Origin of the sequence: Egbenema bharatensis FJBBOT/2019, from assembly GCF_048077055.1 — a bacterium.
In the GTDB taxonomy this organism is placed as follows: domain Bacteria; phylum Cyanobacteriota; class Cyanobacteriia; order Elainellales; family Elainellaceae; genus Egbenema; species Egbenema bharatensis.
On the sequence record NZ_CP182236.1, the window covers coordinates 1,468,978 to 1,584,320 of the forward strand.

Below are 115,343 nucleotides of genomic sequence, written 5' to 3' on the forward strand. Positions count from 1 at the left end.
GCTTCAGCCAGCGAGCGATCGGTTAATTGCGGCGGAAACTGAGTCAAATTATTCAGCTCAACAGGACTATAGCCAGGATTACGGCCAGCGGTTAATGCACTCGCACCAGGGCGATCGACCCATTGCGACCCCCATAGTGGCTCAGGCTCCTGCAATTCCTGTCGTTTCGGAACGAGTCACCTATGGTTCCCTGGAGGGGACTCCCGTTCAGGGTTATCTGGCTCGTCCAGCCGATGCCACAGAACCCCTACCCGGACTGATTGTGATTCACGAATGGTGGGGGGTAAATGACAATATCGAAATGATGACCGATCGCCTGGCAGGGGAAGGATACACAGCCCTGGCCGTTGATTTATTTGAGGGACAGGTCGCTGATACGCCCGAACAAGCCCGCGAGCAAGTGCAAGCGGCTCTCCAAACGCCAGAGCGGTTAGAGGAAAATCTACGACAGGCTTTCCAATACCTGCAAACGGAGCAGGAATCCCCCAGCATTGCTAGCATCGGCTGGTGCTTTGGAGGAACCTGGTCGCTGAACACTGCCTTGCTCTTTCCCGAAGATCTGGATGCCGTGGTGATCTACTACGGTGGGCAAATCACCACCGATGCCGAAACGCTCAGCCCCTTACAGATGCCTATTCTGGGAATTTTTGGTGAGTTAGATGACAATCCATCCCCAGAAACCGTCCGGGAATTTGAAGCAACCCTCAATGAACTGGGCAAATCTGCGGAAATCTTGATCTACGAAGATGCCGACCACGCCTTTGCCAATCCCTCAGGAACTCGCTACAACGCTGTAGCGGCTGAAGATGCCTGGAACCGGACGATCGCGTTTCTGAACCAGCATTTACAGGAGTAAACGCTGAGGGTCACTGCATATCGGTGCAACCCGCAGAATGGTGCAACCCGCAGAATGGTGCAACCCGCAGAATAAAGGGTTTGGAAGCACAACCAGGGTTGGCAAGCGATACCAAGGACTGTGAATTAACAAACTGAAAGTCTTGTGGGGTGGGCATCTTGCCCGCCCAGTCAGCAAAGTAAAACGCTGCACAAATTACTAATTGAAAACCCTGAGTTTGTTGGCAGGCAAGGCTGGATTTATTGGCAAGCGGGCTGGATTTATTGGCAAGCAAGATGCCTGCACTACGGCTGATCGGGAATGAAATTCAGAGGATAACCCTATCTTCCCCACTCCCTACTCCCTACTCCTACTTCTCCAACCGAATCACATACCACTGCAAGAACCCCTCTGGCCCCACATCTAGCTCACAGGCAGTTTCCATCAAATGTTTTGCCTGTTCCTCCAGGCTGTCAAACTTCTGTAGCTCCTGGGGCAGTTCCTGTTCCTGAAGGGTAGCCTTTAGTTTTTCTAATAATTCATTTGCCATGAGAATTTGCTCTGGCTGGTTAGGTTCCAGCAGAACGTAGGCATCCTCCTGGTACATGATGGAGTCGGGCATAGGAGTGGGGAGTGGGGAATGGGGAGTAGGGAGTCGGGGCGATCGGTCAATCGCCCGCACAGACAGGACTAATCTTCGGCGAAACTAATCTTCGGCGAAGACATAGCGATAGAGTTCGCTGGGATCGGGTTCGGGGCTTTCCTGGGCAAACTTGACTGAATCTTCAACGACTTCCTGAATCCGCCGATCGATCGCTTTAAGCTCGTCAGCGGTGGCTAACTCTTTTTCAGTCAGATGATTCGCTAACCGCTTGATGGGATCGCGGGCTAACCAGGCTTCTTTCTCAGACTTCGATCGCAGCTCATCTGGATCCGCCAGGGAATGACCCCGGAAGCGGTAGGTGAGACACTCAATTAAGGTGGGGCCTTCGCCAGCACGGGCACGAGCCACGGCTTCCTGAGCTACGGTACGAACGGCCAGGACATCCATCCCGTCTACTTCTACGCCGTGGATGCCAAATACGCTGGCTTTTTTGAAAATTTCTGGCTGGGAGGTCGCTCGTTCGTGGGCCATGCCGATCGCCCACTTATTATTCTCCACCACAAAGATAATGGGCAAATCCCACAGGGCTGCCATATTCAAGCATTCAAAAAACTGCCCGTTGTTCGTCGTCCCATCGCCAAAAAAGGCGGCTGTCACCTGATCGGCTGCCTCATCGCCCATGGTTTCCCGCCGGTATTTGCTCTGGAAGGCAGCCCCCAACGCCACTGGAATTCCCTCACCGATGAAGGCATAACCGCCCAATAGCCGATGTTCTGCTGAGAACAGGTGCATGGAACCACCGCGGCCTTTACTGCATCCCGTAGCCTTGCCAAACAGTTCTGCCATGACTTCTCGCGCAGGCACCCCCACACTCAAGGCATGGACGTGATCCCGGTAGGTGCTGCACACAAAATCCTCACCCGGACGCATGGCGCGGATCACCCCGGTTGAAACGGCTTCCTGACCGTTGTAGAGGTGAACAAACCCAAACATTTTGCCCCGATAATACATCTCGGCGCACTTGTCTTCAAACGTCCGACCGAGCACCATATCTTCATACAGCATCAATCCCTCATCACGGGCGATCGGGTTAATGGAGGGCAACGTTGGGATTGTCCGTTCCTGGCTCATGTATTTGTACTATCCTTAACTGCAAGAGTTCACTAAACGTCAATCAACAAATAATCGCTAGATCGCTAAAGGAAGTGTGTCAAGGGATTCTCAGGCAAATTCCTTGCTGGTCGGAGGAGTGCCCGACGAGGATTACACGGTAAGCGTTACATTTAAAGTGCCAGTAAAGTGCTAGCACCGCAGCCCCAGATATTAGCAGAGTCCTGGATAGAGATTCTACTGTATGGGGGGATCTATGGCGACCAGGCAAACGTGTAAGGTAAAATCCGCCTCAACTCAGCATATCCATTAGACCTCTCTAGCTTCAAGTACTGCGGTATTGCTTTTACACAACGGTGCGACTGTTACATAATTTCTTTAAAGAAGCTGAATTTTGCAGTTTACAATTCAGGTTCAGAATCAGGTCTCAGACGGACATCCAAAACCACCCAGAGCGCAGAGGCAGAAGCGGCAGATTCCGCAAAAAGTGTAAAGGTTGCTCTTATTTATTGCACACCTTTCGAGTCCAAAGTATAAACATAGGGGTAAATTGAATTGAATGCCCACGCTGCAAAAGTGAGTCCATGTGTTGCAAAACCTTATGTAGAAGTAAGATTTGTTTGCGCCCGTCGAGGATTCACCTATAGCAGATTCCTCAGGGGTGATCCTCTGTTAGGATGGGAGACTCAAATGCAGGGCAGTTTACCTCACCTGCATCTATCATTAGACCCAAAGAGCCAAATAGATTGTCGCGGGGGAAGGGAATTGTGCGAATTCCGCTTGATTACTATCGAATTCTAGGTTTACCGATTCAAGCAACGGTTGAGCAGTTGCAGCAAGCCCACGCTGATCGCACTCTGCAACTTCCCCGACGCGAATTTTCGGAGGCGGCGATCGAGACTCGTCGTCAGTTAATTGATGAAGCCTATGCCGTTCTCTCGGATCCAGGTCGCCGTCAGGATTACGATGCCAGTTTTTTGGCCAAGTCCTATGAACTCCTGGAAGTCGGCAAATCATCTGAGTTTTTCGATGAGCAGGGGTATGCAGATGAACCCGCTGGCTATGCTGGATCGGATCCCAGCAGTCCGGATTCCTATTCTCCCAACATCGATATTCAGGATGAGCAGTTCATTGGTGCCCTGATCATTCTCCAGGAGCTGGGGGAATACGAGCTAGTGTTGAAGCTGAGTCGTCCCTATCTGGATGGGAGTAATCTTGCCCTGAAGCAGGGACGGCTGGGCGATCCGGATCTGGTATTGGCGGATGTGGTGATGACAGCGGCTTTGTCCTGCTTGGAACTGGGCCGGGAACAATGGCAGCAGGGCCAGTACGAAAATGCGGCTGACTCGCTCAAGATGGGGCAGGATTTGCTGTTGCAAGAGGGTTTATTCCCCAGTCTGCGAGGAGAAATGCAGTCCGATCTCTACAAACTTCGTCCCTATCGCATTCTCGAATTGGTCGCCTTGCCAGAGTCGCAGGACAATGCCCGTTATCAAGGACTCGATCTCCTGGGAGAGATGCTGCAAGATCGGGGCGGGATTGATGGCAATGGAGATGATCAGTCGGGCTTGTCGGTGGATGATTTTCTGCGGTTTATTCAGCAGTTGCGCTCCTACCTGACTGCGGCGGAACAACAAACATTGTTTGAAGCAGAATCCCGTCGGCCATCAGCCGTGGCAATCTATCTCGCAGTTTATTCGCTCCTGGCCAGGGGGTTTGCAGAACGGCAACCTGCCCTGATTCGACGGGCGAAGGGCATGCTGTTACGGTTGGGAACGCGGCAGGATGTGCATTTAGAGCAGGCGGTTTGTTCCCTCTTGCTGGGGCAAACGGAGGAAGCGAGCCGGGCACTGGAACTGAGCCAGGAGTTTGAATCTCTGGCGTTTATTCGAGAGCATTCGCAGGGATCGCCGGATCTGTTGCCAGGATTGTGTCTCTACAGCGAACGCTGGCTCCAGGATGAGGTGTTCCCCCACTTCCGGGATTTGGCGTACAGGCAAGCTTCCCTGAAGGAATATTTTGCGGATGAGGATGTCCAGTCCTACCTGGAAGAGTTGCCTAATGAGCCAGAACCTGCACCCAGTTGGGCAGCTCATCGATCGGGGTTTGGAGATACCTACCGTCAACCGGTAGAGCGTTCAACTCGATCGCATTCCCGATTGCAGACGCTCAACCCCAGAACCACGGAACCCAGAATAGCTGGAATGGCTGGAATGGCAGCGACCACAGCGGCCACTATTCATGCTCTGGATGCTCCACCGACGATGAATGGGGCTGGCTACGGGGATAACCGGGGAGAAGATCATGCCGTAGCCCCGACTCATATCCCTCCTGGCTCCCGTGGCGATCGCCCGCGCTCCACCAATGGTCGAACCGGGGGAACGCCAACTCGACGAGGGGGTGGACGCTCCCTGCGGATCGATCGGGTGTTGATCCTGGCCGCATTGGGGGCAGGGGTCATTCTGCTGCTATATTTCATCAGTCGATTGTTCGCCCGACCTCAACCTGCACCCGTGGCGGGAAATGGTACACCTCAGGTTGAGCAGCTAGAACCCGTTCTATCGGAAGTGATCCCTTCCCAAACCCAGGCGATCGGGGCAAATGAGCCATTGGATGAAACCAATGCCGCAGCGGTAATCGACAACTGGCTAGCAGCGAAGTCCGCCGCAATGGGGCAGGGCCGTCAAACCAATCGGCTGTCGGAGATTCTGACGGATCCTGCCCTATCCCGCTGGCAGGAGCAAGCCCAGCAAGTCGAGGCGGCAAATTCCTACTGGGAGTATCAACACTCGGATGTCGAAATAGTCGAAGTTGAGGTGTTGTCAGATGAGTCGGCGACCGAGGGGACGGATCTGGATGGTGCATCCCCCGGACAGAATACTGCCAGTGAAGCTGTACCGCAGGAAGCCTTTGTTGAAGCGATCGTGTCTGAGCGAGGACATTTCTACAGCGACGGCCAATTTGATCAAACGTCTTCCTATGACTCCACTCTGCGCGTCCGATACAATCTGGTTCGGGTTGACGATGAGTGGCGGATTCAGGGTTGGCAAGTTTTGGAGTAAGGGGGATGGATTATTTCCCCGCATTCGGTCGGGGCGCACAGCAGTGCGCTGGTTATTTCTTCGCATTCGGTCGGGGCGCACAGCAGTGCGCTGGTTATTTTTTCGCATCCGGTCGGGGCGCACAGCAGTGCGCCCTTACTAAAGGGTCAAGCCGTGAACCCTGGCTGCTGTAGTCAAGTGACTCAACTGAACGATGACAGATATTTTGCTGCATGCCTATCTGCCTTTGTTTGCCTGGACAGGGCTGGGAATTGTCTTAATTCGGTTTCTGCCTGATGCCTTACCTCGATTCTTAGGTCGTAGCCTGTACTGGGTGGGGGTTCCCCTGGAAATTTTAGCCCTGACCCGTCGATCGCAGTTTTCACTTCAGGCTGGGGTGGTGCCGATGGTTGCAGTTGGGGTGCTGCTGGTTGGATTGCTCCTGTCCTGGCTGACCCTACAGTTGCTAGAAGTATTTCATGCGCGCCAGCCAGATGCCTGCGCTCCGGAAACCCAACTTGCCCTTTCCCACTCCCGATTCCCGACTCCCCCTGCTTCCCGCCCCACTCAGGGCAGCTTTATCCTCTCCTCCATCCTCGCCAATACGGGGTTTGTGGGACTGGCAGTGGTTCCTGCCTTCGTCAGTGCTCCCTATTTGAGTTGGGTGGTGCTCTACAGCGTGACGCACAACATCCTGGGTTCCTACGGCATTGGGGTGGTGATTGCCAGCTACTTTGGGCGGGCTGAATCCCCCGATCGCGGCTGGCGACAGCTTCGGGATGTGGTGACGGTTCCCTCCCTGTGGGCGTTTTGTCTGGGTTCTACGACTCAATCGATCGCGCTCCCAACTGTTTTAGAGCAGGGGCTCCAGGCTTCGATCTGGGTGGTGATCCCGGCGGCACTGCTGCTGATGGGAATGCGAATTAGCCAACTACAAGGCTGGAAGAGTCTGCAAATGGCGGTGATCCCCGCTGGATTCAAGGCAATTTTGCTGCCGGGTTTGGTTGGGATCGTCACAACGCTCGCCGGGATTACGGGAGATGCCCGATTAGCACTGGTGTTGATGGCAGGTATGCCGACCGCTTTTGCGGGGCTGATTCTGGCGGAGGAGTATGAACTCGATCGAGAATTAATTGCCAGTAGTATTGTCCTGACCAGTGGGTTACTGGTGCTGACGATTCCCCTGGGGCTGTTTTTACTGAGTTGAGATCAGATCGCTTGGGATCATGGCTCAAATGATCTGTAAAGCGTTTTACTTTGCTGACTGGGCGGGCAAGATGCTCACCTCACAAGAGTTTCAGGTGATTAAATTTTGATTCCCTATTTGTTCATTTGCTCCACGAAGTTGGTATAAACTTCCCCCTCGATAAACTCCTGGGTTTCCAAGATGCGCTGATGAAAGCCGATCGTGGTGGGCAGTCCAGTGATGGCGCATTCCCGCAGGGCTCGCCGCATGCGTTTAATGGCTGTAGGGCGATCCTGCCCCCAAACGATCAGTTTGCCAATCAAAGAATCATAGTAGGGCGGAATTTCGTAGTCGGTATAGACATGAGAGTCCATCCGTACGCCAGGCCCACCAGGGGGAAGATAACCGCTGATCCGTCCCGGTTGGGGACGGAAGTTGTGATCCGGGTCTTCAGCATTAATTCGGCATTCGATCGCATGGCCCCGTAGCTCTACCTGCTCCTGGGTGATAGAAAGCCGATCGCCCTGGGCAATCCGAATCTGTTCGGCAATCAAATCCAGTCCTGTAATCATTTCAGTCACCGGATGTTCCACCTGAATCCGGGTATTCATTTCCATAAAGTAAAAATGCCCGGAATGATCCAGCAGAAATTCAACCGTTCCCGCTCCCACATAGCCGATCGACTTGGCCACCCGCACGGCCGCTTCCCCCATTTTTTCCCGCAGTTCTGGGCTGAGGGCTGGGCTGGGAGCCTCTTCCAGCAGCTTTTGATGTCGTCGCTGGATGGAACAATCCCGCTCACCCAGGTGAATCACATTGCCGTAGCTATCCGCCAAAATTTGAAACTCAATGTGGCGGGGCCGTTCAATAAATTTCTCCAGGTAAACCCCCGCATTGCCAAAGGCCGCCTCCGCCTCTCCCTGAGCTGCCAAAAAGGATTTCACCAGATCTTCTTCCGTCCGCACCAATCGCATTCCCCGACCGCCTCCCCCTGCGGTTGCCTTGATGATCACGGGATAGCCAATGTCCTGCGCGGTCACCAATGCTTCCTGCTCATCAGTCAGCAGTCCCTCACTCCCAGGCACAGTGGGCACCCCAATCCGCTGCATCGTTTCCCTGGCGGTAGACTTATCCCCCATCGATCGCATGGCATCGGGGGTGGGGCCAATAAAGGCAATCTGGTGGTCGGCGCAAATCTCCGCAAACCGAGCATTCTCCGCTAGAAACCCATATCCTGGATGGATGGCCGTGGCATTTCGGGTCAGGGCTGCCGCAATGATATTGGGAATGTTCAAGTAGCTCTTACTACTGGGCGGTTCACCAATACACACCGCCTCATCGGCCAACTGCACATGCAAGGCGTGGCGATCGATGGTGGAATGCACCGCAACGGTGGTAATTCCCAGTTCTTCACAGGACCAGAGAATCCGAAGGGCTATTTCTCCTCTGTTGGCAATCAGGATTTTATCGAAACGCATTGTTTAGGGAGTAGGGAGTAGGGGGTAGGCTTCCGCCGTGAGCGTCAGCCGAACGGGAGTAGGGGAACCGCAAAATTGGGGTCTGGTGTCCTTGCCCTGTGTCCTGCATTTTACGTTGAATTGGGTAATGTCAGGCGTGATTCGTCACAGAATCCAGCATCACAGAGCCAGCATTTTCGCAGCAGGAGACGATCGCTTAATTTAACACAGTCCTCAAACAGGGCAGCAGTAAAGTCCGAAAATTTAGCTGATCAAAATGCCCGATGGCAGGGGTGCGGCTCCCTGCTTTGTTCCGAAGAGATGCTTCACCCGCAGGCAAGATGCCTGCGCTACGGAAACCCCATTCCCCACTCCCCACTCCCCACTCCCTCATCTCGAATGCCACCATTCCTTCACTGCTGGAGACAGCTTCACCGGATATAGGGTGACGACAAAGGTACGACCAGACTGCTCTTGCCCCAACACTTCGACACAGTAGGAGGGACTGTTCTTCGTAGCCATGTCTGGGACAAACCGTCTGCCGATGCGCCGCCAACTGGGTTCTTTGCCCCGCCACTCCAGCCGACAGCAGGGCCAGGGCAGTTCCTCTCGATCGAACAGGCGACAGCAGGGCCCGACCACTCGATAGGTAAAGTGTCCACCAGGACTGTAAAACGTGTGCCCGGGGGGAAAAGGATGGGAGGTTTGATCCGGGGGAGTTTTGGCTCTGAAAGTTTTGTCCAAGGAATGGGAAGGGGATAGCTTCAGGCGGTGGAGTTCTAACTGTTCCAATGGGGTTTGATTAACATCCATAAACACGCAAATTAGAGGGAGTCTGAGAACTTGTAGCGACTCTCTACTCCCTCCAATAATGATCGAATTTAACGAGTTTCAGACAGTGGATTTGAAAATTTAGCATGGGGATTGCAAATTTCCCCAAACCATTGGCAACTCGACTACCAACTGGACTTGACCACACCTGGAAGCAATCCCTGGTGAGCCATTTCCCGCAAAACGTGGCGAGAAACTCCAAAGTCACGATAGTACCCTCTCGGACGACCCGTCAGCCAGCAGCGATTGCGGAGACGAGTGGGCGCACTATTGCGAGGCAGTTGCTGAATTTTGCGATGAATTTCAACTTTTTCTTGTTGGGTTTCGGCTGCTGCGAACTGCTCTTGGAGTTCTTGCCGTTTTTGAGCGTACTTTTCCACCAGTTTTTGGCGTTTCTTTTCCCGCTCAATCATGCTTTTCTTTGCCATGTAGGAACTTTAGACCCTCGTTTAAACAGCGTTTCCTATTGTATCGGAACTGGGAGGAGTTGTGCCAGGTTAAGCCAGTGCCGATGAGCCAAAATCTGGTGGAATATCCTGCCAGCGTCCCTGCCCGACGGCTCGAACCGCTTCCTTCAGGGAAATATCGCCGGTGTACAAAGCCCGACCGACGATCGCCCCATGTACGCCTGTTGCTTCCAGGGCTAATAAGCTCAATAGATCGCTAATGGAACTGATGCCCCCGGAGGCGATGACAGGAATCGAAATGGCAGACGCTAACTCCCGCAGGGCTGCCTTATTGGGCCCTTGCAGCGTACCATCCCGGTGAATGTCAGTGTAGATGATGGCGGCTGCACCAAAATCGGCCATTTGCTGGGCCAGGGGAATCGCATCCACTTCAGAGGTTTCCAGCCAGCCCCGCGTAGCGACCTTACCATTGCGAGCATCGATCCCAACGACGATGTGCCCCGGAAATTCCTGACAGAGTTGGTCAACCAGTTCCGGCTGCTCCACGGCGACGGTTCCCAGGATGACACGCTGTACGCCCAGAGAGAGCAAGTCCATCACCGACGATCGATCGCGCAGGCCGCCCCCCACTTGCACCGGGATATCCACCGATCGCACAATCGCTTCGATCGCCGCCTGATTGACCGGACGACCAGCCTTTGCCCCATCCAGATCGACTAGATGAAGGCGAGTCGCTCCCTGTTCTGCCCACTGCCGCGCGACGGCCACCGGACTCTCATCAAACACCTGGGATTGGGCATAATCACCCTGATACAGCCGCACGCAGCGACCTTCCAATATGTCTATCGCTGGAATTACATCCATATCACTTGCTCTTTTGTCTGCTTAACTTTGCTCGCTTTATCATGCCGCATCATGCTGTGCCAAGACACTGACTTTTCCCTCTCAATGGCTGCATTCCAGCGGCAGGGGTGCTAAACCAGATGATGTTCCAGGGCAAAGCGCACCAGTTCCGCCCGGTTGTTCGTCTCGGTTTTTCGTAACAAACTGCTGACGTGTTTCTCGATCGTCCGGGGACTGAGATGGAGCCGATCGCCAATTTGCCCATTGGATAAGCCTTCCACGACCACTACCAGAACTTCTTGCTCTCTGGGAGTCAGTTCAATATCCAGCGTCAGGGTGCTAACGGGCTTCGATTCTGGCTGAGTCGTTCGCTCCTCTTCGGGGTCATTGGAACGGACTCGCTGCCGCCATTCTGATTCGATCATCTGCGATCGTTCCAGCAGATTACGTACCACAGCCCCCAGCTCTTCTAATTCAAAGGGTTTAGGCAAGTAGACATCACATCCCAAACGATAGCCCCGAATCCGCTCTTCCACATTGGTGCGGGCTGTCAGGAAAATGACAGGCAGTAACCGGAACGCAGGCTGGCGACGCACCTGGCGCACGAGTTCATACCCATCCATCAGAGGCATCGTAATGTCAGTCACGATCAAATGGGGTTGATAATCATCCACCATTTCAAGTGCTTTTTGGCCATTCTCAGCCGAAACGACTGAATACCCGCATAGCTCAAGGTAATCGCCGATCGAAAGTCGTGTGCCCAGATCATCGTCAGCAACAAGAATCGTCAGAGGCATGGAACAAAGGGTGAGGAACGAGAGGTGACGATTACATACATTTCTATTAAAACAAAATGCTTGCAGGCATTCTTCGCCGCCCCCACTACCAGGGTATACGACAGCTCTGCAAGTCTTCATATTTCTAGACTTTCTAGACTAAGACAAGCTTTGGGTTTACAGATATCTTCAAGGATAGAGCTTTTATCTTCAAGGATAGAGCTTTACGAACCAAAACCACCGTTAAGTTCAGTTCTGATGGGCCATTGCTATCAAAGTACCAATGGACGGGCGAGAAACTGACACATTTAGCCATTGATGCGGCGGAATCACCCCAGAGAATGTGGTCGGATCACTGTTAAGTTCTGCCCAGCGGAGGGTTACGATTCTTTATATTAAGAATCACTATGCTACTATCTGGGTGTTTGGCGGTTGAACCATTCGTCCGCGTCCTGATTTTTGTGGTGTAGGAGTGAGCAGGCGTGCAGGAAAAAGTTGTAATAGAACAAGTGGGCACTCACGGACATCGTCATCACCCAGATCCGATTCGGGTGGGTGTAATTGGCGTGGGGAATATGGGTCAACATCACACGCGCGTCCTCAGTTTGCTAAAAGATGTTGAGCTGGTCGGTGTGGCAGATATTAACGTGGAACGGGGGCTGGACACGGCCAGTAAGTATCGCGTCCGGTTCTTTGAGGACTACCACGATCTGCTGCCCCATGTGGATGCTGTATGTATTGCTGTTCCCACTCGTCTGCATCATTCGGTGGGGATGACCTGCTTGCAGTCTGGGGTTCATGTCCTGATTGAAAAGCCGATCGCCGCTAGCATTTCAGAAGCAGAATCCCTGGTGAATGCAGCCGCTGAATTCCATTGCATTCTACAAGTTGGCCACATTGAGCGGTTTAATCCCGCCTTTCAAGAATTGAGCAAAGTCCTCAAGACTGAAGAGATCCTGGCTCTGGAAGCCCAGCGCATGAGTCCCTATTCCGATCGCGCCAATGATGTGTCGGTTGTGTTGGACTTGATGATCCACGATATCGACTTGCTGCTGGAGTTGGCAGGTTCGCCGGTGATTCGCCTGACGGCCAGTGGTAGCCGCGCCGCTGATTCGGGTTATCTGGATTACGTGACGGCTATCTTAGGATTTGCCAATGGGATTGTGGCCACCCTCACTGCCAGCAAAGTCACCCACCGCAAGATTCGCCGGATTGCTGCCCACTGCCGTAAATCCCTGACGGAAGCCGATTTCCTCAACAACGAGATCCTGATTCACCGGCAGACGACAGCCAACTGTCTTACCGATCATGGTCAGGTTTTGTACCGCCAGGATGGTTTGATCGAGAAAGTCTATACCAGCAACATTGAACCGCTTCACGCTGAGTTAGAGCATTTCGTGAGCTGTGTCCGGGGGGGCAATCAGCCTTCCGTTGGTGGAGAACAGGCCCTCAAAGCCCTGCGACTGGCCAGCCTGATTGAGCAGATGGCCCTGGATGGTCAGGTCTGGAAAGAGTCGGAGTTGAATGAACTCTGTGTGGGCAGTTCGGCGGTGATGGTTTGAGCCTTGAGGAAGTCCACAAACTGGCGGGCGGTTCGTCCCGATCGCCCATTGTGGCGAGTGGCCCATTGCAGGGCGCGGGCTTCCAGGTCTTGAGGGGACAGATTCACCTGAGCCAATTCAGCCAGATGGCGCACGATTTCTAGATAGGTGGGCTGATCCGCAGGCTCAAAGGTAAGGGTGATGCCAAACCGATCGCTAAAAGAGAGTTTCTCCTGCACCGTATCCCAGGCGTGAATTTCATCGGCATCACTGGGCCGGGTCGATCACCAAAGAACTCGCGGATGAGATGGCGGCGGTTGGAAGTGGCATAGACCACAACATTTTGCGGACGAGCGGTAATATTGCCCTCCAGCACCACCTTCAAAGCTTTGTAGGCATCATCGTCTTCTTCAAAGGACAGATCGTCTACAAAAATAATAAATTTCTGGGGCACCGATCGCAGGGAATCGACGATCGCGGGTAAGTCCTGAAGGTGAGCCTTACTGACTTCGATCAGGCGCAATCCTTTTTGCCCATAGGTTTGCAGTAACGCTTTCACTAGCGACGATTTACCCGATCCCCGACTGCCATACAGCAAGATATGGAGGGCTGGATATCCTGCCAGTAATGCCTCGGTGTTTTGCACCAGTGTCGCCTTTTGCAGTTCATATCCCGCCAGTTCCGAAAGCTGTATCGGATCCGGATGGGCCACCCCTGCCAGTTGTCCTGTCTGCCACCGAAAGGCCCAGTACTCAGCAAACCTACCACTACCAAACTGACGATAGTGGGCTGCTAGATCAAAAACCAACTCGGCCCAATTCTCAGACCTGCGAAATACGTGCCAAATTGGAAAATCCTGGTTCCTCTCGTCTTCTACGAAACTTTCTTCCCAGACGATCGGCGCAACCTCCAGATTCGCCACTTCCTTGACTCGCTGACTCAGCCATTGACCTTCATGGCGATAGAGGCTTTGCAGAGCTTGGAGATCTTGCTGAACAGCCTGAATCAGGGGTAAGGGAATTGATTCAACCATCGATCTTTGGGCCACACGAGAAAAAGGATTATCAGCCCGAAGAATTTGGTGGATTAAGTAGTCTTGCCAGCCCCATCCCGCTGCCGCCATCGCCTGAAACCATCGTCCGTAGGCAGCCAGACTCTCGATCGCTTGCCGATTTACAGCCTGTTCCCCCAAATTGCTCTGAGCAAAATCATCAGCCTGCTCGATCGCCCCAACATACCCCTGCTGTAACGCTTGCAAAAGGTGCAGAAATGATTGTCCGATCGCTCCATCCAGCACAGACTGATACAGCAAGAGCGAGGCAGCTTGGCGTTGAAGGAATTGAACACGGGGGAGAGGAGAAGGCATAGGGAGGGGTGTGGGGTGTGGGGTGTGGGGTGTGGGGTGTGGGGAGTAGGGGCGAATTGAGTTCGCCCAAATGGGCAAAGAGTAGGGGCGAATTGAGTTCACCCAAACGAGAGGAGGAGCGACAGGAAATAGAACAACCAAAACCCAGGCAAACCAAGAATGGGATCAGGCAAAGAACATCGCAATCAGAGCCACGATTCCCGCTAAACACATGAAGCCCGCAGGCATGAACTTTCGGGTTTTCCAGAAGCGAACGGCAAACGTGATCACCAGAGCGATCGTCACCACAATGGCCAGAGTCAATCCCCAGGCTGCCCCTTGCTGATGGGCGATCGCGCCAATGATCAGTAAAACACCGCTAATGATGCCAGCCACCAGAGATGGGAGACTCCTGGCCTGAGCATAGCCAATGATTCCCCCTACTAAAGACAAAATGCCGTAGATGATTGCTGCCAGAGCGCGAATTCCCATCTGTGCTGACTCAACTCAACGGTAGAATTCTAAAGCGTTGAACCGCCATCAATCCTTAATTGCCACAAAGTAAATGGAAATGCAACAAACCGTAAGGATTGAACTGTAACAATTTTGACTTGATTTGCCCGATCGATTGATGGTACGCTCTTCAGCTATAGCTGTCTTTTGGGTTGTCCTGACCTGCGAGATAGCAACTCTACCTAGAGGCGAATTCTCTAGCGGAGGTCAAGCGTGCCTACCAAGCAAAACGCTCAACCTCCTGACCCAGACTACTCAAGCTAGTCCAGGCTAGGGTGTATGATACCACCCGATGCCTGTCGCTTGCCCTGTCTGACATTGAGGGCTAGTCTCTAGGGTTTCTTCAAACCCTGGAAAAGGAGATTCACAAACCATGTCCGACAAATTTTTCGGTCAGCCTCCCCTCGGCGATCGGCTGATTTCCCCTGCCCGTCGCTCCGTAAAAATCCTGATGATCGGTCAACCCCATGATGTGGAATTGACGATCGCCCGCCTGTACCAGTGCGACTTCTGCCGCGTTGAGGATTGGTCCCGTCCCCTCCCCTTCTCGCAAATCCAGCCAGCCACCACCAAAGAACCGGGGGAAATCATGCGGATCTATGTGCGATCGATGACCCTGTAGGAAGGCTCTCATACCAATTTGATTGGCAGAAATTGCACACCCTGGTAAGGGCGCGCAGCAGTGCGCCCCTACGGGCAATCTATCTGCCGTGCAAACGATTTGAATCGGTATCATTTTCGGTGAGATCGGGAAGACAGCCTTCCCCCTCCTACCGGTGCGGGCGAATCTCGATTCGCCCCTACTTCCCACTCCCTACTCCCCACTCCCTACTCCCTCCTTCTTCCCGCTGCGGCAATTCCACCACAAAACAAGTCTGCTGACTGGCACTTTCCACCCAAATCGAACCCCCCAAATACTCCACCAGCTTTTTTACCAGTGCCAACCCTAACCCTGTGCCACCATATTTCCAGGGATCATTACTGGGAATGCGATAAAACCGATCGAATACCCGATCGCGTTCAAGTTCAGGAATTTCTACGCCTGTGTTGAGGATGTGAATCTGTATGGCATCCGGTGCGGGCTGCGCTGTAATGACAATTTTCTGGTGGGGAGGAGTGTACTTACAGGCATTGTTTAGCAGCTCTGTGATCACCCGCTCAATTCCATCAAAACTGGTCATCAGGGGAGGTAAGTGGGGTGGGATGTGAATGTCTAGCTGTTGGTGCTGGTGGCGACTCCGTTCCAGGAAGGGTTCTGCAACGTGGGGAATGAAGGTTTGTAGTTCGACCTCCATCAGATTCAGCGGTTCCACTTCGGCATCTAATCGCGCCAGATCCAGCAGGTCATTGATCAGATTAATTTCCCGACGGCATTCATCTTGCAAAATTTGAAAATAGCGATCGGCAGATCCCGCTTCCGTTCCCAAAATTCCGGCTTGCTTCAGGACAATTTCCAGCATTTGCGTTGCCATTTTGATGTTGGCCATGGGTGTCCGTAGCTCGTGGGACACCGTGTTGAGGAAATCATCCTTGAGGCGGTTCAGTCGCTCCAGTTCTTCCACCTGCGTCTGAGCGGCTTCATAGAGGCGAGCCTGCCGGAGGGCGATCGCACACTGGTTGGCCACTTGCTGCACCAGACGAACTTCCACTTCGCTAAACCCATGCTGGGCGGGCTTAAACATCCAGAGATTGCCAAACACTCCCTGCTCATTAGACATGGGAGCTGCCAAAATGCTGAACCATTCGTTTTCGCCCCGTAGCGCGAGGTGCATTGCTGAAGCCAGACAAAACTGAACGGATTGCCCCTGGAGGGTGTGAGCGTGAATTTCTGGTAGTTGGGCGATCGGAGCAGTACACCCCAGAGCAGCCGGGACGTTAGTGCTCACCGATTCGTAGTTGATGGTGATGGTTTGTTGTTCAAAATCATACCAGCCAATATCACAGGCCTCGGCATCCAGGGCAGACACCAGTTCTTCCACTGCCGTTTGTAAAATTTGCCGTTCATCCAGGCTGTCTCGCACCTTATCGGTGATCCGTTTCAGGGTGGCTTCAAAGTCGGAGGCTTCCTGAAGTTGGGCCGTACGCTGGCGCACCTGCTGCTCCAGATTGGTATTGAGTTCCTGGATTTGCTGGTATAGCTCAGATTGCTGGATGGCGATCGCTAACTGACTGGCCACCTGATTCAATAGATCAATTTCTGACGGTTGCCACTTCCGGGGGGTTATACACTGATGGGCAATGAGTAAACCCCACAGGGTATTTCCTTGCAGTAGGGGGAAGACCAGATTGGACTGGACTTGCAAGCTGGTGAGCAGTTCCGCATGACAGGGTTGAATTGGACTGGTTGCAACGTTTTCGATCGCACTAATTCGTCCCTGGCGATAGGGTTCATGCCACTGGTTTTGGAAGCAGGAATCTTGAATGGTACGCCCCAAAATGGACAACTGCGGTGAACTAACTGACTCCACCACCACTTGTCCACTCTTATCGGGATTGAGGTGATACACCACCACGCGATCGACGGTTAAAAATTGCCGCACTTCGGCAACGGCTGCATTCAAAATGGCATCCAAATCCAGGGAACCACGGATATGTTGCGTAATTTCTCGAATCAGCCGCTCCCGCTCCGCCTGCTCCTGTAATGCATCTTCTGCCTGCTTTTGCCGCATTGCATAGCGCAGGGATCGTTCCAGGGTCGATACGGTAATTTCATCTTTGTACAAAAAGTCGATCGCCCCCAGCTCCATCGCCTCCAGATCAACGCTGCGATCGGCGACTCCACTCAGCAGGATAATGGCAACCCGATGCGGTAATTTTGCGACCTGACGCAAAAGCTGTAAGCCATCCTGCTCACCCAGGCGATAGTCCAACAGATAAATATCGTATTGTTGCTCGGCGATCGCCCTCCAGGCCGATTCATACGTCGATACCCAGGCTAGCTGATACTGAGGTGTATGCACATCGGCCAGGAGTTCGCGGGTAAAAACGTAGTCGTCCTCGTTATCCTCGATTAGGAGAACTTGAATCGGGTGATTGTCCAAACGGTGGATCATCCTCAGTGATTAAACATTAAGATTGGTCATTGGGTAAAAGAACTGTTTCAAACCAGTAATGATTCAATACTTTGACTAACTCGACCAGTTGTTCAAAGGAATTGGGTTTAGAGAGGTACGAACAAGCCCCCAGGTCATAGCTACGGTTCACATCGGATTCTGATGTTGATGTTGTCAGAACAACCACTGGAATAGTACGCAGATCTGGATGGGCCTTAATTTCTCGAATTGCTTCATAGCCGTTCTTTTTAGGCATCCTCAGATCTAACACAATTAGATCGGGTTTGGAAACCTGAGTGGAATCAGCGTAATTCCCACGATGGCAAAGGAAGTCCATTAATTCTTCGCCGTTGTTAACGAGATGAAGCTGGGCTAAACCGGCCTCAGACCAGGCTTCCTCGAACAAGAGTCGATCGTCAGGGTTATCCTCTGCAACTACAAGGCTGCCGTACCAGGAAACGGAATTCATACAAAGTAATCACAAGTCTGAAACAGGGTGGTTCATTGGCAATGACACTATAAAAGTAGCCCCGTGACCCAGCTTACTTTGAACGGTCACGCTGCCGTTATGCCGTTCCGCAATTTTACGACAAATTGCCAACCCCATCCCGGTTCCATCGTACTCGTTATGACTTTGCAATCGTTCAAAGGGCTTAAAAATTCGATCGAGGTACTGCTCATCCAGCCCGATCCCCTGGTCTTCTACCAGGATTTGACAGATTAATTCGGTCTGGGAGTCATCGGCTGGATCAGGGGGCAATTTCGGATCACGGGGGAAATCAGGCGGTGGAATCGGGTGGTTAGCGATGTAGCTATAAATTTTGATGCGAGGTGGGTGAGAACCGTGAAACTTCAGGGCATTGCTGATGAGATTTTGCAACAGTTGATAGATTTGCCCTGGATCGGCTGCGATCGTGGGGAGGGGTTCCACCGCAATTTCTGCCTGAGTTTCCTGGATCTTGGCTTCCAGGGCCAGGAGAACATTAGACACAATTTGATGCAAATCTACAGAAACAAAGGGTTGGGCCTGGGTCGTAATTTGTGACAACGCCAGCAAATCATCAATTTGAGTTTGCATTCGCCGACAGGCTCGCCGGATCCGTTGAATGTAATCTTGTCCAGCAGTATCCAGTTGGTGATGGTAACGACTCTCCAGCAGCCCACTAAAGTTGTGAATGGTGCGCAGGGGTTCTTTCAGATCGTGGGAGGCGATGAAGGCAAAGTTCTCCAGTTCCTCGTTGCTTTGCTTCAACCGATAGGTGAGCGATCGCAGTTCATCTTCCGCCTGTTTCCGTTCAGAGAGTTCATGCTGCAATTGCTGATTGACCTGAGAGAGTTCGATGGTTCTGTCCTGAACCCGCGTTTCCAGCGTTTCATTTAACCGCCTCAAATCCGCATCCGTCTGCTTCTGCTGCGTAATATCGCCTACCACCCCCAGCATCCGAAGAATTTGCCCGGTATGGTTCAAGATGTACTTGCCGCTGCCACTCATCCAGTGGATACTGCCATCGGGATGGACGATCCGATAGTCCATTTTCCAGGGCGTTTTCTGGCGTTTGGCATCCATCAGCGATTGTTCCACCAGACTGCGATCGTCTGGATGAACCATTTGCAAAAATGCATCGTAGGTTCCAGCAAATTCTCCATCTGCTAACCCAAACAATGCATCATACTGCGCTGATCTCTGGACGACTCCCGTTTCGGGTTCCCATTCCCAGATGCACAGTCCTGCTGCATCCATCGCAATTTTGAGCTTCTCCTGACTGTCTCGCAGGGCATAACCCGTTTGCTGATGATGATGTTCCAGGCGATCGAAAACGGCTTTGATGCGCCAGGATGCGGCTGAAAAAATGATGGCAACGATGACTAGTTCAAAAATATGGCTCAGTTGCTCTTCTCCATGCCCGCACAGCAAGATATGAGCCAATATTTGGGCAAAAAATGCAATTCCAGCAAACAGCCCGATCCGGGTAATAGCAGACAGATGATGCTGATTCATGGCTCTGCGAGTCCATAGGGGTGGCTCAACCTGCACCACGCAGATTTGGCCATTGAAGGTTCTATTCCCTGTGATAACTCACACAGCCCATTTTGCTCTACAAATCTTGTTTAACAGTAGGGTGAAATGTCTTCTCCACAGACATCTGCCAGATAGCACAACGCCCGAAACCGCAGGGCGACAACTTCTTCATAGACTGGATTCAACTTGCACATGGGTGGAATGTGGAACAGCGTCCGCCCAAACAGTTGAATATCTCGCTCAAAGGGGCACTGGGCTGGAATGAATTGACAAATCGATCGGGCAAATCGAGCGTTTTTCACTTCAATCTGATCCAGCCATTGGCGAATTGGTTTCAACCAGTCACGCTGAGACGGAGGGCGATGCACCGATGAAATGGATTCAGACTGCGCTTTGTCACTGGTTTGATCTATCCAGACCCATTGGGTTAGGGCCAGGTTCTCAGTCTGAATGACAGTTTCACCCTGGATGAAGTTTTCGGTTTGAATGTTGGAAGCATTCATCAGTCCATTCCTCAAATCTGCGGCGGGTTTGATGATAATCGATCAACCTCGTTATTGATCATCTACAGAGGTTGTACAGGCCATCTCGGAACGATTCTAGACTTAACCAAAAATTTATGTTTGGTTTTGTAGTCTGACATACACTTTCCCCTGCTCAGGGAGAAAAGTCCCTGGTTAGGTGGAGGATGAAGGACATCCTCTTGACCTAACACTCGCTATGTTGCCCCAGATCACAACTTGTTAAGCGCGTGAAACTACTGGATTTTTGACCATGAAAGTTGACCTGATCCAGCGAAGATACAGACAAAGAGCTGTGAGATGGGGCATCCAGTCTGAGGGTATCCAGTCCGGGTGCAGGGAGCGTTAGACCTTCAGCGTCAGATCAAGGGTTAGATCATGAGATGGGTTAATTGGCTCAATTCAGCAGTTCGAGCGCAACGAATCGGTTGGATCAGGTTTGGTTCTCCAGCTTTATCCATCGGGCGATCGCTCCTTTGCCAAGGGTATATCTTTTGCTGTGCTTTTGCTGTGCTTTTGCTGTGCTTTTGCTGTGCTTTCAAGGAGATCAGTGGATCCAAAAAATATGCCCGATGTAATTCCGCTGAATGAATTGTTCAATGGAGCATTTTAGTTCTTTCCTCCACTAAGTAGACAAAACTTTGTAGTATCCAGACCTCATTCATTCGATCGAGGTTTCAGTTCGTGATTGTAGTGGTTTTATTGGCTTGAAATTGTGACGTAGGTACCATTCTGCTTGTGATACAAAGTGGTTCATCAATCATTGTTTGACGATAATCCTGATTTGATGAAGAGTCCGTTTTTTAAAGGTGAATATTGTAAAGAACTAATGAAATAAAACGGGTGGAACAGCTCTCTCCTGGAATCTTGGGAATCAGGAGGGGATCAAGAAATGTCATATCCCGCCTGGTAAAAGGGCACAGACGCTACAAATAGCACAACTTTTGCAAATCTCAGGGGCTGACCTCCAAATTTAGCGGTTTTGCCTATTGTGCTTTTTAAAAGTCGTGGCATAATGATCGGGCTGTTTTGTGGCACGGCTCATGGTTCACGCGCTTCGCTCAACGGATATGGCTGATACGGCTCATAGTTCCCTACATCTGGTTCGATCGTCTGATTCACCGGACTGGAGCAATGGGATTGATCTGAGTGACCTCAATTTTCAAGTTCCGGATCCAGAGGATGAGCAAATTTCGGAGCAGGAGTTTCAACGGCAAATTGAGGTGGCCTGGCAGGTCTGCGATCGGTTCGATCTCCAAACTGATATTTGGCGGGGACGAATCCTGCGGGCGGTGCGCGATCGGGAAAAGCGGGGCGGTGATGGACGTGGCATTGGGTTTTTGAACTGGCTGAAGGAACAGGAAATTAGTAAAAGTCAGGCCTATTCGTTGATTGAGTTGGCGAATAGTGCGGATGACCTGCTGGAACAGGGGGTGTTGGAACCGGATGAGGTGAATCACTTCAGTAAGCGCGCTTTTGTGGAAACGGCTCAGGCGTCCCCAGAAGTTCAACAAATGATTAGCGATCGGGTCAAGGAATTGGAAACTGCTAATCATTCCGCTAGTAACCGGCCCCAGATCACCCGTCGGGATGTGCGGCAGCTTAACGATGAATGGACGACGATGTCTTCTGATCTATTGCCAGAATCTGTTAAGGAAAAAGCTGCTAACAGCACCATTCCCACGCGCTATCTGACCCCCCTGGTTAAAGAAATGGAAAAGCTGCCGGAATCCCATCAGGCTACCCTGAAGGCGGAGGTGGCAGAAAGCCCAGATGTGGATACGGTGAAGCAAGTGACTAATTCTGCCCGCTATCTGGCCAAGTATTTATCTGCGGCCCAACAGGTTCAGGTGCTTGATCAGGACTCTCTGGATTTAGAATCTGCCCTGGAAGAAGCTCTGCGGATTGGTTGCCTCAATAGCACTGCGGATCTGGTGAATCAGGCTTCTCAACTGGAACAAACGATCGTTAAACTCTATACCACCTGGAAACGCCTCAATAGTCTGGCGGAACGGGTCTATCTCGATAGTGGTTCCAGTACGCCCAATTTGCGATCGCTCCTGTCTCATCTGGCTCCCCTGTCTAATGAACTGCTGGAGGTGAGTTTGGGTGATCAGGATGGCAGTTTTTCGCGGCTGATTCGATTGCGGATCTTGCCGGAGGAAGGAGTCGGTGGGGAATAGGGAGTGGGGTGTGGGGTGTGGGGTGTGGGGTGTGGGGTGTGGGGGCGATCGAATGAATGGTTTGACGGTTTGCTAATTTGCTTGCAGAACATAAAACGTATAACCATAGAAGTCGCTGAATTTTTCAAACAGTCTCATTTCTTCCTCGGTTTCACGAATAACGGATTGGGTAATGGGAGTGATTTCGATCTGCTGCATTCGCTGACGGAGCGGTTCATAATAATTGTCCCACCAGGCCTGACTCGGTAGCCGATGGGTAGAAAGGACACTAAAGCCCGATCGATTCGCCCGATCGATATTCTCAGCCTCGGTTCCCATCGTCGGATAGGCGTTTTGCCAGTAGGCGATCGCAGGCTCTGGCGGATTATCAGTAAACCAATTCATCTCTGATATAACGGCAATGCCTCGGTTGGCCAGAAGCGGTTGCCAGATTTTCAGGGCTTGCTCAAACTCAAGATTATAGGCAGCCCCCTCAGACCAAAGCAGGTCAACCGAACCGACTGACCAATTGAGCTTCGCCATGTCACCATGAATTGGCATTACTAAATGCTCAAGTCCAAGCTGTTTGGCGCGGGCTTTGAGTTCATCGATAAAAACCAATGAGGAGTCTACTGCCATGACGGTGCTCTGGTAGTGTTGTGCAAGCAGCAATGCACCTGTGCCGCTGCCACATCCTAGATCGGCAATTCGCGGTTTGGGGGGCAAGGTAGAAAGGTTGCTCAAAATATTGCGCGAGAAGTTAGAGTCACCGGGACCTTTACGGTCAAGTCCACGGTGCAAATCAATTAAAGCGGCAATATATTCAGTTGGGGTATCTGTATCCATCGCACTATTATCAAGAGATTCTTGGCATCTACAATTCTATTGACCGCTTGCCTCTGAAGCCAGCCTAATGTTACTTGTAGAGCATTTCGCTCCTCATTTCTTTATCCCAAGGGTTTCCCACCCCGATCGCAATGGCTGATGGATTTGCCTTCGTAATGCACGGTGAATTGGGCGTTGGGACTCATTTTTCGCAGTTGCACAATAATCCGATCGGCTTCGGCGCGAGTGGTCGATCGGGCGCATTCTGTGCCGTTTTTGCGAATGCTCCAGGTGTACCGCTCCATATCGTAATTCATCACACATGACTCCTGGGTAGGGGAAGAAGGGGCGATCGGTTGTCGCCCCGGTTGGGTTTGAACGCTTGTGATCGGTTTGGAGAATTGCGGCTTTACACCGCTAGCTTCTGGTGGGTTGGCGCTGGCTGGTCTAATCAGGCATTCCCTCCGCGCATTCTCCGAGTCAGATCGATATGGCAAAACTTTCGTTGATTCAAATATTGCATACTTGTTGGGAAAGTTCAACAGATTAACAGCAAATATCCCAACAAGAGCTTAGAATTAATCTGTAAACTCTAACGCTTCAGCCAGCTTTTCAGCCGAAACCCGTTCTGTAAGTGTTGGGAATCTGCAACAATTGAGGAGGTTTACAGATGAATTCTCCAATGGATACCCGGATCGGCAGTTCCGAATTTGGCGACTTCCAATATGCTCAATTCATTGAGTGGTGTTTTTATGAGCGGCAGAGCAAGGGGGGGCTGCTCCGAAATCTTGCGGTGGCTCGGACTGAGGCGAATCAGGATATTATTGCGGCTCAACGGGATTATTACTGTAAGGTCTATGGGATTGAACCAGATGAGTTGTTGCGTCGGGTTCTAGAGGCGGATGCAAATGGGGTGTCGATCGTAGAACTACATCGCCAGTTGACGGAAGAGGCGATGAATAACCCAAATGCCGATCTGTCTCTCTTGCCGAAATTGCAGGAACCGAAGAAGCGCGGACGGAAGCCGAATCAATAAACCGTTTTGTGTGGCAGCACAAGGGACGATTTATACTGAGTCACTTACCGCAAAGCATTAATCTATACGAATAGCTTTCTATATATCTGAAGATTTACTGAGATTTTAGAATGGTTTTGGGGCGATCGGTTAGGATGTTGATGGTGATTCTGTATAATCCCCCTGTGAAGGTAAGCAGGCAGAAAAATTCTGTCTAATATCTTGGTACAGGATTTTATGCAGACAAAATTCTGTCTAACACTTATTCTGGGATGTTAGATAGAAAAATATCTGTCTAATATCCTTATGAGGGGAGATAGGCAGAATCTTTACTGCCTAACCAAGAGTTCGCATTCCATACGCTACGCGTCATCAGGGTGAAAGAAATCAGATTTGTTAGATGAGTATTTACACTTATTGAAAATCTGATTTCTTAGGAGACCGCTTCACGAAGTTGAAAATACTGAGCATACAGAGTATATACACTAGCACCCCCGATGAAAGAAAATTACAAGCAACTGATTCAGACTAAAGGGCATTTGCCTACCGGCATTTCTAGCCAGAGTTTTCCCATAGGTTTCATCGTCGGATTTTTGGAGGATAATTTAAAATCAAGCGAGTCTTTTCTTGATGTTACAGGAGTTAGATTTCAGGGAAAGAATTCATTTTTAGTCCTGACCTCTGAAAGGCTTATCTGCGTTTATTTCAAGTCTGATGTCATTATTGGGAAAAACTTTGAAGTCTCTCTAATTCTGGATTATATTCATATAAATAAATTTTCCATTGCGCCACAAAGCGGAATTATTATTAAAGGCGAAAATAGTGATTTTAATATGTATTTCGTCCAACCAGAAAAAGGAAAAGAATTTTCAGAGTCTCTTAAAAACTTGGGGATTAAGATTGAAAGCCTCACAATTATCTCTTCCGACAGATATAAGAAAACACTGATTTTTCAAGGAATTGCTGGGTTTATAGTCATAGCTGCTCTATTTGGTAGCTGCACTTACAATACAATCACTCGTCCTCAATCTACCAGTTCTGGTACAAGCGCAGAAGCGATTGAAGTATGTTTGAGGAAATACATTCGAGGTGATACTGTAGAAAAGCATGAAATTGAAGAAGCTTATAGAAAATGCGCTCCTTGAATCTGTTGGTGAAAACTAGGTAGTGCCCTTTTGTAAAGGATAGAGAAAAATAGCCTGACATCAAATAGAGAAAAATAGCCTGACATCAATTCGCTTTTAGCAGAAAGCTTTCAGAAATAGCTGTTCATTCTCCATCCTTTACAAAAGTAAGACTACCAAACTCCATCCGATCGCCCTCACTCCTCCCCCTCTTCCAAACCCCAAGCCACTGAATTCTTTGGATCAACCTTCGGCGTTGGACTTTCCTGTTCTCTATCCTTCTTTCTATATCGCCGAGAGCAACATTTAGAACGCACTGTTTGAGATGATTTGAGATGAACTGGGGAGGCATTCATGAGTTCAGAGCAAATAGCAAGCGCGATCGGAACCCCCACTTCTGAAATTGAAATCAATGCCGCCCTCGTTCATTCCCTTCTAGCCGCACAGCATCCTGACCTGGCGCATTTACCGCTCCATCCAGTAGACGCAGGTTGGGACAATGCCATCTTTCGACTGGGTGATCAGCTATCTGTCCGACTGCCTCGTCGCAAAGTTGCTGCCCCTCTCATCGAACATGAGCAAACCTGGCTCCCCCAATTGCCCAATCTTCCCATTCCGATTCCCATTCCTGATCGACAGGGAAATCCGGGACAAGACTATCCCTGGAAATGGAGCATTTTGCCCTGGTTGGCAGGGGTAACGGCTGACCAGCAAGAACCCCATCCAGATCAGGCACAGCAGTTTGCGGCATTTCTGCGATCGCTCCATGTTCCTGCACCAAGGAATGCACCCTCTAACCCCTTTAGAGGCGTACCGCTGCATCAGCGAGCCTCTGCTGTTGAGGAACGAATCCAGCGACTTGAGCAGAAAACGAATCTGATCACTCCAGCTATTAAACGCACCTGGAAACACGCATTAGATGCAGCAATGGATGTTAAAGCAACCTGGATACACGGTGATCTTCATCCCTGCAATGTGTTGGTTGATAATGGTGTGATCACAGGCGTTATTGATTGGGGAGACATTACAGCAGGCGACTGTGCAACGGATCTGGCGGCAATCTGGATGCTCTTTTCGGATTCCAAAGTGCGTCAACAGGTCACTGTAGAATACAACGCTTCCGAAGCAACCCTGCAACGGGCGAGAGGATGGGCGATACTCTTTGGCGTTGTCCTACTCGATACTGGATTAGTTGATAACCCTCGGTATGCAGCGATCGGAGAGCGAACATTGCAGCGTATTAGCGGACTTCCGATGAGCTTTGACCATATTCATCGTTACGGATGAACAAAATGATTGACGTTTTTTCGTTTGTGTCTCATTCAGGGTCTAGCAAGCAATGCAGTAATTGCAAAAGTTTTGAATCTGTTCGATCGACAATCCGATCGTTTTAAGTTGGATGCGCTACTTTCGATCGCAGTTTCTTCTTCAGATGAATCTATAAGTCTACAAACATCACATCAATACCATCTCTTCGTTAAAATTTTGAGGAAAAATGCAGCCTACTACAGAGCAACCTCAGGAAGCAGCATTATGGATCAAGAACTGGCTTTAGTGGCTAATGGTGCAGGCAGTGTGGGTAATGTAATTAGCCCATTGGGGATTCCCATCATCAATGCCTATGGTTGCGAAAGTGGTCATGTTCACGCTCCCAACGAGTGGCTCAACCTCAAGACCATTCAGCCAGTGTTTCAGACCTATTGGGCTAGTTTGATTCAGTTCTGCCTTACCCAATCAACCAACACGATTAATACCCACCGAACCGGAAACCAACATGCAAATTAGCGTCATCTCCGACACTCATGGACTACTACGCCCTGAAGCGGTAGATGCTTTGGCAGATGCTGACCTGATTCTGCACGCCGGAGATATCGGTAAACCAGAGGGCGTTGCTGAATCAAGAGATGAACCTCGGAGGAACTGGAACATCGTCAAACCTGAGGTAGTGAAGTAACAACCGAATAGAGTGAGCCAGCATTTCTACGGCTTTGGAGTAGCACAGCGTTTTGCGATGCAGTCGAGCCAGATAGTGCCGCAAGCGAGTGTTCTCACTTTCAACTCGAGTCATATACGTTTTGCTGACAATCTGATCGCCATCGGGAATGAAGCCGGGATACACCGACCACCCATCAGTGACGTAGAAATAGCAGTTCCAGTCCGCCACAGTCTGCCAGAGTGGGACAAAGGTTTCAGCACTATGGTCACCCAGAACCCAGCCTAAAATTCCCTTTTTGAAGTGGTCAACGGCTGTCCATAGCCAAATCTTGTTTTTTTTGAGCCGACAAAGGTTTCCAATTCGTCGAGTTCTCCAACTTCGGGGGGCGTTTCCGGTGCATAGGCGTCCGGCAGGCGCGTTGCGACCTGCTGCACCCAGGTAATGACCGTGGTATGGTGTACTCCTTTGACCCGTTCGATCGCTCGAAACCCAGAGCCGTTGAGATACATCTTGATGCATTCGCGTCTGAACTCGTCTGAGTACCCTCGATGCGGGTCGTAGGTATCAATGAACTGACGACCACAAGCGACACAAATGTGATTTTGCTTACCTTTCCTCTTACCGTTTTTACGGATATGAGTAGCCCCACACTCTGGACATTGCATTGCAGATTACCCTAAATCATCTTTCAATTATGCAACGCCTCGGTAAACCAGAGGTGCTAGATGGACTCAGAGCGATTGCTCCCGTCATTGCGGTGCGGGGCAATAATGACAAAGGCAAGTGGGCAGAGACAATTCCAGAGCGAGAAACAGTGGAAATCGCAGATGTTTCAATTCACCTGTTGCACATCATTAAGGATTTGGCGATCGATCCCAAACAGGCAGGAATCCGCGTGGTCATCAGCGGACATTCTCATAAACCGCTGCTAGAAGAACTCGACGAGGTGTTGTTTCTCAATCCTGGTAGTGCTGGGCCAAGACGATTTAAGCTTCCCATCACGCTAGCCCATTTGTATCTGGATGGTGCAGCCGTTCAGGCTGAGATTGTTGATCTGTCCGTTTGATTTGTAGACTCATCAGTTAGCCATCTCAGCTGTGACTGAGCACATTATATTGCGCAATTTTCAAATGACCTGCGCTTTCTCATGAAGCCTAGAACCGTTTCACAGCAAAAACTTCAGCCTTTTTAGAACTTTTGCATCCATATCAACCCTAAGAGCAAATGACCTGCGCAGAATTATTCTCTCCAAGCCAAGATAATCCTTCAGGCGAAAATTACCCTTTTTGGACGCTTGCAAATGAGTTGCGCAGAATTTTAGCCGCTGAAGCTACTGATTCAAAAGGGTTTCAGGCTTCGTTAAATCTGCGATCGTCAGTAATCTTGTAAACAGTCTTATGCCTCTGAAAATTGTCCCTCTAAATCACTTGCAAATGAGTTGCGCAGAATTTGCGATCGCCATAGCCCTTGGAGGATGGGTCTTTAGCCTTTCAGCAGTATTAAGGCGAGAATTTGAGCAAATGAGTTGCGTAGAATTTTTAGGCACTGAAAGCCTTGCAAATAAAACTATTTAGGACATGCATAATCTTTTCTAGACGCAGTACCTCTATTTCATTGCTCTTCATTGCTCATCTACGGGCGGATGCCAACTAAACTCAATCCACAGCGATCGCGCCTCAACCATATTTTCGTTATTGAGCCGTAATGCAATAACCGTTGCTCGACCTGTCGGTGTTACTCCAATCACATGGGTTCCACCATTAATCCAGGCAAAATGATCACGCCATTCTTGCGTGCGGGGATTGAAAAGGGGAGCAAGCTGACCAGTCTCCGGATCGGGTGCATCAGTTTTCACTCCCTTAAATTCGTTACAGCGGTAACAAGAGGCAGCCAAATTACTGCGATCGTCGCTTCCACCTTGCGACCGTGGCAAAATGTGTTCCATAACCAGGGGTGTCCCTGTCAACCGGGAAGAAGTTTTGCAATATTCGCAGCGATAATTAGCTTCTTCAATGACTTGCTGCCTCAAACTGTCTGAGATACTCACCGTGGCACTGGCATCTCCTGCAAAGGTGGGATTCTTTGCCCCCGCCAGCGTAATAAGGACCAGGCATAGGCTTTGCGCAACATCAGATGATCGGCGGCTTGTCTTAATGCTGTTAACTCTTGTCGTTCTTCGGGGGTTAGCAGAGCCGCTTCATTCTTTGCCAAGAGTTCAACTTGACGCTCGTATTGATGAGGTTCAGCTTGGGATTGGGCAACGGCACGTAGCTCCTCGTTTGTTAAGCCCTGAATTCTCAAAAATTCAGGCTGTAGCTCAGGTGAGGCATTATCCACGGATGGGGGGAGATTACTCATCACGCTCTGTGCCACTAACCCCTCTACTGATTGATGAGTGGCTTCAGCGATCCGTACCAATTGTCGGAAGACGGCTTCTGGAAGATCGATCGTGACTCTCTGTGTGGTCATGCCAATCCTTGATCACTGGATCTTCGTCTATTTTATATCTTCCTTGGTAACGCAGGCTTAATCGGCTAGAAACCCTACAACTGAAAGCTTACTGTGTCTCCGGCTTCCCAGTAAAATGAGCAAATGAGTGGCGCAGTTTTTGTGACTCTGGTATTGTATTGACAGTTTGCTTCCTACAGGTTAGCGCACTCCTATTTATGTCTGACGATCGCCCCGAAACCGAACTACCTGAATGCCCAGACAACGCTGTTCTGCTTGACGAAACCAGCTACAGCACGAATATCCACGAGTATGTTCGGGAGCTTGTACAGCAGGGAATTGAAAAAGAGGAGTGGAAGTTCTGGATTATTCAATGGGTTGCAGAATCCTTGACTCCAGCCATCAAGCGAGTGCGCAAGCAATCGGCGATCGAGTATCTGGGTGCAAAAAAGCGTACCTTTGAGGATTGGCTAGCTAAACATTTGGCTGGTGAGCCTGTACCCAGGTTCTCTCGGGGAAAGAAGCCCAAGCACGATCTCACCCTGGAATGGGAACCTTTTATAATTAACGCTTGGAAAAAAGGCAGCAAAGGCAAGAGAATCATGAATCCTGCTGCCGTTCATCGTAAGGTGGAACGAGAAGCTCTTGATATACGCAAGACGAATGAGTACCCATCCTATTCAACTGTACGTCGCATCCTCCAACCATTGATTGAAAAGGAACGAGCGAAGAACGGTGCCAGCAGTGCAGGGCAGGGAACGATCAGCCATCTTCTAACTCGCGCTGGAGAAACACTAAAAGTAGACTATTCAAATAAAGTTATACAAATTGATCACACCAAAGTTGATGCGTTCTCGTTGATCATTGATGGTAAGGATCAGTTCCACATCGTGGAAGTTGAAGACGATAGCATTCCACCCATAGTAGGTGCTATTCGTCTTTATTTATCTGTCGCGAAAGATGTATTTTCTAAATGTATTTTGGGTCATCTTTTGAGTGTTAAGCAACCAAGCTCAGAAGACGTTGCTCAACTGATTCGTAAAGTCATTCTGCCTAAACAATTTCCTCCAGACTACGATCTACGAGATGTACAAGTCCCATACGGCAGCTTCAGTCACCTCTATGTAGATGGCGGAAAAGATTTAACTGCTGAGCATGTCAAGCAGATTGGCAGATACCTTAAGCGTATTAGTCCTGGTCTTGGATTTATCGTTCATTTGAGACGTAAACCCTCGGACGGTGGTGATGTAGAGAGCGTTTTCGGTGGGCTGAATAAGCGAGTTTGGTCAGAAGATCCGTCTTATACAGGCTCCAATACGACTGAGCGTCCGAAAGATGCACAAGAAAAAGCATGTTTGACGTTTAGAGATATGGATAAGCGGGTGTCCTGGTATTTCTATGGCGAGTATAACAATGAGAACCATACCAAAGACCCAACAGAAACCCGTTACACCATGTGGCTGGAGGGCATGGATGGTGAATTGCCACCCGTAATAGACGAAAAAAAACTAGATTCCTGTCTGAGAAAAATGCAGGATGCTAAGGTCTACAGAGACGGTGTCGTTCAGTTCAAGAATCGACACTATCAAGGAGAGTTTCTAAGAGCCTTTGCTGGTCAAAGTGTGACTATAAGATATAGTTCCGATGACATTTTGCGGTTACGTGCCTATGAACTAGAAACTGATGCAAAACCAGGACGTTTTCTAGGTTTTGTTGAAATGCGGAATGTTTACGAGATTAATAAGTGGATTGATAAGCTAAAACTTCCAATCAAGAAACTTGAACTTAATAACCTGAAATCTGAAACGTTCTCTTTAGAAGAGTTAGAGGAGGTACTTGCTGCGGTTAAAGCTGGGAAGGGGGAGCGAAAATCTGAAACGGAACCTATCCGCATGAAGTATAGAGGGAAAGGGAACGACCTTGTGAAGTCTAGGGAGAAAGAGTTAAGAAAGCGAAGGAGCCAAACGAAGAACAGTAGCAAGAAGAACTCAAAGCACTCACGAGGTAAAGCTTCCTCGGTAAGTACTGCACCTCCTACAACACCAGAACTTAACGAAAATCCAAGTTCTAATGGTTTAGCGACTACACAGCAGGAACATACAACTCCTGCTCCAACGACGACAGCAATACCCGACCCACGAAAAGTGATTAGTATGCAGGAAAAATTTCATGAGAAGAATGTAGAGTCTTTTGAGGAACAACTCATGGCTGCTGAGGCTAACCGCCCCAGATTGGTTGTGCCTCGTCGAAAAGGTCGATCTTGGTAGAAAGGTGAACAGAAATGCTGCCAGAGTGTGTACCAATTGATTATCCTATTCAGACTTCTCCTGATTCCCCCACGGTTGAGGATCAGATCAGGGCGCTAATTGACCGTGAGTTTTTGGCAGAAACAAGCTACTTTAGTGAGCTTTCAAACTGGCTAAAACAGATTTCTCTTGATAAGTTATGTGGTCGTATTGTGGGTCGCGATCGATCAGGCAAATCTATTGCTTCGCAATGTTGGGTTGACGAGATTAGTGGTCGGCGAGGCGATTTGCTACCTATTCCTTTACGCATCCACATGATTGACTGCCCACCTTCATGTGATTCGAGAAAGCTTTGCAAGCTTATCACAGGCAGCCTCGGACGTGGCGTGAAGGGTGGGAAATCCAAAGATTCTATGCTGAGGGCTGGAGATGCTCTAAAACTATTCAAGGCTAACGTCCTGCTGGGATTGTAAATTAGATTGTGTCAGAGAATAAAACAAGATCTAATGAACTATAGAACTTGAGACACAACCCTATGACTTTTCGACCTGAATTACTCGATGAACTGCTCCAAGGCTACGAGAACCCGGAAGACCTCCTAGTGTGACTTCACCGAAGCTATTGTGCAATTGGTGAGAGCAGAAGTTACGCTAGGATTAACAACTTTTAATTTGCTGATTGTCCTGATGCTTCCCCCCCTATACGTGCGTCCCTTGAGTGAGACTGAGCAAACAGCCCTCGAACAGGGATTGCGATCTAAAAATGCCTTTACCCTACGCCGTTGCCAAATTCTGCTTGCCAGTGCCCGAGGAACTCAAGCCAGAGAAATTGCTGCTGCGGTCGGTTGCAGTGTTCAGACTGTTCGCAATACCATACGTGCCTTCCATCAGCAGGGATTAGCTTGTTTGCAAGCCCAATCGAGTCGCCCTAAAACGGTCAAACCCATCTTTGATCAGGACAAGCGTGCTCAGTTACATCAGTTGCTGCATGCCAATCCTCGGCACTATGGCAAATCTCGTTCCACCTGGACGTTGGACTTGCTAGCAGAGGTGGCTCATGAGCAAGGTCTCACCGAGCATCAGGTGAGCCGTACCACGATTGAGGAAGCACTCAAAGCAATGGGGATTAGCTGGCGTCGAGCTAAAGCCTGGATTGTTTCTCCCGATGAGCAGTATGAGCTAAAAAAGCGGCAACGCGACCGCTTGATCCAGATGAGTGAGCAAAACCCAGATTGGGTGGTAGGATTTCTCGACGAGGTGTGGTGGAGTCGGCTGCGTGATCCAATGATGCACAGTTGGAGTGAGGAGGGTCAGCCATTGCAGTTGGTGGAGAAGACAGCTGACAAAGCTGAAACTGAGCCGAAGGCAATTGCTTGTTATGGCATTTACTTGAGAGCAGAGGCACAAATGTTATTGCGTTTTGTCGAGCAGCGCCCGGTCAGTGAGATCACCTGTCAATTTTTAGAGTGGGTCACGGCTCAAGTGAGCGAGATGGGAAAACGAGTCATGCCGTTGGTCTGGGACAATGCGAGCTGGCATGTCTCTAAACAAGTCCAGCAATGGATTAAACAACATAATGCACAAGTCAAACAAACTGGAAAGGGAGTGCGATTGATCGTGTGTCAGTTACCAGTAAAGAGTCCCTGGTTGAATGCGATTGAACCGAAGTGGATACATGCAAAACGAGCAATTGTAGAACCGCAACAGAAATTGAGTGTACAGGAATTAAAGACCAGAGTGTGTGACTGGTTTGAATGTCCCTTGCTAGAACCCCTTGCAAAAAAGGTCTCCTGAAGTTGCACTAGGCAACGAGGGCATTGTCAAACAATTGACGGCAGCCTTGGTAGAGCGGTGTTTGAATGCAGAGATGAAAACGCATCTGGAGGAACAATCCTCTGAACCAGCCAGTGAGGGCAAAACGGCTCGCAATCGTCGCAACGGGCACAGCAAGAAGACAATCAAGGGCGAGTTTGGACAAGCTGAGATCGCGCTTCCCCGTGACCGTCACAGTGAATTTGAGCCCATCATCGTCAAGAAGGGACAAACTCAGTAGATCGCAAATTCTCTAGGAAAGGGGTAGGGTCAGGCTAAACGCATTAAAACAAAGCCATGACGATCTACCCAAGTTCATTATCGCCTGCTCCAGCTTTGACGGATGAAGCGACGTTGGAGGTAGCCCTCGACTGCCTATTGGAACACTTATCCCTGGACATGCAAGGTGGATACACACTCCAAGATCTGTTTGAGATTTTGCTACGGGCCGCCAGTCGCAGCGATAGCATTGAACACACAACACAACGATTGGAGGGCGTACCCAGTGGCAATGGCATTCGCTATCATCTCGATAAGTTAGACGATATCACAACTCTGGAATCTCAACTCAATGCCGCTCTGCAAAGCCGCATCCCCCCAAAAATTCGTAAGGGCAAGCATCGTATTGCCATTGACCTCCATCTGATTCCCTATTACGGCAGTGTGAACGTCGCCACTGAGCCTTACATCTACCGCTCTCAAGCTAAGGCAGGCACGACTTCGTTCTTTGCCTATGCCACCGTCTATGTGATTTGTCGTAACAAACGGGTTACTTTGGGTATTCATGCCGTGCATCGGCATGAAACATTGGTTGCAACCATCACTTATTTATTAGCCATGCTGACTCCCTTACGAGTCCGCGTCAAACGGCTTTATCTTGACCGTGGGTTCTATAGTGTACCAGTCATTCGTTGGCTCAAAGCTCTCAATATTCCGTTTCTCATGCCTGCGGTAATTCGAGGCAAACGTGGAGGTACTCGCCAGTTGTTGATTGGGCGCAAAAGTTATGCCACCCGTTATACCCTCAACAGCCCTCAATATGGTTCAGTTACCTGTCAGATGCGGGTGATTTGCAGCTATTACAAAGGGTTCAAAGGGAAACATGGTATCCAATACACCCTATACGTGGTGCATCGTGTGAGGGTTGCTTTGGAGCAGATGCATCAGCATTACAAAGACCGTTTCGGTATCGAGACCAGCTACAGGATGAAAAATGGGTGCCGTATCCGCACCACGAGCAAGAATCCAGTCACCCGTTTGCTGTTTGTGGCTCTGGCGTTTATTTTGGTCAATCTCTGGGTGTATTTGCTCTGGTTCTTTGTGAGCCGTACTCAACGAGGAGGACGGGTCGTTTACCGAGAACTCTTTAGTCTCAAGACCATGTTGGAGTTTCTCTCTCAGGCTGTCGAGCGACATTTCCCAGTCATCACAGCCATCTATTTACCCTCTCTAGAATGAATTTGCGATCTACTGAAACTCGCTTTAACGGGTTTGATGACAAGATTCTCAGCCTGTATGCCCGAGGCATGAGTACTCGTGATATTCAAGCTCAATTGCAAGACCTCTATGGAGTGGAGGTATCGACTGGACTGATTTCCAACATCACTGATGCGGTCGAAGCGGAACGCAAACTCTGGCAAAATCGACCGCTTGATGCGCTCTACCCGATTGTCTACTTTGATGCGATTGTGGTCAAAGTTCGCCAAGACGGACGAGTGGTCAACAAAGCGATCCACCTGGCTCTGGGGGTGACCTTGTCCGGTACCAAGGAATTACTGGGGATGTGGATGACTCAGAATGAATCTGCCAAATTCTGGTTAGCGATTCTGACAGAGTTACAGAATCGAGGACTCAAGGACATCTTCATCGCTTGTGTCGATGGACTGACAGGCTTTGCCGATGCCATTGAGACGGTCTTTCCCAAAACGACGGTGCAGTTGTGCATTGTCCATATGGGGAGGAATTCCCTAAGCTATGTCTCCTACAAAGATCGCAAAGCAGTTGCTGCTGACCTGCGATTGATCTACACCTCTAGCACTGAAAACCAGGCAGAACAGCGGATAGTTGAGTTTGCAGAGGCTTGGGATAAACAATACCCGACCATCAGCAAGTCCTGGATGAATCACTGGGGACGCATCATCCCATTCTTTGCCTTTCCAGCTGAAATTCGCAAAGCTATCTACACCACCAACGCCATCGAATCCCTCAACATGACCCTCAGGAAAGTCCTCAAAAATCATCGAGCTTTCCCAACCGATGATTCTGCGCTCAAAGTCGTTTACCTGGCAATTGCTAACATTGCTAAAAAGTGGACGATGCCGATTCAAAATTGGAAGGCGGCACTCAACCGTTTTGCCATCGAGTTTGAAGATAGGTTTCCGCTTTAACTTTGCTCCCTGACACAATCTGTTTGACATATCCGTCCTGCTGGTCGATAATGCTCGTTGCCTGACAGAGAAAGCACTTGACACACTCATCGCCCTGTATCGTCACCGTGAGTATCGCATTTCGGTCATCCTGATTGGATCAACTGATTTAGATGCACGGCTCAAGAAGATGGGGCGATTTGACTACTTCAAGCCCTTTTATCATTTTGAGAATCTTTCTCCTGGTGAGTTCACAGCAACTATTAAAACGTTTGAGCGTGACTTTTTAAAGTTGCCTGAATCCATTCAGTTAATTGATGTAGAGTCCGTATCAACCTTGTATAGTGTAACAACGGGCAACATTGAAGATTTGATTGAAATCCTGATTCAGGTGATTCGACGTTCATCTAGCAATAATGCGTTGTATTTTGATCCACAAATTTTAAGTAAGGTTCTAGAGAGCTACGGTATAGTTTATCTGGATGAGGAGGCAGAATAGTGCCTGAGAAGCAATCTTTTCTAGATATCTATTTATTCGATCCCAATCAGCCTTACACCCACGTACCGCCGCTAGAAGGTGAGAGTATTGCCAGTTTCCTATATCGGTTCCGACGAGCAAAAGGTAATCGAATTTCGTCTGCAAGGCAGTTAGGAGAAATCCTTGAAGTCGGCACAGCAATTAAACGTTGGGAAGATCTTTTGTTTGGTGGAAGAAAGCCTAAGCAGAAACAGGTGGAAGCACTCAGCAACGTTACGCGAGTTGAAGTCGATAGACTCTGGCAAATGTTCCCTCCTGAGGGGGAACGATCGCAACCAAACACAATTCGTATCTGCGCCGCCTGTTGCTTGGAGAGTCCTTACCATCGAATAGCATGGCAACTCTATTCAACGGCAGGGTGCGAGCGTCATCGGCTTCGACTGCTACCACGATGCTGGGCTTGTGAAAAGAAATTTGCGGTCAAAGAATTGTTGAACGCAACAGGTTGTAAGCATTGTGGAATGCCTTTCAAGACAATGATGAAGAAGCAAAAGGCATACTAGTTGCTCCACCTGAAGGCAGTTCTGTTATTGTTCTCCAATTGCCCTAAAAAAAGCGTCTTCTGCCGCTGCTAATCGCTTGCCCTTGATATAGCGCTCGAATACCTTCTCCGATCTGTGCCCTGTTAGGCTACGCGCAAGCAAGCTATCAATCCCCAACTCCACTAGCTCACTGGCGTAGGTATGTCGGAAGCGATGCGGTGTCAAGTTTGGAATTCCCGTTACTGCGCCCAGTCGAACTTTCGTAAAGTAATAGATGCCTTGGTAGCCAAGCCTTTGTCCTGGAGTGCGGAAATCATAGGACAAGAACAGTGGGCTTTCGTTTGTCAGTACTTCCCGTTGCCCTTGCCGTCGCTCCAAGTAAGCTTGAATGTGTTCCCTTGCTGCCTGGGAACGATCGCGTCACTCTTATCCTTCTTACGGACAAACCGCAAACGGATGCCATCATAATTACCAACATTCAAAGCTGAAACATCCTCTGCTCGTAACTGGAGTTTAGACTAATCACAGCAGAAATAGCCCAACCCCCTTATCTGGATTGAGCGAGACTGAAGATTGGGAAAAATTTAGTGGTTAAGCGGTCTTGTTCGCCACCTTCTTGGGTCTGGTGAAGCGCTTTTTGACCGTTGGATAGCGAATACGGCGGGAACGGGGTTGCCCTGGAGTCCACCCCGGTGACTTTCCGCGTGGTTTGGGCGGGGGGGCAGGTGTGCCAATCAACGCTAAAACAGAGGCAAAGGCATTTGCGGTTCGTCCCGGAGATAGCTTAGCAGATGACTTTTGCCAGGGCAGGGGGGAGTCCTGGACGTGGCAACGAGCCAACCACAACTGCCAGGTGAGCAAGGGCATCAGATCGCTCCAGCGTTCGGATTGTTCGGGCGTTGCCAACTGGGGTAACGTCCAGTGCAATCGTTGCTTAGCGAAGCGATACCAGTGGTCAATGGCAAAGCGACGGAAATACTGTTGCCACACCGTCTCTAAGTCGGGTGGTGCTTGTCCCACCCAAATTAGCCACAAAGGTTTGGCGGGGTGGAGGGCAGAGTCATGGAGGCGTTGCAGTTGAATTAACCAGATCGTCTGGTTGGCAACGCGTCGCAGTCGCATTGATGACCACATCCGCACGTGTAATCGTCCCCACCGGGACTCTTCTACCTGGAGTTCGGCATCAGATGACCACCAGGTGGTGGCATCGTTAAGTTTGAACTTCTCCCCATACTGCCGAGGACGACCCGTTCCGCTATAAACAGGCGGTGGTCCATACAGTACTCGATTGGAACGCAACCGAATCAACTTGTCACAAGCAATATCCGCCGTACCATTGAGGAATGGGGCACAGCCATATTCGGCATCCCACAAAGATAAGGGACGAACCTGGAACTGCTCACACACCTGACGCAATTGCACTATTGCCTTGCTAATGGGGCTCTCTGCGCTAGTGATGCGTTCATGCAGCAACGGTAATGCCCAACTGCCCTGCTCCTCTGGAATCCACGCAATCGTACTATATCCTTGTCCCAACGTCACCGGTTTGGCTCCACTCATCGGAGTTGCTTGATGTTCATACGTCCGTTCTCGCAGGGTTTGTGCCTGTAACCTTGACCATGCCGTGTGGTCTCCCGCTAAGACAACCCGTTCGTCCTGGGGCATTTGCTCCAGGTACAACCCCATCCACTCCAGTCGAGGCGGGTTGCTATCCTGTAGGGCTTCATACAAACTCGGCCATTGGCGTCGAAAGACAGGGGCAACCGACAGTTCGGCAAAGGAGTACACACTGCGGCTCACTAGCACGGCATCCATCAGGTCGAAGAGAGCATCCTTGCCGTTGCCAATCAGCATGTAGGATTTATGTCGAAACGCCCTCAAGCGGTCAAAATTAGTCATGGTCAATCATTATTGATGCAACATGACCATTAAGCAGCCAAACCGTCGGGTTTGGCTGCTTTTCTTTCCCAATTAGTCTAAACTCCAGTCGTAATCCATGAGTCAAAACTGCCAGTAACGCCCGATCGCGCCGATCAATATCTTCGTCGCCGGTAACTGTCTGAAAGATGACCTCCATTTGTTCAGAGCTGAGATGGCGAGGTAGAGGCTCACCTAATTTCTCAAATTGAACCGCAGCCGTTGGCAACACATCGGATAGGCTCATATACCCCGCTTGCTGGAACCATTTGTAGAAGCTTTTGAGCGCCGTGAGTGCCTGGTTGATTGCGGCAGGTGACAAGGGTTGTCCCTGCTTGGTTTGGCATTGATGCTTCAGGTAGTGCTTGAACTGGGCAAGATCGCGTGGTGCCACGTTGATCCAGGCTTTGTTACTCCAGCCAATAAAACGTTCAAGTTCAATGCGGTACGCCTTCTGGGTATTAGGAGCCAGATTGCTGGCTTGTAGAAACTCCCTCACTCGCTCCGATCGCAGATCAACACCGTTTTCACCTGTAACCGGAATTGGTTGGCTGGAGAGCAAACGAATGGGCGGGAATGGTTGCTGGTCGGCTGTCATAGAAGGCGCGTTCCAAACCTTTATGTACGGAAGTACTATATCATCGTGTAAGATACCTAGCTAATATCTTGGTCTTACTAAAGTCTGACTAAGTTGTAATGTAACCTGAATGTAACGCTTTTGTAGCATGGCGCGATCGGTCAATCCTAAATGTTTATCTTGCGCTTCCCTCAGTGTCTATGAAGCACAGCAAGTTCATGGGATTGAGGGTGACGGCTGTTGGGATGCCGCACGGTGCAAAAAACGTCGATCGCATTACCGGAACCGGGCTAGACGCAATGCTACTCGTCGTATTCACTATCGCTGCCAAAACCAAAAGAACAATCTACTGAGTGAACCCCTTTCGGTCGCTGTTCCGCCTCTTGCAAATATCGTGCTCGTTGTTTACTCGGAGTATCCTCATACAGCCAGTGACAATATGCCGATTCATGCCATTGGGGCTGAATTTTGGCTGGGTAAGGAATGCAAGGCAAAGTTAGACCCTATTCTTTGCTTGGGAATGCGAGGTGATAAAGTACAGGCACTTCTACCGCAAATTCTGGATGCCTTTTCAAATCAGTTTGCAGCGCATTACAACAACGGTAAGCGCTTTTCTAAGTTCTCTGCTAAAGTACATTGCCATATCAGGGATTGCCCAGGGTTCCATCCGTTTAACGCAGACAAGACCCATTAGAGATTCATGCCGTCCTCTCACTACGATTGTGACTTCTGGCACGCGCTTGAGGAAGCTACGGTTTTGCCTCAATCGGTTAACTTCGTTCGCCTTTGCCAATTGCTGGATGAATTATTTGCCCAAGTACCGGAATCACAGCAGCTTCAGGTGGCAGGTGAGGCGATTGAAAAACTTGCCGAACTCCTTACGCTGCGTTCTTTTGGGTTCATGTCAGCCTGGGAGGAGGCATCTATCCCTGATGACGAAATACCTGTCATAGAGGCTGAAACACTAGAGGCTTGGGTTAGACAGGCGATGTACGTTGACCTTGACGCATTCATTGAGCAGCCGCAATCTAAGCGTCAACGCAAGCAACAGCAGCTATCTGGTTTATCCAAATCAAATTCAGTGGTAGGAGAGGTTGATCGCACTACACTTTTGGATCTGGTAGAGAAAATTGATGCAGAACAGGCTTCTGAACAGATGTTGCGAGAACTGGCAGGTGAAGAATGCGTTTCTGAATGGCTAACGGCGATCGAGCAATGGCTACGACAGCACAAAAACGAGCAACCTGTGTCCTTGAGCAAGCTGTGTCAAAGCTTGTGCATGCCGCTCGTAGAGGTTTGGCTAGGATTGTTGTTAGGCGGGTATACATTGGAGCAACATGGAGAGTTTTACCATTCCGAAATCTGGGTCATAGCAAAATAAAGTACTTGAACCTCAGATTAGCAACGCCATTGCTTGAACCTACAACAGGGGATAGGCAGGATTCACTGCTGCGAAGGTAGGACAGCTTGGTTGCCGATTCTGCTACAGCCTGATGCGCTTCCTCTTTCAACTCACGGTTTACCTTTCGCTTCAGCAACATACCTGGTAAAAAGCTCTGCCAAAGATAAATCCAACGCTTGCGCTAACTTTTCAATATTCTCTAACGACGGGTTCCGATCGCCACGCTCAATTCCTGAAATATAGGTTGGATGAAGTCCAGCCAATTCTCCCAACTTTTCCTGCGAAAAATCCAGCTCACGTCGCCGTCGCCGGATCGCCTTACCAAACCGATACTTGATGTCTGCTTCTTCGTCTTGCCTCACGGCATCATGCTGAAGGAATGCAGAGATTTAAGCCATAGACTAAAAGTATTGTTTGATAGACTATAAGTAAAGTGGCTTCTGCAACGATTAAGTCTTCTCATGTCCAAACTGCAATCCAGAAACACAGCAATCCTTTTGCCAGGGTGCTTTCCTGGTCATATCTCTCAACCAAAACTCAGAACTGGCGATCGAGTTCTGTAATCCTTCCCTCTGTACATCCGCTGTTTATTGCGCTCAATCCAATATTTAATTCAAACGCCTATGCATGTAGACCCTCCTGAACCCGCCGATCGCCCTGCTTCTACCTCAGAAACTAGCACTAACCTCCCTGCTGCCTCCCCCGATGCGGCAATTCCCCTGATTCCCTGGCAAAGCCGCCACTGTGGGGTCATTCACCTGCCATCCCAGTTCCCTCATCGGGTCACTCCGCCTAAATACCCCTTCGGCACCCACTGCCGCTGGCTGCTGCAACCGCATGCTGATGCCGGGGTCGTCATCGGTCAGGTCTATGCTCCCGATGAACGAGAGGCACCTACTAGATGGTCATGGGTCTACCTGATTCTGCTCCAGCCCAGCAGCCCCTCCTGGGGATGGATCGTTGCTGATTGGGTCGATGAAGCAGACCTCGAACCCCTTGAGCCGCCAGGGAGGTTGTGATGAACCCTCCTCCTCGCCCCCGTCCCTTTGGAGAGGCAGAGCGAGTGCTGTTTCAGCTCTATATCAACTGCCAGCTCTCCCTGGTTCATCCCAGACGGCTCTACCAGGAATACGACTTGACCTATGACCAGCTTGCCCTGATTGCTGGATGCAGCCTGCCGACGATGGAACGCTGGATGAGCCACAACCGAGAACCCCGCTCCTACAAGGCGATCTACCTGCGACGGCTGGGCGAGTTCTACTTTCTGATTCGCTACTACCATCAGATTCCCCGTGAGGTATTCGAGTCGATTTGTCCTTTGCCAGAACCCGTGCGATCGATCCTCTACCCGGTCTGTGAAGAGAACGCTCAAGGGGAGGAGTGAACTGAAGTGACCCCCTCCTTGCTCCGATTCCCCTGCTCCAATTCCCATCAAATGATGGGAGTCCTGCCCCAAGGCTTGCTCTGCTGGTCGAGGGGGATCTATGGTGGGCAGCACTGTCTTTCGCTGCGGCACCCCCAAGCACTCCTGATGATCGATATCAAAGTAGAGCGTCGCTGTATCCACCTCTCGCCCGTAGAGCAAGCCCTGGCCAAAGCTGCTGCCAGTCGTCAGGCAATGGCAATCCAACTGGAGGCACAACTGGCAGGACGACTGCATGGCTATACCCCTGTCACCTCATTCAGCGTCCCCGAAGAGGTGCTCAAGTACATGGTTTGGAAATACTCCGAGCAACTGGTGCATCGTGCCCTTGATGAGGTGCGCTTCTGGTTCACCTACTCCAGCGGCATCTGCTTGCAACCGGGCTATCCTCCTTTGTTCTACGGCTGCCGGGGACGACGAGGCGTGTCACCCAACAAAAGTGCGGTTGCGGCGATCGGAGAAGCGGTGGCAGGACTGTTAGCGCAGTGGCTATACCAGTGCCATCTGCTGGCACGTCCTTATGGGGACTATCCCGATTTGGTACTCAACGAGGGGAAGCAGACCTTTTTGGTGGAAGCTAAGGGCACGACCCAGCCGATCGCGGTGCTGCATCAGGTGATGAATGAGGAGCTGCTGCGGATGGCAGCCTATGTCTCTGCCTGTGCTGAGTTGGATGTGCGAACGGTGCGTGGGCTGTTGGTAGGCACTTGTCTGCTGAGTGAGTCGCACTATCAGGTGTTGCTGACGGAGGTGCAGGTATGAGCCGCGTTGCTGTTCGCTCTCAGGAGGAGTTCCTGCTGCAAGACCTGCTCAAGCTGGTAGAGAGTCTCCATAGTAGGGAGAAGACGGGGTACAGCCAGTTCATTGAGTTTGGGGTGATGGAGCTGGTCAAACGGCAGATGCGGCAGGAGGCGATCGAGGGGCAGGGGCGGGAGGGAGAGGAGTTGTTGCGGCGGGCGATGGCTCAGGTGAACCGGAGGCTACAGGAGCGCTTAGAGCAGCACCATCTGAGGTTTGACTTCACGCCTTACTTTCAGAATACGGGACAGCAGTTGCGCTATGTGGCACGGGAGATGCAGGAGCTAGCAGAGCAGTTGCAGCAGTTGGAGTTGCAAGAGGTGCCAGAAAGGGAGGTGATGACCAGTGTGGGGCAGGTGGAGTTCGAGGTGAGGGAGGTGGGATTGCGGGAGGTGGAGGCACTGATGGTCAGTCCGCTCACTCCTGAGTGCGAACTGGATTTGGAGTGGTTGCGCCAGAGTTACTCGGTGGAGGGGAGTTGGTTTCCGTTGCATGTGGCGATCGAGGAGTTGGGGTTTGTGGTTGATGGGGATGGGACGATCTTCATCTCGACGGAGAACTTTCCTGCGGTGCTGTTGAAGAAGGCGCGGCGGTTGATGGTTGAGGTAGCTGATCATCTGTACTGGTCAAACACCAGCTAGAGTAGCTTCGATCGATGTCGATGCAGCAGATCTGATACTCGATCCATTTCCCCCAAATTCCTCTTTATTCATCTGGAGCTGCCACCTTGACAGGGCTGCGGAAACAGTGTCAATTGCTCAGTCGTAGCTAACAGTAGAATTTGAGCAAGATGAGTCACTGAAAAACCCAATGCCCGCAAAATGGTCAAGGGTTAACTTGTCTCTAAGATCTAAATTTGGACAATCTGAGACATCACCATCCCAAGCCTCAAATATCTCTGTCAGCAAAATCGCATCCAACCACTTCAATGTATCGCCATGTTGAGTAACGCGGCACCAAGCGTTGATCAGTTCAGCGTCGAGTTCTCCAAAGAGAATCCGGAGTGCTTCTTCTTGTTCTTCATTCATAGCTCTTTCATTCTTTTAGTTTCTAAATCTTATTCTATATGGTAAATTCATTGTCATCAAAGCATAAATTTATTGCGCTAAATTCTGCTATCAACTGAAAAATTTACATACCAAAAGCCAGGTAATATTCTTACTTGTAATTGTAAACTTATTGTTCTAAAAGCGATCGCCATATCTGATGTTTTGTCTCTTTTACCGTGATTGATTCTTACACAACTTCTGAATAAACTCTGAAGTTACGCAGAACAGAAAGTTTTGAGTCTTCCTACCTAATTTTGAGTCTCCCTACCTAATGGAGCTTAGTGGTGCAGAAAACTCCTGAAACCCAATAAATTCGTTTTTCTCAATAAGAATTTTTATTGAGAATGGCTAAAATTTCAACGAAGATATGAGGCTCTGGACTGTAGTACACTTGCTCAAAATCGATCCGAAAAAGTTTTCTGCACCACCAAGCCTAATGGAGATGAAAGGCTTAATTTGAGCAGGTGACTAAATGCATCATCGCATACATCTATTTCCGCAACTTGCACAAAGACAGCACCTCGATTCGGATTCATGACCAGTTGCGATCGTGGAACCGGGTTGAGCAGGATCTTTAATCCCAGCCCATCAATCGACGATGTTTGTGTTTGATTTTAAAGAGTTTAGTCAATATTCTTTGCTGATTGCTAAGTTTTTTAGAAAAACTTCGTAGAAAAGCTCAATTCTTAGGCAATCAGCCAAGGGACTGTTTTAATAGAACAAAGCTACAAAGCTTTGCTGTTAAGGGTGTATCTCTGTTGGGAATACTATAAGAAATTGGTGAGTGGGTCTTTGTGAGATGGAATGAACCTGCGACCAAAGCTCCCCGGCTTAAAAGTTCTACCCCAGATCAGTGTATGAACATCTTCGACTTTCGCGATCGCCTCGTCCAGGATTACTCTGACTACGTCGTCAGCTTCATTCAGATTCAAGATGACCGGATTCGCCAGAAAGTTGAAGAAAGCTTTAAGGCTGGTATCCTATGGCCCGACCCTCTGATTCAGCTTAATCCTTCTTTTGAGTCAGGTGGATGGGTAGACGATTTAGTTGCAGAGGGTGCGCTCCATACTGAATGCTCCCGTATTTTTCGTGTAAAGAAAGATGAACCGCCCCACGAGGGTAAACCTCTTCGGTTACACAAGCATCAGTCCGATGCGATCCGAACAGCGAAAGGTGGGCATAACTATAACTACGTTCTTACGACAGGCACTGGCTCAGGTAAAAGCCTGTCCTACATCGTCCCGATTGTGAATCACGTCCTTCAACGCGGGAAGGGACAGGGGATTCAAGCGATCGTGGTTTATCCCATGAACGCTTTAGCAAATAGCCAAGCCAAGGAACTAGAAAAGTTTCTATGTCGCGGATATGAGAATGGACAAGAAGCTGTTACCTTTGCTCGCTACACCGGACAAGAATCGGAGGAAGATCGGCAAAAAATTCTAGCCAATCCGCCTGATATCTTGCTGACAAACTACGTCATGTTGGAGCTAATTCTGACCCGCCCCAGGGAACAAGACCTAATCAATGCGGCTCAGGGACTACGATTCCTAGTTCTAGATGAACTCCATACCTACCGAGGGCGGCAGGGAGCAGATGTTGCCCTCCTAGTACGACGGGTTCGCGATCGCCTGGCAAGTGAGCAGATGCAGTGTGTTGGAACTTCAGCAACATTGTCTAGTGCGGGCACTTACGAAGAACGTCAGGAGAAAGTTGCAGAGATAGCCACTCAACTTTTTGGTGCAAAGGTTCATCCACAGCACGTGATCGGCGAAACCCTCAAACGCACCACCCCAGATCAAAATTTACAAGACCCTCAGTTCATTTGCTCTTTAACCGACCGTATTACTGACCCAACTCACCAACCTCCACAAAGGTACGCTGAGTTTATCGCAGATCCGCTCTCAATCTGGATCGAAAGTACGTTTGGAGTCAGAACTGAGCCTGGTAGCTCACGGCTCGTGCGTGCTCAGCCTCGTAGTCTAACGGGTAAAGATGGGGCTGCTCAGGAATTGAGTCAGTTAACCGGGCTTTCCCTGGAGCGATGTGCAGAAGCCCTCCAGGCAGGGTTATTGGGGGGATATCAGTGTGATTCAAACCCAGAAACAGGTTACCCTCCCTTTGCGTTTCGTTTACATCAATTCATTAGTCGTGGAGATACCGTTTACGGATCTTTGGAACTTGAAGCCGAACGGCATCTCACTCTGCAAGCACAGCAGTATGTTCCTGGCGATCGGGAACGGGTGCTACTGCCTCTTGTCTTTTGTCGGGAGTGTGGGCAGGAATACTACTCTGTCCGAAAAACTCACGATTCTGACTCCGATCAGTGGAAGTTTGAACCACGAGACTTGACTGATGTACTGAATGACACAACCAGTGAGTCTGGTTTCTTTCATGTCAGCACAAACAATCCCTGGTCTGATGATTTCGAGACACTAGTCAGAAGACTGCCCGATGATTGGTTGGAAGAGCACCCAACTAAGGGCATACAGATTCGGAAGAATCGTATACCAGATTTGCCTCAAGCCATTCACCTGAAGAAGGATGGTTTCATTGGGAGGGAGGGTTTAGCTGGGCACTACCTCAAAGCACCGTTTCGGTTCTGCCTGAACTGTGGAGTGTCTTATGGTGCTAGACAAGAGTCCGATTTTGGTAAATTAACTTCCCTTGGTTCTGAAGGACGTAGCACTGCAACAACCATTCTTAGTTTGTCCACAATTCTGAGCTTGAAGCAAACGACCCTCGAAGATACTGCCAAGAAACTCCTGAGCTTCACTGACAATCGGCAAGATGCTTCTCTCCAAGCTGGGCACTTCAACGACTTTGTTGAGGTTGGCTTGCTACGAGCGGCTCTTTATAAAGCAGTTGATTTAGCCGGACCCAATGGACTGCGCCATGAAGAAGTTGCCCAGAAAGTCTTTGATGCCTTGAATTTGCCCCTATCGCTGTACACAGAAGATTCATCGATACGTTTTGGGGCACTGGCAGAAACTCAACGAGCACTACGAAATGTGCTAGGCTATCGACTTTATCTTGATTTAAGGCGCGGATGGCGCATTACCTCTCCAAATCTGGAGCAGTGTGGGTTACTGGAAATCAAATATCTATCCCTGCAAGAAGTTTGTGAGGCAGAAGATATATGGCAGAAGTGCCACCCTGCTTTGGCAATGGCTCGACCTGAGACACGAGCAAAAGTCGCTAAAGTCCTACTGGATTACATGCGGCGTGAGCTTGCGATTAAGGTGGACTACTTAGACAACCTCTTTCAGGAGCAGATTCAGCAGCTTAGTTCTCAAAAACTCATTGCTCCTTGGGCGATCGATGAGAACGAACGCATGGAGCACTCATCGATCCTGCTACCCAGAGGGAGAGGTAAGGATGACTACCGTGGGTATGTTTATCTGTCTGCCAGAGGTGGGTTTGGGCAATACCTGCGACGACCCAGTACGTTTAACGAATTTCACGATCGCCTCAAAGTAGCAGATACGGAAACGATTATTCAAGATTTATTGCAAGGGCTACAGGAAGCAGAACTTGTAAAAGTTGTGCTGGAACCGCGTAACGAGAGCGATGTGGCAGGCTATCAACTCCCTGCGTCTGCCTTAATTTGGGTTGCCGGAGATGGCTCTAAAGTCTTCCATGATCCGATCCGGGTTCCTCAACAGCCTGAAGAAGGTAGCAAACCCAATCCATTCTTCTTGAATTTTTACCGCAGTATTGCGGCAACAGCTCAAGGGTTAGAAGCACGGGAACATACAGCTCAAGTACCAGCTGATGAGCGGGAGCAGAGGGAGGAAGACTTCCGCAAGGGAGCGTTACCTTTACTCTACTGCTCGCCCACCATGGAATTAGGGGTTGATATTTCAGATCTCAATGTAGTCAATCTGCGGAATATGCCACCGACCCCAGCCAATTATGCTCAGCGGAGTGGTCGTGCCGGACGTGGAGGGCAACCAGCATTAGTCTTTTCTTACTGCTCTACAGGGAGTTCCCACGACCAATACTTCTTCAAACGCCCTGAGAAGATGGTGACTGGAGCGGTTACTCCCCCACGTCTGGACTTGGGGAATGAAGATTTAATCCGAACACACATTCATGCAATTTGGTTAGCGGAAGCAAAACTGAGCTTAGGCACAACTTTGCGGGATTTGTTGGATGTCGTAGGCGAAACTCCAAGTTTGACACTGGTTGAGTCAGTTCAAGCTGTTCTTCAGGATACTCAACCGAGACAGCGGACAAGGGTAAGAGCGAATCGAATTCTAGCGACTATCCAAACCGAGTTGCAAACAACTGACTGGTATAGCGATCGCTGGTTAGATGATGTCCTAATTCATATTGCTCAAGAGTTTGATCGGGCATGCGATCGCTGGCGAGATCTATACAAAGCTGCTCTTGCCCAAGCACAACTTCAGAGCCAAATCATTCAAGATGCTTCCCGTAGCTCGAATGATAAGGAACAAGCAAAACGTTTACGGCGGGAGGCAGAAGCGCAACTACAATTGCTGACTGATAGCGGCAACTCGGTACAGTCTGACTTTTACAGCTACCGTTACTTTGCCAGTGAGGGCTTTCTCCCTGGCTATAACTTCCCTCGTCTCCCTCTCTCTGCTTTTATTCCAGCCCGTCGAGGACGAAAAGGGCGAGAGGAATACTTGTCTCGTCCACGTTTTCTGGCAATTTCAGAATTTGGACCCGAGCGATTGTTTATCACGAAGGCTCAAAATATCTCATCAATCGTGTCATTCTGCCCGTTTCTGACACTGATGAACCAATTACAACGAGCCAAGTAAAACAATGCCCAAGTTGTGGATATCTTCATTCGGTGAGTGAACCTGATACTCTCAACAATTGTGAACGGTGTAACACTGAATTAAATGGTTCTCTGCGATCGCTATTACAACTTCAAAACGTAACAACTAAACGTCGAGACAAGATTAATAGCGATGAGGAGGAACGAGTTCGCCTGGGGTATGAAATTCGGACAGGGGTTCGATTTCCGGAGCGTGGTGGTCAGCCATCCTATCGAGTTGCCACTGTCGAGCAAGCCGGATCAACATTGGCAAAATTAACTTACGCTCAGGGAGCAGATCTGTGGCGAATTAATTTAGGTTGGGCAAGACGGAAAAACAAAAACGACTATGGTTTTGTACTAGACGTTGAGCGTGGTTATTGGGCAAGGAATGAACAAGCAGTAGACGATACAGAGTCAGATGCGATGTCTTCTCGAACTGCTAAAGTTATTCCCTTTGTTAAAGACCATCGGAACTGTCTACTATTTGAACCATCATCTCGTCTGCCAGCTGAGATGATGGCATCTTTGCAAGCTGCATTGAAGCAAGCTATTCAAGTGCAATACCAGCTCGAGGATAATGAACTGGCTGCTGAACCCCTTCCTTCTCGCGATAATCGTCGTCTCATTCTGTTTTATGAATCAGCAGAGGGTGGTGCAGGTGTCTTAAAGCGGCTATTAGACGATCCTCAAGGACTTGCTGAAGTTGCCAAAGCTGCTCTAGAAATCTGTCACTTCGATCCTCAGACTGGAGAAGATCGTCATCATGGACCACGATCGGAGGAAACTTGTGAAGCGGCATGCTATGACTGTTTGATGAACTATAGCAATCAACGCGATCATGGCTTGCTCGATCGCAAGGAGTTACGGAATCTACTTCTGCAACTAGCTCAAACTCAAGTCATTGCGGCTCCTGCTGCAAAACCTCGTTCCGAACACTTGGAACAATTAATGCAGCAAGTGGAATCAACTCTAGAGCAAGACTGGTTAGATTACTTGGAAACAAGAGGATACCGTTTGCCATCTAAGGCTCAAGCTTCCATTTCAGCATGTAAGACTCGCCCTGATTTCTTATATGAAGCTGAAACGACAGCCATTTACATTGATGGTCCGCATCACCTTTATCCCGATCGCGCTCAACGTGACGCAAGCCAAACCGAATGTTTAGAAGATTTTGGTTACTCAGTGATTCGATTTGATTTGCAATCAAATTGGGAAACTGTTTTACAACAATATCCTCATGTCTTTGGCAATCCACAACAAAGAATAATTATGAGCTTCAGCTCGGCTTTGCAAACCTCAGATAAAACTCTAGACCTAGATTTATTTGATCCTGTTTGGCATTCACTGATTAATTCAATCAATTCACATGAAGGAATTTTCATCGAGTCTGGTGGAGATGTCGTTCAGGAAAACCAGGTAATTGGAGATTATATTGCTGAGGTTTCTTGTAATGGATACGTTATCAGATTGATAGACAGAGAAAAGTCGTCAGAAGATGTTAAAGCTGCTTTAGAGGCACAGGGCTTTAATGTTCTTTATGTATCTCAAGAATCTGTAGAGGAGATAGTCAAAGAAATTATTAGAGTTTCTCAGGAGCAATAGACATGACTTCAGTTACAACATTTGATAGCACTAAAGAGTCTTTACTTGATCTCCTAAGAAGCATCAAAGCCGGTAAAATTCAGCTTCCTGATTTTCAACGTGGATGGGTTTGGGATGATGAACATATCCGGAGCCTGCTAGCTAGCATCTCCTTGGCGTATCCGATTGGTGCTGTAATGATGCTACAGACAGGCAATACAGACGTGCAATTCAAAGCTCGACCCATTGAAGGTGTGCGCCTAGATCAGATCGTAGAACCTGAGAGACTAATTCTTGATGGTCAACAGCGGCTAACCTCACTTTTTCAATCCCTCTTTTCTGGGCAATATGTTCTAACACGAGATGTAAGAGGGAAACAAATTTGCCGATGGTACTACATTGATATAAATAAAGCAATTAACTCCAATTGTGATCGGGAAGAGACAATTGTTAGTCTGGCTGAAAGTAAACAAATCAAAAACTTTCGTGGTGAAGTTATAGTTGATTACTCTACACCTGAAAAAGAATACGAGGCTGGTCTCTTTCCATTAAGCCAAATTTTTGACCGCTCAAATTGGCGAGCAGGACATGATGAATTTTGGGATTATGACAAAGACAAAATCAAGCTATTCATTCAATTTGAAAAAGAAGTCATTAAGCGATTTGAACAATATCAAGTGCCTGTCATTTCTCTAGGTAGAGAGACACCCAAAGAAGCTGTTTGCCAAGTGTTTGAGAAAGTGAATACAGGCGGGGTTTCTCTAACTGTTTTTGAACTATTAACAGCTACCTTTGCTGCGGAAGACTTTTTGCTTAGACAGGATTGGGAGAAGCGTGTACAGGAACTACACAAATACAATGTGCTTAATACAATCGAGAATACAGATTTTCTACAAGCTGTCACTTTAGTAACTTCCTATGAAAGGCACCAGTTAGCTGTTGCTAGTGGTACTCAACCAGATAAGTTACCAGGGATAGGTTGTAAGCGTAGAGATATTTTGCGTCTTACATTAGGTGAATATAAAAATTGGGCTGATAGAGTAACCAAGGGATTTGAGGAAGCTGCTCGTTTACTCTACGGGCAAAATATTTTTACTGCACGAGACATTCCTTATAAAACTCAACTGATTCCTTTAGCCTCAATTCTTACAGTGTTGAGAGATCAGGCTCAGAGTTTAGGAATCAAAGCTAAATTAACTCAATGGTACTGGTGTGGTGTACTCGGTGAACTTTACGGTAGTGCTGTAGAGAGCCGTTTTGCAAAAGATTTACCAGAAGTTTTGTCTTGGGTATCTGGTGGTTCTGAGCCAGATACTATAGCCACAGCTAACTTTGTACCTACTCGCCTTTTAAGTTTGCGAACTCGAAATAGTGCAGCATATAAGGGAATCTATGCTTTGTTACTACGGGATGGAGGTTTAGATTTCCGCACTGGCACATCTATTGACGAACAAATATACTTTGGCGACAAGATTGATATTCATCATATTTTTCCCCAGTCCTGGTGCCAGAAACGTGGTATTGACTCCAAACGTTACGACAGTATTGTAAATAAAACTCCATTGTCTTATAAAACCAATCGACAAATTAGTGACAAAGCTCCAAGCCTCTATTTGTCTAATATTCAAAAAACGGCAGGGATTTCTGAGGCACAGATGGATGCAACTCTACAATCTCACGTAATTGATCCATCAACTCTGCGTGGAGATGATTTTGATGCTTTCTTTCAATCTCGTGAAAGTGCGTTGCTAGAGCGTATCAGTAAGGCAATGGGAAAACCCATTCAATATAGGTTAACGCATCTAGTGGACTATGATCTTTTCGATTCAGACTGGCATCTACTAATTCAGTCCCTGTCAAAAATTGAAGGAATCTCTATCGAAGCAGGTAGCGATGTGCAACAAAATGGCTGCGTCATCGGAAGTTACTTGGCGGATGTCACACGCGATGGGCAGACCATTCGTGTTTTAAGTGATAGTGAGCTAAATGCTGAACAAATTAAAAGTGTATTAGAACAGGAAGGAGCGAAAGTCGTCAAAGTAAATCGAAATCAGCTTGAGCTAGGTTTAGCAGCTATTTTAATGGCTTTGTCTAAAGCTCCTAATGATGATTCACTAGATGAATTAGACACTGTTAGTGATGACAAGAATTCTCCTGTTTCTTTCCATAAAGAGTGTATCGTCAAAATTGAAAAACATTTGAAGAAAAAGCTAATTTCTAAAACTCGTACTACTTATAATGCTGATGACAGTACAGTTTCTGTTGTGTGTGCTGTTTCAAAGAACCATGATGATGTAGGGCATCCTTCCTACTGGTTTGCCTTTCACCCATCTCAGAAGGAATTCTTACAAAACTCATTACAAGGATACTTGGCTTTAGGATGTGGTAACGAAGATCAACTCATTCTAATTCCCTTTAATCACTTATCAGCATGGTTAGAAGATTTCTGGACTACTGAGCGTGATGACAGAATGTACTGGCATATACGAGTTCATAAAGAGGGGGAGAGTTTTGGTTTAGATCGAAAACAAGGTAAAGGACGGATTAATGTTACTCCTTATCTCATCAAGACGGAGGGAGAAGCATAATGCCAGTCGCTTTGAGCAATTCTCTTGCCAGTGCCGCCCGGAAATTGAGTGCAAATGAAGCCCATCGAGTTTGGACGTTTCTTGATAAATTCTGGGAAAATCCAGCTCATCCCAGCCTCAGCATAGAACGGCTGACAAAAATAAAAAATGCTAACTTGTGGTCTGGCAGAATTAGTGATGACCTGAGAGCAATCCTCCATAAAGAAGGGGACTTGTGGACGGTCTTACACGTTGATCATCATGATGATGCTTATAACTGGGCAAAAACCCGTACCGTCGAGCGACACATCAAGACGGGAGCCTTGCAAATTGTTGTGGCTCCAGAGGCGGTAGCCTCGATTGTAGAAGCCGATCCAACGCCCGTCAGTCAACCTTCGCTCTTTACTCAGTATCCCGACGATTACCTCCTGAGTTTGGGAGTACCACCAACGTGGCTGCCTACAATTCGGCAAATTCGCTCGAAAGATGTTTTGCTCAATGCAGTTTTAGAACTACCAGAAGAGGTAGCAGAACGGTTGCTGGATTTGGCAGAAGGTGGTTTTGTGACACCTCCTACACCTTTAGCTGAAGATCAACCAGCGATCGCCAGCCCCGATACCCAACGCCGTTTCACTGTTCTGGATAGCAATCAGGATTTACTGAAACTACTAGATGCTCCTCTAGCAACCTGGATTGCATTCTTACACCCGTCTCAGCAACAACTAGCGTCTGGAACATTTAAGGGTCCCGTTAAAGTAACCGGAGCAGCGGGAACGGGCAAAACCGTTGTGGGGTTACACCGAGCGAGATACTTGGCTAGACAGGGTAAACGAGTATTGCTGACCAGCTTTGTTACAACCCTCTGCCGTAACCTAGAACGCAACTTACAACTGCTTTGTACACCAGATGAATTAAACAATATTACGGTGACAACCGTACATCGGCAGGCAAAAGAGTTGTTAAAGCAAGCTGGAGAAACTTTAGAAGCTGTCGATGACGATGCTATCAAAAAACTGATTGAGCGTTTCTATCATTCAGGCTGCCCGCTTAGCCCTGCCTATTTGTATTTGGAGTGGGAAAGCGTCATCCAGGCACAGGGCATCACCAGTTGGGAGGCATATCGTACTGCAAACCGCGCTGGTCGGGGACAACCGCTAACTGTCAAAGACCGCAAACAGGTGTGGCTGATCTTTGAACAAGTTTTGAAAACCCTTCAGATGAGGGGAGAAAACGACTGGTCGGGGATTTGCCATCGTGCGATCGAGCTACTCAATAGTGGCAAAGTCCAAAGTCCTTTCGATGCTGTGATTGTAGATGAGCTACAAGATCTAGGTCCTCAAGAGATTAAACTTTTGGCGGCTCTTGCGGGCGAAGGGTCCGATCGCCTGATGTTGCTGGGGGATGCAGGGCAGCGCATTTATGCAGGACGAACAAATTTGAAAAGTTTGGGTATTGATGTGCGAGGGCGATCGCACATTCTCCGCATCAATTACCGAACAACTGAGCAAATTCGCAGCTTTGCCGATCAAATTGTGGGCGATCTCCGGGATGACTTGAATGGAGAGCCAGAAGAACGCAAAGGCACCATCAGTTTGCTCCGAGGGCCAGAGCCGACAATTCATGGATTTCAAACCCAAGCTCAGCAATTTAAATTTGTCGTTAGCGAGATCCAGAAGCTTTTGAAGCAGGGATTGGCATTGGACGAAATTGCCGTTTTCGCTCGCACAAACGATGCGCTCAAACCTGTTGAATCTAGCCTAGAGGCAGCAAAACTGCCTTATCAACGGTTAAGCCGTGATGTAGAGGCTCAAGCGAATGCCATTCATCTTGGCACCATGCACCGCGCCAAGGGACTGGAGTTCAAAGTGGTGTTTGTCATTAACCTGTCCGATGATCAGATGCCCTTAATCTATTTGGTGAACCAAATGCCCGATCAACCTTCGCGTGAGGCTGCGCTGGAGCGAGAGAAGCAGTTGCTCTATGTCAGCGTGACGCGGGCGCGGGATGAGGTATTTGCAAGTTGGGTAGGTTCGCCAAGCCGCTTCCTAGAAGAGGTACTGACAGCTCCTACACAAGCCACAGTATGAAGCGGGGAGAGAAGTAATGACTTTTGCAGTTGGTTCATTGGTTAAGGCACGCGATCGCGAGTGGGTAGTTCTTCCCGAATCTACTGATGAAATGCTCATTCTGCGCCCTCTAGGTGGCACTGAAGATGAAGTAACAGGCATCTACATTCCCCTAGAGAAGGTTGAACCCGCTCAGTTTGATTTACCTGATCCAACCCAACCTGGAGACAATCGCTCCTGCCGATTACTGCGGGATGCTGTGAGATTAGGGTTCCGCTCCAGTGCTGGTCCCTTTCGCTCGTTTGCCAAGATTGCCGTTGAACCCCGTCCCTACCAGCTTGTGCCTCTACTCATGGCACTCAAGCTCGATCCAGTCAGGATATTAATTGCCGATGACGTGGGGATTGGGAAGACCGTTGAAGCTTGTTTGATTGCGCGAGAACTGCTGGATCGGGGAGAAGTGGAACGGTTAGCCATTCTCTGTCCGCCTCATTTGGCAGAACAGTGGCAACGAGAGTTACTGGAGAAGTTCCATATTGAAGCCGAGTTGGTACTTCCCAGTACTGCAACTCGTTTGGAGCGCAATTGTCGCTTAGGGCAATCGCTATTTGACCTCTATCCCTATGTGATCGTCTCTACTGATTTCATCAAGTCTGAGCATCGGCGGGAAGAGTTTCTACGAACCTGTCCAGAACTGGTGATTGTGGATGAGGCTCACACCTGTGCTTCCACAGGAGAGGGTCGGGGAGGGCGGCATCAACGTCATCAACTCATTTCTGGTCTTGCGGCTAACCTCGATCGCCACCTGATTTTAGTAACGGCAACTCCTCACAGTGGTAAAGAGGAAGCGTTTCGATCGCTGCTGCGACTTCTCAATCCTACCTTTACAAATCTGCCGGAAGATCTGACAGGTAAGGAAAACGAGCAGTACCGTCGTCAGGTTGCTGCTCATCTAGTGCAGCGCCGACGAGGGGACATTCAACATTACCTGGATGCCGATACGCCATTCCCCGTTCGGGAGGACAAGGAGGAGACTTACACCCTTTCGTCAGACTACAAGAAGTTGTTCGAGAAGGTTCTGAAGTATGCCCGCGAAACGGTTCAAGATCCGGCAGAGGGGAATCGCTTTCGTCAACGGGTACGGTGGTGGTCTGCCCTGGCATTATTGCGTTCCTTAGCTTCCAGTCCAGCCGCCGCCGTCGCAACTTTACGAAACCGTGCAGACACAACAGGTACGGATACTCCGGAAGCAGCAGATGAAGTGGGTCGTCGTACGGTACTGGATTTAATGGACGATGAAGCAGCCGAAGGGGTAGATGTGCCACCGGGGAGTGATATTGGTGAGGTGGCAACGGACGAGCAGAAGAACCGCGATCGCTTGCTTCGTATGGCGCGGGAAGCCGAGGGACTGAAGGGGAAAAAAGACGCAAAGCTTCAGAAGGCGATTGATTTAGTCAAAACGTTCCTCAAAGATGGTTTCCAGCCCATTGTTTTCTGTCGGTTTATTCAGACAGCAGAATATGTTGCTGAGCATTTGAGGAATGCGCTCAAAGGAGTAGAAGTGGCAGCCGTCACGGGTAATTTGCCACCCAAAGAACGGGAAGCACGAGTTTTGCAATTGGCAGAAGCCCAAAAGCGAGTCCTGGTCTGTACGGATTGCCTAAGTGAAGGCATTAACCTACAGGAGGACTTCAATGCCATCCTGCATTATGACCTGTCCTGGAACCCGACTCGCCACGAACAGCGGGAAGGTCGGGTCGATCGCTATGGGCAAGCTAACGATAAGGTGAGAGTTTTGACCTACTACGGCACAGATAACCAGGTTGATGGCATTGTGCTGGACGTGTTGATCCGAAAACACCGAACGATTCGTAGTTCTCTGGGTATCTCTGTCCCTGTTCCAGTTGATACCGATCAGGTGGTAGAAGCGATTTTTGAGGGGCTGCTCCTGCGCGGACAATCCCATAATGACTCGGAGCAATTGACGTTGTTTGACGACAGCTTCTACAAACCGCAAAAAGATCAACTGTTTAAGCAATGGGAAGCCGCGCAGGATCGGGAGAAGCGATCGCGCACCATGTTTGCCCAGGAAACCATCAAGGTTGAGGAAGTAGCTCAGGAACTTCGAGCGGTTCGTTCTGCGATCGGTTCAGGGGTTGATGTTGAAAGCTTCACGCAAGAAGCCCTGAAAATTTATGGCGGCACTGTTCAAGCAGAACGTAAGGGCATCATTTTTAACCTGAAGGAAACGCCCAAACCTTTACAGGAAGCGATCGGTGGTCACGAGCAGTTTCAGGCAAGGTTCGAGCTACCTGTGCAGGACAGCCAACTGTATCTCAGCCGAACTCATCCTGTTGTGGAAGGTTTAGCAACCTACGTTATGGACAGTGCTCTGGATGCACTTGGAAATGGCGTTGCTAAACGGTGTGGCGTAATTCGTACTCGCCAGGTAGAGCGACGCACCACGCTACTGCTTATGCGGTTTCGCTACCATATCCTGACAAAGCGAGGGGAAATGGAACATCCATTACTTGCTGAAGATTGCCAACTGCTGGTCTTTGCAGGCTCTCCTCAAAATGCTGAATGGTTGGATAGTGGAATGGCGGAGGAACTACTGCAAGCTCGTTCAGATGCCAATATTGGGGCTGACCAGGCAAGGGATTTTTTACAGAAGGTAATTGATAACTTCGACCACCTTCGTCCTCACTTGGAGCGAGTGGCTGAGAGCCGGGGACAGGAACTCCTGGATGCTCATCGTCGAGTTCGGACAGCCGCTCGTATGAAAGGGGTCAGCTACCGAGTTGAGCCGCAACTTCCACCAGATGTTTTAGGAATTTTTATCTACCTGCCTTCACTCCCCTCCTAGTTTCTTCAGCAACAGGCGATTGTCATGCGCTTCCTTTTCATTGACCTACCGATAGCTCTACTCAAATTTGGCTTCTACTTCTTTGTTTTCTCCACGCCAATTTTGGGAGTGTGGTTAGCATCGTCTCTGGTTGCGTATATCAATGGTCCTGTCTGGCTCACCGTTTTTTCGGGAATTCTGCTGTTTCCGCTGATTCCAATTGTTTGGGATTTGTGGGGACATCGAAAACGTAAGGCTTTTGGAATTTTGTCGTGGGGCGATCGCATCACCCTACGGACTCTCGTCCTCAACTTTTTGTTCATTGCCTGCTTGCTGGCACTTCGCCCCCAAACGTCATTTCTAGCCCTTTCCACTCGTGGAGATTGGATGCTAGAGGGTCGTCAGGGAACAGCCGTTGAAGTCACACGAAAGAGCTTATTCTATCTAGCTAATCAACTGGAATGGCTTTATCTATCTTTCCACCAAAACCCATTTGAGCAGTACGCAGATTCAACACTCGTTCAACCACAACCCTCTACAAATCAAACCTCAACACCGCCTCCCAAGCCGTCGCAACAAGCCAGCCAGTGGCCGTGGGAGGGAGTTGGCATACATCCCGCTGTTGCAAATATGCCTGCGAGTGCAGAAACAAGTCTTGAATCTGTGGCTCAATATATTGTTCAACAGGAGAAAGACCCTGTACTGAGGATCAAGGCGCTGCATGACTATGTTGCGGATCGCATTGCCTATGATGCCCCTTCGTATTTTGCTGGGCAATACCCGCCTCAAGATGCAGAAACCGTTTTTCAGCGGCGAACAGCGGTTTGTGCTGGCTACGCCAAATTGCTGGAGGCTTTAGGAAAAGCGGCGGGCGAGGAAATTGTATATGTTGTGGGCGATTCCCGCAGTCAAACCAGTGACTTAAATGGTCAAGGACACGCCTGGAATGCGGCAAAGGTAAATGGGAATTGGTATCTGATTGATGCTACCTGGGACAGTGGGTATGTCGATCGCTCAGGTTTTACTAAGCAGTACAAGACAAGCTATCTATTTCCACCACCAAATGTAATGGCAATCAGCCATTTCCCAGACGATTCAGCATGGCAGTTATTACAAACCCCTCTAACCCGTGGTGAGTTTCTGAGGCAGCCCATGCTAAGACCTCAGTTCTTTGCTGATGGGTTGAAGCTTGTCTTTCCAACTCGATCGCAGACGGACGTGCAGGGTAATGCACTGCTACAAATCGAAAACCCACGCCAGAAGTGGTTGATAGCTAGCTACAGCCCTAAAGGAGGTGGGCAATCTCAAAATTGCCTGGAACAACCCATTCAAGGCAACCAAATCTCTTGCTCTTTATCAGGTTTAGGAACGTATGAGGTAAGCCTATTTAGTGGAGATGATCGAGCTGGACAGTATGACTATGTTGGGCAGGTTGAGTTCAACAAAAGCTAACCCCTTAATGGGCTAGGAGTGCAGAATGAGACTACGGGAAACCTACATCTTCACCACAGTTCGCACGGAGGGGGCAATTCTTCCGGCAGATTTGCTTCAGCGTATCGTCGATGGAGATAAAGAACTGGATGGTCTTAGCCCTGCATCCTACCACTTGCTAGAAGGGGAAAAGCTGAACGAAGCAATTAATCGTTCCTGGACTCGACTGCGAGGTGCTTGGGTTAGTTTCAAAGCAGCCTTGGAACGATTGCCTGCTAATGACTTGGGAACTAGTGTTACGCGCGATCGCTTCCTTCTTCCCCTATTTCAGGAGCTTGGGTATGGGCGGTTGGCATTAACAAGGGCGATCGCTACAGAAGGCAAGAATTACCCTATCTCCCACAGTTACCAAAATACGCCGATTCATCTGGTAGGTTGGCAGATAGATTTAGACAAACGGACGGCAGGGGCAGCAGGGGCAGCACGGAGTAGTCCCCATAGCTTGGTGCAGGAGCTACTGAACCGCTCAAATGCTCATCTTTGGGCTTTTGTTTCCAATGGGCGTAAGCTCCGCATTTTGCGAGATAACGTGAGTCTGACTCGACAATCTTTCGTTGAGTTTGACCTGGAAGCAATGATGTCGGGAGAGATGTATGCCGACTTTGTGTTGCTGTGGCTGTTGTGTCATCAATCGAGGGTTGAAGCAGAAACACCCAAGCATTGCTGGCTAGAGAAATGGTCACAAGCAGCTCAGGATCATGGTACTCGTGCCCTAGAGCAATTGCGCGAGGGAGTAGAAGCGGCAATTACGGCATTGGGGCAGGGGTTCTTGTCCCATCCACATAATCGAGAGTTACGACAGCTCCTACAGTCTGGTGTACTCAGTAACCAGGAGTACTATCACCAGCTTCGGCGGTTGGTTTACCGTCTACTCTTCCTATTTGTCGTTGAAGACCGGGATGCTCTCCTTAATCCGACCGCTGCCCCAGTTGTTAAGGAACAGTACCTCCGCCATTACTCGGCAACCAGACTACGGACGTTAGCAGAACGGTTGCGCGGAACACGGCATAGTGACCTGTTTCATGGGTTGCGGGTAGTGATGAAAAGCTTGGGTGGGCAAGGTTATCCTGAGTTAGGGTTGCCTGCGTTGGGGAGCTTTTTGTGGTCAGATGAGGCCATCCCAGCCCTTGAGCCATGTCAAATTGCGAATTCGGCTTTACTGGATGCGATGCGATCGCTCGCCTTCATTAACGATCGTCACGGGCGAAGACCTGTTGATTACAAGAATCTGCGATCGCGGGAATTAGGCAGCATCTATGAATCGTTACTGGAGTTACATCCTGACATTGATGTTAATGCTGGAACATTTCGGTTAAAGACAGTAGCAGGTAATCGGCGCAAGATGACGGGGTGTTACTACACGCCTGAGAATCTGGTTCAATGCTTGCTCAATTCAGCCCTTGATCCAGTGCTGGAAGAGGCGTGTCGTCAACCTGATCCAGAAACAGCGATTCTCAACCTGAAGGTTTGTGATACTGCCTGTGGCAGTGGGCATTTTCTAACGGCAGCGGCTCATCGAATGGCAAAGCGATTGGCTGCGATTCGCAGTGGAGAAGAGGAACCCGCCCCAGAAGCTATTCGGACTGCTCTACGTCAGGTGATTGGACGGTGCATCTATGGAGTCGATGTGAACCGGATGGCGGTTGAGCTTTGTAAGGTGGCACTCTGGATGGAGGCAATGGAGCCAGGTAAACCGTTGCCATTCCTGGAACACCACATTCAGTGGGGAAACTCACTCATTGGAACGACACCCGCTTTAATGGCAAAGGGCATTCCCGATGGGGTTTTCAATCCCATTAAGGGTGATGAGAAGGGTGTTTGCTCCAGGTACAAGAAGCAAAACAAGGAAGAGCGATCGAAAGGGCAATTGACTTTAGTTGATCCATCTTCAAAACCCTGGGGATGGCTAGAAGACATTGCCATCTATGCACCGGAACACCAACCCTGGCAGCAGTTAGAGGATATTGCGGCTGCGATGAAAGAACTGGATCAGATTCCCGATGAATCGATCGCCCAGGTTCAACTCAAGCAACAAAAGTATCAATCCCTGGTGGAGTCATCAGAGTATCGGTTTAGCCGTTTTCGAGCTGATGCCTGGTGTGCGGCATTTGTGTGGAAGAAGACCCAGGAGTTAGAGTTTCCCATCACCGATGAGGTGTTCCGAAAAATTAAGCAGAACCCGTACAATGCGCCGGACTGGATGCGGGAAGAGGTAGAACGGCTGCAGGAGCAATATCACTTTTTCCATTGGCATATTGCGTTTCCCCATGTCTTTGAAGTGCCGAAGCATGAGGAAGAGGTAGAGAATAACCAGGTTGGTTGGTCGGGAGGGTTTGATGTGGAACTGGGGAATACCCCGTGGGAGCGCATCAAACTTCAGGAGCGGGAATGGTTTTCTGCCTATCGTCCTGATATTTCCAATACGGTCAGTTCAGCGGAACGGAAGCGTAAGATTCAAGCTCTTCAGACTGAAGATCCCTATCTATACGCCCTGTTTATGGATGAGTGCCGACAGGCTGAGGGAGAAAGCCATTTTGTCCATCAGTCTGGACGGTTTCCGCTGTGTGGGCGGGGAGACATCAACACCTATGCCATTTTTGCTGAAACCAATCGGCTATTGCTGGATTCAAACGGGTTGATGGGTTGTATCGTTCCTTCTGGGTTGGCGACAACTGATACAACCAAGTTCTTCTTCCAGGACTTGATTGATTCAGGTTCTCTGGTGAGTTTTTATGATTTCGAGAATCGAGAACGCACGTTGTTTCCAGATGTCGATTCTCGAATGCGATTTGCACTCATGACTTTGGCAGGTCGGAGTCGTCCTGCTGAACCGGGTGATTTTGTCTTCTTTGCCCATCGAATTGAAGATCTGGATTTGGAGGAGCGCCATATCCAGCTTACGCCTGAAGATATTGAACTTCTAAATCCACATACCAAGACCTGCCCAATTTTTAGAACTCAACGGGAGTATGCGATCGCCAAACATATCTACAACCGAGTTCCCGTTCTCGGTCATCCTAATTCCAGCAGTGAGGACACCTGGAATATCAAAATCGTGCAAGGGTTGTTTGACCAGAGTACCGATGGTGATTACCTGTATGCCTCTCCAGAACTAAATGGCAACCTACTGGTAAGAACCTATGAAGCCAGGATGATTAGCCTCTTTAACCATCGAGAATGTTCTGCGGCGACAACTGATAAAAATACCTTTCGGACTGGGGTCAGCATCGAGATCACAAATGAAGAACGTCAAGATCCAGAGTTTTTAGCGCAACCCCGTTACTGGGCATCCCCACACGAAGTCGATCGCCGCATCCCGCCAGCCTATCCCTACGAGTGGTTTATTGGGTACAAGGATGTCACCAGCGCCACGAACACACGGACGATGCTGGCTTGTGTGATGCCGAAATCAGCCATTTTATCCAGCGTTCGCACAGTTCTGTTTTCCAACCATGAGCCATCTGCCATGTTTTGCCTATTGGCGAACTGGAATAGTTTCTGCTTCGACTTCATCTGTCGTCAGGGAACTCCTGGCAATCATTTATCCGATTACATTCTGCGTCAGTTGCCAACCCTGATTCCTTCCACCTACAAGCAGCAGTGTTTATGGGATAGGGCACTTGAACTCAAGGATTGGATACTTCCCCGTGTACTGGAGCTGACCTACACCGCCTGGGATTTACAAGCATTTGCTCAAGACTGTGGCTATGGGGATGCGCCATTCCAGTGGAATGAGGAGCGGCGTTTTCTGCTGCAATGCGAGTTAGATGCAGTTTATTTTCATCTCTACAACTTGCAACGCGAGGATGTAGCGTTCGTTATGGAAACCTTCGCCATCATTAAGCGGAAGGATGAACAGAAGCACGGCTTCTACCGAACCAGAGACCGGATTTTGAATGTCTATGACTCGCTGATGGAAGCCATACTCACGGGACGTTCCTACAAAACCGTACTCGACCCACCCCCTGCTGATTTAGGTGTTGCTCATCCCTCTGGTCAGGCAACCATCCAGCCCTCTTCTTCCAAATCCCCAAGTTAGGTTCAGGACTATGACGATTCGCAGCAAAAATATCTTTACCACTGTTCGGACTGAAGGAGCGATTCTTCCAGCGGATTTGTTGCAGCGAATTGTGGATGGGGATAAAGACCTGGATGGGCTTTCACCCACCTCCTACCATCTGTTGGAAGGGGAAAAGCTGAATGAGGCAATTAACCGTTCCTGGAATCGGTTGCGGGGTGCCTGGGTCAGTTTCAAAGCGGCGTTAGAGAAGTTGCCATCCAATGATCCGGGAACGAGTGTAACGCGCGATCGCCTCCTCCTCCCCTTATTTCAAGAGCTTGGTTATGGTCGTTTGACAGCCGCTAAAGCGATCGAGATTGAAACCCGCAGTTACCCGATTTCTCATGGTTGGCTGCATACGCCCATTCATCTGGTGGGCTGGCGCGTGGATTTAGATCGGCGGACGGCAGGGGTGGCAGGGGCAGCACGGAGCAGTCCTCATAGCCTGGTACAGGAGTTGCTGAATCGATCGCAGGAGCATCTGTGGGCATTTATTTCCAATGGTCGGCAGCTACGCATTCTGCGGGATAACGTCAGCTTGACGCGGCAGGCGTATGTGGAGTTTGACCTGGAAGCGATGATGGCAGGCGAGGTCTATGCAGATTTCGTGTTGCTGTGGTTGCTGTGTCACCAGTCCAGAGTGGAGACGGAGAAGCCGGAGCAGTGCTGGCTGGAGAAGTGGTCGAAGACGGCACAGGAGCAGGGAACCCGTGCGTTGGATCAACTGCGGCGAGGGGTGGAAGTGGCGATCGCCACCCTTGGTCAGGGGTTTCTTTCCCATCCGGTGAACCGGGAATTGCGCCAGAAACTTCAGTCGGGGCAACTTTCAACACAGGACTACTATCGGCAACTGCTGCGGTTGGTCTATCGACTGCTGTTTTTGTTTGTGGCAGAAGACCGGGAATTTTTGCTTGACCCGAAAGTAGAGGTGGCAGCACGGGAACGCTACACCCTCTACTACTCAACGGCTCGGCTCCGTACCCTGGCAGAAAAGCGACGGGGCACCCGCCATGCCGATTTGTTTTTTGGCTTGCGGTTGGTGATGGAGAAATTGGGCAGCAGTGAAGGCTGTCAGGAGTTGGGTTTATCGGCGTTGGGCAGTTTGCTGTGGTCAGAGGCATTTGTGGCGGATGTGGTGTCTTGCCAGATTCAGTAGATCGCAAATTCTCTAGGAAAGGGGTAGGGTCAGGCTAAACGCATTAAAACAAAGCCATGACGATCTACCCAAGTTCATTATCGCCTGCTCCAGCTTTGACGGATGAAGCGACGTTGGAGGTAGCCCTCGACTGCCTATTGGAACACTTATCCCTGGACATGCAAGGTGGATACACACTCCAAGATCTGTTTGAGATTTTGCTACGGGCCGCCAGTCGCAGCGATAGCATTGAACACACAACACAACGATTGGAGGGCGTACCCAGTGGCAATGGCATTCGCTATCATCTCGATAAGTTAGACGATATCACAACTCTGGAATCTCAACTCAATGCCGCTCTGCAAAGCCGCATCCCCCCAAAAATTCGTAAGGGCAAGCATCGTATTGCCATTGACCTCCATCTGATTCCCTATTACGGCAGTGTGAACGTCGCCACTGAGCCTTACATCTACCGCTCTCAAGCTAAGGCAGGCACGACTTCGTTCTTTGCCTATGCCACCGTCTATGTGATTTGTCGTAACAAACGGGTTACTTTGGGTATTCATGCCGTGCATCGGCATGAAACATTGGTTGCAACCATCACTTATTTATTAGCCATGCTGACTCCCTTACGAGTCCGCGTCAAACGGCTTTATCTTGACCGTGGGTTCTATAGTGTACCAGTCATTCGTTGGCTCAAAGCTCTCAATATTCCGTTTCTCATGCCTGCGGTAATTCGAGGCAAACGTGGAGGTACTCGCCAGTTGTTGATTGGGCGCAAAAGTTATGCCACCCGTTATACCCTCAACAGCCCTCAATATGGTTCAGTTACCTGTCAGATGCGGGTGATTTGCAGCTATTACAAAGGGTTCAAAGGGAAACATGGTATCCAATACACCCTATACGTGGTGCATCGTGTGAGGGTTGCTTTGGAGCAGATGCATCAGCATTACAAAGACCGTTTCGGTATCGAGACCAGCTACAGGATGAAAAATGGGTGCCGTATCCGCACCACGAGCAAGAATCCAGTCACCCGTTTGCTGTTTGTGGCTCTGGCGTTTATTTTGGTCAATCTCTGGGTGTATTTGCTCTGGTTCTTTGTGAGCCGTACTCAACGAGGAGGACGGGTCGTTTACCGAGAACTCTTTAGTCTCAAGACCATGTTGGAGTTTCTCTCTCAGGCTGTCGAGCGACATTTCCCAGTCATCACAGCCATCTATTTACCCTCTCTAGAATGAATTTGCGATCTACTGAGATTGCCAATACTGATTTGCTAGAGGCGATCCGGGCACTCGCGTTTATTAGGGACAAACATGGTCGCCGTCCGGTGGATTACAAGAATTTGCGATCGGAGGAGTTGGGCAGTGTCTATGAGGCATTGCTGGAACTGCACCCAGAACTGAATGTGAGTGCCGGAACGTTTACGCTGACGACGGCAGCAGGTAATGAGCGGAAGACAACAGGCAGCTATTACACACCAGAGAGTCTGGTGCAGTGTTTGCTAGATTCGGCGTTAGATCCGGTGGTGGATGAGGCAATTCAGCAGGCTGACCCAGAAGCGGCAATTCTCAATCTCAAAGTTTGTGACCCTGCGTGTGGTAGCGGACACTTTTTGATTGCAGCGGCGCACCGGATGGCGAAGCGGTTGGCTGCGATTCGTACTGGGGATGAGGAACCATCACCAGAGGCAACCCAGAAGGCATTGCGGGATGTGATTGGGCGGTGCATCTATGGGGTGGATGTGAACCCAATGGCGGTGGAATTGTGCAAGGTGGCGTTATGGATGGAGTCGCTGGAACCAGGCAAGCCCCTGTCGTTTTTGGAGCATCACATCCAGTGTGGAAATAGCCTGCTGGGGGCAACCCCTGCTCTGCTGCGGAAGGGGATTCCGGATGAGGCGTTTACACCGATCGAGGGGGATGAAAAAGCGTATTGCAGCAAGTACAAGAAGCAGAATAAGCAGGAGCGGGAAAAGGGACAATTGACGCTGCTGGATGAGCGTAATGAACCCTGGGAGCGGTTGGGAGACCTGGCAACGAGTTTGGTGAACCTGAACCAGATTGCGGATGATGACATTGCTGGGGTGCAGCGAAAACAAACGCAGTACGAGGAATATGTGAAGTCTACGCCTTATCTGTTTAGCCGATTTTGGGCAGATGCCTGGTGTGCGGCGTTTGTATGGAAGAAGCGGCAGTCAGAGGAGTTGCTGTACCCCATTACCGATGAAGTGTTTCGGCAGATTGAACGAAATCCGTTTAATGCACCACATTGGATGCAGCGAGAAGTGGAGCAATTGCGTGATCAGTATCAGTTTTTTCATTGGCATTTAGCATTTCCTGACGTGTTTCAGGTCGGAGACAAAAATACTGAGAACAAGCAAAACGGCTGGAGTGGTGGATTCGACACAATTTTAGGAAATCCTCCTTGGGAGCACACAGAGCTTAAAGAGATCGAATGGTTTGCGATGCGGAAACCTGAAATTTCCATCGCGGCTAAATCAAGTGAACGGAAAAAACTTATTTCATTACTTGTTGATAGTGATCCAGTTTTATACGACGTTTTTTTAGAAGATAAACGCAGACACGATGGCAACAGCTTTCTTATTAGCAACTCTGGAAAATATCCTTTGTGTGGAAGAGGAAGAGTAAATACTTACGCTGTGTTCTCAGAGTTAATGCTTTCATTAATTTCCAATAACGGTAGAGTTGGATGTGTTGTACCTACTGGTATTGCAACAGACGATACCACAAAGAAATTCTTCTCAAAGGTAATGCACGACAGGCTTTTATACAGCTTGTATGATTTTGACAACAAGGAAGGTTTCTTTCCAGATGTTCGAGGGCATCAACAATTTTGCTTACTAACCTTATGTTCACAAAATGCAAAAGAGCCTCTTTTTTCGTTCTTCTTACGCAATATTGCAGAGCTTTGTGATAATGACAGAAAGTTCACGCTATCTATTGAAGATGTTAGAACTGTAAATCCTAATACTGGAACCTGTCCAGTATTTCGTAGAAAACACGATATTGAGTTAGTTAAATCTATCTATAGCAATGTTCCTGTTTTGATAAGCGAAGGAGGAATCAAGCATAATAGCTGGAACATAACTTTTCGGCAAGGTACTTTTAATGTTGCAAGTGATTCAAAATGCTTCAAAACAAGTGAACAATTAATCAGTATGGGATTTTACAAAGAAGGGCAGTTATATATAAAGGAGAAAGAGAAGTATGTACCACTATTTGATGCAAAGATGGCACAGCAATTCAATCACCGTGCTGCTAATTTAAGTGCAAGTGGGCATGAATTTCGCAAAATCTCTAAAGAGTCTACTTCCTTAGAAGATCTATTCAATCCCAATTTCTCTCCCGAACCTATGTATTGGGTTCAGGAGGGAGAAGCCATAAAACGTCTAGGAGAATGGCAGTATAAATGGTTATTAGGTTTTAAGGATATTACTGGAACGACCAGCACTTTTTTAGGAGTATTTACAATTATTCCAGCAGTAGGTGTTGGTCATCCCTTTCCATTAATTTTTTCGTCTTATCCTGCCCGCTTTAACGCTGCTCTCCTTGGGAACCTGAACACGTCTGTTGTTGAATATATTCTACGGCTTAAGTTGCAAGGGCTGCATCTAACATATTTTTATCTAAAGCAGTTACCAATTTTAGTACCTCATAGCTATGAGAAGAGAGTGCCTTGGTTATCCGTTAATGTGATAGTTGATTGGATTTGTTCTCGTGTTCTCGAACTAACTTATACCGCTTGGGATCTCCAACCCTTCGCCCAAGACTGCGGCTACGACGGTGCCCCCTTCCGTTGGAATGAAGAACGCCGCTTCCTCCTGCGCTGTGAACTCGATGCCGCCTACTTCCACCTCTACGGCATCCAGCGCGACGACGTAGATTACATCATGGAAACCTTCCCCATTGTCAAGCGCAAAGACGAACAGAAACACAGGCACTATCGCACCAAAGACAAAATTCTAGAAATCTATGATGCAATGGCTAAGGCAATGAAAACGGGGCAACCCTATCAAACCCTGCTCGATCCACCCCCTGCCGATCCGAGCGTTGCCCATTCCCCACGTTAGGATCAAGCTAATTCCAACCTACAGAGGACAAAACCATGCAAATTACCACTCAACTCGATGACGATGCTGCAAATAAACTGACTTACATTCAGCAACAAACAGGGCAAGACACAGAAACCATTCTCAAAGTTGCGATCGACGAATATTATCAGAAACTGCAACATCCTCCCAAAACCCCACTAGAAGCCCTGACCCAATCTGGGTTCATCGGTTGCGGCTCTGCTGAACCTGATCTCTCAGTTAACTATAAAACCGTTCTCCAAGAAGAGCTTGAGAAAAAATATGATCATCGCTGATACTGGATTCTGGCTTGCCCTTGCTAGCGATCGCGATCAATATCACCAGCAAGCTAAACAAGCCCTCAGTCGAGTTAACGAACCGCTGATTACAACTTGGTGCGTTGTCACAGAGACTTGCTATCTCCTGCTCACACGGATGGGTAACTTCGCCCAAGTCAGCTTTCTAAATAGCCTGTCCACTGACCAAATTGAACTATTCGACCTAAAACATCACCATAAGCCTCAAATCGTCATGCTGATGCAACAATACGCTAATCTGCCAATGGATCTTGCGGATGCCTCGCTAATCATTCTGGCAGAACATTTAGGACATGGGCGTATCCTCTCAGTCGATCAACGAGACTTCAAAACTTACCGATGGAAAAACACCCAACCCTTTCAGAATTTGCTTTTTTCCCTATAGATATTCATATTCCGCAAACCTTCCCGATCGTCAAACGAAAAGACGAACAGAAACACGGGCACTATCGCACCAAAGACAAGATTTTAGAAATCTACGATGCAATGTCAGAGGCAATGAAAACAGGGAAACCCTATCAAACCCTGCTCGATCCACCCCCTACCGATCCGAGCGTTGCCCATTTAATAAACAACGAGAAATAGGAGATAAGGTATGCAGTTATCACAAGAAGAGCAAACCCGTTGCCAAACGTTTCTCAGCACGTTCAATGATATTGAAGCCTATCTACGCCAGACCCTTAAGGAAAACGAGCAAACTGAATTCAAAAGGCTTATCGACCAGTACATAGACCGACGCAAGGCATGGCGTAGTGATCGCCAGAAGCTTCGGAACTTAGCAGATTTGAGGAACATTTTAGTTCATCAAACAACGGAACCAAGTCAGTACCCTGCTGTTCCTAGTGAGAGAACGATTAAACAGGTGAAGCAATTCCGCGATCGCTTAATTAATCCTCTAAAAGTGATTCCCACATTTCAGCGAGAAGTTGAAACGCTAACTCCCGAAAGACCGCTTGCTTGGGTATTTCAAAGAATTAATGCGTGTGATTATTCCCAATTTCCAGTTTATGAAGGCGATCGCTTCATTGGACTTCTAACAGAAAATGGTATTACCCGCTGGCTTGCACGCCACACTGTAACGAATCTCACGCTAATTGAATTTGAAGAAATTCTGATTACAAAACTGCTCCCAGAAGAAGAAATAAGAACGAATTGCAGTTTTATAGCCCGTGATATATCAGTTGATGAAGTAATCGAACAGTTCTCTGACAACCTTTTCCTAGAAGCAGTTCTGATTACGCAGAACGGGAAAAAGAGCGAAAAGTTACTAGGAATCGCTACCCGTTGGGACATTTTGAAATACCTACAAGACAGAGAATAAGTACCTGAAAGCTTATGAACCTTCAATTGAGAGGACGATACCATGCCAGAATTTGAGCAATTGAGAGACGATATTTCATCCCTTCCCGAAACCGCCCAACAACTTGTGGTAGATTTCGTTGCCTTTCTCAAACAACGCTATGCCTATGAACAAACCCCACCCCCAGCCCCTCTAGACCTGGAAAACGAGCTATTCGTCGGCATGTGGAGCGATCAACCAGAGATGCAAGACAGCACGGCATGGGTTAGACAAGTTCGGCAACAGCACTGGCGTACCTGATATGGCTCAAATTTTGGTTGATACCGATATCCTCATTGATATTGCGAATAATGCACGATCGCCAAAGCTCGGCTCACAACCGAGAGCCAAACCTCCGCTCTGGCTGTTTCAACCGTGACTGTTATGGAACTCATCGTTGGCTGCCGCAATAAGTCCGAGTTACAAACTCTCAATCGCTTCCTTGCCCAGTTCCAAGTCCTGATACTGACCAACCAGATTAGCGATCGCGCTACCCAACTTCTTCAAGACTATTTTCTCAGTTACGGATTGCTGATTGCGGATGCCCTGATTGCGGCAACTGCGATCGAGAACCAGGTTCCCCTATTAAGTAAAAATCAACGCGATTTTCGCTTCATTCAGGAACTGAATTTACTTACTTATCCTTGAAAGAAGAGTTTCACCTTCATTACAAGGATTCTAGCAACCTGAGCGTTACCTACTCAAGCGTTGATAATTAGATTGCTACGTCGAGGAACTATATATGAACTCCTTCCCTGAAAACCTGATAGAACAGGCAAAACAGTCAGCAGAGCAAGCGGCTCAAAAGGCAGCAGATCTAAAAGCGGAAGCCGAAAAAGCAGAGCAAATCCATCAACTTCTAGCAGCCCTATTTCACTTTCTCAGCAAGGGATGGATATTCCACATCCTTGATCTCAAGCAACAGCAAGCTTCAGTGTTGAAAACAATGGTATCCGAGAATCATCCGGCAATGGCGGCATTTGAGGAAATTTACCATCTAGCAGCAGAACAGGCGTCCGAATTTAGTCCTGTACACTTTCCTAAAACCCTAGCTGATGCTTGTAATGATGCTGATCTTCCCATTGATAAGGAAAGCAGGCACCCAACATACCTGTTTGATCACAACTTCTTCAAACTGACAATTAATGAGAGTAAGAAGACTGCTCGGTTATCAAACTATGAGGCAAAGGCACTTTGGGAGATGCCAGCCGATGCAGGTGCGATCGTAGAAGGCATCCAACGCGAACATCAACGGCTCTTTGAACGGAAATTTGATGGAGCAGCCTTCCTAAAGATGCTCCGTGCTCAATATCTGGCTCTTCTTAAGCAGGAGAAGAAAAAAGATGGGGATTCCATATCCATTCGTGATATTACTCGACGACTTGGGAAGAATAAGGATAAGTTCCGCACCGACGAATTTCTCATTGATCTCTCTCAGTTAGTTAAAGAAGGTCCTGTGGAGATCGACGGTCGATGCCTTGAGCTACAGCAAACCAAAGATGAAAACCGAGGAATGCTTCTCTATGGTAAGGATGGGCGAGGATACGTTGGTTTTGTAGTATTCAAGTAAAAAGTATGAACAGAAGCAGTGCTACTCAAGTTATCGAGTCTCTCCGAAGTGGTATTCCACCTATTAGAGGAGTAAATGCTTACTCAGTTGGTAATGAAAAGCTGATTGAGGGCATCAAAAAGGTATCCGTACACAGGGTAAAGCAGAAAGAGTGAGCGATGTGAGGGTAAGTCTGCTAGGCTAAAACGCATGGAATCCCCGAATGCCTTTTTAAGCGAAATTTCAGCAGAGGACTGGGCCAACACACCGGAGAGTGTCAAGCAGTTGGTGCAGCGTCTATTGGAGCGTATTGAGGCATTAGAGGCAGGCCAGCAAGCGTTACAAGAGCAAATTCAGCGCAATTCCAAAAACTCCTCGCAACCGCCTTCGCAAGACCCTCCGAAGGGATTCAAGGCTACCCCGAAAAGAAAAGTGGGAAAGCGCGAGGCGGACAACCGGGACATCCGGGACATTCGCAGGAACTTTACCCGCCGGAACAATGTACGCGCATTGAGGATCACTACCCTGAGGTGTGTTGCGAATGTGGACATCGCTTGAGAGGGAAAGATGCCAATCCGCAACGGTGTCAGATCGTAGATTTGCCACCGTTACAACCGATTGTTTTGGAACATCGCTTTCATGCGTTGGAGTGCCCCCAGTGTGGGGTAAGCAGCCGTGCCTATGATGGCGAGATTGTGGATGGTTGTCGCTATGGGGAAAGGCTGTGTGCATTAGTCGCACTGTTGAGTGGAGAGTATCGTCAAAGTCACCGGATGGTGGTGCGGCTGTTGAGTGAATTGTTTGAGATTCCCATCTCCGTGGGCAGTGTCGGACGCTTGCGGCAACAGATGAGTGAAGCGATTGAGCAACCCGTCGAAGCGGTTCATCGCTATGTGCAGCAGCAACCCGTTGTTGGGATAGATGAAACGAGTTTGCCTCAGGGTAACGCCGATGGGAACAATGGCAAGGGGAAGCGAGGCTGGTTGTGGGTGATGGTAACCCCGTTGGTGTGCTATTTCCAGGTGGCGTTAAGCCGCTCTCAAGCCACCGCTCAAAGCATCTTAGGAACTGATTTTGCTGGGATTGTCAACAGCGACCGCTACAGTGCTTACAACTGGTTAAACTTGCAATGGCGACAATTGTGTTGGGCGCATCTGAAACGCGATTTCACCAAAATTGCCGAACGGGGTGGGGTGAGCCAGACCTTGGGAGAGCAACTTCTCCAACAGCAAGAGAAATTATTTGAGTTATGGCATCGGGTGCGAGATGGAACCTTAGCACGCCCCCAATGGATAGAAGCCGTAGCACCCATTCGACAACGGGTGAAAGCACTGTTGGAAGAAGGAGCGGCTTACCCAATTGGGACCAGAGAAAAGACACCTTTGGCAAAGACGGTGCGAACCTGTCAGCAGTTACTCAAAGTAGAACCTGCTTTATGGTTATTCGTCACAACCGTTGGAGTAGAGCCAACCAATAATGCAGCAGAACAGGCGATTCGTCCAGCAGTGTTGTGGCGACGCTGTAGCTATGGCTCCCAAAGTGAGGCAGGCAGTTTGTTTGTCGGACGAATGATGACGGTTGTAGCAACGCTGCGGCGGCAAAATCGCCATGTCCTCGATTATCTCACCGATGCTTGCTATGCCAAGCGTCGGGGCTTGCCTGCCCCTTCTTTACTTCCGCTTCCCGACCTACAGCGATCCTCCTGACTACCTTGCTAACCCTGTGTACGGATACTCAAAAAGTTCCATTTGAGTAGCATTGGGGAAAAGGGCACTATCCGCTTTATCAGTGGTTCATGGGGAGCAGGCAAAACTCACTTCTTTAGGCTGTTTCGGGAAGTTTCTTTTGAAAATAACTGCCTTGTCTCCAACGTTCAGCTAAATGCCGATGATGCTGCCCTCAATAAGTTTGAGCGTGTCTTCTACTCAATCATTAAAAACATTGCTACACCATCCTGTTTTGAGGAAGGATCCGGCTCTGAAATTGCACCCTTTGGACAGGTACTAAAAGAATCCCTTGCTTTTCTATCCAAGGGTAGTACGTCAACAGAGAATGGGTTTTCCTATGAAGACTTTGTGAAAGCTAGAGAAGCCCTTATGGTCGATCGCAGCATCGACATTGATTTTCGGAAGATGGTTGAGAAGTATTGGGAGACTTTTCTGCCAGAATCTCCTGACCCTGCGATTCAGGAACAAAACCGAGCTGAAATTTTGCAATGGTTTAGTGGAGAAGGCTCAAAATCTTTTTATAGCAAACGCTTTGGAGTAAACAAAATTGTTAGCAAAGATAATGCTAAGTTGATGCTTCAATCGCTTGCAGGGTTCATCAAGCTAGCAGGTTATCGAGGTTTGGTCATCTTATTTGACGAGGCAGAGCAAGCCTACTCAATCATGCGGAAATCCTCACTTAAGGATGCACATAACAACCTTCTATCTCTTATCAATAACATTGAGGCTCTTTCAGGTTTGTTTCTGATTTATGCTACGACTCCGGACTTCTTCAACGATCCAAAGCACGGAATTATCATTTACGGTGCTCTGTCTGGACGAATTGGCAAACCTGAGTCTCGGAAACCAAAGGCACTAGATAAAATTTGGAACTTCGACGAAGTTTCTATAAGCCTAGAAGATTATCAGGCTGCTGCCAGCAAAATTCGTCAAGTTTACACCATAGCCTATCCGGAGGCAGAAGCAGAACTACCGTCTAACCAGAAAATTAAGTTATTCATAAAAGATCTATTTTCTCAGCACAGTGAGTTTGCTGGGGTGCGCTTCTGGCGAGTTATGGTCACGGCCTTGGTTACATGCTTCGATGACTGCCAAGAAGGTGAAGAAAGAACCGTTGAGGAAATCTACGTCAACGTCATGGATCGACTGCGTGAGGAATAGTCGATGAATATAGAAGCACAACAGGCGATCGAATCCCTTCGGCTAGGAATTCCACCCGAAGGGCACGTCCGCTACTTTACTGTAGGCAGATTCAAGGAAATTAATACCCTAACTACAACCCTTCAGCAGCCCTCATCAACAGCTTTGCTGCTGAAGGCAAATTATGGTTCTGGCAAAAGTCACCTACTAAAATTCATTCGTGAAACGGCATTAAAAGAGGGTTATGCAGTGAGTTCTGTCACGCTAGATGCTAAATCTGCTGTTCGTTTCAACCGAATGGATCAAATTTTTGGTGCAATATGCCGTGGTTTAGAAGTACCAGGTGTTAAACAGAAGGGTATTGCTTCATTTTTCGACTGGATTAGTTCACAGTCAAAAAAAGGGCAGGTTGCTAGCAATTGGAGTCAAATTACCAATAACAACCGCTGGAATTACTCCAGAATCATTAAATCTCCTAGCATTTTTATTGCTTTAAGAGCATGGGTAAGCGGTAGAGCGAACACAAATTTGATTGAAGATTGGCTGCATCAAGCAGGGGGATATAAGGCAACTGATCTAGACCGTGAGCTTATCAGAAAAACTCAAATCTCTTTCCGAGAAGAGCTACAAGTTAACGGCTCGCTTAAATGGTCTAGTTATACAACTAAAGCATCATTATTCAACTTCAAGCGTGATGCTTATGTTCAATCATGGCATGTGATTCAAGATTTAGACACACTAGCAAGAGCTTCTAAGCTTCGTGGTTTAATCATTCTATTTGATGAGTTTGAAGATATTGTTTATAACATTAGCAATATCGAACATCAAAAAGTAGCTTTTCAAAACCTATTTCAGTTCTTTTTTGGTAATTTCTTTACAGGCATGAGCTTTTTTGCAATCACTCCTGGCTTTGTAGAGAAATGCAAACACCGCTTGATGACAAAAGGTTGTTGGGACTACGACTATAGCCACTTTGATGCCTTACCAACCTTTGAAATGAGTCCCTTAGAAGAAAGCCATTTACAAGAACTAGCCGAGAAAATCCGGCAATTTCATGGAATTGCTTATGACTTGGACACGAACACATTGACAGTTGAGAAGTCTCTAAAACGTATCGTTGTTAAAGCAGCATCAACGCCCCTACAGGATCGCACTCGCTATACCATCTGTGAAGTGGTTAAATGTCTTGATCAATTACTTGAAGACGATGAATACTCTTAACTTACTAGATCAGCGTATCGCATCTACCTTCTATGGAGATTTTTCAAACTTACGTCCTGCTCAAGAGGCTGCGATCGAGCCACTAGTTTCAGGGAAAAACCTAATACTGTCTTCTGGCACAGGTTCAGGAAAAACTGAAGCAGTGATGGCACCGCTTGTTAGCCGCTACTGGCGACAAACAATTCGAGCTGATGCCCTCACAATACTGTATATTGCACCGACTAAAGCCCTAGTTAACGATCTAGAAAAGAGGTTAAGTCTTGGTATCCGTACACAGGGTTAGCAAGGTAGTCAGGAGGATCGCTGTAGGTCGGGAAGCGGAAGTAAAGAAGGGGCAGGCAAGCCCCGACGCTTGGCATAGCAAGCATCGGTGAGATAATCGAGGACATGGCGATTTTGCCGCCGCAGCGTTGCTACAACCGTCATCATTCGTCCGACAAACAAACTGCCTGCCTCACTTTGGGAGCCATAGCTACAGCGTCGCCACAACACTGCTGGACGAATCGCCTGTTCTGCTGCATTATTGGTTGGCTCTACTCCAACGGTTGTGACGAATAACCATAAAGCAGGTTCTACTTTGAGTAACTGCTGACAGGTTCGCACCGTCTTTGCCAAAGGTGTCTTTTCTCTGGTCCCAATTGGGTAAGCCGCTCCTTCTTCCAACAGTGCTTTCACCCGTTGTCGAATGGGTGCTACGGCTTCTATCCATTGGGGGCGTGCTAAGGTTCCATCTCGCACCCGATGCCATAACTCAAATAATTTCTCTTGCTGTTGGAGAAGTTGCTCTCCCAAGGTCTGGCTCACCCCACCCCGTTCGGCAATTTTGGTGAAATCGCGTTTCAGATGCGCCCAACACAATTGTCGCCATTGCAAGTTTAACCAGTTGTAAGCACTGTAGCGGTCGCTGTTGACAATCCCAGCAAAATCAGTTCCTAAGATGCTTTGAGCGGTGGCTTGAGAGCGGCTTAACGCCACCTGGAAATAGCACACCAACGGGGTTACCATCACCCACAACCAGCCTCGCTTCCCCTTGCCATTGTTCCCATCGGCGTTACCCTGAGGCAAACTCGTTTCATCTATCCCAACAACGGGTTGCTGCTGCACATAGCGATGAACCGCTTCGACGGGTTGCTCAATCGCTTCACTCATCTGTTGCCGCAAGCGTCCGACACTGCCCACGGAGATGGGAATCTCAAACAATTCACTCAACAGCCGCACCACCATCCGGTGACTTTGACGATACTCTCCACTCAACAGTGCGACTAATGCACACAGCCTTTCCCCATAGCGACAACCATCCACAATCTCGCCATCATAGGCACGGCTGCTTACCCCACACTGGGGGCACTCCAACGCATGAAAGCGATGTTCCAAAACAATCGGTTGTAACGGTGGCAAATCTACGATCTGACACCGTTGCGGATTGGCATCTTTCCCTCTCAAGCGATGTCCACATTCGCAACACACCTCAGGGTAGTGATCCTCAATGCGCGTACATTGTTCCGGCGGGTAAAGTTCCTGCGAATGTCCCGGATGTCCCGGTTGTCCGCCTCGCGCTTTCCCACTTTTCTTTTCGGGGTAGCCTTGAATCCCTTCGGAGGGTCTTGCGAAGGCGGTTGCGAGGAGTTTTTGGAATTGCGCTGAATTTGCTCTTGTAACGCTTGCTGGCCTGCCTCTAATGCCTCAATACGCTCCAATAGACGCTGCACCAACTGCTTGACACTCTCCGGTGTGTTGGCCCAGTCCTCTGCTGAAATTTCGCTTAAAAAGGCATTCGGGGATTCCATGCGTTTTAGCCTAGCAGACTTACCCTCACATCGCTCACTCTTTCTGCTTTACCCTGTGTACGGATACAAGTCTTGTCCTACAGAAAATCGGGCTTCGAGTAGGTATACGGCATGGCGATCGAGATGATCTTCAATCCAGTTTTAAGCCACACGTTCTAATCACAACTCCAGAATCTTTAGACGTTCTTCTTTTCGGAAAGATGCTGCTTTAGACAATATCCAGTCTATTGTAATTGACGAAGTTCATCTACTTTACAACACCCAACGAGGATTACAATTATCTGTTTTGATTCAAAGACTTAAACAGAAAATAGAACGTCCACTACAATGGGCTGCCTTATCTGCAACGGTTGGAAGGTTATCTGATGTTCGAGATTTTCTCTTTGGTACAGAAGAAGCAGAGTTTCTTGAGTTTTCTGCACACCGAGCGATCAAATCGCACATTCGTCATATTAATCACGAAGCAGAATTTATAAAGTGTATCAAGCAGCTAACACAAGGCTATCCTACAACTAAACTATTAGTTTTTTGTAATGCACGACGAGAGTGTGAACGCCTAGCTGGTGTTCTTCAACAGGAGAGGAGCCTGCGTCTAGAAGTTTTTACTCACTACTCCTCACTCTCAGCTGAAGTGCGAGTAGAAATTGAACACAAGTTTTCACAAGCAAAGTCACATGCCATTTGTATTTCCACTAGCACATTGGAACTAGGGATCGATATTGGTAATATCAATGCTGTTATTCTGTGGGGTGTGCCCAGTGGAGTGGAGTCTTTTCTCCAACGAATTGGGCGTAGCAACCGCCGAGAGAACCAAACAAATGTCATCTGTTTAGTCACTGATCAAACTTCAAATCATATTGAAGATACACTCAGTTTTCTTGCCTTAATTGATACTGCTCAAAAGGGACAGCTACCCTTGCGATCTCCATATGAGTTATACGGAGCAGTTGGGCAGCAATGCCTTAGTATGATTGCTTCAGATAAAGGACGTTTTACTCGCGTTTCCGACTTATACAAGCTATTTGACCACCAAAAGTATCTTGATAGACCAAAACTAGAAGCAATCCTTGATGAATTGTCTAGCAAAGAATATTTGCAGAAGCATGGTTTCAAAAATCAATATGGTGCAGCTGACAATCTTTATAGGCTTGAAGACTATCGGCTAATCTACGGCAACTTTGGCATTGGCTCTCGACAGGTCGAAGTATGCTACGGTTCAAAATCTTTAGGGGAAGTGCCAGTTGATAATATCCTTAAAATTAGATCAGGTACTTTAGTTCGTTTTGTAGGACAAATCTGGAAAGTTTGCAAAGTTTCCTCTCAAGCAATTTTAGTTGAACCAACTCAGTCGAAAGGCAAAACAGTTAATTTCTCCTACTCAGGAAAAGGATTAGGAACTGACTCTTTTTTATATAATCAAATATGGCAATTAATTCATAGAGAAGATATTCAAGCTGATGTACTATCCAAATCTTTAAATCAACAGATTGATAGTTGGCTAGCTGGAATCAGGCAAATTTGCCACATTAATGAAATTCCTTTTATTCAGTCAATTGAAGGCACTCGATATTATACATTTGGCGGTTACTTGGTTAACAAAGCAATTGGTCTCTTTACTCAACAATCAGTTTTCCAAGCTAGCCCAGTTTCACTGTTGACTCACTCCAGAATTGACTGGGCTTCTATCCCAGAAAATCCTCAAGCATATCAACCTTTATTCAATTTCTTGTTTGAGTCTTCAGAGCAATCCATTTATCAAGATCTTTTACCTGCCAAATTTCAGATTCATGAATTCATGCAAGCTTGGTTGAAGGATGCCACTGTCAATGATGTTCTTAACAGATTAGCTAACTCTACCGCTATTCAAGTTTTCAGCTTCTGGAACTAGATAAGTGTGCTCTTTAGAGATCATCTTTAATGGTGCAGAAAAGTCTTGAAAGTCTTACCCTGTCGAGGTCTCAATTGAGACAGGGATAGCTGAGAAGGAGCATTTCATGAGACGCTTAAGTTCCCCAACTCTCAGCAAAACACATGGAAATACCCCTTTTGTATCGTCAACTGCAAAACTAATTGCGTCAATGGGTACACCCGAAAGACCAACGCCATCTCCAAGGTTTTAGTGAAATTGTGGCTGCAATTCTGCAATCAAAGAGTGCCTGCTTCGGGGAGTGGATCAGCTATCTGGGATTGCCGAAGTTGCCAAGCTCTTGCCCATATGGAGCAGTGGAGTGATTTCCTGCTTGTTACGTTTCTTCAACAACAGATGGGGGCCTTACTCAAACACAGGGTAAGCATCAATGAACTCCTGAGCCAATCTCCTTGCCACTTCACTGGTCTCCAATTCAGTTTGTTGGATCTGTGCATTGAAGAGAGCGTTCAATTGGCGAAGCGCAAGCGTTTTCCCAGTTATCCCGTAGGATGTCTCTCTGACAATTTTGGTTAACTCGGTAGTTCTTTTGTATCTCTCCCCATTCTTGCGCGTAAACAAATAGGGATGCTGAGGCTCAAACGCTTGTCTTAACCCCTTGACTTCATAGTGGTCGCCTTTTGGGTCAACGTAAACGTATTCAACGAGCCACTCTTGCAGATATTGATAAAAGCACCGTCCATCGGGATACTCGAAATTGGGAATCTTGAGCGGGGGTTCGGACTTAGCGTTTTGCCAAACGCTCACATACCAGGACTTGCCATTCTGATAAAGGTAGCCACTCCAGTCCGCTTGGGGAACGGCATTGTCTTGTTTGATGATCAGGTTTCTGTAAACCTGCGGTCTGTTCGGAGGAATATAACTCATTAAGGCAAACAACAGAAACTTCTGATAGCTTTGAGCAATCGCAGTGAGTGGGCGAAGATGCCCGTACTGAATCGGTTGTTTGCGGGTTTGGTTTTTTAATAATGCTCGCGGTAAACACTCTGACCTTAAGTGTTCCACGATCGCCAAGACCTCTTTCCACTCCGTCACCCGATCTTGTGCATTGGCTGAAACTCGTTGTTCTGATTGTTGCAGACTCAGGCTGTATTGCTGCCTTTTGAGCTTCTTCAACGCCTGGATAAGCGCAACGGATTGGTTTTGGCTCACTTCATGCCGATAGATAAACCGAGCAACATTGAGGAGAACTGCCAAGACCCCAAGCTCATAGTGCTTGTTGGTGCTGCCCCTGCCTCCCTCTGCTAAAGGGGTTTGTAGCCAGGTGATGTAATCGCTGACCAACGCGATCCCCTGTTGTGCCGCCGCCTCAGCATCGGGTGAACCTGATTCAGCGTAAGGAGCAATACAATTCAGGCTTAGATCGTCGTTGTTGACCCCACCAAATCGATACAGCCAACCGAGAACCTGATGGATGGTCGCTAACTCCTGATCAACGGTAATAGATTTCACAGGCTTAAAGGCTGGCAAATCGGGAGCCAGTCTAAATTGCCTGTACGCATTAAGCTCTTGTTGCAGTTTAAGGTTGATCACATCGCCCTTCACCACCCCCAAAGCGTACTGGTAGGGCATATCGTAGGCTTGTAAGTTCCTCTTATTTTTTCGGATCTCTTCCGCCGATCGCTTAGGTGGTTTGAGAGGCTGAAGCAGTTTGGGTTCTCCCCCAACAGCCGCCTTAAACCAATCCTGCTCCTGGCACCAGAGCAGGAAGCGATTTAGGGCAGCGCGATAGGTGCGTTGGAGCCGATCTGGAACCTGGTTTGCCTGAAAGACGTGGTCTTGCGCGACCAAACCAAATTGCAGTTGTTCAAGCTCGATTTGTTTCATAAAGTCTAACGCCTGCTCATTTTCCTGGCGCGTTAGATTGGTTTTTGAAAACGGAGGCAATCCCCAGTGGGGAAGCAGATAACGGATAATGGCGGTTTTAGTCCGAGCGATCGTCATATAAGCTTGCCGCTCAGACTGCCGGGTTTGAACGTCAACGACATAGCAGTTCCAAGCATCAAACAAGGACTTCGGACTTGTCTTTATAGGTTCCATGAGTCCCAGGAGAAATTTCTCTCCCTGATTTTTTTGCGCTCAAAGCCAGCTTCGAGACAAGGTGTTGCAAACAGCCTCAAAGCTCTGTATAGTTATTGCTAGATTCTTATTTAATAAAACCTGTCGATTGGTACATCCCTAGTTGCCTACCTCCATTGAGTTTGGGTTAACGTTTACCTACTCCAAATTTTGACTGAATTTGCCGTTTCCATCCACTCTCGTCAGCATCGGTTCAATATTCAATCCGGTGATTCAGGCAGTTGGGGGAATTTGGCACCCGTATTAACATTGCCAAAAATTCTTTCAATCCAGTTCAAGGATAATGAGATGGTAGAACTTACAACACCTTCGGCACGGATTGATGCTGCAATTTGCGACCTTTTAGCAAGAATCGACAACTTCGCTGACTCGGACTTTGAAACGGAAGCAGTGGGGTTAAAAGAAGACGAGCTCGAATTGATTGTTGTTAAACTAATTGAAGAAATTAGTGACAACTTGACTGGAAAACTATTGGGATTTTATTTGCAAATAATACGGCAGGTAGAAGAGGGAGGCAAGACTTGGCTCAACTCTCCAGAAGATGCTTTTTAAAAATAAATTTTGATAGGAAAACTTCGATCTTGACTGTGGCTGACTGAGCGGAGTTTTAACGAAGGACTGAAGGATTAGAGCAAAGAAATTAAATTAGGAGAACGAATCATGAATGAATTGGAGGAGGGCACTGGCTTTAATGAAACAGTCTTGTGTAAGCTTGGTGCTGACGAGAAGGTTCGACAGGACTTCTGGCAGTGGAGCATTAAGCACACTTTACTGGTCAATGAGCTGCTAATTCAGGTAAGTCAGCACAAAGATTTTGAGCAATGGAAAAACAGTGGGACGATATCCGAAAAAGCTGTTGTAGAGCTTTGTGAACCATTTAAAAGTCCAGAACAGGAGCAATTTATAGAGCTACCTCGTCGGTTTTATACCTCAGCGTCTCTATTGGTTTTCTATATCTACCAATCTTGGCTTAAATTGCACCAGCAACACTCCTACAAGCTTCAGGGGAAGAAGAAGTGGTTGGCGGTGTTGGATAACGATTTAGAGGTGGCAAAGCATACTGATTTCAGCCCTCAGATGATTCAAACTCAGGCATCTGAAATTCTGTCTCAAGCTTCCAAACAACATGAGAAATCTCAGCAGAAGCGAAAAAAGAAGTCCTCAAAAAAGTCAGGCGAGACATCAAAAAGTCATCGTGAGATCATGACAATCCTGTTCGACAGGCATGAGCAGTCGCAAGATCTTCTAGAACGCCGTGCGATCGCGCACTTATTGAAGAATGGTTGCCAGGTTAACGATGCAGAAGAAGATCTAGAGGCATTGAAACTGCGCCTTGAGAAAAAGCGTATTCAAATCGCACGGCTCGAAAAGCAATTAGAGCGCCGACTGCCGGATGGACGTGATCCAACAGGTGAACGGTTTGCCAGCAACCTTGCTCAGGCAATCGCCTTTGCCGACCATTTAACCTTTGTGCCTGCAAAGTTTTGGATAAACTGGCATCAAGTATTGCAGCGAAATCCAAACGATGAGTCGCATTTAATCATCCCTTTTTTAGGCTATGTCTATCATCAGCAGGCGGGTAATGCTGAATTTGATGCATGGGAGCAAGGAGATTCTGCGCGGGCAGCACTTGTCTCAACCCTTTACGAAACTTTGCCTTATCCTATTCTTTTCGGTAGTGCTGGTGACTTGTACTGGTCATTAAAACAGGTTGACCCGAATCCAGGGACGACTCGACAGAAACAGCAGTCGCATCGGACTCCAAAACGTCGTAGAAAACCCAAACATAAGCAAAAGGTGCAGGAACGGCTTTGCGTGCGCTTTGCGGGAAAAGAATTAAAAAATCATCGCTTTGGGGTCTATTGCGATCGTCGTCAGTTGCCTGTGTTTAAGCAATTTCTAACTGATCGGGAGGTGCAGAAGCAACGGAAGGACACCGAAAAGTTTATGGGAGGAATTTTTACCCTTCGCTCTGCACGTCTCGTCTGGAAGGAGGACACAGAGCGATTACAAAGGAAACGTGCCTCTACCACTTCGTTGCTTTGGCTCAAGTTTCTCTTTGCGATGCAGCGAGAGGAAACGGTCACGGATAAGGAACTCGACTCGTGGATCATCAGCTTCTTGTGTATCAATACCATTTTTCCCTGGCAATCTCACCGTCTTTATCTTCACTGCACGATCGATTCTCGGTTGTTAACCGCTGAGGGAACAAAAGAGGTAATCGCACAAAAGACGACTACAACCCAGCAATATCTTGATCAATTCAAGCCGGAAACTGCAACATCCAAACCGCAAGCAGTAGAACGAGTGGAGGAAGAGCGACAAACACCGCAAGCTAGGGGAGGAACAACGATTAAAAAGAAAGAAACCACCCTGGCTCGCTCTAAAAATCCTCCTCCTGCTCGTCCCAGTCGTCTGCTGTATAAAGGGCGAAGCGATATTGCAGCAGTCGTGGTTGTCAGCAAGTTTGCCATTGTTGCCGTTGCCATAGTCAACACGCAAACCCAGGAGATACTTGAGTTTCAGAAGGTAAAAGATTTATTGACCGAACACCGTTCTGATGTCCTTGAGGAGCGCCTTAAGAAACATCAAGGCATGCTCAAAGGCGGACGAAGCCTTGAACAACTTCAATTGCAGCAGTATCGATTGGTGAAACGATGGCGCAAACATCGCAAGAAAAACTTGACCCAACGCCAGGAGGAGCAGAAACGTGGATTATACAAGCGCAGTAATCAGGAGTCCAACCTGGCACAGTATCTCAATCGTTTGTTGGCTAAGAGAATTGTGCAACTGTGCCAGACCTATCAAGTCGGGATGATCGTTTTACCTGAATTAGGAAATATCAGGGAAAACTTTGAATGCGAGATTCAGGCAAAAGCCAGGCAGAAGTTTTCAGGTGACAATGTCCAACTTCAAAAACAATATCTCAAGGAGCTAAGAATGCGTATGCATCGTTGGAATTACAAGAATCTTCTTCACGCGATTCGCCAGTATACGACTCACGCCAGAATTCCAGTGACAACTCGGTGGCAACCCAAAGAAGGTGCCTTGCGAGACAAGGCGGCGATGATGGCGAGAGCGGTGCCCCCTGGAGTCCCGTGACATAACAGAGTTTTTGAAGCTTGACAGATTTAGTTTTATCAAGTTTTGACGCGCTGCTATGCAGCTAGATGGGTCAGTTTCAGTGCTTTCCGTCCCAGGTAGTTGTCCGCTTCCGTCGAGTCGTGCGATACAAGTTTCCTGCTTGATGCAGGAGACAACACGAACAAGACACGAGGTGAATTGCGTCAGCATCTCAGGAAGCAGTTCTTAGGAATAGACAGTCTCTATTTTTAAGGATACAGAGATACGTGTGATGCCGACAACTGCATTGTGTTGTTGCAGTCGGTGGATAGCTACCATACGCCCCAAGCATGGGTTGAGCCTACCCCTTTTCTTCAATCTGGCAAACCGAAGCAAGGTCAACTTTGCTGGGAGGTTGGTCAAAGATTGAACCCCTTGCTACTCAAGGTTTTCTGCATTAGCAATCAGATGAGTTCTTATGCTAGCTGATTGCTACTAAGGAAATTTATTAGGATTGCCAATACCGTTCTACAGAACCAAGGCAGGCAAGGCTTTCAAGTCCGGGAGTTGCAATCGCCCTCCCGCTCGTGGGTGGGTTGAAAGACTCAGTGCGCTTAAGATCCAACAGACAACGAGATGAGTTGCAATCGCCCTCCCGCTCGTGGGTGGGTTGAAAGCGGGCTACTCCAAAACTGCAAGGCTTGAAAAACGATCGGTTCAATACTGATCTCCGGGTAGGTTGAAAGAGGCAGAAGTCTGCAAATTTTCCTCAAAAGTTTGTCGATCGGTTCAGTGCAGCCGTACTGCCTACGGTAAGCGTTATGAGCTGACTTGAGATGGCGTACTACTAAAAATTGCAGAGTAGTGGGTAGGATGTTGGGCATCCTACCCACTTTTAGTTTTTGGGCAGCCGTCACCGGATGCCAATGCTTGTGCTACTGGTTTGCGAATCGCGTCATTTCATTTCCTGGGTACGATAAGTAGTCATCGTGTATGCATATTACAGAAAGGGGATTGCGTCTCTCCTATTTCTTATTCAGCGCAGCAAATGCGACGGTAGCGCAAAATAGGGTGACGGCTGACAACGGCTGACAGAATTTGAAAGGCTTAAAATGTGGGTAAAACTGAGCTATGCACCACAAATTTGAAAGCCGCACCATTTTTCGTGAAAACGTACAAGTGCGCAACTCATTTGCAAACTGACGTAATTCTGCGCAACCCATTTGCAATAGTTCTATTTCGCGCAACTCATTTACTAAAATTCAATCCACCTAAAGGTCTTAAAATGCTCTATCTACAACAATTGTAGGAATTGAGCAGGACTTGGATAATTTCGCCGGGTGATTGCGCAACTCATTTGAAATCTGTACAATTTTGCGCAACTCATTTGAATTCATCGAAAAATGCCTTAAAAAGGTTGTTGCGCAACCCATTTGAAAATTGCGCAATATAATGTGCTCAGTCACAACAGAAAACCCCTGAAAAATAAAGGGTTTCGGCTAATTTTTGTCATGCGAATTAAAGGCGGCACCCAGATTCGAACTGGGGAGTGGAGGTTTTGCAGACCTCTGCCTTACCACTTGGCTATGCCGCCGCGCTTCAGTTCTCTACTATATCAAACTTAGCCGAAGTGAAGCGAGATTGTTCGTAAAAAGTCAGACATTTTTTTGAAAGCCGATCGCCCCTGTTCCCAACGACCTTTACTTCGACGGCTCCATCCGCAACGATAATGCCGCCAGAGCCTGTTCCCGATCGTCAAAATGGACTTTCTCCGTGCCAAGAATCTGGTAATCTTCGTGTCCTTTACCCGCAATCAAAACCCCATCTCCTGGTTTTGCCTGGAGGATAGCCGCCCGGATCGCCTCAGCCCGATCGCAAATCACCGTGGGACTTTCTGAGTCGGGAATGCCTGCCAGGATGTCCTGAAGGATGCGTTCTGGGACTTCAGTGCGGGGATTGTCAGACGTAACTACCGCCCAGTCGGAGAGTTGTGCAGCAATGGCTCCCATCTGGGGACGCTTGGTGCGATCGCGATCCCCCCCACAGCCAAACACACAGATCATTCGTCCCTGGATGAAGGGACGAGCGGCCTTCAGCAAATTTTCCAGACTATCAGGGGTATGAGCATAATCGACAATGACACTGATGTCCTGGTCAGGGCTTACCTGCACCTGCTCCATCCGCCCCGGTACACCCGAGAAGCCGGGAAGTGCCTGGGCGATCGTCTCCAGTTCTAAGCCAACCTGAAGGGCTGCCCCAACGGCTGCTAATAGATTAGAAATGTTGTATTGACCGACCAGAGGCGACTGGAACGGCACTTCTCCCTGGGGCGTGTGCAGAATGCCCTTCACCCCTTCCGGCTCGTACACCCAATCACTCGTCCATAAATCGGCAGTGGCATCCGCAACGCTGTACGGACCAGACCTGATCCCTATCGAGCTGTTCGATTAGCCGCTTACCATAGGGATCATCCAGATTGACGATCGCCCGCCCTTTCAGGTAAGCCGGATCGAAGAGGAGGGCTTTTGCCTGGAAATAATCCTCCATGTCCTTGTGGTAGTCCAGGTGATCCTGGGTCAGGTTGGTAAAGACCGCCACATCGAAGGCACAGCCCAGAACCCGCCCCTGGGCCAGCGCATGGGAACTGACTTCCATCACGGCATACTCACAGCCTGCGGCAACCGCCTCAGAGAATTGCTGTTGCAGCTCAACGGCAAAGGGAGTGGTGTGAATCGCGGTCTGCTGATAGCCTGCCCAACGGGTGTAGAGGGTTCCCATCAGAGCCGTAGATTTCTGAGCCTGATCCAGCAGGTATTCAATCAAATGAGTGGTCGTGGTTTTGCCGTTGGTTCCGGTCACCCCAATCAATTGCAGCTTTTGGGTGGGGTAGCCGTAGAAGGCAGCGGCCAGTTGAGCGCAGGCCTGGGTCATGTCGGCGAAGGGAATCAGGCAGGAGTTTTGCAACTCTGGGGAGGGAGCTGGTTTTTGGGCCGCCGTGGGGGAAATTACCGCTGCGATCGCTCCGGCTGTAATGGCACTGGACCAGAATTCGCCACCATCAACACGGGTTCCTGGCATCCCAATGAATAAATCTCCGGGCTGACAAGCGTGGGAATTGGTCGCCAGTCCCTTCACTTCAGCATCCAGGGCGGGATGCTCCGGCACAATCGCAGAACTGGATAAGGTGGTTAGCAGTTGCCTCAGTTTCATTTCAAGACTCCTTCACCATGCGTTCCGCTTATTTTGCATTATTTTTGAGGATCTCAGCTAGTTAAGTTTGTAACATTTGGAAAAATCTAGCCGGAAAACCCAAACCGGATGCTGTAGAAACAGTAGAAAAAGAAAAAATTGCCTGACCCTATAAGCCCCCAAGGTCAGGCAGTTCACCTGTAAGGACGCTTTCCTAACTGGAAGAACTAAACAACCCAATTGCCCCCTGGTTATCTAGCCCTTCCGAATGCGTTCTCCAGAAGTGATTCCATTCTCACGTTTGCCACCCCCGATCAACGACGCGAGAAGTACGGAACTTTTTTTGCCAACCGTCTGGCACTTTTGTCAAAAATTCCGTAAATTCACCTTTTCCCAGAAGCATAGGCTGAACTAAGGCTGAACTCAAACCAACTCTTTGTAACATCCTCCAGCCAAATGCTAGGCTCTAGATGTATCTGTGGCTGCGGACTGTATGTTAATTCCCCTGACGCGAAAAAAATTTGAAGAGCTAGTTCCAGTGGTGGCAACGGGCGATCAGTATAAGTTTTGCTGGGGTAAGCCGTCGGATGTGCTGAGACGGGTTCTCATTTCAATCGCGGCCGTCGTGGTCGGCGTGATCATCCATTTCCTGCTAGAGGGCGGCTTTGATCTGATCATTTTCCCGATCGGCTTTGCCGGGGGCTTTTACTGGCTGTGGGTCCCGTTTACCTGGCCAGTCAACGCAACCGGGAACTGCGTCGTTATCCCTACAGCGGTTTCTGGGAAGGGGAAGTGACGGATGTGTTTATTTCAGAAGAGCTAGTGGGCACGGAGGAAACGGTCAATAAACGGGGTGAGTTAGTGATTGTAGAAAATCGCGAACGCCGCCTGAATCTGGAAGTGGGGGATGAAACAGGTTTCTATACGCGGCTCCAGGTGCCCCTAAAGCGGGATCATCGCATGGTTCGTCCAGGGGATGTAGCCCAGATGCTGGTCGTGTCTAATCGCCCGGATCTGAGCCGTATTGCCCAGGCAACCGATGTGTATCTGGCGGACTACAACCTTTGGGTGTCTGACTATCCCTATGTGCAGCGTGATGCGTTTGTTGATGTGAGCCGCCGCATGGTGTACGAAGAAGAATATCAGACCGATCGCCAATCGCTTGACCGTGGGAACTACGACGATTCCTATGACTATCCAGACGATCGCCCTCCCAGCCGAACCAGACGGAGCGATCGCATCAGACGCAGCAGCGGAGAACCCCGTCGGAGCCAACGCCGGAGTCGGTTATCAGGAAGTTAGTATGAATCGCCGATCGCTCCTGCAACTGTCTGGATTAATGGGACTGGGAACCCTGGCAAGCTGCATGACTCCCCCGGACTCCCTGTTGGTTCAAACTAACGGGACAGAAGCTTTACCTGAGCCACTGATCATGCAATTGGACTGGGTGTTCAATGTACAGTTTGCGGGGTTGCTGCTGGCGGATCATTTAGGATTGTACCGGCAGCATGGGCTGAATGTGGTGATTCAGGACTGGGAATCCCAGCAGGTGATCACAGAGGTGGTGGCAGCAACGCCGAGGATGATCGGGTGTGCTGAGCAAAATTTAATTCTGGATGCTCAGGCAAAGGGAATGCCCCTGAAGGCGATCGCCGCCATGTTTCAGGCTTCACCCTATGGATTGATGAGTTTGCCGGACAGGGGCATTACCACCCTCGGCGACTTACAGGGAGAGCGAGTTGGGGTGCATGTGGATGGACTCAAGGTGATGGAATTGGTGCAGGGAATCAGCGGCATCACGGAGATTGAAGTCGTAGAAATTCCCTACCAGAATAAGCTCGATCGCCTGTTGAGTGGCGAATTTGCGGCTCTTCAGTGCTATGCTGTGGATGAACCAATCGGCTTTTTGCGACAGGTGGGAGAACTGCCGACGGTATTACCGATGGATGAATATGGGTATATCGCTTACGCACAGGTTTTATTTACTACTGACGAACTACTAGAACAACAATCGGAATCCCTTAGAGATTTCCTCTCCGCCAGTTTTGCAGGATGGACGATCGCCCTCAATGATGTGTTTAATACTGCCCAAACGGTGGTGCAGGAATACGTCGATCCCACCAGCTCCTACTTTGATCTGGAATACCAGCTTCAATCCTTAGAGTTAGTCAAGGCTTACGTTCTAAGAAACATTTCAGAATCACAAATCGGCACCATTTCCCCCGATCGATGGCAGGAAGCTGCGATGCGAATGGCAGGATACAACATTATTGAATCATTGCCCGATCTGGAGAGTTCGATCGATTTGAGCCTCTGGTCTGGAACTTAGTGCTATGCATCTCTTAAAATCCATCAAAGCGGTAACCTACGCCTGTCACTGTAGTAATGGCAGATGCATGAGTTTTTAATTTTCTTCGCAGCGATCGCACAATCGAGTCTACAACATTGCTACCGCCCTCATAGTCATACCCCCAGACCTCTTCCAGTAATGTAATGCGGCTCACGGCTTTACCAGGATGGCTGTAGAGGTAGTGCATGACACCGTATTCCAGCGGGGTCAAAGGAGTGCGATCGCCCGCAATCACCAGTGCATGGCCCTCAATCTCAAAAATCTGCGGCGGGGGAGCCTGAAACGCAGCATCAAGGGAATTCATGTTGAGGGAATTAACGTTTGGATCACCATATTGAGCATCCACCAACCCCGCCAGCCAACCCATCACCTGTTGAGTACCAAAGTCCAGTTGATAGGAGTAATACACCTCCTCATCCAGTGCAATCCCCGCGCCTAAGGGGCGAAACCCCAACCGTTCCACAATTGGGCCCTGCTCATCCACACTCCGAAACACAATGTAAACCCTCCGCAAGGTGTCTACATGTTCCAGATAGAGCCGTTTGGCATCTAACCAGCAGGCTGCCTGAATTTGGGAGAGGGCTTCTCCGGTATGTTTTCCTAAAGCGCGGCGAATAAAAAAGACCCGTTCCCCCTCTGGAACCGGATTCGCTTGCAACTCCTGCCACCAACAGCGGGTAATGGGATCCGCCAGCAGCAAGTCCACAGGCACCTGGGTTGGGTCAAAGACCTGGGAAAACCCCACCAGATCATTCTGGGGGTCACGGGCTACCCGAAAGACCGCAGGCACCTGTTGCCACCAGTCCCTGAGCTGGCCGGCAGCTTGAACACTTTCGTGGCTCCGGGCGATCGCCAGAATTTCGTCTCCATCTTTAGCCCTGGCCGGTTCCATCGCAATGACATGAGCATGGGGTGGGAAAAAGGCATCGTGAACCATGCGGTGTTCAATCAGGTACAGCATATCAGCGGTGTAACGCCAGCGATGATTTTCTCCAGCGCTCGCCCATTCCTGCCGGAGGTGTTGCCATGCCCGCCGCCGATAGGTGTGATATTTCTCCGGATCAGTGGCTTGCAAGAAACTGCTGATGGACTGCCGCACCAGATCATGCAGCACCAATCCATCCTGCCCAATTTCAACAAAGGGTAATTGCAACAGGTGTTCGTAGGCTTCGGAGTCAGGAAAATCCGGCATCATGGCAGCCAGGAGCGATCGCGTGGTTCGCCGTACGACCGCAGCCGCTTCTAAAACCTGTCGTGTTCTTAAATCGCGGGCATCTTGTAAGTACATCTGGGCTAATTCTCCAATCACCGAGGCACCCGTCAGAGCAGATAGGCTCAAGTTCGGACGTTCTGCCAGGGCGGCCGCCGCTAGCCTTAGAGCCAGGGGGTGTCCCTGGGCATAGCGGGCGATCGCAGTAATTTGGTGCGAGGGAACGGCGATTTGTTGGAGTAAGGCCGTCGCTGTCACCTCATCCAAGGCCCCCAGAGTGATGTTTTGGCATAACCCCTGCCAGCCAGGAGCCGTGAACCATCCCGTTACCGGAGATTCCCGCCCAAAAAAGAATAGCCGTACATGGTCAGGTAAGGCAGGGACGAAGACATGTCGCAACCAATCATCCAGTAAGCGAAACAACTCATAGGTGTCGAAGGTAATGACAACGGGTTTTCCAGTCGGCCCAAGCACTTGCCCCAGGTCTCCCACAGTGTTGCAGGGTTGTTCACAGAGTTGTCCCAACGCCAACAGTACCCCCTGCTCAGTAGGCTGAATCGCGCGACAATCCAATTGCAAAACGGGAATCTGTTGAGCCTGAAGCTGTTGGACAAACGCATGCAACAGGGTAGATTTGCCAATCCCACCAATTCCAGAGACGAACGTAACCAACGCACCGTCTTCATCCAACGCCCGCCAAAGGATAGATAGTTCCTCAGAACGCCCGACAAAGCCCTGCTGTGCCTGTTGGTGAATGCGGTCTTGAATCGTCGGCATAGCTCATTCTCCACAACTACAACATTCTTCGTCTTTGAAAGGGCTTTGAAGGGAAAACCTCTCTCCTAACTAACTGACTCGCATCATTGCTTTCTCATCAAACGATCATGAGTTGATCACCCCTGTCTCAATGCCATGAGCCACGATAGAAAGTGTAATGACGAGCGGATTGACTAGGAGAATATGATGCTTACCATTCTACAGATGAATTTCGAGTTTCAAAATTCGCCTGCTGAGGCAAAAGAGCAGGGGCAAAACCTGGCACCAGCCATTTCCCAAGTCCCTGGTCTAATTTGGAAAATTTGGTTGATGGATGAAGCAACCCGCCAGGCAGGTGGCATTTATCTGTTTGAATCACAAACGGCAGCGGACACTTATTTGAACGGGGCGATCGCCCAGACTATCCAGCACCATCCAGACTTTGCCAATTTGCAAATTCGCCTCACTCCCATCTGGGCTGAAGCCAGTGCCGTCACAGCAAATACGGTGCTCTCACTCCCAATCAGTGTGTAGGTAATATCGATCGTTTTTTTAATTCATTACTTTTATTTCAGGAGATGTTTTTATGCAATCCCCCACATTATTTGAAGCACGTCGCGTCACGACAGAAACGTATATTTTGCCTGCTTATTTACCTGTACCCAGTGCGGGCATTCTGCCTGTCAATGCCTTTTTGGTAAAGGCAACCCAGCCCTTACTGGTTGATACGGGTTTAGCTAGCCTGAAAGCCGATTTTATGAATACTTTGAGCCAACTCATTCATCCTGAAGATCTGCGCTGGATCTGGCTAACCCATGTTGATCCGGATCATGTTGGCAATCTGGTGGATGTTCTCAATGCCGCTCCTCACGCTCATGTGATTACCACATTCTTGGGGATGGGCAAACTGGGACTTTTACAACTTCCCCTCGATCGCATCTATCTACTGAACCCAGGGCAAAGCATGAATTTGGGCGATCGCATCATTACCGCCATTAAACCACCCTGCTTTGACGCGCCGGAAACCACGGGATTGTTTGACCACAGCACCCAAACCTTCTTTAGTGCCGACTGCTTTGGCGCATTGATGCAAACTCCTACAGAAACTGCGATGGAGATTGCTCCCCATGCCCTACGCGAAGGTTTGGTGAACTGGTCAATGGTGGATGCTCCCTGGCTTTCGATGGTCGATCATCAGGTATTTAACCAAGCCCTATCCGCTGTACAGCAATTGGATGCCGAGTGGATTTTGAGCAGCCACCTGCCGCCCGCCGCTGGTATGGTGCAAGCCCTGATCGCTAATCTGCAACCTGCCCGTCACACCACGCCCACCCCTGGCCCTGATCAACAGGCATTTGAGCAAATGATGGGCAAGCTGATGACGGCTTGATCTGTCTTCCCCTTCTTCTCTGCCGAAACGACAGTATCTGCATCTTTTCTTGGAGGTTTTTACAATGTCTACAGCGTTTTCCCCCTCAACCCTAACGAAACACAAACAAGTGGTTGAACAATTTTTAGATGCCACTCACAGCGGTAACGTTGATGTGATCGACACGTTGGTATCTGCTAACATCATGACCCACAACTTTCCAGGTGGTAAAAGTCCCACAAGCCGCGAGGAATACAAGGAATTTTTCCGTCTGTGGGGACGAGGGGTTCCCCAGCAAACGTTCACCGTTCTGGCGATCGTTGCTGAAGCCGATAAGGTGGTTGTACATTACGCCATTACCGGATGGCATGATGGCGATCTGTTGGGTATTCCTGCTACGGGTCAAAAAATTGATTTTACAGGAGTGGCATTTTATCGCATGGAGAACAGTCAGATTGCTGAAACCTGGCTCTATCCAGACACCTCAACCCTACTCCAGCAAATCGGGGTGTCCCGCTGAAGAATGCTTACTGTTAGTCATCTCTTTTGGATGAAATAGACAAACATAAGGCGATCGAGCATCAGCAATGCGTACCAGGAGCGATCGGATTTTGACCCGTTGGGTAACTTCGTCCAGGGTTAGCTTTTCCTCCAGTTATGTTAGCCCGCCCAGGAGTATGCTTTCAGGTCTTCCAACGGACTTAGCAGAATCAGGAGTTTTACGCGGAGGCTAGACTATAGATCACTTATTATACAGAGCCACCCCGTTTAATCATGAAGGCGAAATCAAAGGCTCCTTCTCCAGAAATTGCCCGATCGCCCCTTTAATTGGCTGTGGAGGTACATTATTCTCTGTCAGTTAAATCTGAGGCGAGTAGGATCGGTAGCATAGGACAAGCAAAGCAATGGAGTCAGATCATGATTACAGTGGAAGGAACCGTACAACGATCGGACATGGGAGCGGGAACCTGGGCCCTGGCGGCCGGGATGGCACCACCTACGAACTGCATAAAGATGCGCCCAAGGACTTGTTGAAACCCAACTTACAGGTGCGGGTTAAGGGGCAGGTCCGGGAGGATGTGATGACGATCGCCATGATTGGCCCAGTCCTGGAGGTGAAAAGCTTTGAGCTGCTGGAACCATAGGTAAGGGCACAGGTGGGGAAATCCGATCTCGTGCGGTGGGAACTCCGACTGATTAGAATAAAGGCGATCCCTTAAGCTAGGGCATGATAGCGTTGCCCAGTCATACCCACGTAGACTCATGACAACAATTTTGGAACAGGGAAATATTTCGATCCATACGGAGAATATTTTTCCCATCATCAAGAAATGGCTGTATTCTGATCACGAAATCTTTCTGCGCGAGCTGATTTCCAATGCGGTAGATGCCATCCAAAAGCTGAAGATGGTATCTCGATCGGGGGAATATTCTGGCGATATTGGTGAACCGGAAATCAAAATTACGATTGATAAAGATAATAAGAAACTGTCGGTGTCGGATACGGGCATCGGCATGACGGCCGATGAGGTCAAAAAGTATATTAACCAGGTGGCGTTCTCCAGTGCGGAGGAATTTGTCCAACGATACAAGAGCAACGAGGAGCAAATCATTGGTCACTTCGGGCTAGGGTTTTATTCCTCGTTTATGGTGGCTTCCCGCGTGGAAGTGGATACCCTGTCCTACCAGGAAGGGGCGCAGGCGGTTCACTGGACCTGTGATGGTTCGACTCAGTTTGAGTTGACAGAATCCGATCGCACCGATCGCGGAACCACCATCACCCTGACCCTGATGGAAGAGGAACTGGATTACCTGGAACCCTTCCGCATCAAGCAGTTGGTCAAGAAATACTGCGACTTCATGCCCTTCCCCATCCAGCTGGATGGCGAGCAGATCAACCAGCAGAAAGCCCCCTGGAAAGAATCGCCCAGCAACCTCAGTGATGAGGATTATCTGGAGTTTTACCGCTACCTGTATCCCTTCCAGGAAGAACCCCTGCTGTGGGTTCACCTCAATACGGACTACCCCTTCGTGGTGAATGGCATCCTCTATTTCCCGAAGCTGAAGCCGGATGTGGATGTCACCAAGAGCCAGATCAAGCTGTTCTGTAATCAAGTTTTTGTCAGCGACAACTGCGAAGAGGTGATTCCCCGATTCCTGTTGCCCCTGCGCGGTGTGATTGACAGCACCGACATTCCCCTCAACGTCTCCCGCAGCTTTTTGCAAAACGATCGCACGGTTCGCAAAATCGCTGATTACATTGCCAAGAAAGTAGGCGATCGGCTGAAGGAGCTATACCGGGACGATCGGGTTCAATACATTCGCTGCTGGCAAGACCTGGGAACCTTTGTTAAATTCGGTTCGATGAACGATGACAAGTTCAAGAAACAGGTCGAAGATATTCTGATCTATCGGACGACCCATGCCGGTTCAACGACGGGTGGACAGGAATCTGGAGAGGCTCCAGCGGTACAGGTGCAGGCGGAAGAGGGAGATGTCTGGCAAGAAGTACAGCCCTCCTCCAGCAGCGACTCTGATTCGCCCTATTCCCTGGATGGTCAGTCCTACACCACGCTGAAGGAATACCTGGAGCGGAACAAATCTCGCCATGAGAACCGGGTTTACTACTGCACCGATGGGGCATCCCAGGCGACTTATGTGGAACTGCACAAGAACCAGGGCTTAGAAGTGCTGTTCATGGATTCCTTTATCGATTCCCACTTCATCAGCTTCCTGGAGCAGGAATACTCCGAGGTCAAGTTCTCGCGGGTAGATTCAGACTTAGATGAAACGCTGCTGGATAAAGATCAATCCAACGAAATTGTCGATCCTGCCACCAATAAGACCCGCAGCGAAACGGTGAAGGAATTGTTTGAACAGGCACTGAACAAACCCAAAGTCACCATTCGCACGGAAGCACTCAAGTCCGACAATGCGGAAGCCGCTCCCCCGGCGATCGTCCTGCTCCCAGAAGCCCTGCGACGGATGCGGGAAATGAGTGCCCTGTTGACGCAGCAATCCGTAGAGTTTCCAGAGGAACACACTCTGGTCGTCAACACCTCCCATCCGCTGATTCAAAACCTGCTGAGCATTAACAAGGGCAGTATTGTCCAGACGGAAGGTACGTCTCCGTCCGGGGAACTGGCCACATTAATCTGTCAGCACGTTTACGATCTGGCGTTGATGGCGCAGAAAGGGTTTGATGCGGACGGCATGAAGTCCTTTGTGGAGCGATCGAACCAGGTTTTGACGCGGTTAACGCAAGCTTAGTTTGGACTCGATCGGTTGATTGATTGAAAAATACAGGAGGAGGGAGGTTTGGTTTGAATCTCTCTCCTTTTCCGTTGTAAGGGCGCACAACAGCGCATCCCTAACGGGTATCTTATTCTGCCGTATCTCCCTTAGGGCGATCGACGAATGCTCTAACTGTAAGCTAGAAACCTTGATTTTCTGATGGGCAGTACTGGACTCGAACCAGTGACATCCTGCTTGTAAGGCAGGCGCTCTACCAACTGAGCTAACCGCCCGAGCGGTGTGCTAATCAATCGCACAATTATTAATAGTAGCAGGTCGATCGCATTTTGCAAATAGTTTTTCAAAAAATCAGGAAAATCACTGGCAAAACTGTTTAACCGCCTGCACAATCCGCTGGGAAGCCTGCCCATCCCCAAAGGGATTGATCGCTGTTGCCATTGCATCATAGGCTTCAGGATTGCTCAATAACTCCGATGCTGCCGCCGCGATCGCCCCTGCATCCGTGCCCACCAGTTTTGCCGTTCCCGAACTCACCGCTTCCGGGCGTTCCGTCGTGTCTCGCAGGACTAAAACGGGCTTACCCAAACTGGGAGCCTCCTCCTGGAGTCCGCCTGAATCCGTCATCAGCAGGTAGCAGCGTTGGATTGCCCCCACCAGTTCCCCATAGTCCAGCGGCTCGATCAGGAAAATGCGGGGATGGTTGCCCAGGATCGCCTTGAGCGGTTCTCGTACGGTGGGATTCCGGTGCAGGGGCAGCAGCAAAGCCGTATCGGGGAATTTGTCCAACACCTGCAAAAAGCCCGCCGCGATCGCCTGAAGCGGTTCTCCCCAGTTTTCTCGCCGGTGGACGGTGGAGAGAATCACGCGGTAGTTATCCCACTCCAGTCCAGGAACTGGGCAATCGGGATGCCGGGCCGCCATCGTCAGCAGGGCATCAATCACTGTATTCCCCGTGTGGTAGATCTGTCCCAGCACCCCCGATCGCTCCAGATTCTCTACTGCCAGCGTGGTTGGGGCAAAGTGCAGGTGAGTCATCTGGGAAATCAGCCGCCGGTTGGCTTCTTCCGGGTAAGGATTGTAGATATTATCGGTGCGTAACCCTGCCTCAACGTGCCCCACGGGAATTTGCTGGTAGAAAGCTGCGATCGCCGCTGCGAAGGCAGTTGTGGTATCTCCCTGCACCAGCACCACATGGGGTTGAAGCTCCTGAAACAGGTTCTCTAACCCCTGCAAACTCCGGCAGGTAATATCGCTCAGGGTTTGTCCATGCTGCATAATCGCCAGGTCATGATCAGCCGTCAGGTCAAACAAGTCCATTACCTGAGCCACCATTTCCCGATGCTGTCCCGTCAGCACCACCTGGGTTTCAAAGGCGCGATCGGCTTTGAAGGCCTGGATGACGGGGCCAGCTTGATGGCTTCGGGGCGGGTGCCCAGGATGATGCAGACTCGAATTGGTGATTTAGACATACCCACTGGTTGGCTCGTGATAGACCAATTTTGCCCCAGTGCAGCACCTTACCGCAAAAAATTTAGTTTGTCGAATATCCATCTTCGAGGAAATCAGGCAAATACAGCGGTGCGATTTCCGTAGACTAACACTCGGTTTTGCAGATGGAGGCGAACAGCCCTGGCCAAAACGACCCGCTCCAGATCTTTGCCTTTGCGGATCAGATCGTCTACCTGATCCCGATGGCTGACCCGCACCACATCCTGCTCGATAATTGGGCCTTCGTCCAGATCCTGCGTCACGTAATGGGCAGTAGCTCCGATGATTTTGACTCCGCGATCGTAGGCCCGGTGGTAGGGATTGGCTCCGGGAAAGGCGGGCAGGAAGGAATGGTGAATATTAATAATTCGGGGAAATTGGGCGATGAAGTCTGAACTGAGAACCTGCATATACTTGGCCAGCACCACCAGATCAATCTGGTACTGTTGCAACAGTTTTAGCTGTTTGGCTTCCTGATCTGGCTTCGTATCCGGCGTGATTGGGATGTGGTGATAGGCAATACCAAACTGTTCGGCGATACCTTGCAGGTGCGGATGATTGCTGATGATCAGGGGAATTTCTGCCCTCAACTCCTGCGATCGCTGTCGCCAGATTAAATCAAACAAACAGTGATCTTGACGGCTGACCCAAACGGCAATTCGGGGAGTTTGATCCGAAAAGTGGAGTTGCCATTGCGCGTTCAGGGGTTGGGCGATCGAGCCAAAGGCTGCACTGATGATATCTCGCGGCAAGTTGAAGCCTTCTAGCTCCCATTCAATTCGGGTCAGGAATAACCCAGCCGAAAAGTCCGTATGCTGATCGGCATGAATAATGTTTCCACCATTAGAATAAATAAAGTTGGCAAATTTCGCCACTAAACCCTTCTGGTCAGGGCAGGAAATTAACAGCGTTGCAGTCGGACGATTCATGGGCGCACCACACAACCATGATTTAATACTAGAGCAGGTTTAGGGGGATGGTGAAGCGGAAAGCGGGAAATCGTCCGTTTTCCTTCAGGTAGTGTCGTACTCGCTCAGGATAGGTGCGATGTTTTTTGTATCCCAGATGTTCAAACATCCCGACGGAGTAGATCCGTAAGCAGGAGTTTGACAGTTATTATCATGTTGTAATTGGAGTCTAATCATTTTGCAGATTCTTTTCTGGAATGATTACGGTTTGTAATGTTTGAAATAGGTTAAAATTTCGGGGCATTGGTAGGGCGATCGTTGTCCGATCGTCCGATCGATGGATAGTACTGGGGAATGAATTATGGTGTCTCTTGCTGCGTTGAATACCTTCAAATGTTTTGGCGGTACGGTCGGGTTTTATCGGCATGATTCTTTAAGCTGCAACAGCGAGATCAGGTTTGCTGTATATTTACCGCCGCAGGCAGACGCTCAGCCTGTACCCGTGCTGTATTTTCTTTCTGGACTCACCTGCACAGAGGAGAATTTCATCACCAAAGCAGGAGCACAACAATTTGCCGCCCAGTATGGATTAATGCTGGTGGTTCCCGATACGAGTCCTCGTCAAACCGGAATTGCTGGAGAAGATGACGACTGGGATTTTGGTTCAGGAGCGGGATTTTATCTGGATGCGACCCAGGCTCCCTGGAGTGCCCACTACCAGATGTACAGTTACGTCACCCAAGAACTCCCTGCCCTGATCGCAGAACACTTTCCTGCTCAAACCGATCGCCAGGGTATTTTCGGTCATTCGATGGGGGGGCATGGGGCGTTGGTGTGTGCATTACGAAATCCCGATCGCTATCGTTCTGTGTCTGCCTTTGCACCGATCGCCGCTCCGATACAAAGCCCCTGGGGACAGAAAGCATTTACGAACTACTTAGGCAGCGATCGGGAAAGCTGGAAGTCTTACGATGCCAGTGAGCTAGTGGTTCAGCAGCCCTTCAAGGACACAATTTTGATTGATCAAGGACTGGCGGATTCATTTCTGGCGAACCAACTGATGCCGGAGGTATTTGAACAGGCTTGTGCATCCGTTGGTCAATCCCTCAACCTCCGTCGCCAGGAAGGATATGATCACAGCTATTACTTTATCTCCACCTTCATGGAGGATCACATCCGACATCATGCAGAAAGACTGTGTGGATAAGTCAGGGGATAAATATAGCGACTAGCAAAAACCCCTCGCAGCAACGGGCTGGAAGGGTTCTCTGGCATTGTCATAAAGTAGCTGAGTTGGATATTTTAGTGTCTGGTGAAATGAATTAACCCTGCCATTCATTACGAGGTTGATGCCAGGGGGGAACGGGGACATAAAAGGCGATCTTTTCCCGTGTCCAACCACCGCCGATCGCGGGACTCATGGAATATTGATAGCGCCAGTTGCCATTGTCTACCGAGAAATATTGATACACTGGCGCATAGCGACGACGCGGAGAAGGAGCCGCATGGAAGGCAATACCTTCATTCGTCCAGCCAGGGCCATCTACCGTTTGACTGGTGGAATATTGATAGCGGTAGTAGGGAGTGGTAGCAACAAATTGGTAAACCGGAACAATATCCCTGGATGGGCGATCGAGTCCATAAAAGGCGATCGGCCCCTGTTTCCAACCATCTCTAATATTCGGATTGGTGGAATATAGAAACCTCCAGGGATTGTCCGAGTAATACTTATAAACCGCTAAAAGTTGAAAGGCTGTAGCGTTTGTCATTTTGAATTCTCCAGGTTGAAACTGTACACCGAAAAGATCCCTAACTGTGGATTTGGTGCTAGAGAAAAGTGGGTGAATAAAATGCGATTTTCTCCCGTCTCCAGCCATTGCCAACTGCTGGATTGGTGGAATAATGATATCGCCAATTACCATTTTCTACTGCATAGTATTGGTAAACAGGTACATACTGTTGACGAGAATTTTGAGCTGCATAAAAGGCAATTCCTTCATTTGTCCAGCCCGAACCATTCACCCTCGGACTGGTGGAATATTGATAGCGGTAGTAGGGAGTAGTGGCAACAAATCGATAAACCGGAACCAGACCGGGGGCAGAGTGCTGAAATCCATAGAAAGCAATAATTCCCCTTTTCCAATCATCTCTAATATTTAGTTCGGTAGAATATAGAAATCTCCAGGGGTTCTCTGAATAGTATTCGTAAACGGCTACAGGCTTGGGAGTTACTACGCTAGTCATGATTGATTCTCCAGATTAGAATGTACACATTAAACCTCAAAGTAAATCCCCATGATTTCGGAAAGAAAATCAAATTAATTTGGCAATCTTTCCTGATCAAAAACCACCTTAATATTGCACCTTAACTATTAAAAATCATCTCCTTAACTTTCCCTAAGTTTTACCCATTTTCAATCAGGGAAATCCTTTGTAAGGTTGAAACATGACGAATGAACAAGCCCGATGCAACACAGCAAGGCAGTTCACCAAGGTCACTCATCAACCTAACTAAGGAGAAAAAATCATGTCTCACCCAACTTCCTACGACCACTACTACGCTCAAGCTTGCGAATATGTTGTGCCCGTTAAGCTTGTTGTGCCCATCTTTGTCGAGCCTAAAATCTTTACCAAGTCGGTCTGCGCTCGGGAAACAGTTCATATTGACCTGGAACCCCGCATCAACCTGGAACCCGAAGTTAAAGCCAATCGTCCTGTTTGTGTTCCCCAAGCTGACTGTCCTCAGGAAGTTGCTTTGCTAACTGAATAATCGGCAGAGCAAGCCCAAATCGTGAGTGACAGCCTGTTGAACTAATACCAATCAATTAATTAAGGAGAAAAAATCATGTCTCACCCAACTTCCTACGACCACTACTACGCTCAAGCTTGTGAATATGTTGTGCCCGTTAAGCTTGTTGTGCCCATTTTTGTAGAACCTAAAATCTTCACCAAGTCAGCCTGTGCCCGGGAAACGATTCATATTGACCTGGAACCCAAAATCAACTTAGAACCTGAAGTAAAAGCCAACCATCCAGTCTGTGTTCCGCAGAATGGACATAAACGAGAAGTTGCTTTACTGAGCGAGTAGTCAGAATAACGAGTAAAAATAGCAAGTTACGCACTGTTGACCCACACATGATCAATTGATCAAGGAGAAAAATCATGTCTAACCCAACTTCCTACGACCACTACTACGAGCAGGCTTGTGAATATGTTGTACCGGTCAAGATCGTTGTACCAATCTTCATAGAGCCTAAGATCTTTACCAAGTCAGCCTGTGCACGGGAAAAAATTCATATTGATCTGGAACCTCAAATCAAGTTAGAACCTGAAGTCAAAACCAACAACCCCGTCTGCATTCCTCAGAATGGTCATAAGCGAGAAGTTTCTTTACTGAGTGAATGATTGGATAAAAGTAGAAATTGGCTATCTCGAAATTAGCTGAGTAGTTAATTAATAGATGTTTTAGTGTCAAGATTGGGACTCTTATTATGCATTAATAAGAGTCCTTTTATTTTCCAGCGACTGACAAATGAAAACAGATAAAATCAAAATTATTTTGAATTAAATGTGGAAACCTATAACTGTTTATTGAAGTTAACTACAGAATGAAATTTTCTACTACTTACCTTTACCAAATCAAGTGAGAGGATTTAATTATGAACAGTAGTATTGCTCGAATTGAAAAGAATGGCAAACAACCCCAATGGCGGGAAAATCCTTGCCAGACAGATTGCAAAACACCTGAACCATGCAAGCCAGACAAACCGACTCCAGATCCAAAGTGCCCTGAGAAATGTACGGAAGTGATTCGTGAGAAGGAGTCAAAGGAAACTCATATTCATGAAATTAAAGAAGTCCCCTCAGATTCCTTGCCAAAACTGACCCGGTTTTTATTAGGGCTAACCGGACTCCTGCTGCTGGGAAGTATTTTGAGTAATTTGCTGATGGTCTGGGCATTCACCCGGATTGACACAACTTCAACTCATACAGAAATCACCAATACTTCTCATACAGAAACGTCACGAGTTACTGAAAGAATCTATGGGGATGAATATTACTATTACGCCCCACCGGCTCGATGGTAGTTCCCAATGTGTTTCTAACCCGAAGACAATTTCTCCCCTTCGGGTTTGATCCATTTTATTAAATCTGGAGTTTGTTCATTATGCTGGGCAAAGTATCATATCAAAACCGTTCTCGATCGCCCCACAAAGTTTCCTACAATCTGCAATCTGCCAGTCCTTCCCGATCGCCTCAGCGCAGTTCTAAATGGGTTCGCACTCTCCGCAGGATGGTTGCGATGATCAGTCTGACGATCGGCTGTATCGTTCTGATTGGTTTTGTGCCCAGCCAGCAGGCAAAATTGCGGCAGAGTGTTGCTCAAGCAGACCAATTACTGCAATCTGCACCCGTTGAGAGTCTAGTCACTGCGATTCAAGCAACCGGACAAAACCGCGATCGCTTACCCTGGAAAATGCTGCCTGAAGTAGAATCCAGCTTATTAAATGCGGTGCAGAATGCCAGGGAACGGAATCGGTTTGAGCAGGCTGGACAGATTTACACGGCAACCTTTGCACCTGATCAGCGGGTCGCGGCGGCTGGGGAAGGGGGACAAATTTATCTGTGGGAGCAGTTCCCTGATCCACGGCAAGTGCAAACTCAGATCCTGCAAGGCAACGGTGAGGCGATCGGCTCAATTGCTTTCAGTCCCAATGGATCGGCTGTGTTGGGCAATCCCGTATCCGCAGACGACATAGTGCAGTTTTGGCAGTTGCAGGACGATTCTGGCTATCAACTTTCGGAGCAGCAGGGAAACTGGATCTCGGCAGCGTTTAGCAGCGATGGACAAAGGGTGATTAGCCGTAGCTTTGATGGACGAGTGCAGCTCTGGAATGCTGGCGGAGAATGGATTGCTAACCTGTATCCCCGGCAGGCAGGTGGCATTGGAACTGTAGCATTTGATGGCGGCAGCATTGTCAGTGGTGGAGCTGATGGAAATATCACCCTATGGGATACGAAGGGCGATTTGCAGGGACGGCTATGGGCAGGAGCTGAGGTCAACTCGCTGCAATTAGATCAGGGTGGTCAGCGTATTATCAGTCAAGATCACAATCGGCAGCAGGCCTTTGTTTGGGATGTGGCTGCAAACCAGTGGAATCAGTTTCTTCTGGGAGAAACCGACACCGGGCGATCGGCTACACTCAGTCCTGATAACGGAATAATTGCCAGGGGAAATCAGGATGGTTCTGTACAACTGCTGCCCCTGGTGGCTGAGAATCGACAGTTTCCCGCCCGATCGCTCATTGGCCATCGGGGAGCGGTGAACACGGTTTCTTTCAGCGCAGATGGTAAAACGATCGCCTCTGGTGGAGAGGATGGCACGGTGCGGCTGTGGGATGTGTGGGATGGGACGTTGTTGACGAAATACCATTTACAACAGTGGATGGGGAATTCGGTAGAGCAGACTGTACTGAGTCCAGATGGGGAAACGATCGCCCTTCAAAGTGGTGAAACGATCCGGATTCAGGATATAGGACAGAATGTTTTAGCGCAGATATCGGATGATTCAGCGAAAAGTTCTAGCCAGATTACTTTCACCGATCGGGGGGAAACGGTGGTTCTGCAAAAGTCGATCGAAACGGCAGGAGAAGCCCAGATTAAGGTAAGTCTCTGGAATCGAAAAGGGGAAGAAATCGGAAGCTTTTTACTTCAGAGTAATGAAGCGATGCGGGCGATTCAATTTAGCCCAGATGGACAATATCTTGCAAGCTTAGGTTCTACAGGAAATATTCAACTGTGGAATCGAAATGGTCAACCGCTGGGAACAGTAACCGCAAATCCATCGGCTCAATTCCTGGTGTTTAGTCCCAACGGGCAGTGGCTTTTGAGCGGAGGTGGAGATGTAGAACCCCAGACCTGTCTCTGGCAAATTAAGAACGATTCACTGCGTCCATCCACCTGCCATTCCCTGAACAGCCGGATTGCCACCTTTAGCCCCGATCAGCGGACGGTTGCGATCGGTTCCGAGGATGGGCAACTCTATCGGTGGAATCTCAGAACGGGACGGGTGACACCAACCACTCAGCACCATACAGCTGCAATTACATCGATCGCGTTCAATGCTGATGGAACTCGCCTGATTAGCGGTAGTGCAGATGGGCAAATTCGGTTATCGGATGCTCAGGGAGAACCGATCGGGCTACCTTTTATTGGGCATGCAGCAGCGATTCAATCTCTGGCCTTCAGCCCCAATAATGAAACGATCGTGAGTTTAGGGCAAAATGGTGAAGTGCGCGTCTGGCAGGCTAATTGGCGCGGTTGGTTAGAAACGGCTTGCCATCGTTTGCAGTATCACCCGGTTTTGCGATCGCCCAATACTCCAGTTGCACGAGGTGCAAAAGCAACCTGCCAGCAATACGTTGAATCCTTTGGTGAAGCTCCGGATGAACTGACGAACGCTCCCCAACTGGCTGTACCCGATCGGGATGCCGATGCGATGCGTTTGGTGGTTAAATTAGGAGAACGTCGGGTGCACCTTTATCATGGAGACACGATTCAGGCGAGTTATCCCCTGGCGATCGGTAAAGCAGGCTGGGAAACACCAACTGGGACATTCAGGGTCTTTGAAATGTTGCAAAATCCGGCATGGACGCATCCTATTACCAGAGAACGAATGGGAGCTGGAACAGAAAATCCTTTGGGCACCCGCTGGATTGGCTTTTGGTCAGACAATTACAACAAAATTGGATTTCATGGTACACCCGATCGGAATTCAGTTGGACAAGATGTATCCCACGGTTGTTTACGCATGTATGATGAGGATGTTCAAGCATTGTATGAACAGGTTCAGTTGGGAACTCCAGTGGTGGTGATGCCATAAAGTATGAAAGAGATTCAGCAGCAATCTGGCCCAGTAACGTTGGTCATTTCGGAAGTGGTTGAACCCAGCAAAATACCTGCCTATGAAGCCTGGGCAAAAGGCATTAACCGCGATGCCAGTCAGTTTGAAGGTTTTATGGGGGTTGAGGTGATTCGCCCCCGTGAGCATGATCATCCTGAGTACGTCGTGATTGTTAAGTTTAGAACCTATAGCGAATTGCGCAACTGGATGATGTCGCCCACCTATCGACACTGGATGAACCAATCCTATGGACTAATTTCTGCCCGTTCTGAGCAGCAGTTACCGAGTGGACTGGAGCTATGGATTACATTACCTAAATCCCGGCTGGAGGGGCGATCGCCTCTGCCTTCTCCGCCCTACTACAAAAAAGTAATATTGGGTGTGTTGGCCGTTTACCCGCTAATTTTGCTGGCGAATTGGCTGCTGGAACCACTGCTGACGGGACTACCACCCCTGTTGGCTTTGTTCATCTCAGTGATTTTTGTCTCAGGGTTGTTGACGTATCCAGTCATGCCCTGGCTCAGTAAGGCTCTGGGATTCTGGCTCTATCCAAAATCAAGACGAAGATAAGAAGATACATCTTACTGATATATCCTATTTCCAGCCCTGTTCTGCCCGATCCAGCACATAGGCCGCCACACTTTCAATCTCAGTGTCCGACAATCGATCGCCATAGGCAGACATAAGGCCCTTCCCGTTGGCCACCAGTTGAGAAATCGTTTCGATCGAATCGTACCCGTTGCGCTGAAGCGTTTTCAGCTTTAGATTCTTGCCCCGTCGGACAATATTTCCGCCATTCACATGACAACCCACGCAGTGAACCTCAAACACCTGCGCTCCCTGCTTTAAATCGGCTGCCACGGCTGGAGCACTCACCCACAGCAACACCCACCATAATCCAGATACCAATACCGTCAAGGCGATCGATCCGACTCGCTTCATTTTCCTTTCTCGTTGCTTTTTCACATCAGGAGACAAGATACCTGTGCTACAAATGGACCATACCTGGCAGGCAAGATGCCTGCGCTACGGATTCCCGATTTCCTCCTGACTCCACATTTCCAAGGTCGGGCCTTCTGACAAAAACGGCCCCATCAACAACAATGCTGTTTCAGGATTTAGCTCTCCGGTGGGTTTAACGTCCATGTCTTGCTGAAATTGCTGCAACGCAGACTTAAATTGACCGGAGATTCGATCGAAAGACTCGATCGCGGATTTCGGTAAATAGCCCAACCGATGTAAGTACTGAGCTGCTTCAACTGACGTTAAGAATACATCCATATGGGGGAAGATGGGCACGTATTCTTGCCGCCAGATTTGCTCGAACTGAGATTGGGGAACGGCAAAAATTTCGCCAAAGGCAGAATCGGCAATAATCACCGTATCCTCCGTCATTCCCAGCAGGGCGATCGCATGGGCATTTTTGCCCACATCGGAAAGGAGCCAACTGGCCAGCACACCCGGACGGTTAATTTGCCGCATCTGCTCCCAGGTGGGATGAAGTTCGATCGCATCCATACCAAACCCCTGAGCCGCCACAATCACCTGAGGCATAGAGGTTCCCAATCGACTTGTTCCAGCTAACCGCGCCACACTCGATTCCGTCGCCTCCTCAATGCCCCATTGCCGCAGCACATTTGCCAGGGCAGACGGAGCGCAACTGCTGTTTGAGGTTTGTCGATAAATTCCAGTTGATAACAGGTTGTCATGGAGCGAAGCGTGGATAGGAGCTAAAAAATAGGCTTCGGCCGCAGTAAACCCGCCCAACCCTAGAAGCCCTAACAGGAACACTGCAAACACTTGCATCCGCGCTGTATTCCAGGTGATGACGTAGGCTAACCCGCAGAACCCCAGCAGAATCACCCGCATCAATGTCCACGTCACCTGCATGCCATAGACGCGCCATTCGATCGGCAATCCCTGAAACTGCGGCACATACAACGCCAGTAACAGCACCGCAATGTACAGCCCCAAAAATGCCATAGACACTGCGGTCTTTCCCTTAAACAAATTATCTGCTGTTGCTCCCTTTCGCAGCAGAAAGCGACCGATTCGATTGCCCCATCGAAATGCCAAAATGCCTAACAGAACAGTGAAGGTTGCCTCAAGCCACATGGTCACGATCGCATCTCCGGTTAGACGGCTGGAAATTGCTCGATTCAAAAAGGAATGGCACAATGCAGAGGGAAACCCGCTAGCAACCGCACCGATTCATGAGCCTTAACCTATTGTTCAACATTGGAAATCTGTTTGTCCTCCCCTTTTGGATACTGATGATCTTTCTACCCAACTGGGGAATGACCCGGAAGGTGATGAACTCTTTGATACCCTTCGCAGCCCTGGCAGGACTGTATGTTTACCTATTCATCAACAGTGTTGACCCTGAAACGGCTGAAGCTTTTTCTAATCCGCAATTGGGTTTAGCAGATCTGGCTCGCCTGTTCAGCCAGGAAAAGGTGATGCTGACGGGATGGGTGCATTTTCTGGTCATGGATTTATTCGTCGGCCGCTGGATTTACTGGGAAGGGCAACGCACAGGCATCTGGACGGCCCACTCCCTCATTCTCTGTCTGTTTGCCGGGCCAATGGGTCTGCTATCGCACATTTTGACCCAGGGATTTGTGAAACTGTTTCGATCGGATGAAGCGGTAGGGGAGTCAGGGGTCAGGAGTCAGGAGCCAGGAGTCGGAAAAACCCCGTAGCGCAGGCATCTTGCCTGCCAATCAAACCAAAACCCTGCCAATCAAACCAGAACCCTGCCCATGAAACCAAAACCCTGCCAATCAAACCAGAACCGCGATCGCGCAGTCATGATCTTCCACGATCGAAACCCCCATTCGGAACGAAACTGTCTACAATGCAAAGCACAACGCATCGGGTATATCCCAATTTTGCATTTACATTACGAATATCTCACCGGCAGGCAAGATGCCTGCGCTACGGAAATCGCTTAATTTACATCAATGGGATGTCCCCACCGCATCAACTGGAACTAAGTTAAACAATCAATCCAAAATCCAAAATCTAAAACTGGAACCATGTCTGAAGCACTCACTATTCCCGAAGGAATTACCTTTCAGCAGGCGATCGAAGTGACCCAATCACTGATGCAATACATGGAGCAAGGAGACTTCACGGAAGCGGAGATCCAAAGCGCGATCGCCCAATTGGTCAGTAGCGAAAATGGAGCGAGGGGATTCTTTGTCACCTACCTGACGGACGATCGATCGTTTGTGGATCAGCCGTCTCCTGCCGTGGTGGCAGCCCTCCAGTCTTCTCCAGAGATTGTGTCAGAACTATTGGTGAAAAATTTAGCCATGTCTACAGGAATGGCCATCAGTCATCGACGCAACCAGAATGAAGCAATGGCCCAGGGTTCCGATCGCGTTAATCGCCGCACCGTGCAGCTGATCCAACTCACCCAACTTCCCGATGTCGCAGAGAAAGCGCAAAAACTCCACGAAAGTACGGTGACTGGACAGGGCGAATACCAACTATTTCTCGATCGATGGGGCTATGATGCGGAACAGCGGCAGGCAATTCAGAATGCGGTGAAAGGGGTGATCTCGTAGATCTGGCGACGACCTCCCAATGGAGTAGGTTTACTGACCCAAGGATCGTGGATCAAACAACCTGTAATCATTCTGCCTTGTTGACTGGGCGGGCAAGATGCCCACCCCACAAGAGGTTCAGGTTTTAGTGACTGGCTAGGCAAGATGCCCACCCCACAAGAATTTCAAGTTATTAAATTTGCATTCCCAAAGCAAAAAGTTGATTCACCGTTAGCTCCAGGGCTGGAACCACTGTAGAACGAATCGCTTCGTCTTCCCGCACAACGGTATCTTCGTACTGTCCCTCCACCCACTGGCAAACCGTCACCTGATGGGCTTCCGGGTCTACAATCCAGTATTCGGCAATGCCCCGTGCCGCATATTCAGTCCGTTTGTAGCGATAATCCCGAATCCGGTTTGCTTCCCCAGGACTCACAACTTCGATCGCCAGTGCCGGAGGAGGCATATCGCGGGTAATGGTGGCCCGGTTTGTTCCAACCAAAGCAGCGGCAGATTCTTCCGTATGCACCAGCAAATCTGGGATTCTGCATCGAGCGCGACGACCACTCACTTCAACTTCTGTATCCTTATGCGCTACTAAAGCTAAGGGAAAATACTTCAACAATTCAACCAATAGCCCTCTAGCAATAGCATTATTTTCTGGTGATTCGGGTGGCATGGCTACAAGTTCTCCATCCACCAGTTCATACCGGGTGTCTGTCCCATCGTCGTAGGCAAGGTATTCATCGAAGGTGAGTAGGGTTTTGGTGGAAGTCATGGTGCATTGGATAGACGAATGCCTGGATAGGCAAGGCGATCAAAGTTTCTTCTATTCTGTTACTCCTATTCTACAGAGAAGAGCCTTTTCACTTTCAAAAGGGAAGCTTTATGATAGAACCATCATGACTCCAGCCAGAGTAGGGCATTTGCAATGGCTCAACTGCTCAACAAAACTCCCGATCGCATCCTGACCCTTCCTGGCTCCTGGGAGAGTTTCAAGCTGATTCAGCAGGGCTTAAGAGAGTCACCTGGAGCGCGGTTAGCTTACTACGATGGCATGATTGAGATTCGGATGCCAGGAGAAACCCACGAATTTTTTGCCCACATCATTGGCTACTTAGTCACCACTTTTTTGCTGGAGCGAGGGATCGTCTTTGTGCCCACCCGGCAAAAGGATCAGGAGCGGGAGGGGGTGGCATCCGTTCAGGCAGATGAGTCTTATTGTTTGGGTGAATCAAAATCCATCCCTGATTTATCGATCGAAGTGGTTTTTACCAGTGGTGGCATTGGCAAGCTCGATCGCTATCAGGCTCTTGGCGTTCCTGAGGTCTGGTTTTGGGAAGACGGCACCTTCACGCTTTACCATCTACGGAAAACGGGGTATCAATGCATCGATCGCAGTGAGTTACCCGGACTGGAGGATCTGAAGATTGATGTTTTACAGCGGTGTATTTTGATGGCTGAAACAGACTTTTCGGGTGCGGTTAAAACATTTCGGCAAGCACTGTAACGGAACACTAAGGGGATAACGGCAGGCAAACGGTAAACCGTGTCTTTCCTGGCTGAGACTCCAGGGCGATCGTGCCATGATGCCGATTTTCGACAATCCGACGGGTGGTTTCTAATCCCAACCCTGATCCATGACCGACGGTTTTCGTAGTGAAAAATGGTTCGTAAATTCGAGACTGAATCTCTGGAGGAATTCCACTACCAGAGTCAATAATATCAACCTGAGCAAACTGGTTTGACTGTCGCGTGATGATCTTCAGCGTTCCCTTGCCATTCATAGCATCGATCGCATTGTCGATTAAATTTGTCCAAACTTGATTCAGCTCACTGCCGTAGGCCAGGAGTTTTGGCATTGTTTGATCATAATCGCGTTCGACTGTAATTCCTTGCTTCAGCTTGTTGGAAAACATCCGCAAAGTATCCTCAATCCCTTGATGTAAACTTACTTCTTGCCGAACACCTTGATCTAGATAGGAGTACGATTTCATCGCCTGTACCAGTTCAGAAATCCGTTCCGCGCCCCGTAGCCCGTGCTTGATCATCGACATCACCTCAAAGGACAGCGCCAACCAGTGGATGCCCATTTCCCGGAGTTCAGTCGGGTCATCACGCCATCGCGCCATCAGTTGCTCCAAACTTTCAATTTCAACTCCTGCTTCCGCCAGGGGAGTCGCTCGCTTCCACGCCTGCTCGACCCCGTAATCCTCCAGCCAGTCCAGCAGGGCTTCTTCCCGATCGCTCAGAGACACTGGATCCAGGCGATCGTTCAGAATCACCTCGTAACCTGCATCCCGCAGCTTCAGCCATTGCTGCGTATGGGCTTCATCCACCTGACGTTGCCCATAGACCAGGTTCATTCGCTGTAGTTCCAGCACTGCCGCTGGCAATTCCCGCAGTCCCCGTACCAGAGCCGCTGCCGGATTATTCAGTTCATGGGCCAATCCTGCCGCCAGGGTTCCCAAGGCCGCCATTTTTTCCCGTCCCCGAATGAAGGACTCCAGCCCTCGCGTTCGCTGGTGCAGGATGCGGAAGATGCCTCGCTCAAATGCCCGACATTCGTGCAGCAATTTCAGGAAATCTTCTTCATCCACCTGGTAAAGTTTGCAGGCAGTGATGGCCCGCATCGTCACGGGCACGAGTTCCCCCGTTAAGATTGGAATTTCCCCAAAGAAAGAGGGGGCGGTATGCTGGCCGATCGGCATCTCAATTCCTTCACTCCGCCGAGTAATGCCGACTTGACCCATGACTAAAATCAACAAACCTCGCGCTGGTTCTCCCTCCTGCACAACTACCTCATCCGGCTGGTGTTTAATAATTTGGGCCCGCTCGCAAACCCACTCCAACCGCTCCGGCGGCAGATAGCGAAAGGGATCGAGATTCAGCAAATCTTCAATACAAAGCATGACCGACTCCTCCCACTAGACCTTGGCCAGGTAACGATGAATGAACTGAACTGCGATCGATCCTTCCCCTACGCCAGAGGCAACGCGCTTCACCGAGCCGTGGCGCACATCACCTGCGGCAAAGATACCGGGAACGCTGGTTTCGAGCAAGAAGGGCGGCCGATCCAGAGCCCAGCCTCGTGGTAACTGTCCCTCTTGAAGCAAGTCTGCGCCCGTCAGAATGAACCCCTGGGCATCCCGCTCCACAATCCCCGCCAGCCAATCGGTTTTGGGACTGGCTCCAATGAAAATAAACAGCGATCGAGCCGGAACGGTTTCGGTTTCTCCGGTTTTGTCGGCGATCGTCAACGCCTCCAGATGATCCACGCCCTTCACCTCAGTCACACTGCACCCCGTACAAACCTGAATATTGGCAGTAGACGCGATCTGATCGATCAGGTATTGAGACATACTGGTGGCCAGCGAGTCTCCCCGCACCAGCATCACGACTCGACTGGCATATTTAGAAAAGTGCATGGCTGCCTGTCCGGCGGAATTGGCTCCTCCCACCAGATAAACCTCTTCTCCACTACAGGCGATCGCCTCGGTCATGGCTGCCCCATAGTAAACCCCCGCTCCAGTCAGTTGCTCCGCTCCAGGAACATTCAGCCGCCGATAGGAAACCCCCGTTGCCACCAGCAGGGCATGACAGCTAATTTCACTGCCATCCGTCAGTTGCAGCACCCGGTAGGGATCCTGTAGCCGGACAGACTGTACCTCTTGCGGAGTCAGGATTTCCACCCCAAAGCGTCGCGCTTGAGTCACTGCCCGCCGGGAGAGATCGCTGCCGCTGAGACCCACAGGAAACCCTAAATAGTTTTCAATCCGAGAGCTAGAACCCGCCTGCCCACCCGGTGCTTCCCGCTCCACTAAGACAGTGCTGAGTCCTTCCGATGCTCCGTAAACCGCCGCCGCCAACCCTGCGGCCCACCCCCGACGATCGCCAGATCATAGAAAGGACGCTCTGCCTGGGTCTGGAGTCCAATCTTTTCCGCAATCATTAGATTGGAGGGTTGAACCAATCGGGAGCCATCGGGAAAGAGTACCAGAGGTAATTGCTGCCTGCCGTTAGCTTCAGCGTATTCCACCAGTTTCGCTGCTTCCGATTCCAGTTCAATATCTAGCCACTGGTAGGGAATCTGGTTACGCGCCAAAAAGTCCTTTGCCTGATGAGATAGCGGCGACCAGCGATTTCCCACCACCCGAATCCCCTCGAAAGGCGGACGGAAACTCGCCAGCCAATCATCCAGCAAATCATCCAGAACCGGATAGAGCCGTTCTTCCGGCGGATCCCAGGGCTTCAGCAGGTAGTAGTCCAATCGGGCACTGTTAATGGATTGAATGGCCGCATCGGTATCGGCATAGGCCGTGAGCAATACCCGTTTGGCGATCGGAAAAATTTCCCTGGCTTGTTCAATGAATTCCACTCCCCCCATTTGGGGCATCCGCTGATCAACTAAAAACAGCGCAACTGTTTCGTTTCGCAATTTAAGCTGCTGAATCACCTCCAGGGCAGATAACCCCGAATCGGCTCGAACAATACGAAATCGATCGCCATACTGATGCCGCAAGTCTCGCGCCACGGCTTGTAATACTTCTGGATCATCATCGACGGTTAGAACAACGGGTTTGGCCATAGGAATCTTGCTGGGGGAGGTAAAGTTGGATGGTACTGACTCAACGCTGACTGGTTTGGTGGGCAGTGCCCACCCTAGGGGGGATCTAAACAAGGTTTATGATCTACTGAAATTAGTGAATGTTTATCTCATTCACTCATCCAGTGAATTTGGGTTCACTCCTAAAATCAACCCACCGGATAATAACCGATCGGCTTTGTCGTAACTGGCTTCTCACCATGAATCATAATTTGATGGGTGGACTCAAAGAAACTGTAGGGAAATTGAGTTTCTAGCTGGCTGGTAGCGTTGAGACGATCGAGTAATTCCGCCGGAATATCAAAATCCAGGGACTTGAGATTATCTTCCAACTGGGAAAGTTTGGTTGCGCCAATAATCACAGAACCAATCCCCGGTTGATTCGCTGTCCAATTCACCGCAACTTGCGCCATACTATGTCCCAATTCCTTCGCCACGGACTCTAACTCCGCAACAATCTTCCAGTTGCGATCGCTAAATTTTTGAAAGGCTGAATTTTGGCTATCTTTCATCATTTCCAGCCGCCCATCAGCATTGAGAACCCCTTCACTGGGGCGATACTTGCCGCTTAATAACCCACTGGCGAGCGGACTCCAGACCATAATACCCATCCCCAGTTCCAGTCCCAGCGGCACAAACTCGCGCTCAATGCTGCGTTCCACCAGGGAATACTCCAACTGGAGAGTGCTGATCGGTTCATAGCCCCGCCATTCCGCCAGGGTTTGACAGCGAGAAGCATACCAGGAGGGTGTATCACTTAATCCAACATGGCGCACTTTACC

95 protein-coding genes, 2 tRNA genes and 10 pseudogenes (2 of these 107 only partly in view) are annotated in these 115,343 nt (G+C 49.1%); 68 read left to right on the forward strand and 39 right to left on the reverse strand.

The window, feature by feature from the left end; translation table 11 throughout:
• Positions 1-856: the 3' portion of a dienelactone hydrolase family protein gene (locus tag ACM1PF_RS06920; RefSeq protein ID WP_416673503.1), read on the forward strand. Its footprint begins 59 nt before the window's first position; the window shows 856 of its 915 coding nt (coding positions 60-915); its start codon lies off the left edge, out of view; its stop codon occupies positions 854-856.
• 349 nt (positions 857-1,205) lie between these two features.
• Here ACM1PF_RS06920 and ACM1PF_RS06925 read toward each other — a convergent pair whose 3' ends face one another.
• Both ACM1PF_RS06925 and pdhA read right to left on the reverse strand, forming a co-directional pair.
• Entirely contained in the window at positions 1,206-1,457 is a 252-nt protein-coding gene (locus ACM1PF_RS06925; RefSeq protein ID WP_416676588.1) for a chlororespiratory reduction protein 7, read from the reverse strand.
• An 84-nt stretch (positions 1,458-1,541) separates the two neighbouring features.
• Entirely contained in the window at positions 1,542-2,570 is a 1,029-nt protein-coding gene (gene pdhA, locus ACM1PF_RS06930; protein WP_416673505.1) for a pyruvate dehydrogenase (acetyl-transferring) E1 component subunit alpha, read from the reverse strand.
• A 746-nt stretch (positions 2,571-3,316) separates the two neighbouring features.
• Here pdhA and ACM1PF_RS06935 point away from each other — a divergent pair.
• Together ACM1PF_RS06935 and ACM1PF_RS06940 are read left to right on the forward strand one after the other, a co-directional pair.
• A complete protein-coding gene (locus ACM1PF_RS06935) occupies positions 3,317-5,611 on the forward strand; it encodes an IMS domain-containing protein (protein ID WP_416673508.1) in 2,295 nt (764 codons plus the stop codon).
• A gap of 193 nt (positions 5,612-5,804) precedes the next feature.
• Positions 5,805-6,797, forward strand: a complete 993-nt coding sequence (locus ACM1PF_RS06940; RefSeq protein ID WP_416673510.1) for an AEC family transporter — start codon at positions 5,805-5,807, stop codon at positions 6,795-6,797.
• A gap of 113 nt (positions 6,798-6,910) precedes the next feature.
• Here ACM1PF_RS06940 and accC read toward each other — a convergent pair whose 3' ends face one another.
• The 5 genes from accC to ACM1PF_RS06965 all read right to left on the reverse strand — a co-directional run bounded on the left by accC (position 6,911) and on the right by ACM1PF_RS06965 (position 11,111).
• A complete protein-coding gene (accC, locus tag ACM1PF_RS06945) occupies positions 6,911-8,254 on the reverse strand; it encodes an acetyl-CoA carboxylase biotin carboxylase subunit (protein ID WP_416673512.1) in 1,344 nt (447 codons plus the stop codon).
• Positions 8,255-8,623: 369 nt separating this feature from the next.
• A complete protein-coding gene (locus ACM1PF_RS06950) occupies positions 8,624-9,046 on the reverse strand; it encodes a hypothetical protein (RefSeq protein ID WP_416673513.1) in 423 nt (140 codons plus the stop codon).
• Positions 9,047-9,189: 143 nt separating this feature from the next.
• Positions 9,190-9,492, reverse strand: coding sequence for a 30S ribosomal protein S14 (gene rpsN / locus ACM1PF_RS06955; RefSeq protein WP_416673515.1), 303 nt, complete (start codon positions 9,490-9,492; stop codon positions 9,190-9,192).
• 69 nt (positions 9,493-9,561) lie between these two features.
• Positions 9,562-10,335, reverse strand: a complete 774-nt coding sequence (hisA, locus tag ACM1PF_RS06960) for a 1-(5-phosphoribosyl)-5-[(5-phosphoribosylamino)methylideneamino]imidazole-4-carboxamide isomerase (RefSeq protein WP_416673517.1) — start codon at positions 10,333-10,335, stop codon at positions 9,562-9,564.
• 110 nt (positions 10,336-10,445) lie between these two features.
• Positions 10,446-11,111, reverse strand: coding sequence for a response regulator (locus tag ACM1PF_RS06965; RefSeq protein WP_416673519.1), 666 nt, complete (start codon positions 11,109-11,111; stop codon positions 10,446-10,448).
• A gap of 461 nt (positions 11,112-11,572) precedes the next feature.
• On the opposite strand from ACM1PF_RS06965, the gene ACM1PF_RS06970 reads away from it, so the two are divergent.
• Positions 11,573-12,652, forward strand: coding sequence for a Gfo/Idh/MocA family oxidoreductase (locus ACM1PF_RS06970; protein ID WP_416673522.1), 1,080 nt, complete (start codon positions 11,573-11,575; stop codon positions 12,650-12,652).
• Here ACM1PF_RS06970 and ACM1PF_RS06975 read toward each other — a convergent pair.
• Together ACM1PF_RS06975 and ACM1PF_RS06980 are read right to left on the reverse strand one after the other, a co-directional pair.
• Positions 12,589-13,997 (reverse strand): annotated as a pseudogene (locus tag ACM1PF_RS06975) (ATP-binding protein). The gene ACM1PF_RS06970 and the pseudogene ACM1PF_RS06975 sit on opposite strands and share 64 nt — an antisense overlap.
• A 165-nt stretch (positions 13,998-14,162) precedes the next feature.
• Positions 14,163-14,468 carry a TMEM14 family protein gene (locus tag ACM1PF_RS06980; protein ID WP_416673525.1) on the reverse strand — a complete coding sequence of 102 codons (306 nt, stop codon included), beginning with the start codon at positions 14,466-14,468 and terminating at the stop codon, positions 14,163-14,165.
• A gap of 394 nt (positions 14,469-14,862) precedes the next feature.
• Here ACM1PF_RS06980 and ACM1PF_RS06985 point away from each other — a divergent pair, with 394 nt between their 5' ends.
• Complete coding sequence (locus tag ACM1PF_RS06985; RefSeq protein ID WP_416673527.1) at positions 14,863-15,111, forward strand: hypothetical protein; 249 nt, start codon at positions 14,863-14,865, stop codon at positions 15,109-15,111.
• Between the two features lie 178 nt (positions 15,112-15,289).
• Here ACM1PF_RS06985 and ACM1PF_RS06990 read toward each other — a convergent pair whose 3' ends face one another.
• The 4 genes from ACM1PF_RS06990 to ACM1PF_RS07005 form a co-directional block, all read right to left on the reverse strand.
• A complete protein-coding gene (locus ACM1PF_RS06990) occupies positions 15,290-17,542 on the reverse strand; it encodes a GAF domain-containing protein (RefSeq protein WP_416673528.1) in 2,253 nt (750 codons plus the stop codon).
• 16 nt (positions 17,543-17,558) lie between these two features.
• Positions 17,559-18,011 (reverse strand): response regulator, encoded by a 453-nt coding sequence (locus tag ACM1PF_RS06995; protein WP_416673531.1) that lies wholly within the window; start codon positions 18,009-18,011, stop codon positions 17,559-17,561.
• A 9-nt stretch (positions 18,012-18,020) separates the two neighbouring features.
• A complete protein-coding gene (locus ACM1PF_RS07000) occupies positions 18,021-19,541 on the reverse strand; it encodes a PAS domain-containing sensor histidine kinase (protein WP_416673533.1) in 1,521 nt (506 codons plus the stop codon).
• A gap of 110 nt (positions 19,542-19,651) precedes the next feature.
• A complete protein-coding gene (locus tag ACM1PF_RS07005; RefSeq protein WP_416673535.1) occupies positions 19,652-20,065 on the reverse strand; it encodes a Mo-dependent nitrogenase C-terminal domain-containing protein in 414 nt (137 codons plus the stop codon).
• A gap of 1,061 nt (positions 20,066-21,126) precedes the next feature.
• Between ACM1PF_RS07005 and ACM1PF_RS07010 the strand changes: the two genes are divergently transcribed.
• On the forward strand, positions 21,127-22,266 hold the full coding sequence (locus ACM1PF_RS07010) for a hypothetical protein (RefSeq protein ID WP_416673536.1): 1,140 nt from the start codon (positions 21,127-21,129) through the stop codon (positions 22,264-22,266).
• A 72-nt stretch (positions 22,267-22,338) separates the two neighbouring features.
• On the opposite strand, the gene ACM1PF_RS07015 is transcribed toward ACM1PF_RS07010, so the two are convergent.
• Both ACM1PF_RS07015 and ACM1PF_RS07020 read right to left on the reverse strand, forming a co-directional pair.
• On the reverse strand, positions 22,339-23,091 hold the full coding sequence (locus ACM1PF_RS07015) for an SAM-dependent methyltransferase (protein WP_416673537.1): 753 nt from the start codon (positions 23,089-23,091) through the stop codon (positions 22,339-22,341).
• Positions 23,092-23,192: 101 nt separating this feature from the next.
• Positions 23,193-23,567 (reverse strand): hypothetical protein, encoded by a 375-nt coding sequence (locus ACM1PF_RS07020; protein WP_416673539.1) that lies wholly within the window; start codon positions 23,565-23,567, stop codon positions 23,193-23,195.
• 173 nt (positions 23,568-23,740) lie between these two features.
• Between ACM1PF_RS07020 and ACM1PF_RS07025 the strand changes: the two genes are divergently transcribed.
• The 5 genes and pseudogenes from ACM1PF_RS07025 to ACM1PF_RS07045 form a co-directional block, all read left to right on the forward strand.
• Positions 23,741-24,106 carry a hypothetical protein gene (locus ACM1PF_RS07025; RefSeq protein ID WP_416673541.1) on the forward strand — a complete coding sequence of 122 codons (366 nt, stop codon included), beginning with the start codon at positions 23,741-23,743 and terminating at the stop codon, positions 24,104-24,106.
• A gap of 476 nt (positions 24,107-24,582) precedes the next feature.
• Positions 24,583-25,230: a hypothetical protein gene (locus ACM1PF_RS07030; RefSeq protein ID WP_416673543.1), complete on the forward strand. Its 648-nt coding sequence runs from the start codon at positions 24,583-24,585 to the stop codon at positions 25,228-25,230.
• Between the two features lie 333 nt (positions 25,231-25,563).
• Complete coding sequence (locus tag ACM1PF_RS07035) at positions 25,564-26,496, forward strand: aminoglycoside phosphotransferase family protein (protein WP_416673546.1); 933 nt, start codon at positions 25,564-25,566, stop codon at positions 26,494-26,496.
• Positions 26,497-26,742: 246 nt separating this feature from the next.
• A complete protein-coding gene (locus ACM1PF_RS07040) occupies positions 26,743-26,994 on the forward strand; it encodes a hypothetical protein (protein WP_416673547.1) in 252 nt (83 codons plus the stop codon).
• Positions 26,984-27,094, forward strand: a pseudogene (locus ACM1PF_RS07045) (metallophosphoesterase family protein); the annotation flags it as partial. The gene ACM1PF_RS07040 and the pseudogene ACM1PF_RS07045, both read left to right, overlap by 11 nt.
• 12 nt (positions 27,095-27,106) lie before the next feature.
• Here ACM1PF_RS07045 and ACM1PF_RS07050 read toward each other — a convergent pair.
• Positions 27,107-27,810, reverse strand: a protein-coding gene (locus ACM1PF_RS07050) for an IS1 family transposase (protein ID WP_416665731.1) whose coding sequence is annotated in 2 segments (ribosomal slippage) — positions 27,107-27,472 and positions 27,475-27,810 — 702 coding nt in all. Because the reading frame shifts where the segments join, the coding sequence is not laid out codon by codon here.
• Positions 27,811-27,839: 29 nt separating this feature from the next.
• Between ACM1PF_RS07050 and ACM1PF_RS07055 the strand changes: the two genes are divergently transcribed.
• On the forward strand, positions 27,840-28,211 hold the full coding sequence (locus ACM1PF_RS07055) for a metallophosphoesterase family protein (RefSeq protein WP_416673550.1): 372 nt from the start codon (positions 27,840-27,842) through the stop codon (positions 28,209-28,211).
• A gap of 555 nt (positions 28,212-28,766) precedes the next feature.
• On the opposite strand, the gene ACM1PF_RS07060 is transcribed toward ACM1PF_RS07055, so the two are convergent.
• Together ACM1PF_RS07060 and ACM1PF_RS07065 are read right to left on the reverse strand one after the other, a co-directional pair.
• Positions 28,767-29,192 carry an HNH endonuclease gene (locus tag ACM1PF_RS07060; protein WP_416673552.1) on the reverse strand — a complete coding sequence of 142 codons (426 nt, stop codon included), beginning with the start codon at positions 29,190-29,192 and terminating at the stop codon, positions 28,767-28,769.
• Complete coding sequence (locus tag ACM1PF_RS07065) at positions 29,189-29,614, reverse strand: hypothetical protein (protein ID WP_416673553.1); 426 nt, start codon at positions 29,612-29,614, stop codon at positions 29,189-29,191. The genes ACM1PF_RS07060 and ACM1PF_RS07065 overlap by 4 nt, the downstream gene beginning before the upstream one ends.
• A 197-nt stretch (positions 29,615-29,811) precedes the next feature.
• On the opposite strand from ACM1PF_RS07065, the gene ACM1PF_RS07070 reads away from it, so the two are divergent.
• From ACM1PF_RS07070 to ACM1PF_RS07105, 8 genes and pseudogenes are all read left to right on the forward strand, one after another.
• Positions 29,812-31,860, forward strand: coding sequence for a Mu transposase C-terminal domain-containing protein (locus tag ACM1PF_RS07070; protein ID WP_416673555.1), 2,049 nt, complete (start codon positions 29,812-29,814; stop codon positions 31,858-31,860).
• 14 nt (positions 31,861-31,874) lie between these two features.
• Positions 31,875-32,312 carry a hypothetical protein gene (locus ACM1PF_RS07075; RefSeq protein ID WP_416673557.1) on the forward strand — a complete coding sequence of 146 codons (438 nt, stop codon included), beginning with the start codon at positions 31,875-31,877 and terminating at the stop codon, positions 32,310-32,312.
• A gap of 150 nt (positions 32,313-32,462) precedes the next feature.
• Positions 32,463-33,632 carry an IS630 family transposase gene (locus ACM1PF_RS07080; protein WP_416669750.1) on the forward strand — a complete coding sequence of 390 codons (1,170 nt, stop codon included), beginning with the start codon at positions 32,463-32,465 and terminating at the stop codon, positions 33,630-33,632.
• Positions 33,613-33,888 (forward strand): annotated as a pseudogene (locus tag ACM1PF_RS07085) (transposase); the annotation flags it as partial. The gene ACM1PF_RS07080 and the pseudogene ACM1PF_RS07085, both read left to right, overlap by 20 nt.
• Before the next feature lie 59 nt (positions 33,889-33,947).
• Positions 33,948-35,108, forward strand: coding sequence for an ISH3 family transposase (locus tag ACM1PF_RS07090; protein WP_416666610.1), 1,161 nt, complete (start codon positions 33,948-33,950; stop codon positions 35,106-35,108).
• Positions 35,109-35,122: 14 nt separating this feature from the next.
• Positions 35,123-36,037 (forward strand): annotated as a pseudogene (locus ACM1PF_RS07095) (IS256 family transposase); the annotation flags it as partial.
• Between the two features lie 169 nt (positions 36,038-36,206).
• The gene (locus ACM1PF_RS07100) at positions 36,207-36,515 is read left to right on the forward strand and encodes a hypothetical protein (protein ID WP_416673559.1); all 309 of its coding nucleotides are present in this window, start codon (positions 36,207-36,209) and stop codon (positions 36,513-36,515) included.
• Positions 36,515-37,057 (forward strand): TniQ family protein, encoded by a 543-nt coding sequence (locus ACM1PF_RS07105; RefSeq protein ID WP_416673560.1) that lies wholly within the window; start codon positions 36,515-36,517, stop codon positions 37,055-37,057. The genes ACM1PF_RS07100 and ACM1PF_RS07105 overlap by 1 nt, the downstream gene beginning before the upstream one ends.
• A 24-nt stretch (positions 37,058-37,081) precedes the next feature.
• Here the strand turns inward: ACM1PF_RS07105 and ACM1PF_RS07110 are convergent.
• The 3 genes and pseudogenes from ACM1PF_RS07110 to ACM1PF_RS07120 all read right to left on the reverse strand — a co-directional run.
• Positions 37,082-37,432: pseudogene (locus tag ACM1PF_RS07110) on the reverse strand (tyrosine-type recombinase/integrase); the annotation flags it as partial.
• Between the two features lie 195 nt (positions 37,433-37,627).
• Positions 37,628-38,935 (reverse strand): NF041680 family putative transposase, encoded by a 1,308-nt coding sequence (locus ACM1PF_RS07115; protein WP_416666339.1) that lies wholly within the window; start codon positions 38,933-38,935, stop codon positions 37,628-37,630.
• Entirely contained in the window at positions 38,928-39,551 is a 624-nt protein-coding gene (locus ACM1PF_RS07120; protein ID WP_416673562.1) for a tyrosine-type recombinase/integrase, read from the reverse strand. The genes ACM1PF_RS07115 and ACM1PF_RS07120 overlap by 8 nt, the downstream gene beginning before the upstream one ends.
• 127 nt (positions 39,552-39,678) lie before the next feature.
• On the opposite strand from ACM1PF_RS07120, the gene ACM1PF_RS07125 reads away from it, so the two are divergent.
• The gene (locus ACM1PF_RS07125) at positions 39,679-40,224 is read left to right on the forward strand and encodes a hypothetical protein (RefSeq protein WP_416673564.1); all 546 of its coding nucleotides are present in this window, start codon (positions 39,679-39,681) and stop codon (positions 40,222-40,224) included.
• A 6-nt stretch (positions 40,225-40,230) separates the two neighbouring features.
• Positions 40,231-40,911 carry a hypothetical protein gene (locus ACM1PF_RS07130; RefSeq protein WP_416673567.1) on the forward strand — a complete coding sequence of 227 codons (681 nt, stop codon included), beginning with the start codon at positions 40,231-40,233 and terminating at the stop codon, positions 40,909-40,911.
• A 131-nt stretch (positions 40,912-41,042) separates the two neighbouring features.
• Here ACM1PF_RS07130 and ACM1PF_RS07135 read toward each other — a convergent pair whose 3' ends face one another.
• Entirely contained in the window at positions 41,043-41,294 is a 252-nt protein-coding gene (locus ACM1PF_RS07135; protein ID WP_106173681.1) for a helix-turn-helix domain-containing protein, read from the reverse strand.
• 261 nt (positions 41,295-41,555) lie between these two features.
• Here ACM1PF_RS07135 and ACM1PF_RS07140 point away from each other — a divergent pair, with 261 nt between their 5' ends.
• Genes ACM1PF_RS07140 through ACM1PF_RS07155 form a run of 4 tightly spaced genes read left to right on the forward strand, consistent with a single transcriptional unit; the run spans position 41,556 to position 43,794 of the window.
• On the forward strand, positions 41,556-41,951 hold the full coding sequence (locus tag ACM1PF_RS07140) for a hypothetical protein (protein WP_416673569.1): 396 nt from the start codon (positions 41,556-41,558) through the stop codon (positions 41,949-41,951).
• Positions 41,951-42,316: a hypothetical protein gene (locus ACM1PF_RS07145; RefSeq protein ID WP_416673570.1), complete on the forward strand. Its 366-nt coding sequence runs from the start codon at positions 41,951-41,953 to the stop codon at positions 42,314-42,316. Before ACM1PF_RS07140 ends, ACM1PF_RS07145 begins: the two co-directional genes overlap by 1 nt.
• Positions 42,317-42,322: 6 nt before the next feature.
• Positions 42,323-43,117, forward strand: a complete 795-nt coding sequence (locus tag ACM1PF_RS07150) for a hypothetical protein (RefSeq protein WP_416673571.1) — start codon at positions 42,323-42,325, stop codon at positions 43,115-43,117.
• The gene (locus tag ACM1PF_RS07155) at positions 43,114-43,794 is read left to right on the forward strand and encodes a hypothetical protein (RefSeq protein WP_416673573.1); all 681 of its coding nucleotides are present in this window, start codon (positions 43,114-43,116) and stop codon (positions 43,792-43,794) included. Before ACM1PF_RS07150 ends, ACM1PF_RS07155 begins: the two co-directional genes overlap by 4 nt.
• 117 nt (positions 43,795-43,911) lie before the next feature.
• Here ACM1PF_RS07155 and ACM1PF_RS07160 read toward each other — a convergent pair whose 3' ends face one another.
• Positions 43,912-44,181: a hypothetical protein gene (locus tag ACM1PF_RS07160; protein ID WP_416673574.1), complete on the reverse strand. Its 270-nt coding sequence runs from the start codon at positions 44,179-44,181 to the stop codon at positions 43,912-43,914.
• Between the two features lie 878 nt (positions 44,182-45,059).
• Between ACM1PF_RS07160 and ACM1PF_RS07165 the strand changes: the two genes are divergently transcribed.
• The 21 genes and pseudogenes from ACM1PF_RS07165 to ACM1PF_RS07265 all read left to right on the forward strand — a co-directional run bounded on the left by ACM1PF_RS07165 (position 45,060) and on the right by ACM1PF_RS07265 (position 76,402).
• Positions 45,060-48,989, forward strand: a complete 3,930-nt coding sequence (locus ACM1PF_RS07165) for a DEAD/DEAH box helicase (RefSeq protein WP_416673577.1) — start codon at positions 45,060-45,062, stop codon at positions 48,987-48,989.
• Between the two features lie 32 nt (positions 48,990-49,021).
• The gene (locus ACM1PF_RS07170; protein ID WP_416673580.1) at positions 49,022-50,593 is read left to right on the forward strand and encodes a Zn-binding domain-containing protein; all 1,572 of its coding nucleotides are present in this window, start codon (positions 49,022-49,024) and stop codon (positions 50,591-50,593) included.
• 2 nt (positions 50,594-50,595) lie between these two features.
• Positions 50,596-53,160: a GmrSD restriction endonuclease domain-containing protein gene (locus ACM1PF_RS07175; RefSeq protein WP_416673582.1), complete on the forward strand. Its 2,565-nt coding sequence runs from the start codon at positions 50,596-50,598 to the stop codon at positions 53,158-53,160.
• Entirely contained in the window at positions 53,160-55,226 is a 2,067-nt protein-coding gene (locus tag ACM1PF_RS07180) for a 3'-5' exonuclease (RefSeq protein ID WP_416673583.1), read from the forward strand. The genes ACM1PF_RS07175 and ACM1PF_RS07180 overlap by 1 nt, the downstream gene beginning before the upstream one ends.
• Before the next feature lie 16 nt (positions 55,227-55,242).
• Positions 55,243-58,071, forward strand: coding sequence for a helicase-related protein (locus ACM1PF_RS07185; RefSeq protein WP_416673584.1), 2,829 nt, complete (start codon positions 55,243-55,245; stop codon positions 58,069-58,071).
• 24 nt (positions 58,072-58,095) lie between these two features.
• Positions 58,096-59,502 carry a transglutaminase domain-containing protein gene (locus ACM1PF_RS07190; protein ID WP_416673586.1) on the forward strand — a complete coding sequence of 469 codons (1,407 nt, stop codon included), beginning with the start codon at positions 58,096-58,098 and terminating at the stop codon, positions 59,500-59,502.
• A 25-nt stretch (positions 59,503-59,527) separates the two neighbouring features.
• Positions 59,528-63,580 (forward strand): Eco57I restriction-modification methylase domain-containing protein, encoded by a 4,053-nt coding sequence (locus tag ACM1PF_RS07195; RefSeq protein WP_416673588.1) that lies wholly within the window; start codon positions 59,528-59,530, stop codon positions 63,578-63,580.
• Between the two features lie 10 nt (positions 63,581-63,590).
• Complete coding sequence (locus ACM1PF_RS07200; RefSeq protein WP_416673591.1) at positions 63,591-64,757, forward strand: hypothetical protein; 1,167 nt, start codon at positions 63,591-63,593, stop codon at positions 64,755-64,757.
• Between the two features lie 56 nt (positions 64,758-64,813).
• Positions 64,814-65,974: an ISH3 family transposase gene (locus ACM1PF_RS07205; protein ID WP_416666610.1), complete on the forward strand. Its 1,161-nt coding sequence runs from the start codon at positions 64,814-64,816 to the stop codon at positions 65,972-65,974.
• Positions 65,971-68,826: an Eco57I restriction-modification methylase domain-containing protein gene (locus ACM1PF_RS07210; RefSeq protein ID WP_416673594.1), complete on the forward strand. Its 2,856-nt coding sequence runs from the start codon at positions 65,971-65,973 to the stop codon at positions 68,824-68,826. The genes ACM1PF_RS07205 and ACM1PF_RS07210 overlap by 4 nt, the downstream gene beginning before the upstream one ends.
• Positions 68,827-68,861: 35 nt before the next feature.
• Positions 68,862-69,122 carry a CopG family transcriptional regulator gene (locus ACM1PF_RS07215; protein WP_416673597.1) on the forward strand — a complete coding sequence of 87 codons (261 nt, stop codon included), beginning with the start codon at positions 68,862-68,864 and terminating at the stop codon, positions 69,120-69,122.
• Positions 69,109-69,528 (forward strand): type II toxin-antitoxin system VapC family toxin, encoded by a 420-nt coding sequence (locus ACM1PF_RS07220; protein ID WP_416673600.1) that lies wholly within the window; start codon positions 69,109-69,111, stop codon positions 69,526-69,528. Before ACM1PF_RS07215 ends, ACM1PF_RS07220 begins: the two co-directional genes overlap by 14 nt.
• The gene (locus tag ACM1PF_RS07225) at positions 69,483-69,728 is read left to right on the forward strand and encodes a hypothetical protein (RefSeq protein WP_416673603.1); all 246 of its coding nucleotides are present in this window, start codon (positions 69,483-69,485) and stop codon (positions 69,726-69,728) included. The genes ACM1PF_RS07220 and ACM1PF_RS07225 overlap by 46 nt, the downstream gene beginning before the upstream one ends.
• Before the next feature lie 10 nt (positions 69,729-69,738).
• The gene (locus tag ACM1PF_RS07230) at positions 69,739-70,464 is read left to right on the forward strand and encodes a CBS domain-containing protein (protein ID WP_416673605.1); all 726 of its coding nucleotides are present in this window, start codon (positions 69,739-69,741) and stop codon (positions 70,462-70,464) included.
• Positions 70,465-70,506: 42 nt separating this feature from the next.
• Positions 70,507-70,743, forward strand: a complete 237-nt coding sequence (locus tag ACM1PF_RS07235; protein ID WP_416673607.1) for a hypothetical protein — start codon at positions 70,507-70,509, stop codon at positions 70,741-70,743.
• Positions 70,744-70,866: 123 nt separating this feature from the next.
• The gene (locus tag ACM1PF_RS07240; protein ID WP_416673610.1) at positions 70,867-71,130 is read left to right on the forward strand and encodes a type II toxin-antitoxin system VapC family toxin; all 264 of its coding nucleotides are present in this window, start codon (positions 70,867-70,869) and stop codon (positions 71,128-71,130) included.
• Between the two features lie 94 nt (positions 71,131-71,224).
• Entirely contained in the window at positions 71,225-72,052 is an 828-nt protein-coding gene (locus ACM1PF_RS07245; protein WP_416673612.1) for a hypothetical protein, read from the forward strand.
• Between the two features lie 189 nt (positions 72,053-72,241).
• Positions 72,242-73,737: pseudogene (gene tnpC / locus ACM1PF_RS07250) on the forward strand (IS66 family transposase).
• A gap of 42 nt (positions 73,738-73,779) precedes the next feature.
• On the forward strand, positions 73,780-74,919 hold the full coding sequence (locus tag ACM1PF_RS07255) for a BREX system ATP-binding domain-containing protein (RefSeq protein ID WP_416673614.1): 1,140 nt from the start codon (positions 73,780-73,782) through the stop codon (positions 74,917-74,919).
• A gap of 3 nt (positions 74,920-74,922) precedes the next feature.
• Positions 74,923-76,119: a BREX system ATP-binding domain-containing protein gene (locus ACM1PF_RS07260; RefSeq protein WP_416673616.1), complete on the forward strand. Its 1,197-nt coding sequence runs from the start codon at positions 74,923-74,925 to the stop codon at positions 76,117-76,119.
• Positions 76,106-76,402, forward strand: coding sequence for a DEAD/DEAH box helicase (locus ACM1PF_RS07265; protein ID WP_416673618.1), 297 nt, complete (start codon positions 76,106-76,108; stop codon positions 76,400-76,402). Before ACM1PF_RS07260 ends, ACM1PF_RS07265 begins: the two co-directional genes overlap by 14 nt.
• Positions 76,403-76,410: 8 nt before the next feature.
• Here the strand turns inward: ACM1PF_RS07265 and tnpC (ACM1PF_RS07270) are convergent.
• Positions 76,411-77,906 (reverse strand): annotated as a pseudogene (tnpC, locus tag ACM1PF_RS07270) (IS66 family transposase).
• 286 nt (positions 77,907-78,192) lie between these two features.
• Between tnpC (ACM1PF_RS07270) and ACM1PF_RS07275 the strand changes: the two are divergent.
• The gene (locus tag ACM1PF_RS07275; protein WP_416673620.1) at positions 78,193-79,794 is read left to right on the forward strand and encodes a helicase-related protein; all 1,602 of its coding nucleotides are present in this window, start codon (positions 78,193-78,195) and stop codon (positions 79,792-79,794) included.
• A 384-nt stretch (positions 79,795-80,178) separates the two neighbouring features.
• On the opposite strand, the gene ACM1PF_RS07280 is transcribed toward ACM1PF_RS07275, so the two are convergent.
• On the reverse strand, positions 80,179-81,873 hold the full coding sequence (locus ACM1PF_RS07280) for a hypothetical protein (RefSeq protein WP_416673623.1): 1,695 nt from the start codon (positions 81,871-81,873) through the stop codon (positions 80,179-80,181).
• A 189-nt stretch (positions 81,874-82,062) separates the two neighbouring features.
• Here ACM1PF_RS07280 and ACM1PF_RS07285 point away from each other — a divergent pair, with 189 nt between their 5' ends.
• Together ACM1PF_RS07285 and cas12k are read left to right on the forward strand one after the other, a co-directional pair.
• Positions 82,063-82,464, forward strand: coding sequence for a hypothetical protein (locus ACM1PF_RS07285; protein WP_416673626.1), 402 nt, complete (start codon positions 82,063-82,065; stop codon positions 82,462-82,464).
• Between the two features lie 108 nt (positions 82,465-82,572).
• The gene (cas12k, locus tag ACM1PF_RS07290; protein ID WP_416673628.1) at positions 82,573-85,014 is read left to right on the forward strand and encodes a type V CRISPR-associated protein Cas12k; all 2,442 of its coding nucleotides are present in this window, start codon (positions 82,573-82,575) and stop codon (positions 85,012-85,014) included.
• 1,483 nt (positions 85,015-86,497) lie between these two features.
• Here the strand turns inward: cas12k and ACM1PF_RS07295 are convergent.
• Together ACM1PF_RS07295 and ACM1PF_RS07300 are read right to left on the reverse strand one after the other, a co-directional pair.
• Positions 86,498-86,569 (reverse strand) — tRNA-Cys (locus ACM1PF_RS07295).
• 106 nt (positions 86,570-86,675) lie between these two features.
• Positions 86,676-88,185 (reverse strand): annotated as a pseudogene (locus ACM1PF_RS07300) (UDP-N-acetylmuramoyl-L-alanyl-D-glutamate--2,6-diaminopimelate ligase).
• Between the two features lie 472 nt (positions 88,186-88,657).
• Between ACM1PF_RS07300 and ACM1PF_RS07305 the strand changes: the two are divergent.
• Genes ACM1PF_RS07305 through ACM1PF_RS07315 form a run of 3 tightly spaced genes read left to right on the forward strand, consistent with a single transcriptional unit; the run spans position 88,658 to position 90,493 of the window.
• Positions 88,658-88,960, forward strand: a complete 303-nt coding sequence (locus ACM1PF_RS07305) for a hypothetical protein (protein WP_416673631.1) — start codon at positions 88,658-88,660, stop codon at positions 88,958-88,960.
• Positions 88,879-89,466 (forward strand): hypothetical protein, encoded by a 588-nt coding sequence (locus ACM1PF_RS07310; RefSeq protein WP_416673634.1) that lies wholly within the window; start codon positions 88,879-88,881, stop codon positions 89,464-89,466. Before ACM1PF_RS07305 ends, ACM1PF_RS07310 begins: the two co-directional genes overlap by 82 nt.
• Complete coding sequence (locus ACM1PF_RS07315) at positions 89,354-90,493, forward strand: ABC transporter substrate-binding protein (protein ID WP_416673636.1); 1,140 nt, start codon at positions 89,354-89,356, stop codon at positions 90,491-90,493. Before ACM1PF_RS07310 ends, ACM1PF_RS07315 begins: the two co-directional genes overlap by 113 nt.
• 13 nt (positions 90,494-90,506) lie before the next feature.
• Here the strand turns inward: ACM1PF_RS07315 and ACM1PF_RS07320 are convergent, their stop codons facing one another.
• Positions 90,507-92,501, reverse strand: coding sequence for a winged helix-turn-helix domain-containing protein (locus ACM1PF_RS07320; protein WP_416673637.1), 1,995 nt, complete (start codon positions 92,499-92,501; stop codon positions 90,507-90,509).
• Positions 92,502-92,684: 183 nt separating this feature from the next.
• On the opposite strand from ACM1PF_RS07320, the gene ACM1PF_RS07325 reads away from it, so the two are divergent.
• From ACM1PF_RS07325 to htpG, 5 genes are all read left to right on the forward strand, one after another.
• Positions 92,685-93,014: a YdhR family protein gene (locus ACM1PF_RS07325; RefSeq protein WP_416673640.1), complete on the forward strand. Its 330-nt coding sequence runs from the start codon at positions 92,685-92,687 to the stop codon at positions 93,012-93,014.
• Positions 93,015-93,066: 52 nt separating this feature from the next.
• Positions 93,067-93,870, forward strand: a complete 804-nt coding sequence (locus ACM1PF_RS07330; protein WP_416673642.1) for an MBL fold metallo-hydrolase — start codon at positions 93,067-93,069, stop codon at positions 93,868-93,870.
• Between the two features lie 64 nt (positions 93,871-93,934).
• Complete coding sequence (locus ACM1PF_RS07335; RefSeq protein WP_416673643.1) at positions 93,935-94,369, forward strand: ester cyclase; 435 nt, start codon at positions 93,935-93,937, stop codon at positions 94,367-94,369.
• Between the two features lie 385 nt (positions 94,370-94,754).
• On the forward strand, positions 94,755-94,994 hold the full coding sequence (locus tag ACM1PF_RS07340; RefSeq protein WP_416673646.1) for a hypothetical protein: 240 nt from the start codon (positions 94,755-94,757) through the stop codon (positions 94,992-94,994).
• A gap of 118 nt (positions 94,995-95,112) precedes the next feature.
• Positions 95,113-97,119: a molecular chaperone HtpG gene (gene htpG, locus ACM1PF_RS07345; RefSeq protein WP_416673648.1), complete on the forward strand. Its 2,007-nt coding sequence runs from the start codon at positions 95,113-95,115 to the stop codon at positions 97,117-97,119.
• A 184-nt stretch (positions 97,120-97,303) separates the two neighbouring features.
• Here htpG and ACM1PF_RS07350 read toward each other — a convergent pair.
• From ACM1PF_RS07350 to purU, 3 genes and pseudogenes are all read right to left on the reverse strand, one after another.
• Positions 97,304-97,376: transfer RNA gene (locus ACM1PF_RS07350), tRNA-Val, on the reverse strand.
• 85 nt (positions 97,377-97,461) lie between these two features.
• A pseudogene (wecB, locus tag ACM1PF_RS07355) lies at positions 97,462-98,573 on the reverse strand (non-hydrolyzing UDP-N-acetylglucosamine 2-epimerase).
• A gap of 93 nt (positions 98,574-98,666) precedes the next feature.
• A complete protein-coding gene (purU, locus tag ACM1PF_RS07360; protein ID WP_416673650.1) occupies positions 98,667-99,521 on the reverse strand; it encodes a formyltetrahydrofolate deformylase in 855 nt (284 codons plus the stop codon).
• A gap of 340 nt (positions 99,522-99,861) precedes the next feature.
• On the opposite strand from purU, the gene fghA reads away from it, so the two are divergent.
• Positions 99,862-100,707, forward strand: a complete 846-nt coding sequence (gene fghA / locus ACM1PF_RS07365) for an S-formylglutathione hydrolase (RefSeq protein ID WP_416673653.1) — start codon at positions 99,862-99,864, stop codon at positions 100,705-100,707.
• Between the two features lie 115 nt (positions 100,708-100,822).
• Here fghA and ACM1PF_RS07370 read toward each other — a convergent pair whose 3' ends face one another.
• Both ACM1PF_RS07370 and ACM1PF_RS07375 read right to left on the reverse strand, forming a co-directional pair.
• Positions 100,823-101,269, reverse strand: coding sequence for a hypothetical protein (locus ACM1PF_RS07370; protein WP_416673656.1), 447 nt, complete (start codon positions 101,267-101,269; stop codon positions 100,823-100,825).
• Between the two features lie 58 nt (positions 101,270-101,327).
• Positions 101,328-101,744: a hypothetical protein gene (locus ACM1PF_RS07375; RefSeq protein ID WP_416673659.1), complete on the reverse strand. Its 417-nt coding sequence runs from the start codon at positions 101,742-101,744 to the stop codon at positions 101,328-101,330.
• A gap of 283 nt (positions 101,745-102,027) precedes the next feature.
• Here ACM1PF_RS07375 and ACM1PF_RS07380 point away from each other — a divergent pair, with 283 nt between their 5' ends.
• From ACM1PF_RS07380 to ACM1PF_RS07405, 6 genes are all read left to right on the forward strand, one after another.
• On the forward strand, positions 102,028-102,270 hold the full coding sequence (locus tag ACM1PF_RS07380) for a hypothetical protein (protein WP_416673661.1): 243 nt from the start codon (positions 102,028-102,030) through the stop codon (positions 102,268-102,270).
• A gap of 75 nt (positions 102,271-102,345) precedes the next feature.
• Positions 102,346-102,588, forward strand: a complete 243-nt coding sequence (locus tag ACM1PF_RS07385) for a hypothetical protein (protein ID WP_416673663.1) — start codon at positions 102,346-102,348, stop codon at positions 102,586-102,588.
• 74 nt (positions 102,589-102,662) lie between these two features.
• Positions 102,663-102,905 (forward strand): hypothetical protein, encoded by a 243-nt coding sequence (locus tag ACM1PF_RS07390; protein WP_416673665.1) that lies wholly within the window; start codon positions 102,663-102,665, stop codon positions 102,903-102,905.
• A 254-nt stretch (positions 102,906-103,159) separates the two neighbouring features.
• The gene (locus tag ACM1PF_RS07395) at positions 103,160-103,588 is read left to right on the forward strand and encodes a hypothetical protein (protein WP_416673667.1); all 429 of its coding nucleotides are present in this window, start codon (positions 103,160-103,162) and stop codon (positions 103,586-103,588) included.
• A gap of 80 nt (positions 103,589-103,668) precedes the next feature.
• A complete protein-coding gene (locus tag ACM1PF_RS07400; RefSeq protein ID WP_416673669.1) occupies positions 103,669-106,383 on the forward strand; it encodes a L,D-transpeptidase family protein in 2,715 nt (904 codons plus the stop codon).
• 3 nt (positions 106,384-106,386) lie between these two features.
• Positions 106,387-106,974 carry an antibiotic biosynthesis monooxygenase gene (locus ACM1PF_RS07405; RefSeq protein WP_416673670.1) on the forward strand — a complete coding sequence of 196 codons (588 nt, stop codon included), beginning with the start codon at positions 106,387-106,389 and terminating at the stop codon, positions 106,972-106,974.
• A gap of 24 nt (positions 106,975-106,998) precedes the next feature.
• Here the strand turns inward: ACM1PF_RS07405 and ACM1PF_RS07410 are convergent, their stop codons facing one another.
• Together ACM1PF_RS07410 and ACM1PF_RS07415 are read right to left on the reverse strand one after the other, a co-directional pair.
• Positions 106,999-107,346, reverse strand: coding sequence for a c-type cytochrome (locus ACM1PF_RS07410; RefSeq protein WP_416673673.1), 348 nt, complete (start codon positions 107,344-107,346; stop codon positions 106,999-107,001).
• An 84-nt stretch (positions 107,347-107,430) separates the two neighbouring features.
• Positions 107,431-108,567: a cysteine peptidase family C39 domain-containing protein gene (locus ACM1PF_RS07415; RefSeq protein WP_416673676.1), complete on the reverse strand. Its 1,137-nt coding sequence runs from the start codon at positions 108,565-108,567 to the stop codon at positions 107,431-107,433.
• A 50-nt stretch (positions 108,568-108,617) separates the two neighbouring features.
• Here ACM1PF_RS07415 and ACM1PF_RS07420 point away from each other — a divergent pair, with 50 nt between their 5' ends.
• Together ACM1PF_RS07420 and ACM1PF_RS07425 are read left to right on the forward strand one after the other, a co-directional pair.
• Positions 108,618-109,106, forward strand: a complete 489-nt coding sequence (locus ACM1PF_RS07420) for an ABA4-like family protein (RefSeq protein ID WP_416673679.1) — start codon at positions 108,618-108,620, stop codon at positions 109,104-109,106.
• 336 nt (positions 109,107-109,442) lie between these two features.
• The gene (locus tag ACM1PF_RS07425) at positions 109,443-109,976 is read left to right on the forward strand and encodes a hypothetical protein (RefSeq protein ID WP_416673680.1); all 534 of its coding nucleotides are present in this window, start codon (positions 109,443-109,445) and stop codon (positions 109,974-109,976) included.
• Positions 109,977-110,148: 172 nt separating this feature from the next.
• On the opposite strand, the gene ACM1PF_RS07430 is transcribed toward ACM1PF_RS07425, so the two are convergent.
• The gene (locus ACM1PF_RS07430; RefSeq protein WP_416673682.1) at positions 110,149-110,733 is read right to left on the reverse strand and encodes a Uma2 family endonuclease; all 585 of its coding nucleotides are present in this window, start codon (positions 110,731-110,733) and stop codon (positions 110,149-110,151) included.
• A 153-nt stretch (positions 110,734-110,886) separates the two neighbouring features.
• On the opposite strand from ACM1PF_RS07430, the gene ACM1PF_RS07435 reads away from it, so the two are divergent.
• On the forward strand, positions 110,887-111,465 hold the full coding sequence (locus ACM1PF_RS07435) for a Uma2 family endonuclease (protein ID WP_416673684.1): 579 nt from the start codon (positions 110,887-110,889) through the stop codon (positions 111,463-111,465).
• A gap of 7 nt (positions 111,466-111,472) precedes the next feature.
• On the opposite strand, the gene ACM1PF_RS07440 is transcribed toward ACM1PF_RS07435, so the two are convergent.
• The 3 genes and pseudogenes from ACM1PF_RS07440 to ACM1PF_RS07450 all read right to left on the reverse strand — a co-directional run.
• Positions 111,473-112,867, reverse strand: a complete 1,395-nt coding sequence (locus ACM1PF_RS07440; protein ID WP_416673686.1) for a sensor histidine kinase — start codon at positions 112,865-112,867, stop codon at positions 111,473-111,475.
• Positions 112,868-112,882: 15 nt separating this feature from the next.
• Positions 112,883-114,543: pseudogene (locus tag ACM1PF_RS07445) on the reverse strand (FAD-dependent oxidoreductase).
• Between the two features lie 167 nt (positions 114,544-114,710).
• Positions 114,711-115,343, reverse strand: the 3' portion of a protein-coding gene (locus ACM1PF_RS07450; RefSeq protein ID WP_416673689.1) for an aldo/keto reductase. Its footprint extends 450 nt past the window's final position; 633 of the gene's 1,083 nt are visible here — the last part of the coding sequence; its start codon lies off the right edge, out of view; it ends in the stop codon at positions 114,711-114,713.

Excerpts from the sequence above, each read along its gene's own strand:
- ACM1PF_RS06950 (WP_416673513.1), bottom strand. The coding sequence starts at position 9,046 with ATGGATGTTAATCAAACCCCATTGGAACAGTTAGAACTCCACCGCCTG.
- ACM1PF_RS07330 (WP_416673642.1), top strand. The coding sequence starts at position 93,067 with ATGCAATCCCCCACATTATTTGAAGCACGTCGCGTCACGACAGAAACG.
- ACM1PF_RS07235 (WP_416673607.1), top strand. The coding sequence starts at position 70,507 with ATGCCAGAATTTGAGCAATTGAGAGACGATATTTCATCCCTTCCCGAA.
- purU (WP_416673650.1), bottom strand. The coding sequence starts at position 99,521 with ATGAATCGTCCGACTGCAACGCTGTTAATTTCCTGCCCTGACCAGAAG.
- ACM1PF_RS07305 (WP_416673631.1), top strand. The coding sequence starts at position 88,658 with ATGTTAATTCCCCTGACGCGAAAAAAATTTGAAGAGCTAGTTCCAGTG.
- ACM1PF_RS07090 (WP_416666610.1), top strand. The coding sequence starts at position 33,948 with ATGACGATCTACCCAAGTTCATTATCGCCTGCTCCAGCTTTGACGGAT.
- accC (WP_416673512.1), bottom strand. The coding sequence starts at position 8,254 with ATGCGTTTCGATAAAATCCTGATTGCCAACAGAGGAGAAATAGCCCTT.
- ACM1PF_RS07205 (WP_416666610.1), top strand. The coding sequence starts at position 64,814 with ATGACGATCTACCCAAGTTCATTATCGCCTGCTCCAGCTTTGACGGAT.
- ACM1PF_RS07245 (WP_416673612.1), top strand. The coding sequence starts at position 71,225 with ATGAACTCCTTCCCTGAAAACCTGATAGAACAGGCAAAACAGTCAGCA.
- ACM1PF_RS07400 (WP_416673669.1), top strand. The coding sequence starts at position 103,669 with ATGCTGGGCAAAGTATCATATCAAAACCGTTCTCGATCGCCCCACAAA.
- ACM1PF_RS07380 (WP_416673661.1), top strand. The coding sequence starts at position 102,028 with ATGTCTCACCCAACTTCCTACGACCACTACTACGCTCAAGCTTGCGAA.
- ACM1PF_RS07005 (WP_416673535.1), bottom strand. The coding sequence starts at position 20,065 with ATGAATGCTTCCAACATTCAAACCGAAAACTTCATCCAGGGTGAAACT.
- ACM1PF_RS07015 (WP_416673537.1), bottom strand. The coding sequence starts at position 23,091 with ATGGATACAGATACCCCAACTGAATATATTGCCGCTTTAATTGATTTG.
- ACM1PF_RS07190 (WP_416673586.1), top strand. The coding sequence starts at position 58,096 with ATGCGCTTCCTTTTCATTGACCTACCGATAGCTCTACTCAAATTTGGC.
- ACM1PF_RS07335 (WP_416673643.1), top strand. The coding sequence starts at position 93,935 with ATGTCTACAGCGTTTTCCCCCTCAACCCTAACGAAACACAAACAAGTG.
- ACM1PF_RS07265 (WP_416673618.1), top strand. The coding sequence starts at position 76,106 with ATGAATACTCTTAACTTACTAGATCAGCGTATCGCATCTACCTTCTAT.
- ACM1PF_RS07325 (WP_416673640.1), top strand. The coding sequence starts at position 92,685 with ATGATGCTTACCATTCTACAGATGAATTTCGAGTTTCAAAATTCGCCT.
- ACM1PF_RS07210 (WP_416673594.1), top strand. The coding sequence starts at position 65,971 with ATGAATTTGCGATCTACTGAGATTGCCAATACTGATTTGCTAGAGGCG.
- ACM1PF_RS07155 (WP_416673573.1), top strand. The coding sequence starts at position 43,114 with ATGAGCCGCGTTGCTGTTCGCTCTCAGGAGGAGTTCCTGCTGCAAGAC.
- fghA (WP_416673653.1), top strand. The coding sequence starts at position 99,862 with ATGGTGTCTCTTGCTGCGTTGAATACCTTCAAATGTTTTGGCGGTACG.
- ACM1PF_RS07440 (WP_416673686.1), bottom strand. The coding sequence starts at position 112,867 with ATGCTTTGTATTGAAGATTTGCTGAATCTCGATCCCTTTCGCTATCTG.
- htpG (WP_416673648.1), top strand. The coding sequence starts at position 95,113 with ATGACAACAATTTTGGAACAGGGAAATATTTCGATCCATACGGAGAAT.
- pdhA (WP_416673505.1), bottom strand. The coding sequence starts at position 2,570 with ATGAGCCAGGAACGGACAATCCCAACGTTGCCCTCCATTAACCCGATC.
- ACM1PF_RS07175 (WP_416673582.1), top strand. The coding sequence starts at position 50,596 with ATGACTTCAGTTACAACATTTGATAGCACTAAAGAGTCTTTACTTGAT.
- ACM1PF_RS06980 (WP_416673525.1), bottom strand. The coding sequence starts at position 14,468 with ATGGGAATTCGCGCTCTGGCAGCAATCATCTACGGCATTTTGTCTTTA.
- ACM1PF_RS07260 (WP_416673616.1), top strand. The coding sequence starts at position 74,923 with ATGAATATAGAAGCACAACAGGCGATCGAATCCCTTCGGCTAGGAATT.
- ACM1PF_RS07120 (WP_416673562.1), bottom strand. The coding sequence starts at position 39,551 with ATGACAGCCGACCAGCAACCATTCCCGCCCATTCGTTTGCTCTCCAGC.
- hisA (WP_416673517.1), bottom strand. The coding sequence starts at position 10,335 with ATGGATGTAATTCCAGCGATAGACATATTGGAAGGTCGCTGCGTGCGG.
- ACM1PF_RS07025 (WP_416673541.1), top strand. The coding sequence starts at position 23,741 with ATGAATTCTCCAATGGATACCCGGATCGGCAGTTCCGAATTTGGCGAC.
- ACM1PF_RS07000 (WP_416673533.1), bottom strand. The coding sequence starts at position 19,541 with ATGAATCAGCATCATCTGTCTGCTATTACCCGGATCGGGCTGTTTGCT.
- ACM1PF_RS07280 (WP_416673623.1), bottom strand. The coding sequence starts at position 81,873 with ATGGAACCTATAAAGACAAGTCCGAAGTCCTTGTTTGATGCTTGGAAC.
- ACM1PF_RS07055 (WP_416673550.1), top strand. The coding sequence starts at position 27,840 with ATGCAACGCCTCGGTAAACCAGAGGTGCTAGATGGACTCAGAGCGATT.
- ACM1PF_RS07405 (WP_416673670.1), top strand. The coding sequence starts at position 106,387 with ATGAAAGAGATTCAGCAGCAATCTGGCCCAGTAACGTTGGTCATTTCG.
- ACM1PF_RS07315 (WP_416673636.1), top strand. The coding sequence starts at position 89,354 with ATGACTATCCAGACGATCGCCCTCCCAGCCGAACCAGACGGAGCGATC.
- ACM1PF_RS07100 (WP_416673559.1), top strand. The coding sequence starts at position 36,207 with ATGGGGCGATTTGACTACTTCAAGCCCTTTTATCATTTTGAGAATCTT.
- ACM1PF_RS07010 (WP_416673536.1), top strand. The coding sequence starts at position 21,127 with ATGGTTCACGCGCTTCGCTCAACGGATATGGCTGATACGGCTCATAGT.
- ACM1PF_RS07130 (WP_416673567.1), top strand. The coding sequence starts at position 40,231 with ATGCCGTCCTCTCACTACGATTGTGACTTCTGGCACGCGCTTGAGGAA.
- ACM1PF_RS07240 (WP_416673610.1), top strand. The coding sequence starts at position 70,867 with ATGGAACTCATCGTTGGCTGCCGCAATAAGTCCGAGTTACAAACTCTC.
- ACM1PF_RS07030 (WP_416673543.1), top strand. The coding sequence starts at position 24,583 with ATGAAAGAAAATTACAAGCAACTGATTCAGACTAAAGGGCATTTGCCT.
- ACM1PF_RS07195 (WP_416673588.1), top strand. The coding sequence starts at position 59,528 with ATGAGACTACGGGAAACCTACATCTTCACCACAGTTCGCACGGAGGGG.
- ACM1PF_RS07340 (WP_416673646.1), top strand. The coding sequence starts at position 94,755 with ATGGAGTCAGATCATGATTACAGTGGAAGGAACCGTACAACGATCGGA.
- ACM1PF_RS06990 (WP_416673528.1), bottom strand. The coding sequence starts at position 17,542 with ATGATCCACCGTTTGGACAATCACCCGATTCAAGTTCTCCTAATCGAG.
- ACM1PF_RS07430 (WP_416673682.1), bottom strand. The coding sequence starts at position 110,733 with ATGACTTCCACCAAAACCCTACTCACCTTCGATGAATACCTTGCCTAC.
- ACM1PF_RS07390 (WP_416673665.1), top strand. The coding sequence starts at position 102,663 with ATGTCTAACCCAACTTCCTACGACCACTACTACGAGCAGGCTTGTGAA.
- ACM1PF_RS07225 (WP_416673603.1), top strand. The coding sequence starts at position 69,483 with ATGGAAAAACACCCAACCCTTTCAGAATTTGCTTTTTTCCCTATAGAT.
- ACM1PF_RS07385 (WP_416673663.1), top strand. The coding sequence starts at position 102,346 with ATGTCTCACCCAACTTCCTACGACCACTACTACGCTCAAGCTTGTGAA.
- ACM1PF_RS07185 (WP_416673584.1), top strand. The coding sequence starts at position 55,243 with ATGACTTTTGCAGTTGGTTCATTGGTTAAGGCACGCGATCGCGAGTGG.
- ACM1PF_RS07075 (WP_416673557.1), top strand. The coding sequence starts at position 31,875 with ATGCTGCCAGAGTGTGTACCAATTGATTATCCTATTCAGACTTCTCCT.
- ACM1PF_RS06995 (WP_416673531.1), bottom strand. The coding sequence starts at position 18,011 with ATGAATTCCGTTTCCTGGTACGGCAGCCTTGTAGTTGCAGAGGATAAC.
- ACM1PF_RS07065 (WP_416673553.1), bottom strand. The coding sequence starts at position 29,614 with ATGACCACACAGAGAGTCACGATCGATCTTCCAGAAGCCGTCTTCCGA.
- ACM1PF_RS07040 (WP_416673547.1), top strand. The coding sequence starts at position 26,743 with ATGGATCAAGAACTGGCTTTAGTGGCTAATGGTGCAGGCAGTGTGGGT.
- rpsN (WP_416673515.1), bottom strand. The coding sequence starts at position 9,492 with ATGGCAAAGAAAAGCATGATTGAGCGGGAAAAGAAACGCCAAAAACTG.
- ACM1PF_RS07165 (WP_416673577.1), top strand. The coding sequence starts at position 45,060 with ATGAACATCTTCGACTTTCGCGATCGCCTCGTCCAGGATTACTCTGAC.
- ACM1PF_RS07420 (WP_416673679.1), top strand. The coding sequence starts at position 108,618 with ATGAGCCTTAACCTATTGTTCAACATTGGAAATCTGTTTGTCCTCCCC.
- ACM1PF_RS07395 (WP_416673667.1), top strand. The coding sequence starts at position 103,160 with ATGAACAGTAGTATTGCTCGAATTGAAAAGAATGGCAAACAACCCCAA.
- ACM1PF_RS07370 (WP_416673656.1), bottom strand. The coding sequence starts at position 101,269 with ATGACAAACGCTACAGCCTTTCAACTTTTAGCGGTTTATAAGTATTAC.
- ACM1PF_RS07115 (WP_416666339.1), bottom strand. The coding sequence starts at position 38,935 with ATGACTAATTTTGACCGCTTGAGGGCGTTTCGACATAAATCCTACATG.
- ACM1PF_RS07180 (WP_416673583.1), top strand. The coding sequence starts at position 53,160 with ATGCCAGTCGCTTTGAGCAATTCTCTTGCCAGTGCCGCCCGGAAATTG.
- ACM1PF_RS06965 (WP_416673519.1), bottom strand. The coding sequence starts at position 11,111 with ATGCCTCTGACGATTCTTGTTGCTGACGATGATCTGGGCACACGACTT.
- ACM1PF_RS06985 (WP_416673527.1), top strand. The coding sequence starts at position 14,863 with ATGTCCGACAAATTTTTCGGTCAGCCTCCCCTCGGCGATCGGCTGATT.
- ACM1PF_RS07215 (WP_416673597.1), top strand. The coding sequence starts at position 68,862 with ATGCAAATTACCACTCAACTCGATGACGATGCTGCAAATAAACTGACT.
- ACM1PF_RS07320 (WP_416673637.1), bottom strand. The coding sequence starts at position 92,501 with ATGCCGACGATTCAAGACCGCATTCACCAACAGGCACAGCAGGGCTTT.
- ACM1PF_RS07125 (WP_416673564.1), top strand. The coding sequence starts at position 39,679 with ATGGCGCGATCGGTCAATCCTAAATGTTTATCTTGCGCTTCCCTCAGT.
- ACM1PF_RS07230 (WP_416673605.1), top strand. The coding sequence starts at position 69,739 with ATGCAGTTATCACAAGAAGAGCAAACCCGTTGCCAAACGTTTCTCAGC.
- ACM1PF_RS07145 (WP_416673570.1), top strand. The coding sequence starts at position 41,951 with ATGAACCCTCCTCCTCGCCCCCGTCCCTTTGGAGAGGCAGAGCGAGTG.
- ACM1PF_RS07375 (WP_416673659.1), bottom strand. The coding sequence starts at position 101,744 with ATGACTAGCGTAGTAACTCCCAAGCCTGTAGCCGTTTACGAATACTAT.
- ACM1PF_RS06940 (WP_416673510.1), top strand. The coding sequence starts at position 5,805 with ATGACAGATATTTTGCTGCATGCCTATCTGCCTTTGTTTGCCTGGACA.
- ACM1PF_RS06925 (WP_416676588.1), bottom strand. The coding sequence starts at position 1,457 with ATGCCCGACTCCATCATGTACCAGGAGGATGCCTACGTTCTGCTGGAA.
- ACM1PF_RS07425 (WP_416673680.1), top strand. The coding sequence starts at position 109,443 with ATGTCTGAAGCACTCACTATTCCCGAAGGAATTACCTTTCAGCAGGCG.
- ACM1PF_RS07035 (WP_416673546.1), top strand. The coding sequence starts at position 25,564 with ATGAGTTCAGAGCAAATAGCAAGCGCGATCGGAACCCCCACTTCTGAA.
- ACM1PF_RS07220 (WP_416673600.1), top strand. The coding sequence starts at position 69,109 with ATGATCATCGCTGATACTGGATTCTGGCTTGCCCTTGCTAGCGATCGC.
- ACM1PF_RS07410 (WP_416673673.1), bottom strand. The coding sequence starts at position 107,346 with ATGAAGCGAGTCGGATCGATCGCCTTGACGGTATTGGTATCTGGATTA.
- ACM1PF_RS07140 (WP_416673569.1), top strand. The coding sequence starts at position 41,556 with ATGCATGTAGACCCTCCTGAACCCGCCGATCGCCCTGCTTCTACCTCA.
- cas12k (WP_416673628.1), top strand. The coding sequence starts at position 82,573 with ATGAATGAATTGGAGGAGGGCACTGGCTTTAATGAAACAGTCTTGTGT.
- ACM1PF_RS07160 (WP_416673574.1), bottom strand. The coding sequence starts at position 44,181 with ATGAATGAAGAACAAGAAGAAGCACTCCGGATTCTCTTTGGAGAACTC.
- ACM1PF_RS07435 (WP_416673684.1), top strand. The coding sequence starts at position 110,887 with ATGGCTCAACTGCTCAACAAAACTCCCGATCGCATCCTGACCCTTCCT.
- ACM1PF_RS07070 (WP_416673555.1), top strand. The coding sequence starts at position 29,812 with ATGTCTGACGATCGCCCCGAAACCGAACTACCTGAATGCCCAGACAAC.
- ACM1PF_RS07200 (WP_416673591.1), top strand. The coding sequence starts at position 63,591 with ATGACGATTCGCAGCAAAAATATCTTTACCACTGTTCGGACTGAAGGA.